The 110,855-nt window shown below is 71.5% G+C and carries 100 protein-coding genes, 1 other RNA gene and 1 riboswitch (1 of these 102 running past the window's edge); of the genes, 64 read left to right on the top strand and 37 right to left on the bottom strand.

Going from position 1 to position 110,855, the window contains the following annotated elements; all coding sequences use genetic code 11:
• From ACFQPS_RS13510 to fliG, 3 genes are all read left to right on the top strand, one after another.
• A protein-coding gene (locus ACFQPS_RS13510; protein ID WP_377359759.1) for an efflux RND transporter permease subunit crosses the window boundary here: on the top strand, positions 1-1,710 show its 3' portion. 1,389 nt of this gene lie to the left of the window's left edge; only the last 1,710 of its 3,099 coding nucleotides appear in the window; its start codon lies off the left edge, out of view; its stop codon occupies positions 1,708-1,710.
• Positions 1,711-2,137: 427 nt separating this feature from the next.
• Positions 2,138-2,386, top strand: a complete 249-nt coding sequence (locus tag ACFQPS_RS13505) for a hypothetical protein (RefSeq protein ID WP_377359758.1) — start codon at positions 2,138-2,140, stop codon at positions 2,384-2,386.
• Positions 2,387-2,572: 186 nt separating this feature from the next.
• Complete coding sequence (fliG, locus tag ACFQPS_RS13500; protein ID WP_012565899.1) at positions 2,573-3,595, top strand: flagellar motor switch protein FliG; 1,023 nt, start codon at positions 2,573-2,575, stop codon at positions 3,593-3,595.
• Positions 3,596-3,613: 18 nt separating this feature from the next.
• Here fliG and ACFQPS_RS13495 read toward each other — a convergent pair whose 3' ends face one another.
• A complete protein-coding gene (locus tag ACFQPS_RS13495; RefSeq protein ID WP_377359757.1) occupies positions 3,614-4,387 on the bottom strand; it encodes a hypothetical protein in 774 nt (257 codons plus the stop codon).
• 92 nt (positions 4,388-4,479) lie between these two features.
• Complete coding sequence (locus ACFQPS_RS13490; protein ID WP_377359756.1) at positions 4,480-4,797, bottom strand: hypothetical protein; 318 nt, start codon at positions 4,795-4,797, stop codon at positions 4,480-4,482.
• A gap of 104 nt (positions 4,798-4,901) precedes the next feature.
• On the opposite strand from ACFQPS_RS13490, the gene ACFQPS_RS13485 reads away from it, so the two are divergent.
• Entirely contained in the window at positions 4,902-5,798 is an 897-nt protein-coding gene (locus ACFQPS_RS13485; protein WP_377359755.1) for a hypothetical protein, read from the top strand.
• On the opposite strand, the gene ACFQPS_RS13480 is transcribed toward ACFQPS_RS13485, so the two are convergent.
• The gene (locus tag ACFQPS_RS13480) at positions 5,795-6,025 is read right to left on the bottom strand and encodes a DUF6471 domain-containing protein (RefSeq protein ID WP_377359754.1); all 231 of its coding nucleotides are present in this window, start codon (positions 6,023-6,025) and stop codon (positions 5,795-5,797) included. The genes ACFQPS_RS13485 and ACFQPS_RS13480 overlap by 4 nt on opposite strands.
• 115 nt (positions 6,026-6,140) lie before the next feature.
• Between ACFQPS_RS13480 and ACFQPS_RS13475 the strand changes: the two genes are divergently transcribed.
• Positions 6,141-7,118: an IS1595 family transposase gene (locus ACFQPS_RS13475; RefSeq protein ID WP_377359753.1), complete on the top strand. Its 978-nt coding sequence runs from the start codon at positions 6,141-6,143 to the stop codon at positions 7,116-7,118.
• A 40-nt stretch (positions 7,119-7,158) separates the two neighbouring features.
• On the opposite strand, the gene ACFQPS_RS13470 is transcribed toward ACFQPS_RS13475, so the two are convergent.
• The gene (locus ACFQPS_RS13470; RefSeq protein ID WP_377359752.1) at positions 7,159-7,596 is read right to left on the bottom strand and encodes a hypothetical protein; all 438 of its coding nucleotides are present in this window, start codon (positions 7,594-7,596) and stop codon (positions 7,159-7,161) included.
• A 294-nt stretch (positions 7,597-7,890) separates the two neighbouring features.
• The gene (phoU, locus tag ACFQPS_RS13465) at positions 7,891-8,625 is read right to left on the bottom strand and encodes a phosphate signaling complex protein PhoU (protein ID WP_377359751.1); all 735 of its coding nucleotides are present in this window, start codon (positions 8,623-8,625) and stop codon (positions 7,891-7,893) included.
• Positions 8,626-8,744: 119 nt separating this feature from the next.
• On the opposite strand from phoU, the gene ACFQPS_RS13460 reads away from it, so the two are divergent.
• On the top strand, positions 8,745-10,046 hold the full coding sequence (locus ACFQPS_RS13460; RefSeq protein WP_377359750.1) for a pentapeptide repeat-containing protein: 1,302 nt from the start codon (positions 8,745-8,747) through the stop codon (positions 10,044-10,046).
• Positions 10,047-10,090: 44 nt separating this feature from the next.
• On the opposite strand, the gene ACFQPS_RS13455 is transcribed toward ACFQPS_RS13460, so the two are convergent.
• Positions 10,091-10,669 carry an AAA family ATPase gene (locus ACFQPS_RS13455; RefSeq protein WP_377359749.1) on the bottom strand — a complete coding sequence of 193 codons (579 nt, stop codon included), beginning with the start codon at positions 10,667-10,669 and terminating at the stop codon, positions 10,091-10,093.
• 108 nt (positions 10,670-10,777) lie between these two features.
• Positions 10,778-11,006: riboswitch (cobalamin riboswitch) on the top strand.
• Between the two features lie 235 nt (positions 11,007-11,241).
• Between ACFQPS_RS13455 and ACFQPS_RS13450 the strand changes: the two genes are divergently transcribed.
• From ACFQPS_RS13450 to ACFQPS_RS13430, 5 genes are all read left to right on the top strand, one after another.
• Entirely contained in the window at positions 11,242-13,233 is a 1,992-nt protein-coding gene (locus ACFQPS_RS13450; RefSeq protein WP_377359748.1) for a TonB-dependent receptor plug domain-containing protein, read from the top strand.
• Entirely contained in the window at positions 13,233-14,105 is an 873-nt protein-coding gene (locus ACFQPS_RS13445; protein ID WP_377359747.1) for an ABC transporter substrate-binding protein, read from the top strand. Before ACFQPS_RS13450 ends, ACFQPS_RS13445 begins: the two co-directional genes overlap by 1 nt.
• Positions 14,102-15,106: a FecCD family ABC transporter permease gene (locus ACFQPS_RS13440; RefSeq protein WP_377359746.1), complete on the top strand. Its 1,005-nt coding sequence runs from the start codon at positions 14,102-14,104 to the stop codon at positions 15,104-15,106. The genes ACFQPS_RS13445 and ACFQPS_RS13440 overlap by 4 nt, the downstream gene beginning before the upstream one ends.
• Positions 15,103-15,900, top strand: a complete 798-nt coding sequence (locus ACFQPS_RS13435) for an ABC transporter ATP-binding protein (protein ID WP_377359745.1) — start codon at positions 15,103-15,105, stop codon at positions 15,898-15,900. The genes ACFQPS_RS13440 and ACFQPS_RS13435 overlap by 4 nt, the downstream gene beginning before the upstream one ends.
• 108 nt (positions 15,901-16,008) lie before the next feature.
• Positions 16,009-16,725, top strand: coding sequence for an energy transducer TonB (locus ACFQPS_RS13430; RefSeq protein ID WP_377359744.1), 717 nt, complete (start codon positions 16,009-16,011; stop codon positions 16,723-16,725).
• 50 nt (positions 16,726-16,775) lie between these two features.
• Here the strand turns inward: ACFQPS_RS13430 and ACFQPS_RS13425 are convergent, their stop codons facing one another.
• On the bottom strand, positions 16,776-17,192 hold the full coding sequence (locus ACFQPS_RS13425) for a MarR family winged helix-turn-helix transcriptional regulator (protein WP_377359743.1): 417 nt from the start codon (positions 17,190-17,192) through the stop codon (positions 16,776-16,778).
• A 573-nt stretch (positions 17,193-17,765) separates the two neighbouring features.
• On the opposite strand from ACFQPS_RS13425, the gene aguB reads away from it, so the two are divergent.
• The 4 genes from aguB to ACFQPS_RS13405 all read left to right on the top strand — a co-directional run bounded on the left by aguB (position 17,766) and on the right by ACFQPS_RS13405 (position 23,155).
• The gene (gene aguB / locus ACFQPS_RS13420) at positions 17,766-18,644 is read left to right on the top strand and encodes an N-carbamoylputrescine amidase (RefSeq protein ID WP_377359742.1); all 879 of its coding nucleotides are present in this window, start codon (positions 17,766-17,768) and stop codon (positions 18,642-18,644) included.
• A 115-nt stretch (positions 18,645-18,759) separates the two neighbouring features.
• Positions 18,760-21,714: an SLBB domain-containing protein gene (locus ACFQPS_RS13415; RefSeq protein WP_377359741.1), complete on the top strand. Its 2,955-nt coding sequence runs from the start codon at positions 18,760-18,762 to the stop codon at positions 21,712-21,714.
• Positions 21,715-21,725: 11 nt separating this feature from the next.
• Positions 21,726-22,502, top strand: a complete 777-nt coding sequence (locus ACFQPS_RS13410) for a glycosyltransferase (protein ID WP_377359740.1) — start codon at positions 21,726-21,728, stop codon at positions 22,500-22,502.
• A gap of 182 nt (positions 22,503-22,684) precedes the next feature.
• Entirely contained in the window at positions 22,685-23,155 is a 471-nt protein-coding gene (locus ACFQPS_RS13405; protein ID WP_012565883.1) for a helix-turn-helix domain-containing protein, read from the top strand.
• Between the two features lie 4 nt (positions 23,156-23,159).
• On the opposite strand, the gene ACFQPS_RS13400 is transcribed toward ACFQPS_RS13405, so the two are convergent.
• From ACFQPS_RS13400 to ACFQPS_RS13385, 4 genes are all read right to left on the bottom strand, one after another.
• The gene (locus ACFQPS_RS13400) at positions 23,160-24,035 is read right to left on the bottom strand and encodes a glycosyltransferase family 2 protein (protein ID WP_377359739.1); all 876 of its coding nucleotides are present in this window, start codon (positions 24,033-24,035) and stop codon (positions 23,160-23,162) included.
• Complete coding sequence (locus ACFQPS_RS13395) at positions 24,032-24,997, bottom strand: hypothetical protein (RefSeq protein ID WP_377359738.1); 966 nt, start codon at positions 24,995-24,997, stop codon at positions 24,032-24,034. The genes ACFQPS_RS13400 and ACFQPS_RS13395 overlap by 4 nt, the downstream gene beginning before the upstream one ends.
• Positions 24,994-26,235, bottom strand: a complete 1,242-nt coding sequence (locus tag ACFQPS_RS13390) for a glycosyltransferase (protein WP_377359737.1) — start codon at positions 26,233-26,235, stop codon at positions 24,994-24,996. Before ACFQPS_RS13390 ends, ACFQPS_RS13395 begins: the two co-directional genes overlap by 4 nt.
• A gap of 84 nt (positions 26,236-26,319) precedes the next feature.
• On the bottom strand, positions 26,320-27,567 hold the full coding sequence (locus ACFQPS_RS13385; protein WP_377359736.1) for a hypothetical protein: 1,248 nt from the start codon (positions 27,565-27,567) through the stop codon (positions 26,320-26,322).
• Positions 27,568-27,685: 118 nt separating this feature from the next.
• Here ACFQPS_RS13385 and ACFQPS_RS13380 point away from each other — a divergent pair, with 118 nt between their 5' ends.
• Positions 27,686-28,819, top strand: a complete 1,134-nt coding sequence (locus tag ACFQPS_RS13380) for a succinylglutamate desuccinylase/aspartoacylase family protein (protein WP_377359735.1) — start codon at positions 27,686-27,688, stop codon at positions 28,817-28,819.
• 19 nt (positions 28,820-28,838) lie between these two features.
• Here ACFQPS_RS13380 and fabI read toward each other — a convergent pair whose 3' ends face one another.
• Positions 28,839-29,609 (bottom strand): enoyl-ACP reductase FabI, encoded by a 771-nt coding sequence (gene fabI / locus ACFQPS_RS13375; RefSeq protein WP_377359734.1) that lies wholly within the window; start codon positions 29,607-29,609, stop codon positions 28,839-28,841.
• Positions 29,610-29,837: 228 nt separating this feature from the next.
• On the opposite strand from fabI, the gene ACFQPS_RS13370 reads away from it, so the two are divergent.
• Positions 29,838-31,013 (top strand): DUF8173 domain-containing protein, encoded by a 1,176-nt coding sequence (locus tag ACFQPS_RS13370; RefSeq protein WP_377359733.1) that lies wholly within the window; start codon positions 29,838-29,840, stop codon positions 31,011-31,013.
• Between the two features lie 49 nt (positions 31,014-31,062).
• On the opposite strand, the gene ACFQPS_RS13365 is transcribed toward ACFQPS_RS13370, so the two are convergent.
• Positions 31,063-32,667 (bottom strand): cisplatin damage response ATP-dependent DNA ligase, encoded by a 1,605-nt coding sequence (locus tag ACFQPS_RS13365; protein ID WP_377359732.1) that lies wholly within the window; start codon positions 32,665-32,667, stop codon positions 31,063-31,065.
• A gap of 24 nt (positions 32,668-32,691) precedes the next feature.
• Complete coding sequence (locus ACFQPS_RS13360) at positions 32,692-33,771, bottom strand: ligase-associated DNA damage response exonuclease (RefSeq protein ID WP_377359731.1); 1,080 nt, start codon at positions 33,769-33,771, stop codon at positions 32,692-32,694.
• Positions 33,772-33,871: 100 nt separating this feature from the next.
• Between ACFQPS_RS13360 and ACFQPS_RS13355 the strand changes: the two genes are divergently transcribed.
• Together ACFQPS_RS13355 and ACFQPS_RS13350 are read left to right on the top strand one after the other, a co-directional pair.
• Positions 33,872-34,834, top strand: coding sequence for a pseudouridine-5'-phosphate glycosidase (locus ACFQPS_RS13355; protein WP_377359730.1), 963 nt, complete (start codon positions 33,872-33,874; stop codon positions 34,832-34,834).
• 135 nt (positions 34,835-34,969) lie between these two features.
• Positions 34,970-35,098 carry a hypothetical protein gene (locus ACFQPS_RS13350; protein ID WP_377359729.1) on the top strand — a complete coding sequence of 43 codons (129 nt, stop codon included), beginning with the start codon at positions 34,970-34,972 and terminating at the stop codon, positions 35,096-35,098.
• Positions 35,099-35,163: 65 nt separating this feature from the next.
• On the opposite strand, the gene ACFQPS_RS13345 is transcribed toward ACFQPS_RS13350, so the two are convergent.
• Together ACFQPS_RS13345 and ACFQPS_RS13340 are read right to left on the bottom strand one after the other, a co-directional pair.
• On the bottom strand, positions 35,164-35,580 hold the full coding sequence (locus tag ACFQPS_RS13345) for a VOC family protein (protein WP_377359728.1): 417 nt from the start codon (positions 35,578-35,580) through the stop codon (positions 35,164-35,166).
• A 128-nt stretch (positions 35,581-35,708) separates the two neighbouring features.
• Positions 35,709-37,136 carry a 5'-methylthioadenosine/adenosylhomocysteine nucleosidase gene (locus ACFQPS_RS13340; RefSeq protein WP_377359727.1) on the bottom strand — a complete coding sequence of 476 codons (1,428 nt, stop codon included), beginning with the start codon at positions 37,134-37,136 and terminating at the stop codon, positions 35,709-35,711.
• An 86-nt stretch (positions 37,137-37,222) separates the two neighbouring features.
• Here ACFQPS_RS13340 and ACFQPS_RS13335 point away from each other — a divergent pair, with 86 nt between their 5' ends.
• Together ACFQPS_RS13335 and ACFQPS_RS13330 are read left to right on the top strand one after the other, a co-directional pair.
• Entirely contained in the window at positions 37,223-39,769 is a 2,547-nt protein-coding gene (locus tag ACFQPS_RS13335) for a ligase-associated DNA damage response DEXH box helicase (protein ID WP_377359726.1), read from the top strand.
• A gap of 138 nt (positions 39,770-39,907) precedes the next feature.
• Complete coding sequence (locus ACFQPS_RS13330; protein WP_377359725.1) at positions 39,908-40,777, top strand: crotonase/enoyl-CoA hydratase family protein; 870 nt, start codon at positions 39,908-39,910, stop codon at positions 40,775-40,777.
• A 344-nt stretch (positions 40,778-41,121) separates the two neighbouring features.
• Here ACFQPS_RS13330 and ACFQPS_RS13325 read toward each other — a convergent pair whose 3' ends face one another.
• Positions 41,122-41,802, bottom strand: coding sequence for a redoxin domain-containing protein (locus ACFQPS_RS13325; protein WP_377359724.1), 681 nt, complete (start codon positions 41,800-41,802; stop codon positions 41,122-41,124).
• A 128-nt stretch (positions 41,803-41,930) separates the two neighbouring features.
• Positions 41,931-44,069, bottom strand: coding sequence for a protein-disulfide reductase DsbD family protein (locus tag ACFQPS_RS13320; protein WP_377359723.1), 2,139 nt, complete (start codon positions 44,067-44,069; stop codon positions 41,931-41,933).
• 277 nt (positions 44,070-44,346) lie between these two features.
• Here ACFQPS_RS13320 and trxB point away from each other — a divergent pair, with 277 nt between their 5' ends.
• Together trxB and ACFQPS_RS13310 are read left to right on the top strand one after the other, a co-directional pair.
• Positions 44,347-45,363: a thioredoxin-disulfide reductase gene (trxB, locus tag ACFQPS_RS13315; RefSeq protein ID WP_377359722.1), complete on the top strand. Its 1,017-nt coding sequence runs from the start codon at positions 44,347-44,349 to the stop codon at positions 45,361-45,363.
• 400 nt (positions 45,364-45,763) lie between these two features.
• Positions 45,764-46,675: a LysR family transcriptional regulator gene (locus ACFQPS_RS13310; protein WP_377359721.1), complete on the top strand. Its 912-nt coding sequence runs from the start codon at positions 45,764-45,766 to the stop codon at positions 46,673-46,675.
• 286 nt (positions 46,676-46,961) lie between these two features.
• On the opposite strand, the gene ACFQPS_RS13305 is transcribed toward ACFQPS_RS13310, so the two are convergent.
• Positions 46,962-49,658 (bottom strand): ATP-binding protein, encoded by a 2,697-nt coding sequence (locus ACFQPS_RS13305; RefSeq protein ID WP_377359720.1) that lies wholly within the window; start codon positions 49,656-49,658, stop codon positions 46,962-46,964.
• A 570-nt stretch (positions 49,659-50,228) separates the two neighbouring features.
• Between ACFQPS_RS13305 and ACFQPS_RS13300 the strand changes: the two genes are divergently transcribed.
• Positions 50,229-50,699 carry a PAS domain-containing protein gene (locus ACFQPS_RS13300; RefSeq protein ID WP_377359719.1) on the top strand — a complete coding sequence of 157 codons (471 nt, stop codon included), beginning with the start codon at positions 50,229-50,231 and terminating at the stop codon, positions 50,697-50,699.
• Between the two features lie 10 nt (positions 50,700-50,709).
• On the opposite strand, the gene ACFQPS_RS13295 is transcribed toward ACFQPS_RS13300, so the two are convergent.
• The 5 genes from ACFQPS_RS13295 to ACFQPS_RS13275 all read right to left on the bottom strand — a co-directional run bounded on the left by ACFQPS_RS13295 (position 50,710) and on the right by ACFQPS_RS13275 (position 57,430).
• Positions 50,710-51,285: a hypothetical protein gene (locus tag ACFQPS_RS13295; protein WP_377359718.1), complete on the bottom strand. Its 576-nt coding sequence runs from the start codon at positions 51,283-51,285 to the stop codon at positions 50,710-50,712.
• A complete protein-coding gene (locus ACFQPS_RS13290; RefSeq protein ID WP_377359717.1) occupies positions 51,282-51,974 on the bottom strand; it encodes a hypothetical protein in 693 nt (230 codons plus the stop codon). The genes ACFQPS_RS13295 and ACFQPS_RS13290 overlap by 4 nt, the downstream gene beginning before the upstream one ends.
• 119 nt (positions 51,975-52,093) lie before the next feature.
• The gene (gene msrP / locus ACFQPS_RS13285; protein WP_377359716.1) at positions 52,094-53,071 is read right to left on the bottom strand and encodes a protein-methionine-sulfoxide reductase catalytic subunit MsrP; all 978 of its coding nucleotides are present in this window, start codon (positions 53,069-53,071) and stop codon (positions 52,094-52,096) included.
• A gap of 117 nt (positions 53,072-53,188) precedes the next feature.
• The gene (locus ACFQPS_RS13280) at positions 53,189-56,788 is read right to left on the bottom strand and encodes a hydantoinase B/oxoprolinase family protein (RefSeq protein WP_377359715.1); all 3,600 of its coding nucleotides are present in this window, start codon (positions 56,786-56,788) and stop codon (positions 53,189-53,191) included.
• Positions 56,789-56,875: 87 nt separating this feature from the next.
• Positions 56,876-57,430: a GNAT family N-acetyltransferase gene (locus ACFQPS_RS13275; protein WP_377359714.1), complete on the bottom strand. Its 555-nt coding sequence runs from the start codon at positions 57,428-57,430 to the stop codon at positions 56,876-56,878.
• 307 nt (positions 57,431-57,737) lie between these two features.
• Between ACFQPS_RS13275 and ACFQPS_RS13270 the strand changes: the two genes are divergently transcribed.
• From ACFQPS_RS13270 to murB, 17 genes are all read left to right on the top strand, one after another.
• The gene (locus tag ACFQPS_RS13270) at positions 57,738-58,532 is read left to right on the top strand and encodes a TerB family tellurite resistance protein (protein WP_377359713.1); all 795 of its coding nucleotides are present in this window, start codon (positions 57,738-57,740) and stop codon (positions 58,530-58,532) included.
• An 11-nt stretch (positions 58,533-58,543) separates the two neighbouring features.
• On the top strand, positions 58,544-60,358 hold the full coding sequence (locus ACFQPS_RS13265; protein ID WP_377359712.1) for an ABC-F family ATP-binding cassette domain-containing protein: 1,815 nt from the start codon (positions 58,544-58,546) through the stop codon (positions 60,356-60,358).
• On the top strand, positions 60,355-61,227 hold the full coding sequence (locus tag ACFQPS_RS13260; protein ID WP_377359711.1) for a DMT family transporter: 873 nt from the start codon (positions 60,355-60,357) through the stop codon (positions 61,225-61,227). The genes ACFQPS_RS13265 and ACFQPS_RS13260 overlap by 4 nt, the downstream gene beginning before the upstream one ends.
• The gene (locus ACFQPS_RS13255; RefSeq protein ID WP_377359710.1) at positions 61,224-61,970 is read left to right on the top strand and encodes an N-acetylmuramoyl-L-alanine amidase; all 747 of its coding nucleotides are present in this window, start codon (positions 61,224-61,226) and stop codon (positions 61,968-61,970) included. The genes ACFQPS_RS13260 and ACFQPS_RS13255 overlap by 4 nt, the downstream gene beginning before the upstream one ends.
• A gap of 31 nt (positions 61,971-62,001) precedes the next feature.
• Positions 62,002-62,431: RNase P RNA component class A (gene rnpB, locus ACFQPS_RS13250), an RNA gene on the top strand.
• A gap of 670 nt (positions 62,432-63,101) precedes the next feature.
• The gene (locus tag ACFQPS_RS13245; protein WP_377359709.1) at positions 63,102-63,593 is read left to right on the top strand and encodes a division/cell wall cluster transcriptional repressor MraZ; all 492 of its coding nucleotides are present in this window, start codon (positions 63,102-63,104) and stop codon (positions 63,591-63,593) included.
• Positions 63,590-64,600: a 16S rRNA (cytosine(1402)-N(4))-methyltransferase RsmH gene (gene rsmH, locus ACFQPS_RS13240; RefSeq protein WP_377359708.1), complete on the top strand. Its 1,011-nt coding sequence runs from the start codon at positions 63,590-63,592 to the stop codon at positions 64,598-64,600. Before ACFQPS_RS13245 ends, rsmH begins: the two co-directional genes overlap by 4 nt.
• On the top strand, positions 64,597-65,028 hold the full coding sequence (gene ftsL / locus ACFQPS_RS13235) for a cell division protein FtsL (RefSeq protein WP_377359707.1): 432 nt from the start codon (positions 64,597-64,599) through the stop codon (positions 65,026-65,028). The genes rsmH and ftsL overlap by 4 nt, the downstream gene beginning before the upstream one ends.
• A complete protein-coding gene (locus ACFQPS_RS13230; protein WP_377359706.1) occupies positions 65,025-66,818 on the top strand; it encodes a peptidoglycan D,D-transpeptidase FtsI family protein in 1,794 nt (597 codons plus the stop codon). Before ftsL ends, ACFQPS_RS13230 begins: the two co-directional genes overlap by 4 nt.
• A gap of 39 nt (positions 66,819-66,857) precedes the next feature.
• Positions 66,858-68,333 (top strand): UDP-N-acetylmuramoyl-L-alanyl-D-glutamate--2,6-diaminopimelate ligase, encoded by a 1,476-nt coding sequence (locus tag ACFQPS_RS13225; RefSeq protein WP_377359705.1) that lies wholly within the window; start codon positions 66,858-66,860, stop codon positions 68,331-68,333.
• A gap of 13 nt (positions 68,334-68,346) precedes the next feature.
• The gene (locus tag ACFQPS_RS13220) at positions 68,347-69,825 is read left to right on the top strand and encodes a UDP-N-acetylmuramoylalanyl-D-glutamyl-2,6-diaminopimelate--D-alanyl-D-alanine ligase (RefSeq protein ID WP_377359704.1); all 1,479 of its coding nucleotides are present in this window, start codon (positions 68,347-68,349) and stop codon (positions 69,823-69,825) included.
• Between the two features lie 7 nt (positions 69,826-69,832).
• Positions 69,833-70,918 carry a phospho-N-acetylmuramoyl-pentapeptide-transferase gene (gene mraY, locus ACFQPS_RS13215; protein WP_377359703.1) on the top strand — a complete coding sequence of 362 codons (1,086 nt, stop codon included), beginning with the start codon at positions 69,833-69,835 and terminating at the stop codon, positions 70,916-70,918.
• Positions 70,919-70,925: 7 nt separating this feature from the next.
• On the top strand, positions 70,926-72,326 hold the full coding sequence (gene murD / locus ACFQPS_RS13210) for a UDP-N-acetylmuramoyl-L-alanine--D-glutamate ligase (protein ID WP_377359702.1): 1,401 nt from the start codon (positions 70,926-70,928) through the stop codon (positions 72,324-72,326).
• Positions 72,323-73,450, top strand: a complete 1,128-nt coding sequence (locus ACFQPS_RS13205; RefSeq protein WP_377359700.1) for an FtsW/RodA/SpoVE family cell cycle protein — start codon at positions 72,323-72,325, stop codon at positions 73,448-73,450. The genes murD and ACFQPS_RS13205 overlap by 4 nt, the downstream gene beginning before the upstream one ends.
• Positions 73,447-74,586 (top strand): undecaprenyldiphospho-muramoylpentapeptide beta-N-acetylglucosaminyltransferase, encoded by a 1,140-nt coding sequence (murG, locus tag ACFQPS_RS13200; RefSeq protein ID WP_377359699.1) that lies wholly within the window; start codon positions 73,447-73,449, stop codon positions 74,584-74,586. Before ACFQPS_RS13205 ends, murG begins: the two co-directional genes overlap by 4 nt.
• Before the next feature lie 86 nt (positions 74,587-74,672).
• Positions 74,673-76,121, top strand: a complete 1,449-nt coding sequence (gene murC, locus ACFQPS_RS13195; protein WP_377359697.1) for a UDP-N-acetylmuramate--L-alanine ligase — start codon at positions 74,673-74,675, stop codon at positions 76,119-76,121.
• The gene (gene murB, locus ACFQPS_RS13190; protein ID WP_377359695.1) at positions 76,121-77,074 is read left to right on the top strand and encodes a UDP-N-acetylmuramate dehydrogenase; all 954 of its coding nucleotides are present in this window, start codon (positions 76,121-76,123) and stop codon (positions 77,072-77,074) included. The genes murC and murB overlap by 1 nt, the downstream gene beginning before the upstream one ends.
• On the opposite strand, the gene ACFQPS_RS13185 is transcribed toward murB, so the two are convergent.
• Positions 77,064-77,246 carry a hypothetical protein gene (locus ACFQPS_RS13185; RefSeq protein WP_377359693.1) on the bottom strand — a complete coding sequence of 61 codons (183 nt, stop codon included), beginning with the start codon at positions 77,244-77,246 and terminating at the stop codon, positions 77,064-77,066. The genes murB and ACFQPS_RS13185 overlap by 11 nt on opposite strands.
• A 69-nt stretch (positions 77,247-77,315) precedes the next feature.
• On the opposite strand from ACFQPS_RS13185, the gene ACFQPS_RS13180 reads away from it, so the two are divergent.
• From ACFQPS_RS13180 to ACFQPS_RS13130, 11 genes are all read left to right on the top strand, one after another.
• Positions 77,316-78,248 (top strand): D-alanine--D-alanine ligase, encoded by a 933-nt coding sequence (locus ACFQPS_RS13180; RefSeq protein ID WP_377359691.1) that lies wholly within the window; start codon positions 77,316-77,318, stop codon positions 78,246-78,248.
• Positions 78,236-79,162 carry a cell division protein FtsQ/DivIB gene (locus tag ACFQPS_RS13175; RefSeq protein WP_377359689.1) on the top strand — a complete coding sequence of 309 codons (927 nt, stop codon included), beginning with the start codon at positions 78,236-78,238 and terminating at the stop codon, positions 79,160-79,162. The genes ACFQPS_RS13180 and ACFQPS_RS13175 overlap by 13 nt, the downstream gene beginning before the upstream one ends.
• A gap of 13 nt (positions 79,163-79,175) precedes the next feature.
• Complete coding sequence (gene ftsA / locus ACFQPS_RS13170; RefSeq protein ID WP_377359687.1) at positions 79,176-80,459, top strand: cell division protein FtsA; 1,284 nt, start codon at positions 79,176-79,178, stop codon at positions 80,457-80,459.
• Positions 80,460-80,568: 109 nt separating this feature from the next.
• Positions 80,569-82,236 (top strand): cell division protein FtsZ, encoded by a 1,668-nt coding sequence (ftsZ, locus tag ACFQPS_RS13165; protein WP_377359686.1) that lies wholly within the window; start codon positions 80,569-80,571, stop codon positions 82,234-82,236.
• A 507-nt stretch (positions 82,237-82,743) separates the two neighbouring features.
• Positions 82,744-83,685, top strand: a complete 942-nt coding sequence (gene lpxC / locus ACFQPS_RS13160) for a UDP-3-O-acyl-N-acetylglucosamine deacetylase (RefSeq protein WP_377359684.1) — start codon at positions 82,744-82,746, stop codon at positions 83,683-83,685.
• A gap of 208 nt (positions 83,686-83,893) precedes the next feature.
• Positions 83,894-84,718 carry an outer membrane protein assembly factor BamD gene (locus ACFQPS_RS13155; RefSeq protein WP_377359682.1) on the top strand — a complete coding sequence of 275 codons (825 nt, stop codon included), beginning with the start codon at positions 83,894-83,896 and terminating at the stop codon, positions 84,716-84,718.
• Positions 84,719-84,776: 58 nt separating this feature from the next.
• Positions 84,777-86,447, top strand: a complete 1,671-nt coding sequence (recN, locus tag ACFQPS_RS13150) for a DNA repair protein RecN (RefSeq protein ID WP_377359681.1) — start codon at positions 84,777-84,779, stop codon at positions 86,445-86,447.
• Positions 86,444-87,007, top strand: coding sequence for a 2'-5' RNA ligase family protein (locus ACFQPS_RS13145; protein ID WP_377359680.1), 564 nt, complete (start codon positions 86,444-86,446; stop codon positions 87,005-87,007). Before recN ends, ACFQPS_RS13145 begins: the two co-directional genes overlap by 4 nt.
• An 82-nt stretch (positions 87,008-87,089) precedes the next feature.
• Positions 87,090-89,249, top strand: a complete 2,160-nt coding sequence (gene ligA, locus ACFQPS_RS13140; RefSeq protein WP_377359678.1) for an NAD-dependent DNA ligase LigA — start codon at positions 87,090-87,092, stop codon at positions 89,247-89,249.
• A 165-nt stretch (positions 89,250-89,414) separates the two neighbouring features.
• Positions 89,415-90,182 (top strand): GIN domain-containing protein, encoded by a 768-nt coding sequence (locus ACFQPS_RS13135; RefSeq protein ID WP_377359676.1) that lies wholly within the window; start codon positions 89,415-89,417, stop codon positions 90,180-90,182.
• A gap of 11 nt (positions 90,183-90,193) precedes the next feature.
• A complete protein-coding gene (locus ACFQPS_RS13130) occupies positions 90,194-91,000 on the top strand; it encodes a GIN domain-containing protein (protein ID WP_377359674.1) in 807 nt (268 codons plus the stop codon).
• A 7-nt stretch (positions 91,001-91,007) separates the two neighbouring features.
• On the opposite strand, the gene amt is transcribed toward ACFQPS_RS13130, so the two are convergent.
• Positions 91,008-93,116 carry an ammonium transporter gene (gene amt, locus ACFQPS_RS13125; RefSeq protein ID WP_377359672.1) on the bottom strand — a complete coding sequence of 703 codons (2,109 nt, stop codon included), beginning with the start codon at positions 93,114-93,116 and terminating at the stop codon, positions 91,008-91,010.
• Between the two features lie 207 nt (positions 93,117-93,323).
• Between amt and ACFQPS_RS13120 the strand changes: the two genes are divergently transcribed.
• The 3 genes from ACFQPS_RS13120 (at position 93,324) to ACFQPS_RS13110 (ending at position 94,467) form a co-directional block, all read left to right on the top strand.
• Entirely contained in the window at positions 93,324-93,743 is a 420-nt protein-coding gene (locus ACFQPS_RS13120) for a VOC family protein (protein WP_377359670.1), read from the top strand.
• A gap of 115 nt (positions 93,744-93,858) precedes the next feature.
• Positions 93,859-94,023 (top strand): hypothetical protein, encoded by a 165-nt coding sequence (locus ACFQPS_RS13115; RefSeq protein WP_377359668.1) that lies wholly within the window; start codon positions 93,859-93,861, stop codon positions 94,021-94,023.
• A gap of 48 nt (positions 94,024-94,071) precedes the next feature.
• The gene (locus ACFQPS_RS13110) at positions 94,072-94,467 is read left to right on the top strand and encodes a hypothetical protein (RefSeq protein WP_377359666.1); all 396 of its coding nucleotides are present in this window, start codon (positions 94,072-94,074) and stop codon (positions 94,465-94,467) included.
• A 3-nt stretch (positions 94,468-94,470) separates the two neighbouring features.
• On the opposite strand, the gene panC is transcribed toward ACFQPS_RS13110, so the two are convergent.
• Genes panC through ACFQPS_RS13085 form a run of 5 tightly spaced genes read right to left on the bottom strand, consistent with a single transcriptional unit; the run spans position 94,471 to position 98,984 of the window.
• Positions 94,471-95,349: a pantoate--beta-alanine ligase gene (gene panC / locus ACFQPS_RS13105; protein WP_377359664.1), complete on the bottom strand. Its 879-nt coding sequence runs from the start codon at positions 95,347-95,349 to the stop codon at positions 94,471-94,473.
• Between the two features lie 37 nt (positions 95,350-95,386).
• Positions 95,387-95,824 (bottom strand): nuclear transport factor 2 family protein, encoded by a 438-nt coding sequence (locus ACFQPS_RS13100; RefSeq protein ID WP_377359662.1) that lies wholly within the window; start codon positions 95,822-95,824, stop codon positions 95,387-95,389.
• 4 nt (positions 95,825-95,828) lie between these two features.
• A complete protein-coding gene (locus ACFQPS_RS13095) occupies positions 95,829-96,614 on the bottom strand; it encodes an SDR family NAD(P)-dependent oxidoreductase (protein WP_377359660.1) in 786 nt (261 codons plus the stop codon).
• Complete coding sequence (locus tag ACFQPS_RS13090; RefSeq protein WP_377359658.1) at positions 96,611-98,194, bottom strand: cryptochrome/photolyase family protein; 1,584 nt, start codon at positions 98,192-98,194, stop codon at positions 96,611-96,613. Before ACFQPS_RS13090 ends, ACFQPS_RS13095 begins: the two co-directional genes overlap by 4 nt.
• A 1-nt stretch (position 98,195) precedes the next feature.
• Entirely contained in the window at positions 98,196-98,984 is a 789-nt protein-coding gene (locus ACFQPS_RS13085; protein WP_377359657.1) for a DUF6134 family protein, read from the bottom strand.
• A gap of 160 nt (positions 98,985-99,144) precedes the next feature.
• Here ACFQPS_RS13085 and ACFQPS_RS13080 point away from each other — a divergent pair, with 160 nt between their 5' ends.
• Together ACFQPS_RS13080 and ACFQPS_RS13075 are read left to right on the top strand one after the other, a co-directional pair.
• Positions 99,145-99,666, top strand: coding sequence for a Fur family transcriptional regulator (locus ACFQPS_RS13080; RefSeq protein ID WP_377359655.1), 522 nt, complete (start codon positions 99,145-99,147; stop codon positions 99,664-99,666).
• A gap of 59 nt (positions 99,667-99,725) precedes the next feature.
• Positions 99,726-100,892, top strand: a complete 1,167-nt coding sequence (locus tag ACFQPS_RS13075) for a CobW family GTP-binding protein (protein ID WP_377359653.1) — start codon at positions 99,726-99,728, stop codon at positions 100,890-100,892.
• A gap of 100 nt (positions 100,893-100,992) precedes the next feature.
• On the opposite strand, the gene ACFQPS_RS13070 is transcribed toward ACFQPS_RS13075, so the two are convergent.
• The 5 genes from ACFQPS_RS13070 to pdxH form a co-directional block, all read right to left on the bottom strand.
• The gene (locus ACFQPS_RS13070; RefSeq protein WP_377359652.1) at positions 100,993-102,132 is read right to left on the bottom strand and encodes a PRC-barrel domain-containing protein; all 1,140 of its coding nucleotides are present in this window, start codon (positions 102,130-102,132) and stop codon (positions 100,993-100,995) included.
• 172 nt (positions 102,133-102,304) lie between these two features.
• Positions 102,305-102,829 carry a hypothetical protein gene (locus ACFQPS_RS13065; RefSeq protein WP_377359650.1) on the bottom strand — a complete coding sequence of 175 codons (525 nt, stop codon included), beginning with the start codon at positions 102,827-102,829 and terminating at the stop codon, positions 102,305-102,307.
• A 115-nt stretch (positions 102,830-102,944) separates the two neighbouring features.
• A complete protein-coding gene (locus ACFQPS_RS13060; RefSeq protein WP_377359648.1) occupies positions 102,945-103,775 on the bottom strand; it encodes an MBL fold metallo-hydrolase in 831 nt (276 codons plus the stop codon).
• A gap of 182 nt (positions 103,776-103,957) precedes the next feature.
• Positions 103,958-104,923, bottom strand: a complete 966-nt coding sequence (locus tag ACFQPS_RS13055) for a cation diffusion facilitator family transporter (protein WP_377359647.1) — start codon at positions 104,921-104,923, stop codon at positions 103,958-103,960.
• A 75-nt stretch (positions 104,924-104,998) separates the two neighbouring features.
• The gene (gene pdxH / locus ACFQPS_RS13050) at positions 104,999-105,613 is read right to left on the bottom strand and encodes a pyridoxamine 5'-phosphate oxidase (RefSeq protein ID WP_377359774.1); all 615 of its coding nucleotides are present in this window, start codon (positions 105,611-105,613) and stop codon (positions 104,999-105,001) included.
• A gap of 170 nt (positions 105,614-105,783) precedes the next feature.
• On the opposite strand from pdxH, the gene ACFQPS_RS13045 reads away from it, so the two are divergent.
• Together ACFQPS_RS13045 and ACFQPS_RS13040 are read left to right on the top strand one after the other, a co-directional pair.
• Positions 105,784-106,257: an RT0821/Lpp0805 family surface protein gene (locus tag ACFQPS_RS13045; RefSeq protein WP_377359646.1), complete on the top strand. Its 474-nt coding sequence runs from the start codon at positions 105,784-105,786 to the stop codon at positions 106,255-106,257.
• 105 nt (positions 106,258-106,362) lie between these two features.
• Complete coding sequence (locus tag ACFQPS_RS13040; protein ID WP_377359644.1) at positions 106,363-107,256, top strand: DnaJ C-terminal domain-containing protein; 894 nt, start codon at positions 106,363-106,365, stop codon at positions 107,254-107,256.
• A 57-nt stretch (positions 107,257-107,313) separates the two neighbouring features.
• On the opposite strand, the gene ACFQPS_RS13035 is transcribed toward ACFQPS_RS13040, so the two are convergent.
• Positions 107,314-107,838, bottom strand: coding sequence for a hypothetical protein (locus ACFQPS_RS13035; RefSeq protein ID WP_377359642.1), 525 nt, complete (start codon positions 107,836-107,838; stop codon positions 107,314-107,316).
• 179 nt (positions 107,839-108,017) lie between these two features.
• Between ACFQPS_RS13035 and ACFQPS_RS13030 the strand changes: the two genes are divergently transcribed.
• Genes ACFQPS_RS13030 through ACFQPS_RS13010 form a run of 5 tightly spaced genes read left to right on the top strand, consistent with a single transcriptional unit; the run spans position 108,018 to position 110,664 of the window.
• On the top strand, positions 108,018-108,941 hold the full coding sequence (locus tag ACFQPS_RS13030; protein WP_377359640.1) for an IS1595 family transposase: 924 nt from the start codon (positions 108,018-108,020) through the stop codon (positions 108,939-108,941).
• Between the two features lie 20 nt (positions 108,942-108,961).
• Positions 108,962-109,714: a hypothetical protein gene (locus tag ACFQPS_RS13025; protein WP_377359638.1), complete on the top strand. Its 753-nt coding sequence runs from the start codon at positions 108,962-108,964 to the stop codon at positions 109,712-109,714.
• Positions 109,714-110,262: a hypothetical protein gene (locus ACFQPS_RS13020; RefSeq protein WP_377359636.1), complete on the top strand. Its 549-nt coding sequence runs from the start codon at positions 109,714-109,716 to the stop codon at positions 110,260-110,262. The genes ACFQPS_RS13025 and ACFQPS_RS13020 overlap by 1 nt, the downstream gene beginning before the upstream one ends.
• Positions 110,255-110,413 (top strand): hypothetical protein, encoded by a 159-nt coding sequence (locus ACFQPS_RS13015; RefSeq protein WP_377359635.1) that lies wholly within the window; start codon positions 110,255-110,257, stop codon positions 110,411-110,413. Before ACFQPS_RS13020 ends, ACFQPS_RS13015 begins: the two co-directional genes overlap by 8 nt.
• A 29-nt stretch (positions 110,414-110,442) precedes the next feature.
• Positions 110,443-110,664 (top strand): hypothetical protein, encoded by a 222-nt coding sequence (locus ACFQPS_RS13010; protein WP_377359633.1) that lies wholly within the window; start codon positions 110,443-110,445, stop codon positions 110,662-110,664.
• Positions 110,665-110,855 lie beyond the last annotated feature (191 nt).

Genomic DNA, 110,855 nt, shown 5'->3' with positions numbered 1-110,855 from the left:
TTCGGCATCACGGTCGCCGTGTCGGTGCTGTTCAGCCTGGCCGTGGCGCGCCTGATCACCCCGATGATGGCCGCCTACCTGCTGAAGCCGCACCAGGGGGCGGAGCACGGCCCCGGCCCCTGGTCGCACCGGTATCTGGGCCTGCTGGACTGGTGCCTGCGCAACCGCTGGAAAACGGCGGGCCTGACGGGGCTGATCTTCGTCGGCTCGGTGCTGCCGATCCTGTTGATCCCCAGCACCTTCGTCCCGAACCAGGACATCGGCTTCTCCATCCTGTCGGTGGAACTGCCGCCCGGGGCCACGCTGGCGGAGACGGATGCCGCCGTCCAGCGCGCCGGCGGCCTGCTGAAGGACCGCCCCGAGGTGGCGGGTGTCTGGACCAGTGCGGGCCGTGGCGGCCAGGTGCGCCAGGCCCAGATCATCGTCATGCTGAAGGACGCCGCCGAGCGCGAGCTTTCCCAGAAGGAGTTCGAGACGGAGGTGCAGCCGCTGTTCGCCCAGGTACCGGGGGCCCGTGTCTACTTCCAGGCGCAGGGACCCGGCGGCGGCGGACGCGACATCTCCATCGCGCTGACCGGCAACGACGGCGAGCAGCTCGACCGCCATGCCGAGACGGTTGCAGCGGAGCTGCGGACCCTGCCCTTCGTCGCCAACGTGACGACGACGGCGGCGCTGCAACGGCCGGAAATCCTGATCAGGCCGCTGTTCGACCGCGCCGCCGAACAGGGCGTCTCCGTCGCCGCCATCGGCCAGGTGGCCCGCATCGCCACGCTGGGCGACATCGACAGCAACACCGCCAAGTTCAACCTGGGCGACCGCCAGATCCCGATCCGGGTGCAGCTCGCCCCGGAATACCGCGCGGATCTGGAGATGATCGAGAACCTCCGGGTCCGCACCTCCAGCGGCACGACGGTGCCGCTGAAGTCGGTCGCCGAGATCGGGCTGGGCTCCGGCCCGGTGCAGATCCAGCGCTACGACCGGGCGCGGCGCGTCTCCGTCCAGGCCGACCTGCGCGGCATGGAATTCGGCGATGCGATGCGGATCATCAACGCCCTGCCCTCACTGGCACATCTCCCGCCCGGCATCTCCAAGCCGCCGGTCGGCGGTGCCGAGCAGATGGCGATCCTGTTCCAGGGCTTCGCCGTGGCGCTGGGCACCGCCCTGGCCCTGATCGTCGCCGTGCTGCTGCTGCTGTTCCGCAACTTCTTCCAGCCGCCGACGATCCTGATGGCGCTGCCGCTCTCGCTGGGCGGAGCGCTGGGAGCGCTGCTGATCTGCGGCATGAGCATCAGCCTGTCCTCGCTGATCGGCATCCTGATGCTGATGGGGATCGTGACGAAGAACTCGATCCTCCTGGTCGAGTACGCCATCGTCTCGATCCGCGACCACGGCCTGGACCGGCACGCCGCCCTGCTGGACGCCGGTGCCAAGCGCGCCCGGCCGATCATCATGACGTCGATCGCCATGATCGCCGGCATGGCCCCCATCGCCATCGGCTGGGGCGCCGATACGGAGTTCCGCCAGCCCATGGCGGTGGCCGTGATCGGTGGCCTGATCACCTCCACCCTGCTGTCGCTGATCGTCGTCCCCGTCGCCTTCACCTTCATGGACGACCTGCAACACAGGATCGGCCCCCTGTTCAGCCGCTTCCTCACGCCGAAGGAGGAACCCGAGCTGCCACGCCTGCGGCCGGTCGGCGGCGACGACTGAGCAGCGACCGCGTCACGGCCGAACCGGTCCCGATGCCCCGCCGCGTCCGAGCGCCCGGCGGGGCATCGTTTTTCCGCCCTGCCCGATCTGTCCCGCCCCTTCCGGTCCGGTGCGGCTTCCCCGCCGGAGGGCGGCCGAAGAGGGGCGGAATCGCCGCCTGGGCGGACGTTAACCCGCCCGACCGGCAGGGCCGTCATCACCGGCACGTCTTCCGGCGACGGCCATGGCTCTAATCGGCAGGCACGCGCGCCGCGGCCGCCCGTCGCACCGTTCACCGCTATCCGAACCGCCCGGATCCCACGCCTCGGCTTACTCCGGGCACTCCGGGCGCAGAGCGGATTCATGCCGTTTTTCTTACGGCTTCGACCGATGCGGCATGGCCGTGGACGGGAGCCCGTCCCACGATCGCCGCAGCAAGGAGGTGCGGATGAGCCGGTATTCCAGCGACTATGTCACCGCGACGGATGTGGCGGCGGCCGTGTACCGGCGCCATTGCAGCCTGGGTGCCGACACGGTCAGCGCCTTCACCGCCGCCGTCGAGACCTACCGCCGTTTCGCCCCCCGCCTGTCGCGGCGGGAGGCGGCCCGCGCCATCGCCGCGGGCCTGTGGTCGGAGCGTGCCGCCCCCGGCGGCTCCGACCCCTGCCACCTCGGCCCGCCGTCCCTGCCCTGCTGAGATAGAGGTTCCTTTCCGGTCGCCCGCCCGCGGGGCGGACTCGCTCTCTTCCCTTCGCACGGGCCTTGTGCGATTCTGAAAGGAATATCCCCTATCTCTTGGGGAGACGGTGCGGCCGGCCCCGCTCCCGGGAGGGGAGTTCCCGGCGGAACGGCCGCGGCGGCAGAGGCGGGACTGGGGGCGGACATGGCCATCCGAGTGCGCGAGGACTATCGCGGCCTGACCGGGCCGGAGAAGGCGGCCATCCTGATGCTGGCGCTGGGCGAGGAGCACGCCAGCAAGCTGTTCTCGCTGATGGGCGACGACGAGATCAAGGAACTGTCGCAGACGATGGCCAACCTGGGCACCGTCAGCGCCAACCTGGTCGAGCGCCTGTTCGTGGAGTTCGCGGAGCAGATCTCCTCCACCGGCTCGCTGGTCGGCACCTTCGACAGCACCGAGCGCCTGCTGCTGAAGGTGATGTCGAAGGACAAGGTCGACTCCATCATGGAGGAGATCCGCGGTCCTGCCGGCCGCACCATGTGGGACAAGCTCGCCAACGTGAACGAGCAGGTGCTGGCGAACTACCTGAAGAACGAATACCCGCAGACCGTCGCGGTCGTGCTCTCCAAGATCAAGCCCGACCATTCCTCCCGCGTGCTGGCGCTGCTGCCCGAAAGCTTCGCCATGGAGGTCATCATGCGCATGCTGCGCATGGAGGCGGTGCAGAAGGAGGTCATCGACGACATCGAGCGCACCCTGCGCACGGAATTCATGTCGAACCTCGCCCGCACCAACCGCCGCGACGCGCACGAGATGATGGCGGAGATCTTCAACAGCCTGGACCGCAACACGGAAAGCCGCTTCCTCGCCGCCCTGGAGGAACGCAACCGCGACAGCGCGGAGCGTATCCGGGCGCTGATGTTCACCTTCGAGGATCTGAGCAAGCTGGACCCCAGCGGCATCCAGACCCTGCTGCGCAGCGTGGACAAGCAGAAGCTGGCGACGGCGCTGAAGGGCGCCTCGGAGACGCTGAAGGACATGTTCTTCACCAACATGTCCGAACGCGCCGCCAAGATCATGCGCGAGGACATGGCCGCCATGGGGCCGGTGCGCCTGCGCGACGTGGACGAGGCGCAGATGTACATGGTGCAGATCGCCAAGGACATGGCCGCCCGCGGGGAGATCGTCATCGCGTCGGGCAAGGGCGAGGACGAACTGGTCTACTGACGGCCGGCGCCGCGGCCGTCAGCGGTTGCGCCGCGAGCCGCCCTTCTGGATCACGTAGGGCTCGCCGCCCAGGTCATAGCCGATGGCGCTGGCCGGCACCTCGTTGAAGGAGCGGGCCATGGTCCAGTCGCCGTCGGGCCGGTAGTGCCAGAGGTTGCGGCTCTCCACGTAATAGACGGCGCTGGTGCGGAAGGTGAAGAAGCCGTCCTGCTCCAGCGAGACGGTCAGCACCATCTCGGTGTCTGCCGCATCGGGCAGCGCCCGCACGGCGTCCAGACCCAGCCCGGCCAGCACCGCGGAGATGCCCCAGGGGAACTTGTCGGCGACCCAGGTCCCCACCGCCGCCCCCGACGCCAGCACCGTCAGCGGTCCCGGCACGGTATGCACCGGATCGGAGCCGGGCGAGCGTGGCACGATCAGCACATCCACCCCGACCGAGGTCACGTCGGGCCGCGGATCGAGCGCTACCGGATGGCCGCGGTCCACGAATTCCGTCTGCATGGCGCCCAGGAAGGCGTCGGCGAACAGGCTGCCGTCGTTGCGCATCATGTAGACAGCGACCGGGCCCTTCTTGCCCGTCTTCTCCTCCAGATAGGCAGAAACTGCCCAGGCGGCGTCGCGGGCCACGATCTGCCAGTGCGCCGCCGAGTTCAGCAGGGGTTGCGGCTCGGCCAGCATGCCCACCGCGACCGGGCGGGTGCCGCAGCCGGGCAGGCCGAGCAGGGCCGCGAGCAGCAGCGAGGGGACAAGGGCGGAGCGGACGGCGGGGGAGAAGCGGTGGCGGATCGGCATGGCGGGTCCCGGTCGGTGCGTCTGGAACGCTGACCGGACCCAAGCAAGGCGCGTGCCGACCGGACCGCCGCCACGGCGCCAGGGGCCGTGCCTCAGCCGGTGATGGCGCCGGGGCCGCGCAGCCGCCCGGCCAGGGCCGACGCCTCGGCGATCCGGGACGCGGGAAGCGCCAGCAGGCGGGGCGTGATCTCCGCCGATTCCAGCAGGCACTGACGGTCGAACAGCTCCCGGAGCCGGACATAGTCCGCGCGCCAGCCCGGCGCCTCGTCCGCCTGGGCGCCGAGCAGGGAACCGCAGAGCACCTCCACCTGCCCGTGGAGGGCCGCGATGTCCGCTGACGGCGCGTCCGGCAGCAGCGGGGCCACCGCCTCGCGCAGCATCGCGCCATGCGCCCGCCAGAGCCGGAGCATCCGCTCCAGCGGGATGCCCCGTTCCTCGGGGCCGTACGGCCTTATGGCGCAAACGCCACCAGACCGGAACGGGCTGGTCGGGCCGCAGCTTAGGAGGCTGAGCCATGCTCGCTAACCCCTTTGCGCCGAACTATGGTGACAACGCTACAGCCAGCGATTACCGTAGGTTCATGGAAAGCGGAACGCCATATCTTGTCCTGAAGCTTGACACGACGGACCCCATAGAGATTGGGGATTTCGTTGCGTCGTTCACTGCGCTTGCCAGCCAGTATGAAAAATTCATCCGCGCACACCATCCGGATTTGGCGCCTGATGTAAGTATCTATGTAAAGGAGGTGCGCGCCGGATGCATAGAGGCTGAGTTTATCCCTTGGGCCATCATGGGTGTAGCCACCCTAATTGGCGTGATGGATAAAATACTTATTCTAGAAGACTTTATTAAGCGGTGGGGCAAACGCTTGAGCCCTTATTGGAGCGGAGAGGGGCGCGACGAAGAGGCGACCAAATCCGACATTTCAGACTGGATGGGGCAGGTCGCGTCTATCGCCAAGGACCCGGACGCCAGCGCAAGGCTGTCTTGTGTCACCTATGAAAAAGACGAGCGCAAGGAAAGGCTAGCGCTTGAATTTGATACCACTCAGGCCAGAAATGCCCTTGATGGTCTCAGGAGGCACAAGAAAGCGCTTGAGCATGTCGGGGGCGCCGATTATGAAAAGGTACTTATGGTATTTCAGCAATCAAACACAAAGGACGCTGCGCCCGGAAAGCGAACTTCGGAGCGCGTTGTAATCAACAAGATCACCTCAAAAGACTTGCCACTGATCTACGTTTCAGATGTGGCCGCAGAGCGTATCAAGTTCGAGATTCGAGAGGCTTCGGACAACATTTATAGGAAGGGTTTTTGGGTCGATGTGAATGTGGAAACGCGCCCGAACGGGACTCCCATTGCGTTTAGGATAACCGGATACCACGGCATGGCTTCCCTCGACAACGAAGACTAATCTTCCGCTACATGCAGGGTCTTGCACCCCACCGCCTCTAGGCACTGTAAGAAAAATACCGCTGTAAACTTTCCCCTGGCGACCTTGTTCCGAATGTTCACCGATGTATCGTGAACTCCGAGCGCGGCCAGCCTTTCCGTAAGCTGGTCATAGGTCACACCCCGCTTCGTCATCTCAGCTTTCAGCAGCCGTTTGGTGTAAGCGGCCCATTCCTCTTCCGTGCGCATCGTGCATCTCCAAAATCGGTGCAGATGCCATCGTATACGTTACGATTGCCATTGACAACGTTACCCGCATGCCATCATATACGTTACGTGAGTAACGCAAACGATGGCAAACGCAATGGCCCAGCACTTCCTGCTTTCCGCCGCCTCCCGCACGATCAGCCTGAAGGCCGTGCTGAGGATGGACAATGCCGAGGCATGGGCCACCTTCCGCCGGCTGCGCTGGCCCGAGACGCAGGGCGAACCCGTCTGCCCCCATTGCGGCGGCTGCATCTGCTATGACGTGGCTCGCGGCGGCTCGCCCCGGTATCGGTGCCGTGCGTGCCGGCGGGACTTCTCGCCCACGTCCGGGACGCTGTTCGCCTACCACAAGCTCCACGTCCGGGATTACCTTGCGGCCATCGTCATCTTCGTGAACGCGGTGAAGGGCATCAGCTCCTTGCAGCTCGCCCGGGACCTGGGCGTGTCCGCGAAGGCTGCCTGGGTGCTGGGGCACAAGCTCCGGGAGGCGATGGCTTCCGAGATGAAGGGCGCGATGGTCGGCGGGGCCGGCGCCGTGGTCGAGGTGGACGGCTGCTATGTCGGCGGGCACATCCGGCCCGAGAACCGGAAGGAGGATCGCAAGGACCGTCGCCTTGCCCAGCACCAGACCGGCAAGCGCCGCGTCGTCGTGGCGGTTCGGGAGCGCGACGGCCGCACGCTGACCAGCGTGTTCCGCTCCGAGGAAGAAAGCGCGGCCTTCATCCGCGCCCGCGTGGAGCGGGGCAGCACCATCCATGCCGACGAAGCCGCATCCTGGGATGACCTGCGCGCCCGCTACGCCATGAAGCGGATCAACCACAAGGAAGCCTTCTCCTTCGCGGACGCCTGCACCAATCAGGCGGAGAGCTTCTTTGCTCGCCTGCGCCGGGCGGAGTGGGGCCAGCACCACCACATCAGCGGCCTGTACCTGCACCGCTACGCTGCCGAGATGGCGTGGCGGGAGGATCACCGCCGGGACGCGAACGGGACGCTGTTCAGCCGGCTGGTGGCCCGCGTTGCCGCCTGCGCTCAGTCGGTGGACTTCACCGGGCGGTGGCAGCGGCGCGCGGGTTGATGTGGTTTCAGGAGCGCACACCCATCATTATCCCGCCCCTTCACGGCTTCACCCGCCAGACCACGGCATTCCCGGTCCCAAGCAGTTCCAGGACGCCTTTCTGGCGCAGCCGGCGCATGGATTGTCGGACGTGCTCCCGGAACGTCTCCCGTTGCCGTGCGGTGGGCAGTTGCAGCCCCCGCCGCGTGGCGATGATGTCGGCCACGGCCGCAGCGGACATGGGCTCCGACGCCTCCCGTAGAATGTCCAGCGCATCGTTCGCCAGAGAGCCGCGCCGGGTGACTGTCTCCCGCTTCACCACGGGGCAGATGTCTTCCTCCGGCTCACCCTGATAGCCGAACGCCTTCAACAGCCGGTCAACGGCTGCCAGGTCGTGCGCGATGGCGTCCATGCGCTGGCGGAGCTTGGACAACTCGCCCGCCATCTCCGCCCGCTTGGTCAGCAGCCCCGATATGAGGTAGGTGTCTCCCATGCTCATGAAGGTATCGGGAGAGCGGGCCGGCACCTAGGCTGACGCTGGTGGCGTTTGCGCCATAAGGCCGGGGCCGTACTGGACGCTGTTGCCGACCAGGGCCAGCAGCTCGCGCCCGGCCCCGTGGTCCGCCTCGATCTGTTCCGCGATCATGCCTGCCCGCTCTCCCGGCGCTGGGTCCCGGAGGCTGCCGGCCGGCGCGGCCCGCCCCCGACGGGACCAACCGTCCGCGCCCGGCGGGGTTCCGGTCCCGCCGGCGCGGTTCCGGTCACGCCGGCGCGGCCGGGGCGGAGCGACGGTTCAGCGGGTGGGACCGTCGCCGAGGATGCCCGGGGAGACGACGGCGAAGCTGGTTTCGTCGCCCTTCTGGCGCTCCTCCTCCGGCAGGCTGCCGCGGATGCGGAAGCAGACCGCCTCGGCGATGTTGGTCGCGTGGTCGCCGATGCGCTCCAGGTTCTTCGCCGCGAACAGCAGGTGCGTGCAGGCGGTGATCCGCTGCGGCGTCTCCATCATGTAGGTCAGCAGCTCGCGGAACAGCGCCGTATAGGCCCGGTCCAGATCCTCGTCGCGGTCGCGCACCCGCAGGGCCCCGTCGATGTCGTCGTCGAGATAGGCCTGCACCACGGCGTTCAGCATCTCCCCCGCCGTCTGGCCCAGCGGGCCGAGGGAGCGGGTGAGCCCGATCTCCGGCATCTGCTGCAACGCCAGCGACCGCTTGGCGACATTGGCGGCGAAGTCGCCGATGCGCTCCAGGTTCGATGCGGCCTTCAGCGCCGTGATCACCTCGCGCAGATCGCAGGCGACCGGCTGGCGGAGCGCGAGCAGGCGGATGGTCTGGGCCTCGACCTTGCGCTCCAGCTCGTCCAGCAGCCCGTCCTCGCGCACGACCTTGCCGGCGAGGTCCGAATCGCGGGTGACGATGGCCTGCATCGCCTCCCGGAGCTGCTGTTCCGCCTGCCCCCCCATCTCCGCGATATAGCTGTGGAGCTTGCGAAGCTCCTGGTCATAGGCGTTGACGATGTGCTGCGACTGCATTCTGGACCTCCCCTCGGGAACCCTGCCCGCGGACATGCCGCCACGGTTCCACATGAGCCAATAATCCGCTAAGAAAACGATTGTCCACCTCTGACTAGCGGCTGCGCCGCGATCAGGCCATGACGCCCCACGAGTTGATCGCCACGCTGGAGAAGCACGAACGCTGGTTGAAGCGGCTGACGGGCGGCGCGCGGGCGATGATGCCGCTGGTGGACCTCCAGGGGCATAACTTCAATGCCGCCAACCTGCAATCGGCCAAGCTGTCGGGCGCGAACCTTTCGGACTGCGACTTCACGCGGGCCAACCTCAGCCAGGCCGACCTTTTCGCGGCACGGATGACGCGGGCATTGCTGACCGGCTGCAATCTGGCCAAGGCGGACCTGCGCGGGGCGCATCTGCGCGGCGCCAAGCTGAAGGGCGCCATCCTGCGCGAGGCGGATTTGCGCGGCGGCGCCCTGCTGGACCGGCGCAGTCCCAGCCAGATGAGCGTGCAGCGCTCCGACCTGTCGGGGGCGGACCTGGACGACGCGCTGCTCTCCAACGCCAATCTGGCCGGGGCCGATCTGGGCGAGTGCAGCATGGTCGGCGCCGACTGCCAGGGCGCGCAGATGTCCGGCTGCAACTTCTCCAACGCCGTGCTGAAATCGACCAACTTCTCCAGCAGCGACCTGCGCGGCGCCAACCTTGCCGGGGCGAACCTTGCCGGCGCCTCCCTGCGCGGCGCCAACCTGATGGGCGCCAACCTGACCGGCGCCAGCCTGCGCAACGCCGACCTGCACGGCGCGAACCTGGACGGGGTCAGCCTCGCCAGCGTGGACATGACCGGGGCCAACATCACCCGCTCGAAGGACAACTTCTCGCAGAAGGTCCAGGCCACGCTGTCGGAGCATTTCGTCTGGATCAACTCCAACGGCGCGAAGGGTACGCGCGCCACCCTGGACGGGGAGGACCTGTCCCATATCGGGCTGGAGAAGGTGAACCTCAGCGGTGCCAGCCTGAAGCACTGCATCATGGTCGGCGCCAAGCTGCGCGAATCGCTGCTGATCATGACCGATCTGGTCTCGGCCAACCTCCAGAATGCCGATCTCTCCGGCGCCACGCTGGACGGGTCGAACCTGCGCGGGGTCGATCTGACGGGCGCCCGGCTGGACGGGGCGGAGATCGGGTCGGTCGATATAAAGGGACCGGACGGCCGCCCCACCGGGCGGCTGTGGCCGGCGAACCTCTCCGGCACGAAGCTCGTGAAGGCCAGCCTCGTGCGGGCGAACCTGCGCAACGCCAACCTGTCCGGGGCCGATCTGCGGGGGGCCGACCTCACGGGCGCCAACCTGATCGACGCCAACCTGCGCGGCGCCCAGTTGGACGGGGCGGTGCTGACCGGCGCCGCCATGCCCCGGCCGGAGGAGGACGAGGACGACTGACCCCCGATGCCCTGGCGGGCGGCGCCCCTCAGGCCATCAAGCCGTCAGCCGGCAGCGAGTCGTCGCAGCACCCAGTCCAGCCGCTCCGCCGGGGCCATCACCCGGTCCGGCACGACGACCAGCCGGGCGGGATCGACCCAGCGCCGGCACAGCCCCGCCACCAGTTCCTGGAAATGGAGCTGCATCCACGGATTGGGGTAGCGCACGCCGTCATCCTCCAGCGGGATGCAGCCCCAGGGCAGCAGCAGCACGGCGCTGTAGTCCGCCATCGCCGCCACCGCACGGGCAAGCAGCGCCTCGGTGCCGGCGGGATCGTCCACCCCGAACCCGTTGGACAGCCAATGGGCGGCGAAGTCCAGCGGCGTGCGGTCGGTGACGAAGCCGGCTTCGGCCCGCGCCATCCCCCGCACCAGCGCATCCGCCTGGGTGCGGATCAGGTCGCGGTGCCCCTCGCGCGTCAGGGTGTGGAGATCGAATCCGGCCTCCAGCATCGACCGCATCGCCTCCGCCATCACCGGCAGGTCCAGCCGGTCGCCCAGCGCCTCCGCCAGCGTCGTCTTGCCGACGCCGGCGCTGCCGGTGATGCCGATGCGGTGGGGGCGGGTGTGCGGGCGGATATCCATCCGGCGATGCTAGAGCCTTGCGGCCGGGCGGGGAAAGGGGCGCTTGCCGTCCCTGGGCTGCACCCTGCGGCGATGGAGCCGCCTTGTCGTGCCCGGGTGATTTCCCTAGAGTGCCGCACATGTGTCGGTCCCCCCAAAGGGGTGAAAAGGGAACGACGGTGCGGCCTGTGCCCGGGTGACCGGGTGGGGCCAACGCCGTGGCTGCCCCCGCAACTGTGATCGGCGAGTCCGCCGCCCCCGTCCGCACGGACGGGAACAGGCCACTGGGAAACTGGGAAGGCCGGGCGTCGGATGTTGACCCGAGAGCCAGGAGACCTGCCGGCATGAAGCGTCACGCAGCCATCGGGCGGGGTGCATCGATGGGACGGTCCTCCGTTTTGCGGTGACGTGCCCGATGGGTTGCCGTGGACGGGGGTGCGCGCATGCGTCCTCTGACGAGTCGTCTTTGCCGCCAGTACCGCGCCGGTCGTTTCCGGGCGGGGGCGGAGCCGTGCCGTGTCCAAGGGAACCCGAAGTCCCCAACCGCCCGGTCTGCGCCCTGCGCGGCCGTGGCGCCAGTCGGCACGCAAGCGATGCAGAAGCGCCCTTCCCTCTTCCCGCAGACCCGGTTTCCGCTGCCCTTCCTGGCGGCGGCCCTTGTCCTGCCGGCACTCCCCGCGACGGCTGCGGCCGATGATGCTTCCCGAGTGGAGGAGATCGTCGTCACCGCCACCCGGACGCCGACGCCGATCGACCGCATTCCCGCCTCCGTCAGCGTCATCGACCGCGAGGAGATCCGGCGCAACGCCTGGCAGACCCTGCCCGACGCCCTGCGCACCCTGCCCGGCGCCGCCCTGACCCGTAGCGGCGGCCCCGGCGGCAACTCCTCGCTGTTCCTGCGCGGCACCAACAGCGACCATGTCCTGGTGCTGCTGGACGGCCTGCCGGTGAACGATCCGGCCATGACCGCCGGCGCCTTCAACTTCGGCGACGACCTGCTTGAGGGGGTCAGCCGGATCGAGGTGGTGCGCGGCCCCGCCTCCACCCTTTACGGCTCGAACGCCATCGGCGGCGTGATCAACATGATCACCCGCGCCGGCGGCCCCTCCGCCGCCACCGCCGAGGTCGATGCTGCCGCCGGGACGGACAAGACCTGGCGCGGCAGCGCCGGCCTCTACGGCACGCTCGACAATCTGGACTACGGCGTCAGCGTCCAGGGCTTCACCACCGACGGCGACAACGCCACGCCGTCGCGGATGGCCGGCAATCTGGGCGAGGAGGACGGCTTCGACGCCCTGACCGCCACCGGCAAGGCCGTGGTCCGGCTGGAGAACGGCCGGCTGGAGGCGCTGCTGCGCTGGCGCCGGGCGGAGAGCGACCTCGACAACGTCCCGCAGGACGAGCCGAACTCCACCGGGGAGAGCGACCATCTGGCCTGGCAGCTCGCCGGCGAGCGGCTGTTCTTCGCCGGGGCGCTGAATTCGCGGCTGAGCGTGGGGCAGAGCCGCTACGATCGCACCTACCGCAACGACCCGGACAGCGTCTCCGCCGATTACAGCCGCGATACCTATGACAGCGTGCGGACCCAGGCCGACTGGCAGAACAACCTGACCCTGCCGGCGACGGCGGCGATGAAGGACGGGGTGCTGGGCTTCGGCGCATCGTTCGTGCGGGACGAGGCGGATTTCGACACCCGCTCCGTCTCCGCCTACGGGCCTTACACCAGCGCCGTGGACGCGGACGCCGACAGCCTCGCCCTCTATGTCCACGCCCAGGCCCGCCTGTTCGACGCGGTGGACGTGACGGCCGGCCTGCGCAACGAGCATCCGGACGATTTCGGCACCACGACGACCTGGCGCCTGGGTGCGGTCGTGCCGCTGCCCTCCCTCGCCACCCGCCTGAAGGCGGCGGCCGGCAGCGCCTTCAAGGCACCCACCCTGTACGACCGCTTTGGTACGAACAATTACGGCTACCGCGGCAATCCTGACCTGGACCCGGAGAAGAGCGTCGGCTGGGAGGCCGGGTTCGAGACAGACCTGCCGGGGGCGGGGCGCAGCAACCTTGTCACCGTGTCGGTAACCTGGTTCCAGAGCGACATCGACGACCTGATCACCTACCGCTACAACCCGGACTTCACGAGCACGGTCGTCAACGTCAACGAGGCGCACACCAAGGGGGTGGAGACGATCCTTACCCTGCGCCCCGCGGACTGGGCCGAGCTGACGGCGAGCTGGACCTGGACGGATGCCCGCAACGAGCAGACCGACGCCCGCCTGTTGCGCCGGCCTGAGCACGCGCTGGCCTTCACGGCGGCACTGGAGCCCGTCGCGGGCCTGACCGTGGCCCCGGAGGTCTCCTTCATCGGGCGGCGGCGGGACTACATCTATCCCGATGCGAGCGGCTACGGCGGAGAGGGCACGGCCGGCGGCTACGTGCTGGCGAACCTGTCGCTGACCTGGCAGGCGCGGGACGACCTCCAGCTCTACGCCCGCGGCACCAACCTGTTCGACCGGACGATCGAGGACCCCAACGGCTTCGCCCAGCCGGACCGGGGCATCCTCGTCGGCGTCAGAGCGACATACTGATGCGGCGGGCCCTCGCAGCCCTCGTGACCCTGCTGGCGGCGTGGCATGCCCACGCCGCCGACGGGCCGCAGCGGGTGGTGTCGCTCAACCTGTGCACCGACCAGCTCGCGGTGCTGCTGCTGCCGCCGGAGCGGATCGCGGCCCTGTCGCATCTGGCGCGCGACCCCGGCCTGTCGCATGTCGCGGCCGAGGCCAGGGCGCTGCCCGCCGTGCAGGGCGTAGCGGAGGAGATCCTGCCGCTGCGGCCGGACATCGTGCTGGCCGGAACCTACACGACCCGCGCCACCGTCGCCCTGCTGCGGGCGCGCGGCATCCCCGTGGTGGAACTGGGGCTTGCCTCCGGCTTCGACGACATCCGGGCCCAGACGCGGGAGGTCGCCCGGGCGCTGGGCGTGCCGGAGCGCGGCGAAGCCCTGCTGGCGGAGATGGATGCGAAGCTGGCCGCCGCCGCCCCCCATGACAGCGCCCGCCCCACCGCCCTGACGCTGGAGCCGGGCGGTTTCACCGCGGGCGGCGGCACCCTCTCCGACGCGGTGCTGGCCGCGGCGGGCTTCACCAACTACGCCGCCGGTCTGGGCCTGCGGGGCTATGGCTACCTGCCGGTGGAGAGCGTGGCCGCCGACCCGCCGGACCTGCTGGTCGCCGACCGAGGTCCCGAGGCGTACCCGTCGCTGGCCGACCAGTTGCTGCGCCACCCCGCCCTGGCCCGCAGCGTCCCGCCGCGGGCGCGGCCCGACATCCCCGGCCCGCTGATGAGCTGCGGCGCCCCCTTCATCGCCGACGCCGTGGTCCGGCTGGCCGAGGCGCGGCGGGATCTGCTGGGCGCGGGCACGCAGGTGGCGCAGACCCCCGCCGCGGCGGACCTGCCATGACGCGGGAGCTTTCCCCGGGGCTGCTGGTCCCGGTCCTGACCCTGCTGGTCGTGCTGCTGTTCGTGGCCTCCCTGGCCGTGGGACCCAGCGCCGTGTCGCTGTCCACGGCGGTGGGCGACTGGTGGGCCGGCGGCGACAGCACCGCCGCCGTGATCTTCGCGGAGATCCGCCTGCCGCGGGCGATCCTGGGCCTGCTGATCGGCGCCGTGCTGGGTCTTTCGGGTGCCGCCCTCCAGGGCCTGCTGCGCAACCCGCTGGCCGAACCGGGCCTGCTGGGCGTGTCGGCCAGCGCCGCCCTGGGCGCCGTCGTCACCTTCTACAGCGGCCTGTCGCTGGCCTTTCCCCTGGCGCTGCCGATCGGCGGCATGGCCGGCGCCCTGGTGGCGGTGGCCCTGCTCTATGCCCTGGCCGGACGCGACGCCGGCGTGCTGACCCTGATCCTGGCCGGCGTGGCCATCAGCAGCCTCGCGGGGGCGCTGACCTCGCTGGCCCTGTCGCTCTCCCCGAACCCCTTCGCGCTGGCGGAGATCGTCTTCTGGATGCTGGGCTCGCTGTCCGACCGCAGCCTGGACCATGTCTATCTGGCGGCGCCCTTCATGCTGGTCGGAGCCGTGCTGCTGCTGGGCACCGGCCGCGGCCTGGACGCCCTGACCCTGGGGGAGGAGACGGCGCGCTCCCTGGGATTCGCCATCGGCCGGCTGGGCGCGCTGGTGATCGTCGGCACGGCGCTGGCGGTCGGTGCCGCCGTGTCGGTGGCCGGGACCATCGGCTTCGTCGGCCTGATCGTGCCGCACCTGCTGCGCCCGCTGGTGGGACACCGGCCGAGCCGGCTGCTGCCGTTGTCCGCCCTGGGCGGCGCGGCGCTGACGCTGGCGGCCGACGTCGCCGTCCGCCTGGGCGGGGCCGGACCGTCCGAACTGAAGCTGGGGGTCGTCACCGCCCTGCTGGGCGCGCCGTTCTTCCTGGCCCTGGTGCTGCGCACGCGGCGGAGGGTGGCATGAGCGCCCCCCTGCTCGAAGGGCGCGGCCTGCGCCTGTCCTATTCCGGGCGGACGGTCCTGGCCGAAGCCGGTGTCGCCCTGGGGCGCGGCGAGCTGGTCGGACTGATCGGCCCCAACGGTGCCGGCAAGACCACCCTGCTGAAGTGTCTGGCCGGGCTGCTGCGGGCCGACGCCGGGACGGCGACCCTGGACGGCACGGCCCTGGACCGGGTGCCGCCGCGGCTGCTGGCCCGCCGGCTGGCCTATCTGGCGCAGTCCACCGCCGTCCACTGGCCGTTGACGGTGGAGCGGGTGGTGGCGCTGGGCCGGCTGCCGCACCTCGACCCCTGGCGCGCGCCCGGCGCGGCCGATGCGGCCGCCATCGAGCGGGCGCTCTCGCAGTGCGGCGTCGGCCATCTGCGCGACCGCGTCGTGACGACGCTGTCGGGCGGTGAGCGGGCGCGGGTGCTGCTGGCCCGTGCCCTGGCGGTGGAGCCGGACCTGCTGCTCGCGGATGAGCCGGTGGCGGGGTTGGACCCCTACCATCAGCTCCAGGTGATGGAGGTGCTGCGCCAGGGCAGCGCGCGGGGCATGGGGACGCTGGTCGTGCTGCACGACCTGACGCTGGCGGCCCGCTACTGCGACCGGGTGGTGCTGCTGTCGCGCGGCGGCGTCGCCGCGGACGGCCCGCCGGCGGAGGTGCTGCGCCCGGTGCTGCTCGAGGCGGTCTACGGTGTGCGGATGCTGGCCCTGGAAGCGGGCGGCGCGGTCGCCTACGTTCCCTGGGAGCGGCTGGGGCGGGACCCCGAATCCTGATCCCCCGGCCGGGTGCCTGCCCGTCCGCCCCGAGAAGGAGCGCCTTTGTCCCTGGCCGCCGCCGCGCCCGCGACCCTGAGCCCCGATCCCGCCGCCCGTAGGACGCGGATGCCCCGCCGCGCGCTGGCCCTGTCCGTCGCCGCACATCTGCTGGGGCTGGGGCTGCTGGCGGGACTGGCTGCCGACCCGCAGCGCCGCGCCCCGCTGGAGGAGACGGCCGTGGAGGTGCTGGTCCGTCCCGCGGGCGGGGAGGCGTCGCGCGCTACCCTGCGCCGGGCCGCCGCCGCGGCCCTGGCGACGGTGACGGGCCGGGTTCCCGCCAGCCCGGTGGACGATGCCGGCGCGACCGTCGGGCCGGAGTCGCTGCCGGAGCCGCCGCATCATCTGGCCTGGCCGGAGTTGCCGGTGCGGATCGCACCGCCCCGGCTGGCGGCACAGGCGACGCAGGCGCTGCGGGCCCCGGACGCGCCCCCGCCCCTGCCGGCGCCGGAGCCGGTGGACCTGGAGTCCTTCATCACGCGCGTGCCCGCCGGCCACGACCTGGGGCCATCGCCGGCCCGCGCGCGGCCAGACAATCCGGCGCCGGCCTATCCGGAGGCGGCCCGGCGCCAGGGACTCCAGGGAAAGGTGCTGCTGCGGGTCACGGTCGGACCGTCGGGCGAGCCGGTCCAGGTTTCGCTGGTGGAGAGCAGCGGCTGGGCCCTGCTGGACGATGCCGCCATCGACACGGTGAAAGGGTGGCGCTTCGATCCGGCCCGCCGGGACGGGCTGCCCGTCGCCGCCGTGGTGGAAGTGCCGCTGGCGTTCAATCTCGACCGCCCCTGATCCCCGCTGGCCCCGGACACGGACCGCACCGCCGCCCGGGGCGGTCCCCGTCAGGCATCCAGTTCGAGGTGGGCCCTGTCCAGATTGGCCGTCACCCGGTTCAGGATCTGAGTCGCGCGTTCGATGCTGCCATGGTCGAGACCGACGACGGCGGCGCGGGAGACATCCGCCAGACAGGGCAGCAGGACTGTCTTCAGCTCCCGCCCGCGGTCCGTCAGGTAGACATTGACCTTGCGCCGGTCGTGCGGATTGCGCACGCGGCGGACCAGACCGCTGCGTTCCATCCCGTTCAGGGCGGTCACGGTCGTCGGCTCCATCATGCCGACGCGCTGCGACAGTTCGCGCTGCGTGACGCCGTCCAGCTCCCACAGGGCACGCAGAAAGAACCACTGGCCCATGGTGACCCCGTGGGGCGCGATCCGCTGCTGGAGGGCACGGTAGAAGGCCCGGTACGCATCGCGCAGCACCGGTCCCAACTCCTGGGGTCCTCGCGTTGACAGGGCCATCCCCCTCCCCTGACGCTCGACCACGTAACCTGCATCGACCATCTGTTTCCCCGACACATACAATCTTACCTAGCGCGGCAGGCGCAGGTAGGAAAAATGCCCCCCGTTGCGCCGGTTGCGTGCTAACGGTATGTAAACGCACGCGGCCGGCGTCCCGCGAACATGATCCGACACAGTATTTATGTCAAAAATGGTTTTTTCCCCGCCGTTTGGCAATGGATTTCCTGCGATATCGAAATCAGCCCGCCCACTTGCGCAATAATATGTCCTCGGCATGGCGCCGTTTCGCTTGTCTGGCGGACGCGAACTCTCCGGGAGAGGTACTGCCAGAACCGCTGCCAGCCGCATTTTTGCAGGATCGGATACCCGGCGCGCGGACTGGTGGAAGGGCCGATGTCAGGGGCATCCCGCCCCGGTACGGCAATGCGCCGTGCCTTCCCATCTGCGGGTCGGCTATCATCGGTCGTGGAAGTCCGCCGTGGCAGGCGACAGCGATATCGCGTATCAGTTGCTGGATCAGGGAGGAGCGGAGAGATGCGGAACGTCACCCTTGCCGCCACGCAGTTCGCCTGCGGCCGGGACCGCGCGGCGAATGTCGCCAAGGCGGAGGAGATGGTGCGCCGGGCGCACGCGGCCGGCGCTCAGATCATCCTGTTGCAGGAACTGTTCGAGACACCCTACTTCTGCAAGGACCAGAAGGCGGAGCTGTTCGACCTTGCCGCCCCGGTCGATGGAAACCCGGTGCTGGAGCGGATGAGCCGGCTGGCCCGCGAGCTTGAGGTCGTGCTGCCGGTCAGCTTCTTCGAGCGGGCGAACACGGCGCATTACAACTCGCTGGCCATGATCGACGCCGACGGCGCGATCCTGGGCATCTACCGCAAGAGCCACATCCCCGACGGGCCCGGCTATCAGGAGAAGTACTATTTCAATCCCGGCGACACGGGGTTCCGCGTCTTCCAGACCCGCTACGCCCGCGTCGGCGCCGCCATCTGCTGGGACCAGTGGTTCCCGGAGACGGCGCGCGTGATGGCGCTCCAGGGGGCGGAGGTGTTCTGCTATCCGACCGCCATCGGCTCGGAACCGCAGGACGGCTCCCTGGACAGCCGTGACCACTGGCAGCGGGTGATGCAGGGCCATGCCGGCGCCAGCCTGATCCCCCTGATCGCCAGCAACCGCATCGGCCGCGAGGACGGGGAGAGCTGCGGCATCACCTTCTATGGTTCCTCCTTCATCGCCGGACCGAAGGGGGAGAAGCTGGCCGAGGCCGGCCGGGAGGAGGAGGCGGTGCTGACCGCGACCGTCGATCTGGACGAGGTGGCCCGCACCCGCACCGCCTGGGGCGTCTTCCGCGACCGCCGGCCGGAGTTGTACGGCCCGCTGCTGACCCTGGACGGCCGCACCACCCGGGGCTGACGACCGGGCCGGCAACGGCACCGCGACGACCGTCCCGGGTCGCCCGCGAACGGGCATGACGGCGCCCTCTGCTTGTGTATGATGGGGAGGCAACCCGTTCCGGCTGCCTCCCGCCATGCGGCTACTCCTCCTGGTCATCCTGCTGCTTCTGCCGGTCGCCTCCGTCGCCCAGGAGGCGCCGCCGTCGCGGCTGGAGGCGCTCTATTCGGAGCGGGCGGGGGAGCCGCTGCGCCGCTTCGGTGCGACGCTGTTCGACGGGCGCGGCGCACCGACCGGGCCGGTCCTGGGGGCCGTCGCGGACGACCATCCCCTGAAGGTGGGGGACGAGGTGACCATCGTCCTGCGGGGCCAGACCTCCGGCAGCCGCACATATGCGGTCGGTACCGACGGAATGCTGGCGCCGGACGACCTGCGCCCGATCGCCGCAGCCGGCCGCCCGCTGGGCGACGTGCGCCGCCAGATCGTGGCGGAGGTCGCCGCGGTGCTGCCGCAGACGGAGGCGTTCGTCACCCTGTCCCGCCCCCGCCGCCTGACGGCCCTGGTGCTGGGTGAGGTCGCCCGCCCCGGGCGGCACGACCTGCCGGCCTTCGCCAGCGTTCTCGACGCGCTCTACGCCGCCGGCGGGGTCGCCGGAACCGGCAGCCTGCGGACCATCCGCGTGCTGGAACCGGGCGGGCCGCCGGGCGGCGTGACCGTCGATCTCTATGACCTGCTGCGCGAGGGGACAGGGGCGGCCGACCGCCGCCTGCCCGACGGCAGCCGCATCGTCGTCCCGCCGCTGGGCGCCACGGTGGCCGTGGCCGGGGCGGTGAAGCGACCGGGCATCTACGAACTGCCGCCGGGGGAGCCGCGGCTGTCCCTGGAGGCGCTGCTGGATCTGGCCGGCGGCCCCCTGCGCCCCGGCCCTGAGCGGGCGCTGCGCCTGTCCTTCGGCCGCGACGGGGCGGAGCGCTCCACGGCGGTGGCGGACCCCGGCGCTGCCCTGTTCGGGGACGGCGACGTGCTTCTCTACGCGCCCGCCCGCTCCGACCGGCTGGGCACGGTGATGCTCGGCGGCCATGTCCGCCAGCCCGGTCCCCGCAGCCTGGGGGAGGCTCCCACGCTGGAGCGCCTTTTGCCGCCGGAGGAGCTGGGGCCGGCCCCCTACCTGCCCTTCGCCGTGCTGGTGCGGCGGGGCGACCGCATCGGCGCCCGGACCCTGCTGCCGCTGGACCTGACCCGGCTGGCGGACGGAAATCGCGGTCCGCCCCTGGCGGACGGGAAACGAGCTCCGCCCCTGGCGGACGGGGACCGCCTGCTGGTGCTGGGAGAGGCGGACGTGGCCTTCCTCTCCAGCCGGCGGGTGCTGGCGCTGCTGGCGGGCGACGGCCCTGTCGCGGAAGACAGGGACTGTCCCGCCCTCGCCGCCCTGGCCGCCCGGCTGGCGGCCGATCCGGCAGGCCCCCTGGCGGCCGGGGCGCCGGCCCGGACGGCGGCGGCCCTGTCCGGACCCGACCTGCCCTGCCCCGCCCTGTTCGCGGCGGAACCGGACCTGCTGCCTTTCGCGCTGGAGCATGCGGCCCTGGTCCGCCGGGGCGTGCTGCGGCCGGGGCTCTATCCCGCCACCCCCGGCGGAGCAGCGGCGGCGCTGGTGCGGGCGGCGGGCGGGGCCGCGGGGATCGCAGCGATGCCGCCATCCGCCCTGCCGGCCGACCGCATCCTCGATGTCGCGCCGCCGGGGGTGGAGCTGGCGGGTGCCGTCCAGCGGCCCGGGGTGCGTCCGCTGGCCGCTGCCCGGACCCTGCGCGCGCTGCTGGGCGACGGCGATGTCCTCGCCCCCGACGCCTACGGACTGCTGGCCGTGGTGGAGCGGTTCGACTCGGCCGGGGTGGCGCGCAGCCTGATCCCCTTCGCGCCGGTGGAGGTGCTGGCCGGCGCCCTGGACCGCGGACTGCGGGACGGCGACCGGGTCGTGATCCTCGCCAGCGGCTGGGTCCGCTCCCTGGCCCGGGGACCGGGAAACGAGATGACGCTCACCGGCCCCGACGCCGATCTGGCGCGGCTGGCGCTCGACCGGACCGTGCAGGTGCGCGGCGCGGTGGCCGTGCCGGGCGCCTATCCGGTGGCGCAGCCGGTCGCCCTGCGCGACCTCGTGGCTGCTGCCGGCGGGTTGGCGCTGGAGGCCGATGCCGCCGCCGTGGAGATCGTGCCCGCCCTGGGGAAGCCCCCCGGAGACGGTGCGGGCGGCGATGCCCGGCCGCGCCGGATCGACCTGTCCGGGTCCGCCGGACTGGCGGTGCGGGCGGGCCCCGGGGACGGCATCCGCGTTCCCGCCCGCTTCCACCCGCGCGAGCCCCGCTGGGTGGAGATCGCGGGCGAGGTACGGCAGCCCGGCCGCTACGATCTGACGCCGGGCGAGCGGCTGTCGTCCCTGATCGCGCGGGCCGGCGGGCTGACACCGGACGCCTATCCGGACGGTGCCGTCTTCACCCGTGAGAGCGCCCGCCGCGCCGAGGAGGAGGGCTTCCGCCGCGTCGCGGCCGAGATGGACCGGGGACTGGCGCTGGCCCTGCTGCGCGAATCGCCGCCCTCGCCGGCCCAGGTGGAGCTGACCCGGCAGCTCGCCGACTCGCTGCGCGGCGTGCGCGCCGTCGGCCGCATCACGGTGGAGGCGGACCCGGCGGCGCTGGTGTCCGATCCGGCGGCCGACATCCTGCTGGAACCGGGCGACCGCATCCTCTTCCCCAAGCGGCCCCTGACCGTGACCGTCTCGGGCGAGGTGCTGTCGCCCGCTTCGCTGCGCTTCGTGCCGGGCAAGGAGGCGGCGGACTATCTGCGTGAGGCGGGCGGGCTGACCCGCTTCGCCGACCGCGGCCTGATCTTCGTGCTGTATCCGGACGGCAGCTCGCAGCCGCTGGCGGCACCCCGCGGCCGCCATGCGCTGCTGACCATTCCGCCCGGCTCGACCCTGGTGGTGCCGCGCGATCCGGAGCCGTTCGAGTTCCTGCCGGTGGCGCAGAGCGTGACCACCATCCTCAGCCAGCTCGCCCTGACGGCGGCGGCGGTCACGGCCATCCTCGACGATGATTGAGACGGACCGGCGTGCCCTTCTTCTCCATCATCACCGTCGTCAAGGACGATGCGGCCGGCCTGATCCGGACGCGGGAGTCCCTGCGGGGCCAGGGCTGGCGTGACGTCGAATGGCTCTGCGCCGACGGCGGCTCGACCGACGGAACAGCGGCGCTGCTGGCCGGCTGGGCGGGCGAGCTGGCCTGGTGGCGCAGCGGGCCGGACGGCGGCCCCTTCGCCGCGATGAACGAGGCCGCCGCCCGGGCGCGGGGGCGCTACCTGCTGTTCCTGAACGGCGGCGACCGGCTGGCCGGACCGGACGTCCTGGCCGCCGTGGCCGCGCAGGCGGTCCGCCATGGCTTCCCCGGCCTGCTCTACGGCGACACGCTGGAGGACCCGGGCGACGGCCGCCCCCGGCTGCGGCCGGCCCGCGACGTCCGCCACGCCTGGTACGGGATGCCGGCGCACCACTGCGCCCTCTTCTACCGCCGCGACATCGTCGCCGGTCTTGCCTACCCGGCCGGATACCGCATCGCCGCGGACTACGCCTATACGCTGGCGGCCCTGGCCCGCGTGCCGGACCCGCTGCGCCTACGGATGACAGTGGCGGAGTTCGCCCCGGGCGGGTTGTCGCGGCGCCATCCCGCGCTCGGCCGGCGGGAGCAGGACCACATCCGGCGCGACCTGCTGGGGATGGGCCCCGTGAGTCGCGGCGCGATCATGGCAATGCAACACCTAAGCTCCGGCCTCAGGCGACTCGCGCCAGCAACATACGCTTGCATCCGATTTAGGAGCACCCGTCAGGGATGATGTGACTACGAACCACACCTTGCTGAAAGATTCTTCTATGCATCCGGCGATCTTCTTGGCGCCTTCCGGTCGCTCCGGCACCGGCTGCCGGTGAGGAGTTGCCGCGCTTGGCACAATTCCTTTTGCCAGCTAAGCATTCTGCACTATACGTCGTGGGCGCCGTTCCTGGTTTGGAGATCGAAATGAGCGCTAAGAAGAGCTCGAAGAAGGCCACGCTGGCGAAGGCCTATTCCCTGTCCAAGCGAGGGGAAGGCCCGAATCCCATCGATATTCACGTCGGGCAACGGCTGCGCCTGCGCCGCACGCTGCTGGGCCTGAGCCAGGAAACCCTTGGCGAGGCGGTCGGGATCACGTTCCAGCAGCTTCAGAAGTACGAACGCGGCGCCAACCGCATCAGTGCGAGTCGTCTGTTCAATCTGTCGCAGGTCTTGGGCGTACCGGTGACCTTCTTTTTCGAAGATCTGCCGGCCAGTGGTCCCGAAGCACCGCTTGACGGTGGCAGCGAGACACAGGAATTCGAGTCCATGGCCCGGCGGGAGACGCTGGAACTGGTCCGTGCCTATTACCGCATCCCCGACGAAGGGGTGCGCCGCCGCGCCTTCGATCTGGTGAAGGCCTTGGCCGGCGAGCCGGAGATGTCCGGCCAGGACTGACGGGTCAGCGCAGCCGGCCGGGATCGGCGTCCCGGCCCGTGCTGCGCTCGGCCGCGATCCAGTCGCGCTTGTAGGCGATCAGCCAGTAGTAGAAGGCCCGCCCCAGGGCATGGTGCAGGCCGGCGCGACCGTCCAGGAAGCCCAGCCTGACCCCGTACTCATAGAGGAAGACGGCCAGCGGCCGTCCCGGCAGCGCCGCGAACAGGCGCTTCAGCCGTTGCCTTGCCCTGCCCTCCGTCCCCAGGATCGCCGCCCGGCCGGTGCCGGCGTCCAGCCACGCCTCCCAGTCGGAATAGCGGTTGTGCCGCTCGACCCAGGCGAAGGGCGGCTTGGCGTCCGCGTGCAGGAGCGGCGCCCGCAGCCGTCCGACCGCCCCCTCGACCTGCGGCTGGTAGTGCCCCTCCACCTCCCACATCGCCGCGACGGCCAGATCGTCGCAGGGCGGGAAGCGGACACGGCGACGGTGCATCAGGGCGATCTTGCGGTAGCGCGCACCGAAGCGCAGCACCCGCCCCAGCACCACCGGCCGACTGTCCAGGAAATAGGCCGCCGCCGCCGGCGGGGCCGCGAACAGCCGCCGCAGTTCGTCCCGCAGCGCCGGGGTCAGACGCTCGTCCGCATCGACGAACAGCACCCAGTCATGCGCGAGGTCGGGCAGGTCCAGGCACCATTGCTTCTTCTTCGGATAGGCGCCGTTCCAGACGAAGGGCACGACCCGCGCGCCCGCCGCCCGGGCGATATCTGCCGAGCCGTCATCGCTGCCGCTGTCGGCGACGACGATCTCGGCCATCCCCTCCAGGCTGGCGAGGCAGCCGGGCAGGTTGGCCCGCTCGTTGCGGACCATGACGATGACCGTCAGCGGCAGCGGGAACCCGGTCACGGCCCCGCCTGCCGCCAGGCGCCGCGGGCATAGACGATCACCATGCCGATGGCGCCGCCGGCAAGCGCCCCCACCGCCAGCAGCACGAGCGGGTCCGGCCAGTCCGGCAGGCCGGGCGCCGATGGCGGTTCGATCACGTCGGCGGCGAAGGGCAGTGCCACGGCGATCATCTGCCGGATACGCTCCTGCTCCGCCAGCAGGCCGCCGAAGGCCCGGCGGTTCTCGGCGGAGGTCTCCTCCCGCACACGGCGGCGCAGATAGTCGATCTCGGCCCCCGTCCGCCGCTCGGCCTCCTCCCGGATCAGCCCCTCGGCCGCGGCATGGATGGCGGCCAGCAGGGTGCGGCCGAACTCCCGGTCCGGGTGGCGGAAGCGCAGCCGCCGCATCGGGCCGTCGCCCACAGGGGTCACGATCAGCTCCTCCTCCAGCAGAAGCGCAAGCTGATGGGCGTCGGGCGGTAGCCAGGAGTCGCGACCGGCCAGCCGGAGCAACAGCCGCTTGGCGCGGGAGAACGGATCGCCCGGCGGGCGCCAGCCACCGTCGGGCGCCACCGACGTCTCGAACAGGGTGCGCAGGATGCCGGGCTGCCGGGCAAGCCGCTCCGCCACCGGGACGGAGCACAGCAGTTCGGCATAGCGGGCGTAGTCGGACAGCGCCTCGTCGCCGATGCCGTGCTCCACGATGGTGCGCGACGCCCCGCCCGGCCCCACGGGGACGCGCGGTCCCATGGCCGCCGGACCGCTGCGCGCCGTGGGGCCGATCACCATCTCCACCGTGAAGCGCGGCGTCACCAGCCAGAGCGTCACCAGGGAAATCAGCAGCCCGAGCAACCCGCCGCCCGCGATGAGACGCCAGCCGCGCAGCGTCTCCAGCACCAGCCCGCGCAGGGTCAGCGCGGGTTCCGGCGGCGGCGTCATCGGGCGCAGCGCGGCCGCCACCCCCTCCAGGTCCCCGTCCCTCATGGCGGGGCGGGTCCGGCGGGAACGGCAGCCCCCGCCGGAACAGTCGGACCGGGCCGCAGGGAGCCGGCAAGGGCGAGGAAGCGGGCCGCGGCCCGGTCGGCGTCCCAGCGCTCCGCCGGGTCCTCGGCCCGATGGCGGGCGGCGGCACGCGCCTGTGCCATCCGGCCGGGCGCGCGGGCGAAGCTGCGGATCGCCGCCGCCAGAGCCCCCGGCTCCCCCGCCGGAGCCACGGCGCCGGCGTCCCCGATCATCCGGGCCGCGTCGCTGCCGGGCGGGCCGTGCAGCACGACCGGGCAGCCCGCGGCCAGCCCGGCCGCCACCTTGCACGGCAGCATCAGCCCTTCCGCCCGTGGATCGAGCAGGGCGAGATGGAGATCCGCCGCGGCGTAGAGCCGGGCCAGCGCGGCTTCGTCCTGATAGGGCAAGAGGCGCAGCGTCCCCCCGGCCGCGATCCCCGCCAGCGCGGCCCGGCGGCGGCCGTCGCCGGCAACCAGGATGCGCACGTCGGGATCGGTGACGGCCAGTTCCGCCGCCGCCTCGGCCAGCGCCGCCACGGGATGGGCGCGGCCCAGATTGCCGGCATAGAGCGCCAGGAAGCGGGCGCCACCGGCCAGGACCTCACGGATGGCCGGATCGGGCTCCTGCGGGCGCAGGCCGGGCTGGCCCCAGTTGGGCAGCACCTCCAGCCGGGCAGCGGGCAGGCCGCGCGCGGCGAGCCTCCGGCGCATGCAGGCGCCGATGGCGACGATCCGGTCGTGCCGGCCGAGCGCCGCGGTGGAGAGGGCGGCAATCCCCGTCAGCACCGGCCGCGGCAGCCCGACGCCGAGCACGGGGAACAGTTCGGGGTAGAGGTCCTGGCACCAGTGGATCAGGCGGCTGCCATGGCGCAGGCGCAGCAGCGGCCCCAGGCAGGCCAGCATCGGCGGGTCCGTCATGGTCACGGCCACATCGTGCGCCGGCTGCGCCAGGGCCGTCGCCGTCAGCCGGGCGAGTGCGCCCAGATAGCCGGCGGCACCCGGAGCCTCCTCGCCCCCGCCGCCGCTGCGGACGACCCGCACGCCCGCCGGCCCCCCGTCTGCCAGCCCCCCGTCCGCCGATGCCGCGCCGTCGGCCACCACCGTGACCCGCCAGCCGGCCAGGGCGAAGCGGCCGGCAAGGTCGCACAGCAGCCGGCCCGTGGCGCCGCGGTCGGGCGGAAAGACCCGGTTCACGAACAGGATGGATGCCTGCCGCCGCATGCCCGTGGCGCCCCGCCCGCCGGTTCCCCCTACACTTGCAGGAGGGAAGAGTGGGAGAAGGCGGGTGTCCTGTAAAGTTTGATTTCAATTTTTTGGGGTTTCGTCCTTCGCGGCTGCAAGCAGGAGGACGGTGCAAAGCAGGCCGAAACACAGATATTTGTAACTGGTGTGCAGGAAGAGGGCGACCGCGAGGGACGGCAGCGCCGCCAGCGCGATGTCGGCCCGCCGCCGCAGCGCGGGCCAGGATTCCGCCAGCAGCGCCGCGAGATAGCCGGTGGCCGCGACGAAACCCAGAAGCCCCGTCTTCACCAGGAAATAGCTCGCCGCATTGTGGGTGAAGGAGACCCGCCAGTTGCCCACCGCCGGGCTGGCGACCAGGGCACCCCAGCCGTCACCCAGGAGGAAGGCCGGCAGGGAACGGCCGATCTGGCGCAGCACGGCACCCGCTTCGGCCGCGCGGTTGTTCCAGCCCACCTCGCCCGTCTTCTCCGCCACCAGCGACAGCGCCCCCAGCGCGGCCCAGCCGAAGGCGGCCAGCAGCCCCGCGCCGGCCACCGGCACCAGCCGCCAGTCGCCGGGGGCGGTACGCAGGCGCAGGGCGACGCCCAGACCGATCGTCCCCAGCACCAGCCCCAGCGCCGCCCGGTGGACCGCCCCGGCCAGGGCTCCGGTACAGAGCAGTCCGGCGGCCCCGAGCACCAGCCCCAGCGCCACCGCTCCTGCGCCGCGGGCCGGGAACAGCCGGCGCAACCCCTGGAGCGTGAGCCAGACGGCGGCGAAGGGCACGGCGGCGCTGTTCAGCAGGTAGAGATCGCCTTCCGCGAGGGTGCGGTCGCCCACGGCGGCGAAGCCGAAGGCCACATGCGCCCACCAGCGGAAGGCGAAAGCGAGACCCGCCGCGGCCAGCGCCGCCGCCAGAAGGTCCGCCACGGCGCCGCTCCCGGCAGCACGACGGGCGGACAGGCCGCGGCGCAGCAGGAGCGGCAGGAACAGGAACCCCAACGGCACGACGTCGCGCACGATGTCGGTCGGCTGCCAGCCCATCAGACTGCCGCGCACCAGCGGCAGCCAGAGCAGCAGAGGCAGACACAGGCAGGCGACGATCTCGGCCGGAGTCGCGCCGGGACAGCGCAGCAGGTAGCCGGTCCCCAGCCAGAGCGGGGCGCGCAGCCCGACGGCGACCAGAAGACCCAGCCCCACCGCCAGCTCCGCCGGCCCGACGGAAGCGGGGGCGGGGGCGCCGGCCACCCCGTAGACGACGATGGCGCCGACCAGCGCCGCCAGCCGCAGCGCCGCCCCGTCCCCGCCCTGCCGTTCAGCCAGGGTCGCCATCGCCTCCGGCCCGTCTCCGATCCCCCGTGCCGCCGGCCAGTCTGGCAGGGGCCGGCGGCACGGACCAGTCCCGACCTGCCCCTGGACGGGGGCCGCACCGCTGTGGCTTGATCCCCGCATGGCACACACGATCGACGACCTGCCCCTCGCCCACGGCCGCGCCGGCACCCGGCGCGTCCTGCGCGTCCACCGCTTCGGGACCCCAGGTGCCCGCCCCAAGGCCTACATCCAGGCCGGCCTGCACGCGGACGAGACGCCGGGCCATCTGGTGGCGCAGCACCTGCTGGCCGCGCTGAAGGGGCTGGATGCGGCCGGCGCCGTGACCGGGGAGGTCGTGCTGGTGCCCGTCGCCAACCCGATCGGGCTGGACCAGATCGTGCTCCAGTCCCTGTCGGGCCGCTTCGAACTGGCGACCGGCGTCAACTTCAACCGCAGCTATGCCGACCTGTCCGGCGTAGTGGCAGACGCCGTGCGCGGCCGGCTGTGCGGCGACACGGCCGCGGATGTCGCCCTGGTCCGGCAGGAGCTGCGCCGGGCGGCGGAGGCCCTGCCGGCGGCGACGCAGGCGGACGCGCTGCGCCGGGCGCTGCTGACGCTGGCGCTGGACGCGGACCTGATGCTGGACCTCCACTGCGACTTCGACGCCGTGATGCACCTCTACACGGCGCCGGGGCTGTGGGAGGGGTTCCGCGACCTTGCGGCCCGCCTGGGCTGTGAGGCCGCCTTCCTGGCCGACCAGTCGGGCGGGCATCCCTTCGACGAAGCCTGTTCGGGCGTCTGGTGGCGGCTGCGGGAGAGGCTGGGGACAGACGCCGACGCCCTGCCCGTCGCCTGCGCCGCCACGACCATCGAACTGCGCGGCCAGCTTGCCGTGGACGACGCGACGGCGGCGCGCGACGCCGCCGCCATCCTGGAGCATCTGCGCCACCGCGGCATGCTGGCCGGCGATCCCGGCCCCGCTCCGGCCCCGCGCTGCGGCGCCACCCCGCTGGCCGGGGTGGACCGGGTGGCCGCGCCGGAGGCCGGCATCGTGCTGTTCCGGGTGGCGTTGGGCGACCGGGTGGAGCCCGGCCAGGTGGTGGCGGAGATTCTGGAGCCGGAGAGCGGCATCCGCCATCCCTGCCGGGCGCGGGTCGCGGGGCCGGTCTGGACCCGGCACCTGAACCGCTTCGTGGGCGCGGGAGAGGGCGTGCTGAGCATCGCCGGAACGGAGCCGCTGGCCGCCCCGGGCACGCCGCTGCTGACGGCGTGACCGGACGGCCGCTGGCACCCTAGCCCAGGATGTTGTAACCGCCGTCGATGTACTCGACCGAGCCGGTCACCGCCTGCGCCGCGTCACTGGCCAGGAAGGCGGCATAGGCGCCGACATCCTCGATGGTGACCAGATGCCGGGCCGGCGCCCGCTCCGCCGCGCGGGTCAGAAGCTGGTCGAAGCGGTCGATGCCGCTGGCCGCCCGGGTCTTCAGCGGCCCCGGCGACAGGGCATGGACGCGGATGCCCTTGGGGCCCAGCTCCACCGCCAGATAGCGCACGACGCTCTCCAGCGCCGCCTTGACCGGCCCCATCAGGTTGTAGTGCTCGACCACCTTCTCCGAGCCGAAGAAGCTGACCGTCTGGAGACAGCCGCCGTTGGCCATCAGCGGCTCGGCCAGATGCGCCATGCGGATGAAGGAGTGGACGGAGACGTCCATCGCCTGGAGGAACCCCTCGCGGGAGCAGTCCACCACCCGCGCATGCAGATCCTCGCGCGGGGCGAAGGCGATGGAGTGCAGCAGGAAGTCCAGCTTGCCCCAGCGCTGGCTGACGGCGTCGAACACCGATTCGAGCTGACCGGGCTCGCGCACGTCGCAGGGCAGGATCAGGCTGGCGTCCAGCCCCTCGGCCAGCGGCCGGACGAAGGGTTCGGCCTTGGCGTTCAGGTAGGTGACGGCCAGGTCCGCCCCCAGCGACCGGAAGGCGCGGGCGCAGCCATAGGCGATGGAGCTGTCATTGGCGATGCCGATGACGAGGCCGCGTTTTCCTTCGAGCGTGATCGGTAGCATGCGTTCCCCTTCCGCCCGGCGGGCCGCCGCGGCGCGGTGCAGTGCGATGCAGCATGCTAGCGCGGTGGTCCCGCCGCGGCAACGCAGGGTGGACCTTGCCGCACCGGCCGGTCGGGCGTCATATCGGGGACAGCGGCAGCCGCGTCCGCCCGCGGGGCTGGCCCTTGAACGGACCCCGCCTTTCCGGGCAGGGTCCGAGATGGAACTCTGCGCCAGGAGATCCCGGCCATGCACCTCGCTTCCCCCCGCCCCCCGCGATCGGGGTTTCCCCGCGTCCGGCTGCTCGCAGCCCTGGGCCTTGCCGTCATCCTCTTCCTCGGTTTCGCCGCCGGCAGCGCCCGTGCCGCGGAGTTCCGCTCCGGCGACACGGTGCGGGCCACGGGCCGGATGGACAGCGACCTGTTCATCGCCGGCCGCACCGTCGGCATCGACGCCGCCATCGACGGAACCCTGTTCGCCGCCGGGCTGAACGTGGCGCAGATCGGCGCCGTCGGCGACGACGCGCTGATCGCCGGATTCGACATCGCCCTGGACGGTCCGGTGGCGGGCGATCTCATGGCCATCGGGGCAAGCCTGAAGCTGACCAGCGCCGTGGCCGGCGATGCCGTGCTGGTCGCGGGGGAGCTGCGCCTCGCCCCCGGCAGCGCCGTGGCCGGCGACCTCAGCGCGTCGGGCGGAGAGGTCGATCTGGCCGGCACCGTGGCGGGCGACGCCCGGGTCGCCGGCGGCCGCGTCACCATCTCCGGCGCCGTCATGGGCGACCTGGACGTGGCGGCGGGCGAACTGGTGCTGCTGCCCGGCGCCCGGATCATGGGCACGCTCCGCCATGCCGGCCCGGACCGGCCGGAGATCCCCGCCGGCGTGACGGTGGAGGGCGGCATCGAGCAGCAGGACGACACGGCGGAGGAAACGGATTTCGGCCCCACCCTGGCGGGCACGCTGGGCGGGGCGCTGGCCCTGTTCCTGCTGGGCGCCGCCGTCCACCTCGCCTTCCCCGGCTTCGTCGGGGCCGCGGCGGCGGAGGTCGGCGGCAACCCCGGCCGCACCTTGCTGCTGGGCGTCGTGGCCCTCCTGGCGACCCCGCTGCTGGTCGGCCTGCTGATGCTGACCGTCATCGGCATTCCGGTCGGGCTGCTGCTGCTGTTGCTCTACGGCATCGCCATCGTGCTGGGGCTGGCGATCGCCGGCTTCGGCGTGGCCGAGCTGATGACCCGCAACCGCCCGGCCGCCGGGATGACCGGCGGCGACCGGCTGAAGCGTTTCGCCTTCTTCGCCTTGCTTCTGACCCTGGCCGGACTGGTGCCGCTGGTCGGCGGCTGGATCTGGTTCGCGGCCGTGGCGATGGGGGTGGGGGCCGTGCTCGCCCGCACCCTGGCCTCGCGCCGGCGCCCCGCCTACGCCTGAGCGGCCGCGACAGGAAAAGGGGCGGACCGGGCCGCCTGACGTCCGGCCGTTACCCCGCGACCAGCGCCCGCAGCGTCTCCAGCCGGTCGGCCTCGTGCGCGGGCTTGTCCCAGCGGATGCGGGCGATGCGGGGGAAGCGCATCGCCAGCCCCGACTTGTGCCGGCCGGACGGGTGGACGCTGTCGAACGCCACTTCCAGCACCAGGGCCGGCGCCACCTCGCGCACGGGGCCGAAACGGTTCACCGTGTTGGCGCGGACCCAGCGGTCCAGCCGGCCCAGCTCCTCGTCGGTGAAGCCGGAATAGGCCTTGCCCACCGGCACCAGCTCCCCGCCCCCGTCGGGATCGCCGGTCCAGGCGCCGAAGGTGTAGTCGCTGTAGTAGCTGGACCGCTTCCCGTGCCCGCGCTGGGCGTACATCATCACGCAGTCCAGCGTCAGCGGCCCGCGCTTCCACTTGAACCAGGGTCCCTTCGGCCGGCCGGCGAGGTAGGGGCTGTCGCCGCGCTTCAGCATCAGCCCTTCGATGGCGTTCTCCCGCGCCCCCGCCCGCAGCGCCGCCAGCCCCTCCCAGTCCGCGAAGGGGATCAGGGGGGACAGGTCCATGCCCGCCGGGCGGACGCGGGCGTACCAGTCCTCCAGCCGCTTCCGCCGCGCATCGAAGGGCAGGCCGCGCAGATCCTCCCCCGCCTCCACCAGCAGATCGTAGAGCCTCACCCAGGCCGGGTAGTCGCGCAGCATCTTCGCCGTGACCTGCCGGCGGTTCAGGCGCTGTTGCAGGTCGTTGAAGGGGCGCACTTCGCCCTCGCTGACCACCAGCAGCTCGCCGTCCAGCACGGCGTCGAAGCCCAGCCGCGCCGCCACGTCGGGGAAGCCGGCCGTGATCTCGTCGCCCGTCCGGCTGTAGAGGCGCCCTTCCCCCAGGGTGCGTCCGACAAGCTGCACCCGGATGCCGTCCCACTTCCATTCCGCCCGGTAGGCCGCGGGGTCGAGGGCGGCGATGTCCGCCTCCTCCAGCGGGTGCGCCAACATCAGCGGGCGGAAGCCGCCGGCCGCCGACACGTCCGGCCGGGGTGCGCGCATCTCCGCCCAGGCGAACAGCTCGGCATAGGGCGGGCGCAGGCCGTGCCAGACCTCCTCCACCGCGTCGATGCCGATGTCCGCCCCGTTGCCCGCCCCCCACTCGGCCAGCGCCGTCTTCGCCAGCCGGGCGGAGACGCCGACGCGCAGCCCGCCGGTGATGAGCTTCAGCAGCGCCCAGCGGCCGGTGGCGTCCAGCGCGTCAAGCCAGCCCTCGATCAGCCGCGGCACTTCCGCCCGTGTCGCCCGGCCGAGGTCTGCCACCACCTCCGACAGGGTGGGCGGCGGGCGGTCCGGCCCCGGCCGCTCCGGCCAGATCAGGGCCACGGTCTCGGCAAGGTCGCCGACGAAGTCGTAGGACCAGCCGAACAGCTCCGGGTCCACCCGCTCCATCACCAGGGCGCGGACGGCCGCCGGCTTCGCCGCGGCGAAGGACAGGGCGCCGGTCAGGGCGGCCAGGACCCAGCCGCGCTCCGGGTCCGGCGTGGTGGCGAAATGGTCGGCGATCAGCCGGACCTTGCCGGTGCGCGACGGCATGAAGGCCAGCGCGTCGATCAGGGCGGCGAAGCGGTTCATGCCCGGCCTGCCGTCTGCCGCGGGTCAGACATCCTCGTCCTCGAATCCGATCAGCGCCAGCGCCCGCGCCCGGTAGCCCTGGCCGCTGGCCCAGTGGACCAGCGCCTCCTCCCGCCCGTGCGTGACCCATAGCTCCGGCGCGCCCACGTCGCGGATGGTGGCGGTCAGTTCGTCCCAGTCGGCATGGTCGGAGATCACGAGCGGCAGTTCCACCCCGCGCTGGCGGGCGCGCTGGCGCACCCGCATCCAGCCCGAGGCGTAGGCCACCACCGGGTCCGGCAGCCGGCGGGACCATTTGTCCTGGATCGCGGACGGGGGGGAGAGCACCACCTGCCCCCGCAGGTCCTCCCGCGTCGCGGCGGTGGCGGGGCGCAGGTCGCCCAGGTCCACCCCATGCGCCCGGTACAGCTCGCACATCGGGATCAGCGCCCCGTGCAGCCAGACCGGCCGGTCGTAGCCGGCCCGGCGCAGGAGCGCGATCAGGCGCTGGCACTTGCCCAGCGCATAGACGCCGACGACATGCGCCCGCTCCGGGAAGAGGGTGAGGCTGTGCAGCAGCTTGCCCACCTCGTCGGCATCCGGCGGGTGGCGGAAGACCGGCAGGCCGAAGGTCGCCTCGGTGACGAAGGCGTCGCAGGGAACCGGCTCGAACGGCAGGCAGGTGGGGTCGGGCCGGCGCTTGTAGTCGCCCGAGACGACGACGCGGCTGCCCCGCCACTCCAGCACGATCTGCGCGCTGCCCAGCACATGCCCGGCCGGAACCAGCCGCACCCCCACCTCCCCGACCCGCAACGGCTCCCCGTAGGGCAGCGGCTGCTGCACGGCGCCCGCCTGCTCCCCCAGCCGCGCCCGCATGATCGCCAGCGTGCCCGGAGTCGCCAGCACGCGGGCATGGCCGGGCCGGGCGTGGTCGGAATGGCCATGGGTGACGACGGCGCGCTCCACCGCCCGCACGGGGTCGATGTGGAAGCCGCCGGGTTCGACCCACAGCCCGCCGCCCTGTTCCGGCGGACAGGGACGGACCCAGCTCTCCGGACGGGGATACGCCGGAGGGGGGCTCGCAGGCCCGGGGCCTTCCGGGCGGGGGGTGGACGGATCAGCCATGCAGGGAATATAGCCTGCCCCGCTCCCGCCGCCACGCCGCCGCCGTTGCGCCCGCCCGCGCCGGGGGGCATGTTCCGGCCGCACCCACGGAGGCGATCCCATGCACGACTTCCTTTCCATCCACCCGGAGGTGGCGGCGGCGCTGAAGGCCGGCCGCCCGGTCGTGGCCCTGGAAAGCACGCTGATCAGCCACGGCCTGCCCGCTCCCGCCAGCCTGGAGACGGCGCGGGAGATCGAGGCGGCCGTGCGCGCCAACGGCGCCGTGCCGGCGACCATCGCCGTGCTGGACGGGCGCATCCGCATCGGGCTGGACGACGAGGACATGCAGCGCCTCACCGTCCCCGGCACCGCCAAGGTCAGCCGGCGCGACCTGCCGCTGGTGCTGGCCAAGGGGGCGGACGGGGCGACCACCGTGGCCGCCACCATGATCGCCGCCGATCTGGCCGGCATCGCCGTGTTCGCCACGGGCGGGATCGGCGGCGTCCACCGCGGGGCGGAGACGACGGGCGACATCTCCGCCGACCTGGAGGAGCTGGCCACCACCCCCGTCGCCGTCGTCTGCGCCGGGGCCAAGGCCATCCTGGACCTGCCCCGCACCCTGGAATACCTGGAGACGCGCGGCGTGCCGGTCGTCGGGTTCGGCACCGACGCCTTCCCCGCCTTCTACCACCGCGACAGCGGCCTGCCGGTGGACGGCCGCTGCGACACGCCCGAGGACGCGGCGCGGGTCCTGAACGCCAAGTGGCGCCTGGGGCTGGAGGGCGGCATTGTCGTCGCCGTGCCGATCCCGGACGCGGCGGCGCTGGACGCGGCGACGGCGGAGGCCGCCGTGCAGCAGGCCGTGGCCGAGGCGGCGGCCGGCGGGGTCCGCGGCAAGGCGCTGACGCCGTTCCTGCTGCACCGGCTGGAGACCCTCACGGGCGGCGCCAGCCTGACCGCCAACCGGGCGCTGCTGCTGAACAACGCCGCGGTGGGCGCCCGCATCGCCGTGGCCTACGCCCGGCTGAAGCAGGAGACGACGCTGCCGAAGAAGCCGCCGCCGAGCAAGCGCCCCACCTACTGAGGCGGCGCCCCGGCGACCGGCGGCAAAGACCGCAAGACTTCGTAAAGAAAACCGGCCGCATGATGCCCGCCGGGCGCGCTCTCCGCTTGGGAACCCCTTTCCCGGCGCGGACGTTCGTCAGGCAAGGAGGGACTCATGCGCAGGCAGCATCATCGGGCGGTCGCGGCGACGGGCGGCATGGACGCCGCCATCGGTCTGGTCAACGGCGTTCTTCTGTCCGTGCCGCTGTGGGCGGCCTTCCTCTGGCTCGCCACGGCGTTCTGAGGCAGGCCGGGCACCCGGCGGCGGTCCGGTCGAACCGCCGCCCGGAGACCGTCAGCCGGTAGCCATCATTCCGGGATCGGGGTGACCAGGGTCCAGACATGGCCGAAGGGGTCGCGGATCTTGGCGAAGCGGCTGCCCCAGATCACGGGCTGCGGCGGCACCAGCACGGTCGCCCCGTGCTCCACCGCCCGCTGCACCAGCGTATCGACGTTCGGCACGTTCATGTGCAGCGTCACGGGGCTGGCGGTCAGGACCAGCGGGTCGCGCGACTGCCCGCCATTGTGCTCAGGAAAATCGTCGGAGACGAAGAAGGTGCCGCCGTTGATCAGCAGCACCGAATGCGTGACGCGCACCCCGTCGGGCTCCGTCTGGCGCACCACCTCGTGCGCATCCAGGGCATGGACATAGAAGGCGATGGCCTTCTGCGCATCGCCCACCGTCAGATAGGGAACGACACCCTTCAGCATGTGGGTATCGGACATTCCAGGCCTCCCTCCGTTCGCCGCTGCCCGGAAAGGCTACCACGGAATGGAGGGGCGGGGCAGTGCCGCCGCGGGCGCGGCCCCGTCTTCCCCGTCCCTTACAGTGCCGCCCCCTACAGCGCCGCCCCCTACAGCGCCGAAGCCACCCGGCGCAGCAGCAGCGAGGCGCAGCGCGCCGCCGCGGCCACGAAGGTGTAGAAGTCCATGTGGCTCTCCGCCCCGGCAAGGTCGGAGAGCGACCGGATGATCAGGCAGGGCACGCCGAAACGCTCCGCCACCTGGGCCACGGCCGCCCCTTCCATCTCCACCGCCGCGGCGCCGAAGCGTTCATGCAGCCGCTGGCGGGTCGACTCGCAGTTCACGAACTGGTCGCCGGTGGCAATGGTGCCGAAGGTGATGCGCGGCGTCCGCTCAACCCCGCCGGTCGCCTTGGCCGGGATCGGCGGCAGCTCCAGCCCGTCCAGCGCCGCCCGCACCGTCGCCTCGACCGCGGGGTCCAGGGCATAGCCGTGCGTGTCGGCGACGCCCGGCACCGGCGTCACGCCCGGCTGGTAGACGCGCAGGTTGCCGCGGACCAGGGCGCCGTAATCGTGCTGCACCAGCCGCGTGCCGACCACGACATCGCCGATGCCCAGCGCGGGGTCCACGCCGCCGGCGACGCCGGAGAACAGCAGCATGCGGCAGCCGAACCGCTCGATCAGCAGGGTGGAGACGACGGCCGCGTTGACCTTGCCGATGCCGCACTCGACGACGACGGCATGACGTCCGTCCAGCAGGCCGCGGCGGAAGACGAAGCCGCCGATCGTCTCCGCCTCCGATTCGACGAAGTGCGGGCCGAAATGGGCGATCTCCTCCGGGATGGCGCAGAGCAGACCGAACGGCGCGTCGGCCGAGGGGCCGCCCCCCGACTCCAGCAGGGTGACGGCGCGCGCATGTCCGGCCGCCCGGGCCAGGGACAGGGCGGTGGCGCCGTCCGCCGCGGCGCGGTGCGGGTCGGCGCCGTGCTCCAGCAGCAGCGCGATCAGTTCCAGATGGCCGTTCCGCGCCGCCGCGTGCAGGGCGGTGTAGCCCCCGTGCCGCGGGGCGTCGGGCACGGCACCGTGCGCCAGCAGCGCGCGGGCGATGCCGAGATGACGGCCCGCCGCTGCCGCGTGCAGCGGCGGCAGTGCCGTCGGCCCCATGCCCGGCGGGGTCGCGTCGGCACCGCGGGCAAGCAGCCAGTCCACGACCGCCTGCCGGCCGAAGAAGGCGGCGAGGCCCAGGGCCGTGCGGCCGTCCGGCGCCGGCCGGTCGATGGCGGAGGGTTCGGCCTCCACCAGAGCGATGACGCGGTCGAGGTCGCCCAGCGCCGCCGCCTCGTAGAGGTCGAGCGCGGGCTTCAGCGGCCGTAACGCCTCCTGCACGGGCCGGGCGCCCCGGTAGGCCGCCAGCAGGATCGGCGTCGCGCCGTCGGGACCGCGCTCCTCCAGCAGTCCCGGATCGGCGCCGGCGATCCGCGCCGCCCCTGCCGCATCCCCCGCATCCACCGCCGCCAGAAGCTCTGCCAGACCCGTCATTCCGATCTCCCGCACCCGCTCCGGATGCACCGCGCCAACACCCCGCTTTCGACCGGGGCGGTTTCCGGTTCATATATCCCGCCACGATGAGCGATGTCCTCCCCTTCGACGGTCCGGACGGCGCCCCCGCCGCCGCCGACCTGCTGCCCCCCGCCATTTCCGGCTGGTTCCGCAGCCGCGGCTGGACGCCGCACGCCCACCAGATCGCCCTGGTCCAGGCGGCGCGCGACGGCGTGGACGCCCTGCTGATCGCGCCGACCGGCGGCGGCAAGACCCTGGCCGGCTTCCTGCCCAGCCTGATCGAGCTGTCGGAGCGCCCGCGCGAGGGGCTGCACACGCTCTACATCTCGCCCTTGAAGGCGCTGGCGGTGGACATCCAGCGGAACCTGGAGCTGCCGCTGGCGGCACTCCGGCTGCCGGTCCGGGCCGAGACCCGCACCGGCGACACGCCCGAGGCGAAGCGCCAGCGCCAGCGCGCCCACCCGCCGCACATCCTGCTGACGACGGTGGAGAGCTTGGCGCTGATGCTGTCCTACCCGGAAGCGCCCACCATCTTCGGGGGTCTGCGCCGCGTCGTGATTGACGAACTGCACGCCCTGGCCGGCACCAAGCGCGGCGACCTGCTGGCGCTGGGGCTCGCGCGCCTGTCCACGCTGGCGCCGGGGCTGCGCCGGGTCGGGCTGTCGGCCACGGTGGCGCATCCCGCGGCGCTGGCGGCGTGGCTGTCCCCCACCGGCCGCGCGGACGCCGGCCCCAGGGACGCCGGCCCCAGGGACGCCTCCCTCGGGGACGCTGCCGTGCGGCTGGTCACCGGCCGCGGCGGCGCGCGGGCGGAGGTGGAGATCCTGACGACGGAGGCACCCCTGCCCTGGGCCGGGCACATGGCGCTGCACGCCCTGGGCGAGGTCTACCGCCGCATCCGGGAGGCCGGCACCACCCTGGTCTTCGTCAACACCCGCGCCCAGGCCGAACTGGTGTTCCAGGAGCTGTGGCGGCTGAACGAGGACAACCTGCCCATCGCCCTGCACCATGGCAGCCTCGCGGTCGAGCAGCGCCGCAAGGTGGAGGCGGCGATGGCCGCCGGCCGGCTGCGGGCGGTGGTGGCGACCTCCTCGCTGGACCTGGGCATCGACTGGGCGGCGGTGGATCTGGTGGTACAGGTCGGGGCGCCGAAGGGCGTCTCCCGCCTGCTGCAACGGATCGGCCGCGCCAACCACCGGCTGGATACGCCGTCGCGCGCCCTGCTGGTGCCGGCCAACCGCTTCGAGGTGCTGGAGTGCCGGGCGGCGCTGGACGCCATCGCGGAGGGCACGCTGGACGGCGACCCGCCGCGCGCCGGAGCGCTGGACGTGCTGGCGCAGCATATCACCGGTACGGCCTGCGCCGGGCCGTTCGACGCCGACCGCCTGTATGCCGAGGTGGTGCAGGCCGCCCCCTATGCCGACCTGTCGCGCGACGAGTTCGACGACGTCTTCGACTTCGTCGCCACCGGCGGCTACGCGCTGGGCACCTACGAGCGGTTCCGCCGGCTGACGGAGACGGAGGACGGGCGCTGGGCCGCCGCCTCGCCCCTGGTCGCGCGGCAGTACCGGCTGAACGTCGGCACCATCGTGGAGGCGACGGTGCTGCGGGTCCGGCTGGGGCGGACGCTGCTGGGCGAGATCGAGGAGTATTTCGTCAACACCCTGACACCGGGCGACACCTTCGTCTTCGCGGGCCAGCTCCTGAAGTTCCTGGGGGTGCGGGAGACGGAGGTGCAGGTCGCCAAGGGCGGCCAGGGCGAGCCGAAGGTGCCCGCCTATGCCGGCGGGCGGCTGCCGCTCTCCACCCATCTGGCCGACCGGGTGCGCGACCTGCTGGCCGACCCGGCGCGCTGGTCCGCCCTGCCCGGAGCGGTGCAGGAATGGCTGCGGCTGCAACGCTGCCGCTCCGTCCTGCCCGACCGGCGCTCGCTGCTGGTCGAGACCTTTCCGCGCGGCGGCAAGCAGTTCCTGGTCGCCTACTGCTTCGAGGGGCGCAACGCCCACCAGACGCTGGGCATGCTGCTGACCCGCCGGATGGAGCGGGCCGGGCTGGCGCCGCTGGGCTTCGTCGCCACCGACTACGTGCTGGCCACCTGGTCGCTGCGGGCGCCGGCCGCGCGCGACATCCCCGCCCTGTTCGACGAGGACATGCTGGGCGACGACCTGGAGGCGTGGATGGAGGAATCCTCCATGCTGAAGCGGACCTTCCGCAACGTCGCCGTCATCGCCGGGCTGATCGAGCGCCGGCACCCGGGCCAGGAGAAGAGCGGCCGGCAGGTCACCTTCAGCAGCGACCTGATCTACGACGTGCTTCGGCGGCACGAGCCGGGGCACGTGCTGCTGCGCGCCACCCGCGCCGACGCGGCCGCCGGCCTGACGGACGTGCGCCGGCTGGGTGACATGCTGGCCCGGGTGCGCGGCCGCATCGTCCACCGCGACCTGGACCGCATCTCCCCCCTGGCGGTGCCGGTGCTGCTGGAGATCGGGCGGGAGCAGGTGCAGGGCAGCGCCCTGGACGACCTGCTGGACGAGGCGGCGCGCGAACTGATCGCGGAAGCGGTGCCGGAGCTGCTGCCGCGGCGCGACGGGCAGGGCCGGCTGGCGCTGTAGCGCCCGCTTCCCACCGCAGCGCGGACAGGGCGCCCCCACATCGCCCCAGGTCCTCTCCGCCCGCTTGCCGGCATCCCTCCCCGCCCGCACCCTGCCCGGCAGACCGGCTGGCGACAGGCCGGGAAAGGGAGGAAGACCATGGCGGACGCGGATTTCGAGACCCTGCGCTATGCGGTGGCGGACGGCATCGCCACCGTGACGCTCGACCGGCCGGACCGGATGAACGCCTTCACCGGCACCATGATGGCGGACCTGATCGCCGCCTTCGACCGGGCCGACGCCGACGACGGCGTGCGCGCCGTGGTCGTCACCGGCGCCGGCCGGGCCTTCTGCGCCGGGGCAGATCTGGCGGAGGGGGCGAAGACCTTCGACTACGCCGCCCGGGGAAGGCTCGCCCCCGACGACGGGATGCGCGACAGCGGCGGCCGCGTCACCCTGCGCGTGTTCGAGATGAGGAAACCGGTCATCGCGGCCGTGAACGGCCCCGCCGTGGGCATCGGGGCGACGATGCTGCTGCCCATGGACATCCGCATCGCGTCGGCGGAGGCGCGCTTCGGCTTCGTCTTCACCCGCCGCGGCATCGTGCCGGAGGCGGCGTCGAGCTGGTTCCTGCCGCGGCTGGTGGGAATCGCCCAGGCCCTGCGCTGGGTGCTCTCCGGCCGGGTCTTCGATGCGGCCGAGGCGCAGGCCGGCGGGCTGGTGTCGGAGGTGGTGCCGCCCGATCGCCTGTTGCCCCGCGCCTACGAGCTGGCGCGGGAGATCGCGGACGGCACCAGTGCGGTCTCCGTCGCGCTGGCCCGCCAGCTCCTCTGGCGGATGCTGGGGGCCGACCACCCGATGGAGGCGCACAAGGTGGACAGCCGCCTGATCCAGCAGACGGGCCGCTCCCCCGACGCGGCGGAGGGGGTCGTGAGCTTCCTGGAGAAACGCCCGGCCCGCTTCCCGCTGCGGCCGTCCGCCGACATGCCGGACGCCTTTCCCTGGTGGGAGGAAAGGCCCTTCACCTGATGGGCGGTCCCGCGGCAGCCGTCACAGGAAGGCCGGCAGGCTGCCCACACCGGAAAAGCGAGGCCCGCCCCACCCGCGCAACTCTACGCAAAATTGTGCGACACTTTGCGGGGCTGCCGCGCAGTGCCGGCGAGGCTAGAAGTTAACCATTCTCAGAAGTTGGATTTCGACCCCGAAGTCTTCTTATTTCAGAGGCCCACCCGGTTGTTCAGCCGGGTGGGCTTCTTAATGAAGGCGCCCATAAGCATGGGGGCGTCTTGGTCGTTTCTTGGCCGTAACGGACCAGAACCGGCAGTCACAGGCCCTCATACTGGCCCCCGATCCGCTCCCGTCAGGCCGGGCGGTCAGACCGCGTCCTTGGCGTACTTGATGGTGCAGCCATAGGGCTGGCTGGTGGGGACCGCGACAGGCTGGCCGGCCAGGGTGGCGTCCAGGGCGGCGCGGACATGGCTGGTGGCGCCGTCCAGATCCTCCAGCCGGGCGGTCGGGCGGTCGTCGATGGCGCCGTCGTAGACCAGCAGGCCCGCAGGGTCGATCACGAACATGTGCGGCGTGGTCTTGGCCGCGTAGGCGCGGCCGATCGTTCCCTTGGGATCAAGGATCTTGTGCGTCGGCGCGGCCTTCGCCTCGTCCACGATGCGCTGCGCCTCCTCCGGCGTGACATGGCCCTGCTGGCCCTCGGCGGAGCTGACGACGGTGATCCAGACCACCCCCTTGCCCGTGTAGTCCCGTTGCAGCGCCTGCATGTTGCCGCCGCCATAGTGCTTCATGACGAAGGGGCAGAGATGGTTCGTCCACTCCAGCACGACGGTGCGGCCGCGCAGATCGGCGAGGCGGACGGCCCGCCCCGCGATGTCGGTGGCGCTGAAGTCGGGGGCCGCGGCGCCGACGACGGGAGCCGCCAGGGCCGGCCGCGGCAGCAGCGCGGAAAGCAGGCCGGAACCGCCGCCGGCCAGGACGGCGCCGCCGGTGGCGGCCAGGGCGCTGCGGGAAAGGAAACGGCGGCGGGAAACGGGGGACGTCATGGTCTCTGCCTCCTCTGGAGCCGTATGGGCACCGGGGGAGATGGGATGCAGGGTCCGCCCTGTCAAACCCGCCCGGAAACCTACTTTCCGCGGGGACTTTCCGGGTCGGTCCAGGGCCGGACCATGCGTCAGGAGGCGCGGTCGGGCAGCGTCTCCAGCGCCTCCAGCACCAGCCCGGGGGTCAGGATCTGCGGCAGCACCTCCGGCTCCGCCTCGCCCGGGCGGTAGAGCAGGTAGAGCGGCACGCCGCTGCGCCCGAACCGCTCCAGCACGCGGGCGATGCCGGCGTCGCGGTTGGTCCAGTCGCCCTTCAGGTAAGCCACGCCCTTGGCCGCCATGGCCTGCTTCACCGTGTCGGCGGAGAGCGAGGTGCGCTCGTTCACCAGACAGGTGATGCACCAGGCCGCCGTGAAGTTCACGAAGACCGGCCGCCCCTCCGCCCGCAGCGCCGCCAGCGCCGCCTCGTCGAAGGGCGCCGTGTCGTCCGCGGCGGCGGCCGTCCCGGCCGGCGGCGGCGGCACGGCCGGACCGGCCAGTGCCGGCACCCGCGCCATCGCCACGGCCCCGGCCAGCGCCAGCACGCCGAAGGCCGAGGCGCCCAGGCGCCAGCCGGCGCCGCTGCTCCGGGTCACGCCGTAGAGCCAGGCGGCGAAGGCCACCAGCACCATGCCGCCCAGGACCCAGGCGACGGCGTCCGGGCCGGCCTGGATCGACAGCACCCAGACCAGCCAGACGGCAGTGGCGTAGAGCGGAAAGGCCAGCGCCTGCTTCAGCCGCTCCATCCACAGGCCCGGCCGCGGCATCCGGCGCAGCAGCGCCGGGCTGAGCGTCAGCAGCAGGAAGGGCAGCGCCATGCCCAGCCCCAGCGCCAGGAAGACGGCCAGCGCCAGCGGCCAGGGCTGCAACAGGGCGAACCCGATGGCCGTGCCCATGAAGGGGGCGGTGCAGGGCGTCGCCACCACCGTCGCCAGCACGCCGGTGAAGAAGCTGCCGGCATAGCCGCCGCGGGCGGCCAGCCCCTGCCCCAGCCCCTGCGCCCTGCCGCCCAGCTCGTAGACACCGGAGAGCCAGAGGCCGAGCAGGAACATCACATAGGCCAGCACGGCCACGACCAGCGGGTCCTGCAACTGGAAGCCCCAGCCGATCTGCGCCCCGCCGGCGCGCAGGGCCAGCAGCAGCCCGGCCACGGCCGCGAAGGTGGCCAGCACCCCGGCGGCATAGGCGGCGCCGTGGACGGGCGCCCGGCCGGGCGCGTGGCTGACCAGCGCCAACACCTTGATGGACAGCACCGGGAAGACGCAGGGCATCAGGTTCAGGATGGCGCCCCCGGCCAGCGCCAGCAGCAGCGCCAGCCCCACACCGAGCGATGCCGTCTCGGCCGCCGCGCGGCCGGGAGCCGGGGAGCCGCCCGCGGGCGCCGCCTCGATCGGGGCGTCGATCTCCAGCGCCTGCCGGATCTCCCGCCCCTCCAGCCGTTCGGTCAGCAGCAGCACGCCCGTCACCGATTCCGCGGGCAGCGCCCCGGACCGGGGCAGCACGAGGCGCACCCCGTCCGCGTCCAGCCGCAGCTCCTGCGGGGCCGCGGCGGGGGTGACGGACCAGAGGTCGGGGAAGAAGAAGGCGTCCGCCAGCTCGGCCCCGGCAAGGTCGCCGGTGGAGAGGACGAGCTGGTGCGCCGTATCGCCGGCCAGAAAGGTCGCCGGGAACGGGCTGGGCACCGGCAGCGCCCGCCGCGCCTGCGCGAACAGGGCCGCCTGCGCGGGCGTCGGCGCGACCGGGCCGGCCGCCACCGGCAGGGTCAGCTCCAGCCGGGCCGATTCGGGAATGCAGATGTCCTCGCAGACGAGCCAGTCCGCCTGGGCGGCGATGGTCACCGTGCCGCCAGGGGCGGCGTCGGCCGGCACGTCCACCCGGGTCAGCAGATGCACCTCGTCCTTGTAGCCGAAATTCACCAGCGGCCCGACCGGGAAGCGTTCCGGCGCCGGCCAGACCAGTGGACCGGCCTGCCAACCCGGCGGCAGGGTCCATTTCACCTCGGTGGCGATGCCGGAGTCGCCGGGATTCTTCCAGTAGGTGTGCCAGCCCGGCCGGATGCGCTGGGTGACCGCCAGCCAGAGCGGCTCGCCCGGCACGGCCGCCGGCAGCTCGGCCCGCAGCTCGGCTTCCACATTGTCGGTACGGACCGGGTTGGCCGCGGCCGGAGTCGGCAGCCCGACGGCCAGGGCCAGCAGAAGGACGAACGGCAGCAGCAGGGCAAGGCGCGGCATGGCAGCATCACGGACGGCCAGGGGGACCGGGGGAATGTAGGCCCTGCCGCGCCCGACCGCCACCCCGACTGGACCGGCACCCCGGCTGGACCGCCACCCCGGCTGGACCGGCACCCCGACTGGACCGGTATGTCACATCCCGGCACCCTGGAGCGTCCGGGGGGCGCTTCCCAGATATTGAAGGCGGCGCGGGCTGCGGCTAGGGTCGCGGCCCCGTCGGCGTCCCGCCCGCCGTGAGGCGCGCGGCCCCGCTTCCAGACCATCCGAGGACTGTCCCATGGCCACCCACCGCACCAAGGTCCTGATCATCGGCGCCGGGCCGGCTGGCTATACCGCCGCCATCTACACGGCGCGCGCCAACCTGGAGCCCCTGCTGGTGCAGGGCATGCAGCCGGGCGGGCAGCTCACCATCACCACGGACGTGGAGAACTATCCGGGCTTCGAGCACGCGGTGCAGGGTCCGTGGCTGATGGAGCAGATGCAGAAGCAGGCCGAGCATGTCGGCACGCGGATGATCGGCGACCTGATCGTGGACGTGGATTTCAGCCGCCGGCCCTTCGTCTGCAAGGGCGACAGCGGCGACGAGTACGTGGCCGATGCCGTCATCATCGCCACCGGCGCCCAGGCGCGCTGGCTGGGCGTGGCGGGTGAGCAGCATTACCAGGGCGCCGGCGTGTCCGCCTGTGCCACCTGCGACGGCTTCTTCTTCCGCGGCCGCCCCGTGGCCGTGATCGGCGGCGGCAACTCCGCCATGGAGGAGGCGCTGTACCTGACACACCACGCCTCCAAGGTGACGCTGGTCCACCGCCGCGACAGCTTCCGCGGCGAGCGCATCTTGCAGGACCGGGTGCTGAAGAACCCGAAGATCGAGGTCGTCTGGAACCATGTGGTGGACGAAATCCTGGGCGAGGGCGGCGAGAGCTTCGAGAACCCCAAGCGCGTCACCGGCATCCGCCTGAAGCACGCGCAGAGCGGGGAGACCCGCGAGATCGCCCTGGAGGGCGTCTTCGTCGCCATCGGCCACGACCCCGCCACCAGGGTGTTCCGCGGCAAGGTCGCCATGGACGACGAGGGCTACATCCTGACGGCGCCGGACAGCACCCGCACGGACGTGCCCGGCGTGTTCGCCGCCGGCGACGTGAAGGACAAGGTGTTCCGTCAGGCCGTCACCGCCGCCGGCATGGGCTGCATGGCGGCCCTGGAGGCCGAGAAGTGGCTGGCCACGCTGGAGGGCTCCCCCGCCGAGGCGGCGGCCGAAGCCTCCCGGCCGGACATGATCGGCGCCTGGGAGTGACGGCAGGGAGCCAGGGCACAGCCAGGGGTGGAATATTCCCCCGGCGGCCCGTCCCCCCGGGATGCGGAAACGACCGGCGCGCCCAGCGCCGGACCGTCGATCCGCAGCGGAACGGTGAAGACCTTCCGGCCCGGCCGGACCACGGACATTAGGCCGACCACCAGAAATCACTGTCAGAACCACGCTTTCCAGGTCGTTCCGGCGCCGGCCGCCGGGATTGATGTCGTCCTCTACTGGGGGGACGGCGCGGCGACCGGGTATAGCCATCGGATCAGCTTGACCTACAACCTGTAGCGCCCTGGTCCGCAAGCGTATATCATCATCGTGCCGGCCCATATCCGGGGCCGGCCAATGTCACCGCGGTCGGTGCCGGACGGCCGCACTTCCCGAAGGGACGGGCATGGACTGGGACAAGCTTCGCGTCTTTCACGCCGTCGCCGAGGCCGGCAGCTTCACGCATGCGGGCGAGACCCTCAACCTCAGCCAGTCGGCCGTCAGCCGCCAGATCAGCGCGCTGGAGGAGAGCCTCCATGTGCCGCTGTTCCACCGGCACGCCCGCGGCCTGATCCTCACCGAACAGGGTGAGCTGCTGTACCGCACGGCGCGGGAGGTGTTCGCCAAGCTCTCGATGACCGAGGCGATGCTGTCGGAGAGCAAGGAGCATCCGAAGGGCCCGCTCAAGGTCACGACGACGATGGCCTTCGGCTCGACCTGGCTGACGCCCCGGGTGCGCGAGTTCCTGAGCCTGTATCCGGACGTGCAGCTCAGCCTGCTGCTGGACGACACGGAGCTGGACCTGTCCATGCGTGAGGCGGACATCGCCATCCGCATGTCCGCGCCGCGCCAGCCCGACCTGATCCAGCGCCACCTGATGACGGTGCGGGTCCACATCTACGCCCACCGCGCCTATGTGGAGAAGCGGGGCCTGCCGCAGTCGTTGGACGAGCTGGACCACCACGACATCATCGCCTACCCCGCGGAGACGCGGGCGCCGGTGTCGAACATCAACTGGCTGCTGCATGTCGGCGACCCGCCGGGCGGCGAGCGTCAGACCGTGCTGCGCGTGAACAGCCTTTACGCCATGTACCGGGCGGTGGAGAGCGGTCTCGGCATCGCGTCCCTGCCCGACTACGTGGTGGACGGCAACCCGGACATCGTGCGCGTGCTGCCCGACGTCAGCGGGCCGCGGATCGACGCCTACTTCGTCTATGCGGAAGAGCTGCGCCATTCCAAGCGCATCGCGGTGTTCCGCGATTTCCTGGTGCGGAAGGTGCAGGAAACCTTCCCGGCAAGCCATGCGGTTGGCGCATGACCGGATTCAGCAAATGTGCCTGGAATTGGGCAGCCGAGTGATTAAGTTTTGGGCGTCCGCTGCTGCGACGCAGCATCGGACACTTCACCGGGGATGCCCGTCTCCGGTTGGGCCTTCGGGCCCTGCGTCTCCCAGACGTGAAGCCTCCCTGTTCAACTCGGCCGGTAACCCCTGGGTTACCGGCTGATTTTTTATGCACAGGAGGCATGGCCGGCAGCCCCGGAGGGGAAAGGCCCCCGCGCAGGGGGCGGGGCTGCGGTCAGATGGGGCTGTCCAGGTGGCCCGCTCAGATAGGCTCGCCCGCGCTGTGTGACAGCCAGAGCGACAGTTCCCCCGCCGCCTGCTCCAGCTCCGTCGCCAGCACCTCGGCCGCGGGGCGCAGGTCGGTCCCGCCACGGATGGCGGTGTCCAGACTGGCGGCGGCGGCGGCGGCCCGCTCCAGACCGAAATTCCCCAGCACCGAGATCAGCTCGTGCGCCAGATCGCCCAGACCCTCCGGATCGCTGGTGCCGCGCAGGCGCCCGATCCAGGTCGGCAGGTCCAGCACCAGATCGCCGACCAGGCTGTCCAGCTCGTCCCGGCCGACGGAGTGCTGCAAGCGCCGCCAGGTGCCGGCGCTGACGATGGGCAGCGGACTGATGGCGAGGGGGACCTCGCCGACCTGCGCACGCCCGGCCAGCCGGGCAATGGTGTCCAGCAGCAAGGCCGGCTGCAACGGCTTGGTCAGCACCTCGTCCATGCCGGCATCCAGGCAGGCGTCAAGCTCGCGTGAGCCGGCCTCGGCCGTCAGGGCGACAATCGGGATGGCGCCGCGGGGGCCGCCCAGCGCACGGATGCGCCGCGTCGCCTCCAGTCCGCCCAGCCGCGGCATGCGGACATCCATCAGCACCAGATCGAACGGCGTGGCGGCCACCGCCTGCACGGCGTCCAGCCCGTTGGCGATGACCGTGACGCGGTGACCGGCCTTGGTCAGCAGGGCCACCGCCAGGGCCTGGTTGGCCTTCACGTCCTCGGCCAGCAGGATGCGGGCGCTCTCCACCGACCGGACGGGCTCCGGCGCACAGGGCGGCGGCCGGCTGGACTCGTCGGCCGGCAGGGGCAGCTCGAACCAGAACAGCGAGCCGCGGCCGGGCGCGCTCTCCACCGCGATGGTGCCGCCCATGAGGTCCACCAGCCGGCGGCAGATCGCCAGTCCCAGGCCCGTGCCGCCATAGCGCCGGGCCGTGGCCCGGTCGGCCTGCACGAACTCCTGAAACAGCCGGTCCTGCTGCTCGGGCGCGATGCCGATTCCGGTGTCCAGCACCTCGAACCGCACGCGCCCGTCCACCACGGGGAAGACGGCCAGCGCGACATGGCCCCGCTCGGTGAACTTCACCGCGTTGTTCAACAGGTTCAGCAGCACCTGCCGCACCCGCTTGGCATCGCCCTGCACCACCTCGGGCAGGCGCGGATCGACCGCGACACGGAGCGCGAGGCCACGCTCCTCCGCGGTGGGGCGGACGAGATCGGAGGTGCTGCGGGCCAGCCGTGCGAGATGGAACGGGTGCGGGTCCACCTCCAGCCGTCCGGCCTCCAGCTTGGAGAAGTCCAGCACGTCGGAGACGACGGTCAGCAGCGCCTCCCCCGCCTCACGCTGGAGCGTCACCCATTCGCGCTGCTCCGCCGTCAGCGGCGTCTGCAACAGCAGGTCGGCGAAGCCCAGCAGGGCGTTCAGCGGTGTCCGCACCTCATGGCTCATCACCGCCACGAAGTCGGACTTGGCGCGGTTGGCCGCTTCGGATTCCGCGCGGGCCTCATCCGCGCGGGTGCGTGCCGCGGCCAGTTCCTCGGCCAGAGCGACCATCTCGGCCGCCTGCAACTCGGCCTCGCGGCGCGCCTCGTCCACGTCCTCCAGGGCGCGCCGCAGCTCCTCCTCGCGCATCTTCTGGGCGGTGATGTCGGTGGCAAGGCTCAGCACGCCGCCGGTGGAGATCGGGTGTTCGCTCACCCGCAGCCAGCGCCCGTGTGCCGTCAGCCGCTCGAAGGCGCGGCCGTCGGCCGCCCGGCGCCAGGCGATCCGGTCGGCGATCCAGCGTTCCGTGTCGTCATAGGCCTCCGGATCGCCGACCTCCCGGTTGGCGATGAAGATGCGCAGCAGATCCTCGAACCGCATTCCCTTGAGGGCCGGCACGCCGCGCAGGCTGGGATAGCGCTCCAGGAAGCGGTCGTTCCAGGTCACCAGCCGGTCCTCGGCGTCATAGACGACGAAGCCGTCCGGCATGGCGTCCAGGGCGGCCCGCAGCCGTTCCTCCGCCTCCGCGGCGCGGCGCTGCGCAGCGGCCAGCGCGCGGCCCTGCCGACGGGCCGTCAGGAGCACGGCCACCGCGATGGCGAAACCGAGCCCGGAGAGGGCGACGCCCGCCGACAGCCAGTCCACCAGCCGTTCCGCATAGGTCACCGCCTCCGTCTGGCGGTTGCGCAGGTGCTCGTGCGCCTCCGCCAGCAGGATGTCCAGCCGGCCATGGATCGCGCGGATCGAGGAGCGGTCGTCCTCCCCGTCGAAGGCGGTCAGGGCATCCGCCAGCCGGCCGGCACGGGCGAGCGAGGCCGCGTCCTCGAACACGGCGGCGTTCCGGTCGGCCAGCACAGGGATCGCGGCCACGCGCGCCTGCTGCTCCGGCCGGCCGTCGAACCGGTCCGCCAGCTCCGCCGCCAGGGTATCGAGCGTGTCGTGGCCGCGCCGGGCCAGTTCCAGCCGGGCCGGATCGAGCGAGGCGAGATAGCTGCGCTCCCCCGTTTCCAGATCGCGCAGGGCCTCGCGCATCGCGGAAATGGTCTGCTCGATGGCGGCGGCCTGGTCGGCATCGCCGCGGATCAGGTCCAGCCCGGCATCATGCCGTGCCGCCATCCAGGTGCCGGCGCCGAACGCCAGCAGGCAGGCCACGGTGACCAGCGCGATCCGCCGCAGCGGTGCCCGTTCCGTCCCGACAGTCGCTGTCCGCACGCCGCAGAACCCCTGCCTCAAGGACCCATAGAATACGACGGCATGCGCGACTGGCAACAACGACCACGGCCGATCAGGTCCTGCGCGTTGCCATAATCCGTTAACACACCCGCCGGCGGAGGGCATAGCACCGGCCGCAGCGCAAATCGAGCGTGCCGGCTCCCTGCGGCGGCGCGCTCCTTGTCCCCGACAGCCGGACCGGCGCCGCCCGCGATCCGAGGCCTGGGGTCAAGCGCTTGAAAGCAATTATGGAATTGTGGGAATTCAGGGGCGTCCACCGGGGCGGCGGGCTTCCGGCATGCCTGTCCCGGACCGCGTGCATGGCGGATCGCCCCGGGCGACGCGGCGCTGGCACCGGCCATCCTTCCCGGGCCGGCCGGAGAAGACCGGGGCAACAGAGACGGAAACGGGCGAGCCCGTGGAAAAGATCGAGAAACCGGTGCGCAGGACTTGCGCGACACCCGCCTTACGCGCAATTCTCTTTACACATGATACCCGGGTCTTTCCCCGATCGAGTCGGCTGTCTGCCAGCGGGTTGCATTGGTGTCGGCGGAAACAGGGGAGTCACAGATGGACGGACATCACCCGGCAGAGACCTTCCGACCCGGAGAGACGGCCGACTTCGAGGTGCTGTACAGGCACTGGCTCCGTCTGGGCGATGACCGGATGCCGCCGCCCGCGGCGCTCGATCTGGTGGACCTGCCCTTCCCGCTGGAAGATGTGATCGTGCTGACCGTGGACCGGGAGCGGGATACCTTCCGTTTCGCCCGGGTCGGCAGCCGACCGCTGCTCTGGTTCCGGCGGGAGGTAACGGGGCAGACCCTGGCCGAACTGTCCGGGCATCCCTTCTATGGCCATTTCCACGCGGCCCTGGACCGCTGCCTTGCCGGCGGCGCCCCCCACCGCACGGTGTCGGAGGTGGAGATCGGCTCGCACCGCTTCCGCTGCTCGGCCCTGCTGCTGCCCTTCGCACGGGACGGGCGCACGCCCGACCTGCTGCTGATCGCCACCCGCACCACGGCGCTGGGCGCGGCCCACTGACGGAACGGGCTCAGGCGGCACCATGCAGGGGAGCTGCCGCCTGCCCGCCGATCTTCGGAATTTCCGTCAGGTCGCCCTCATGGGGAAAGACCTCGACGACCTGGAAACCGCCTTCCTCGGGAAAGCGCACGGCCAGCTTCCGCCGGGCCCGGGCCGGATCGGTGGCGTAGCAGAAGAGATAGCGCCCCTCCGACCAGAGGCGGGAGACGGGGGCGGGCTCCAGCGGCGGGGCGGCGGTGCTGTCCCGGCGCAGCAGCACGATCCAGCCCCGTTCGGACAGGCCGCGCCGTTCGTCCAGCACCAGCACCCGGCGGTCCACCTCCTCCAGGTCCTGCACCCGGCGTTGCAGCCCGGCGATGCGCGCCTGGATCTCGCCCACCTCCTCCTCATCATGCCCGGCGGTGAGGCGCTGGTGCAGACTCTCGCGCGCCAGGACGCGCACCTGATGGCTGAGCGTGCGGCGGCGGCGCTCGACCTCCGCCACGGTGCGGCGGGCGGCGCGGACCGAAAGCCGGGCCCGGTCCAGGGCCGGCTTCGCGGCCAGCAGCACGACCATGCCCCCGAGGATGAGGCCGAAGTCGGTCATGCTGCCACTCCGGTTTCGGCCGCCCTGGGTTCTGCCGTCCTGATGTCGGTCCCTCTGGTGTCGGTCGCTCTGGTATCGGCTGCCGCCCTGGCGTCTGCCGCCTTCGGGGGCGGGACCATGGACCGGGTCGCCGGGCGGCCGTCGGCGCCCAGCGGCATCATGCTGAGGATCTTGAAGCCCACGGTCTTGGGGAAGACGCGCTCGAACTCGGCCGTCGCCTCCTCCTCGTTCTGCGCCCAGATATGGACAGGCACCGCCCGCGCCCAGGAACTGTCGTAGAAGGGGTGACGCTCGCCCCGGCGCACCTGATGGGTCACCGAACTGTTGATGGCCATGGCCTCGTAACAGCGGTTCGGCAGCAGCTCCTGCCCGACGACGCGGACGAAGCGGTGCTGCGCCGTCTCCAGCTCGCGCAGGCGGCTGCGGAGCTGCTTTTCCTGCCGTTCCGCCCCGAACAGGGAAGAGGCCGATCCGGCAGCGGCGTTCTTGCGCGCCTCCAGACGGTTCTGGAACCCCAGGGCGAGGCGGGAATAGCGAGCGATGCGCTGACGCGCCGGTTCGACACCGCCGGTCTGTTCGATCACCGCGGCCCAGAGATAGCCGGCCACGGCAAGGACGATGTTCGCCGCGACGGAGGCCACGAAGGTGAACAGCCCGAATTGCAGGATCGCGATGATGCCGGAGCCCATTATCGCCGGGCGGTCTTTGCCGCCCCTCCCCCCGATTACTCCGTTCACACTCTAGGGGAAGAAGGGATGCCCTCCAAGGGGAAAGTCAAAGCGGCAATTCCCGTAAAGACAGTGAGGACTCACATGAACAGCGCCTCACCCTGCAAACCGCTGTAGATTTGGGCAACCTCATTGCCATAGCCGTTGTATATCAGCGTCGGCCGCAGCTCATCGGTCCCAAGCATTCTTTCCTTTTCCTGACTCCAGCGCGGGTGCGGAACCCCGGGGTTGACATTGGCCCAGAACCCGTATTCCTGCGCATTCACAAGATTCCAGAAGGTCTCGGGCCGCTGTTCCATGAACCGTATGCGGACGATCGACTTGGCCGACTTGAAACCGTACTTCCAGGGCACGACCAGCCGCAGGGGGGCGCCATTCTGGCGCGGCAGCGGCTTGCCGTAGAGGCCGGTGGCGACGAAGGCCAGTTCGTTCGTCGCCTCCGCCAGCGTCAGCCCCTCCCGGTAGGGCCAGGGATACCAGCGCTGGCGCAGGCCCGGTGCCGCGTGGACATCGGCGCCGAAGGTGGTCAGCTCGACATGACGGGCCGAGCCCAGCGGCCGGGCGTACTCGACCAGGGCGCGCAAGGGAAAGCCGCTCCATGGCACGGCCATGGCCCAGGCTTCGACGCAACGGTGGCGGTAGAGCCGCTCCTCCAGCGGCATGGCCGCCAGCAGCGTGTCGATGTCCATCTGCATCGGCGTCTCGACCAGCCCGTCAATGACCACGGTCCAGGGGCGGATCGGCAGCTCCTGCGCCTGCCGCCAGATCGTCTTGTGCGAGCCGAACTCGTAGAAGTTCGTGTAGGTGGTCACCTCCCCCTCCGGGGAGAGGGGACGGTCCAGCGTGAAGGCGGGGTTGCGCGGCACCGGGTAGAGCCCGGCCGAGGGATCGGCCGGCGCCTCCGCACCGGCATCGCCGCAGCCCGCCAGCGACAGCGTGCCGGCCGCCATCGCCCCCAGCCCCGCCAGCCGCAGCAGCCGGCGGCGGTCCAGATAGACGGATTCCGGGGTCGCCTCGCGCTCCGGCATCTCCCAGCCACGTCGCCTCTTCAGCAGCATGCCCGTCTCCCTGTCCGTCGGTTCCGCCGCACCGGCCGACAGTCAGGGTGGGGCGCCGGGCACGGTCGTCAACCGGCCGCCCCCCGATGCCCGGCTCGATGCCCGTCCCAGCCCCCGTCAGGGCGCGCCGAAGCCGCCGCCGCCCGGCGTCTCGATGACGAAGACGTCGCCCGGCCGCATCTCCACCCGCGCGGTGCCGGGCAGCTTCTCCACCGTGCCGTCGCCGCGCTCCACCCGGGCGCGGCCGACGGCGCCCGACCCGCCGCCCACCAGCCCGGCCGGCGGCACGCGGCGGTGGTTGGAGAGGATGGCGGCCGTCATCGGCTCCAGGAAGCGCAGCCGGCGCACCACGCCGCATCCGCCGCGCTGGCGTCCCGCCCCGCCGGAGCCGCGGCGGATGCGGAAATCCTCCAGCAGCACCGGGAAGCGCCACTCCAGCACCTCCGGATCGGTCAGGCGGCTGTTGGTCATGTGGGTGTGGACGGCGTCGGTCCCGTCGAAGTCCGGCCCCGCCCCGGCACCGCCGCAGATGGTCTCGTAGTACTGGTGGCGGTCGTTGCCGAAGGTGACGTTGTTCATCGTCCCCTGCGAGCCCGCCAGCGCCCCCAGCGCGCCGTAGAGGGCATCCGTCACGGCCTGGCTGACTTCGACATTGCCGGCGACCACGGCCGCCGGGGGCCGCGGGTTCAGCATGGAGCCCTCGGGGATGACGATCTCCAACGGGGCGAGGCAGCCGTCGTTGAGCGGGATGTCGTCCTCCACCAGGGTGCGGAAGACATAGAGCACCGCCGCGCGGGTGATGGCGGCGGGGGCGTTGAAATTGCCCGGCTGCTGCGGGCTGGTGCCGGTGAAGTCGATGCGGGCGGCGCGGCGCGGGCGATCGATCCGCACCGACACGCGGACGACCGCACCGCTGTCCATCTCCAGCGCGAAGTCGCCGTCCTGCACCACGCCGATGACCCGGCGCACCTGCTCCTCGGCGTTGCGCTGGACGTGGTCCATGTAGGCGCGCACCGTCTCCAGCCCGAACAGGTCCACCATCTTCAGCAGCTCCGCGGCCCCGCGGGCGTTGGCGGCGACCTGGGCGCGCAGGTCGCCCAGGTTCTGCGCCGGGTTGCGCGCCGGCCAGCGGCCCCCCGTCAGCAGCGCCACCACCTCCGCCTCGCGCAGACGGCCGCCCTCGACCAGCAGGAAATCGTCGATCAGCACCCCCTCCTCCTCCAGCGTGCGGCTGTCGGGGGGCATGCTGCCGGGGGTGATGCCGCCGATGTCGGCATGGTGGCCGCGGCTGGCGACCCAGAACAGAAGCTCCGTCCCGGCCGCGTCGAACACCGGGGTCACCACCGTCACGTCGGGCAGGTGGGTGCCGCCGCGGTAGGGGTTGTTCAGCATCACGGCGTCGCCGGGCCGTAGGCCGTCGCCCCGGGCCGCGATCACCGCCCGCACGCTGTCGCCCATGCTGCCGAGATGCACCGGGATGTGCGGCGCGTTGGCGATCAGGCCGCCGCCGCGGTCGAACACGGCGCAGGAGAAGTCCAGCCGCTCCTTGATGTTCACGGAATGGGCGGTGTTCTCCAGCGCCAGCCCCATCTGCTCCGCGATGGACATGAAGAGGTTGTTGAAGACCTCCAGCATCACCGGATCGGCCTCGGTGCCGACGGCGACCCGCGCCGGCAGCGGCACGACCCGCTCCAGCACCAGCCCGCCGGCCGCGGTCACGCGGGCGCGCCAGCCGGGTTCCACCACCGTGGTGCCGGTCGGCTCGCGCAGGATGGCGGGACCGTCCAGCACCGCACCGGCGCCGAGCGCGCCGCGGTCGTGGACCGGCACGGTGCGGTGCTCCCCCGCCATCCAGGCGCCCACGGCGGCCAGCGGCACCGGCTTCCCGGCGGGCCCGGCAGGGGGCGGCAGGACCGCCTCGCCGCCGGCACGGCCCACGGCCTCCACCCCGGCCAGTTCCACCACCAGGGGGCGGTCGCCGGGATCGAAGCCGAAGCGCTGCCGGTGCTGCGCGGCGAAGCCGGCCCGCATCTCCGCCTCCGGCCCGAACGGCAGTTCCAGCGCCGTGTCCGTCCCCTGCACCTTGAGGTGCGCGCGGGGGTGCAGGACGATGGCCCCGATCCCCACCCCCTGGGCGAGCAGCTCGTCCGTCGCCGCCCGGCCGAGATCGGCCACCAGCGCGTCGAGCGACGGCATCAGGTCGGGCCCCAGCACCGCCTCCACCGCGCGGTCGCGCAGGGCGACCAGATCGGCAAGGCCGATGCCGTAGGCCGACAGCACCCCCGCCAGCGGGTGGACGAAGACGGTGCGCATGCCCAGCGCGTCCGCCACCAGGCAGGCGTGCTGCCCGCCCGCCCCGCCGAAGCACTGGAGCGCGTAGCGGGTGACGTCGTAGCCGCGCTGCACGGAGATCTGCTTGATCGCCTGCGCCATGTTCTCCACGGCGATGCGCAGGAAGCCATCGGCGATCTGTTCGGGGGCCAGGGCGCGGCCGGTCGCGGCCGCCACCTCCCGCGCCAGCGCGGCGAAGCGGTCGCGCACCACGGCCACGTCCAGCGGCTGGTCGCCGCCGGGTCCGAAGACGGCGGGGAAGAACTCCGGATGCAGCTTGCCGACCATGACGTTGCAATCCGTCACCGTCAGCGGGCCGCCGCGGCGGTAGCAGGCGGGGCCGGGATCGGCCCCGGCGCTCTCCGGCCCGACCCGGAAGCGGCTGCCGTCGAAGCGGCAGATGCTGCCGCCGCCCGCCGCCACGGTGTTGATCCGCAGCATGGGCACGCGCAGCCGCACCCCGGCCACCACCGTCTCCAGGCTGCGCTCGTACTCCCCGGCAAAATGCGACACGTCCGTGCTTGTGCCGCCCATGTCGAAGCCGATGATGCGGTCGAAGCCTTCCGCCGCGGCCGTGCGGGCGGCGCCGACGATGCCCCCGGCGGGGCCGGACAGGATGGCGTCGCGGCCCTGGAAATGCGCGGCCTCCGCCAGCCCGCCGTTGGACTGCATGAAGTAGAGCGGCACCCCCGGCAGCTCCGCCGCCACCTGCTCCACATAGCGACGCAGGATCGGGGACAGGTAGGCGTCGGCCACGGTGGTGTCGCCGCGGCCGACCAGCTTCATCAGCGGGCTGACCTCGTGGCTGAGGGAGACCTGCGGGAAGCCGATGCGGCGGGCGAGATCCCCCACCGCATGCTCATGCGCGGGGAAGCGGTAGCCGTGCATCAGCACCACGGCGCAGGCGCGGAAACCGTCCTCATAGGCCCGGCGCAGGCCGGCCTCCACCGCCGTCAGGTCCAGCGGCCGCAGCACCTCGCCCCGGGCGGCGATCCGCTCGGGCACCTCGACGACGCGGGTGTAGAGCTGCTCGGGCAGGTCGATGCGCCGGGCGAAGATGCGGGGCCGCGCCTGATAGCCGATGCGGAGCTGGTCGGCGAAGCCGGCGGTGACGGCGAGCACGGTCGGCTCGCCCTTGCGTTCCAGCAGCGCGTTGGTGGCGACGGTGGTGCCCATGCGGACCGCCGCGATGCGGTCGGCCGGCACCGGGTCCCCGGCCGCAAGGCCCAGCAGGTCGCGGATGCCCTGCACGGCGGCGTCGCGGTAGCGCTCCGGGTTCTCCGAGAGGAGCTTATGGGTGACGATGCCGCCGTCGGGGTGGCGGGCCACGATGTCCGTGAAGGTCCCGCCCCGGTCGATCCAGAACTGCCAGCGCCCCTCGGTCATCGCCCCTGTCCCCGTCCGTCGGAAAGGGTCGGAGTGTGCCCCGCGGATGCCGGCCGGGACAACCTGTCAGAAATCAGGAATCGGGCGTCAGGCCGCCCGCGCCGGTTCCCCCTGCCACTGGTCCAGCATCACGCTGAGCGGCAGGGTGGAGCGGTCCAGCGCCTCCTGCGCCAGCGTGATCGGGGTCGGCGGCGGCAGTTCGATGTGGCTGGAGACCTCGCCATAGGCGAAGGCGCAGGGCCCCAGCAGGGTGGTGGCGATGCGCTGCATGCGCCGGTTCTCCGGCAGGCAGACGACGCAGAGGCGGCGGATGCCGCGGTTGCGCGCAATGGTCAGGACACGGCGGACCAGGGTGGTGCCGATGCCCTGGCCCTGCCAGTCGTGTTCCACGCTGACGGCCAGTTCCCCCTCCTGCGCGCCTTCCCTCTCCAGCCGCAGTTCGGTGGCGCCGCGGATCTCCCCGCGCACGAAGGCGGCGATGATCACCGCGCGCGACCAGTCGATCCGCCGGCAATGGGCGTCCACCGCATCGTCGGACACCGCTCCCATGAAGCGGGCGCGGCGGTCATCCATCGACAGGCGCAGCAGGTGGGCGCGGTAGCTCCGGATCTCGGCCGGCAGAATCCTGCGGAAAACAGTCATTCTCGATCCTCTCGCATCGAAACCCGCCGTGGCAGGGCTCCTCCGGCACGCCGTCTTCAACGCTTCGCTTGCTGCGGCTGCGAATACGATATTGTGCAGTGCGATATAATAAGGAGTAAACACTTCGGCCAGCATGCCCGATCCGCGTTAGCCGCGGATGATGCAGGGCAATATGACGCAGCCCGGGGCGGCCCCGCCGAGGAGCGCCGGCCGGCCCCGCCCTGCGGCATTGGAAACCGCCCGACGGACCGCTATGGTGGGGGGAGCCGCCGTCGGGCGGCGTCTGCAAGCGCGGCAAGACGACAGCATGAGCATCTGGGGCAAGATCCTGGGCGGGGCCGCGGGCTTCGCCATCGGCGGGCCGTTGGGCGCGCTGCTGGGTGCCGTTGCCGGGCACGCGGTGGACGAGCTGCGCGCGCTGGACGAGCCGCAGGGAACCGACGACCAGGGCCGTCCCGACCAGACCAAGACCATCGCCTTCACCGTCGGCGTGATCGTGCTGAGCGCCAAGATGGCCAAGGCCGACGGCGTCGTTCACCGCAAGGAGATCGACGCCTTCCGGGAGGTCTTCAGCATCCCGCCGGAGGAGCTGCGCAATGTCGGCCGGCTGTTCGACCTCGCCAAGCGCGACAGTGCGGGCTACCAGCCCTATGCGCAGCAGCTTGCCCGCATGTTCCAGGACCGTCGCGCGGTGCTGGAGGACCTGCTGGGCGGCCTGTTCCACATCGCCAGGGCGGACGGCACCCTGCATGCGGCGGAGCTGACCTACCTGCATGCCGTCGCCCGGCTGTTCGGTTTCAGCGATACCGAGTACGAGCAGATCCGCCGCATCCACGGCGGCGCCGCGGCCGGCATCGCCGATCCGCTGGACGACCCCTACGCCGTCCTGGGCGTGCCGCGGAGCGCGGGCATGGACGAGATCAAGACGGCCTATCGGCGGTTGGTGCGGGAGCACCACCCCGACCGCGTCATGGCCCAGGGCCTGCCGCCGGAGTTCGTCGAGATCGCGCACGACAAGATGGCCGCCATCAACGCCGCCTACGACCGCATCGAACGCGACCGCGCCGCGGCCCGCACGCCCGGCGAGATCGCCACCCCCTGACCCGAGGGCCCATGGCCGCAACTCCTCCCCTGGTCGCCCTGCGGGGCGCCGTGATCGAGCTTGGCGCGACGACCCTGTTCCGCGACGTGGACGTGGGCATCGGGCGCGGCGACAAGGTCTGCCTCGTCGGCCGCAACGGCAGCGGCAAGTCCACCCTGATGAAGTGCCTTGCCGGTCTGGTCGTCCCCGACCGCGGCGAGCGCTTCGTGCAGCCGGGGGCGAAGATCGCCCATCTGGCGCAGGAACCCGACTTCAGCGCCCATCCGACCGTCGCCGACTTCGTCGGGGCCGGGCTGGACGAGCTGGCGCATTACCGGGTGGAAGCGGCGCTGGAGGCGCTGGACCTGCCCGGCGACCGCGCCTGCGCCACCCTGTCGGGGGGTGAATCGCGGCGCGCGGCCCTGGCCCGCGCCCTGGTGGGCGAGCCGGACGTGCTGCTGCTGGACGAGCCGACCAACCACCTGGACATCCCCACCATCGAGTGGCTGGAGCGCGAGTTGCAGTCCTTCCGCGGCGGGCTGCTGCTGATCAGCCACGACCGCGCCTTCCTGAACGCGCTCTCGCGCCGCACGCTCTGGCTGGACCGCGGCACCATGCGGGAGACGGAGCGGGGCTTCGCCGACTTCGAAACCTGGCGGGAGGAGGTCTTCGCCGAGGAGGAGGCCGCGGCGCACAAGCTGGACCAGCGCATCAAGGCCGAGCTGAAATGGATGTGGGAGGGTGGCATCAGCGCCCGCCGCACCCGCAACATGGGGCGCGTCCGCCGGCTCCAGGGCATGCGGCAGGACCGGGCCGAGCGCATCCGCTCCCGTCAGGTGACCATGGCGGTGGCCGAGGCCGACCTGTCCGGCCGGCTGGTGCTGGAGGCGGAGCGGATCGGCAAGGAATTCACCGGGCCGGAGGGCACGCGCACCATCGTGCGCGACTTCTCCACCCGCATCCTGCGCGGCGACCGGGTCGGGCTGATCGGGCCGAACGGGGCGGGCAAGACGACGCTCCTGAAGATCCTGACCGGGGAGATGGAGCCCGATTCGGGCAGCGTCCGCCGCGGCACCAACCTGGAGATGGTCATCTTCGACCAGCGCCGCGCCCAGCTCGCCCCGGAGGCGACGGTGAAGCAGGTGCTGCTGCCGGCCGGGGGCGACACCATCCTGGTCGGCGGCCGGCCGCGCCACATCGCCTCCTACCTCAAGGACTTCCTGTTCGATCCGTCGATGATGGACCAGCCGACGCGGGCGCTTTCGGGCGGCGAGCGCAACCGGCTGCTGCTGGCCCGGCTGTTCGCGCGGCCCAGCAACCTGATGGTGCTGGACGAGCCGACCAACGACCTGGACATGGACACGCTGGACCTGCTGGAAGAGGTGCTCGCGGACTACGAGGGCACGCTGCTGCTGGTCAGCCACGACCGCGACTTCCTGGACCGGCTGGTCACCTCCACCATCGCGGTGGAGGGCGACGGCGACGTGCAGGAATACGCCGGCGGCTACAGCGACTATCTGGTGCAGCGCCGCCCCGCCGCTGCCCAGGCCGCTCCGGCTCCGGCGGCGAAGCCGGTGGCCCCGGCCGCCGCAGCGCCGGCCCGGGCGAAGACCAAGCTGAGCTTCAAGGAAGCGCGCGAACTGGACGAGCTGCCCGGCCGGATCGACGCGCTGAGCGCCCGCATCGGCACGCTGGAGGCGAAGCTGGCCGACCCGGCCTTCTATACGAAGGACGCCGCCGGCTTCGCCCGGGCGACGGAGGACCTCTCGACGGCGCAGGCCGAACTGGCCGCGGCCGAGGACCGCTGGCTGGAGCTGGAGTCCCTGAAGGAGGAGCTGGGTCGATGACCCCGCTCCACATGCTCCAGGCGCTGACGGTGATGGCGATCTGGGGCTTCAACTTCGTCGTCGCCAAGGTGGCGATGACCGAATTCTCGCCGCTCCTGCTGATGACCCTGCGCTTCGCGCTGGTCGCGGTGATTCTGCTGCCGTTCGTGAAGCCGCCGCGGGGGCACTGGCGGCAGATGTTCCTCTATTCCCTGGTGATGGGGGGCATGCATTTCCCCCTGGTCTTCCTGGGCGTGCAGCAGGTGGACGCCTCCACCGCCTCCATCGCCATCCAGCTCCAGGTGCCGTTCGCCTCGATGTTCGCCGCCATCTTCTTCAAGGACCGGCTGGGCTGGCGGCGCGCCCTGGGCATGGCCGTGGCCTTCGCCGGCGTCGCCGTGATCGCCGGCGTGCCCGACGAGCGCACCAGCGTGCCGCATGTGCTGATGATCGTCGGCGCGGCGCTCGCCTTCGCCTTCTCCAACATCCAGCTCAAGTGGCTGGGCGGCATCGACTGGAAGACGCTGAACGCCTACATGGCGCTGTTCGCCGTGCCCCAGCTCCTGGCGCTGTCGCTCCTGTTCGAGTCGGGGCAGATGGAGCAGATCCGGAACGCCGACTGGCTGGGGCTGGGCTGCCTCGCCTATCTGGCGCTCCTGGCGACCATCCTCGCCTACGCCTTCTGGTATCCGCTGGTGCGGCGGTTCGACGTGAACCAGACGGTGCCCTTCCTGCTGCTGGTGCCGGTGTTCGGCGTCGGCGGCGGGGTGCTGACGCTGGGCGAGCCGGTGACGTGGCAGCTCGTGGTGGGCGGCCTGCTGACCCTGGGCGGAGTCGGCGTCATCATCGTCCGTCGGCCCCGCCTGACCCCGGCGCGGAGCACGACGTGAGCGGGTTCCGGCTGATCGACCTGCCTTCCCCCAACCACGGGCCGCGCCGGGCGGGAGCGGCCATCGACATGCTGGTGCTGCACTATACCGGCATGCGCACGGCGGAAGAGGCGCTGGAGCGGCTCTGCGACCCGGCGGCGGAGGTCAGCGCCCATTACGTGATCGACGAGGACGGCACGCTCTACCGGCTGGTGCGGGAGGACCGCCGGGCATGGCATGCCGGGCGATCCTTCTGGCGCGGCGAGCGCGACATCAACAGCCGCTCCATCGGGATCGAGCTGGTCAATCCCGGCCACGCCTTCGGCTACCGCCCCTTCCCCGAGGCGCAGATGGCGACGCTGGAGTCGCTGGCGGCCGAACTGGTGGCGCACTACCGCATCCCGCCGCTGCATGTGCTGGGCCATTCCGACGTGGCGCCCGCGCGCAAGGAGGACCCGGGCGAGCTGTTCGACTGGGCGCGGCTGGCCCGCGCCGGCATCGGCGCCTGGCCGGAGCCCACCGCGGACGACAGCGGCCCCTGGACGGGGGCGGAGGCGGCAGCCCTGCTGGAGGCGATCGGCTATGAGCCCCTGCCCGCCCCTGGGACGGCATGGGATGGGACGGCATGGGACGGAACGGCCGGACAGGCGCTGACGGCGTTCCGGCGGCACTGGCACCCGGCCGCACTGTCCGCCCCCCAGCGCCCCGATGCCGGAGACGTATGCCGGCTGCGCGCATTGGCGCGCATCGCCGCTGTTGCCTAGGCAGATCGAAGCGCCTAACTATCGCGCCACGCCAGACGGCCGGATGGCCGCCCTCCGGCAACGGGGAAACCCGCCGGGGGGAGGAAAGTCCGGGCTCCACGGAAGCACGGTGCCGGGTAACGCCCGGCGGGGGCGACCCCAGGGAAAGTGCCACAGAAAGCAAACCGCCCATGGTGCCCGCCTCCGGGTGGGACGGCATGGGCAAGGGTGAAAGGGTGCGGTAAGAGCGCACCGCGCCCCCGGCGACGGGGGTGGCATGGTAAACCCCACCGGGAGCAAGACCGAATAGGGGTGGCACGGCCGGGAAACCGGCCGAAGCGCGCTTCCGCGCAGCCGCCCGGGTGGGTCGCGTGAGGCGTCCGGCAACGGGCGTCCCAGAGGAATGGCCATCCCCCGGATACCGTCCAGCCCGCTGGATACGGTCCGGCGGACAGAACCCGGCTTACAGGCCGTCTGGCGTCTTGATTTTCCGCACGGCCACGGAATGCTTGCGGATATTTGCCCCTTCCGGGCACACGAAAACGGGTGGCGGAGCCACCGGAAACAGCCCGCGCAGGCAGGGGCGCCCCGGACGCAAGGCACGCGCAGGCTGAGGTTCAACGTCCGCCCACAATACGCCCAGCAAAATCGTGGCAGGGCCACAATATCTTGTGGCCTGCGACGACAGGTTCCGGCATGACTCCCCGATCGTGCGGCCTCCGGCCCCGACCGACTCCAGCCCGGCCCTCCCAAGGCCCGGAAGACTGCCCCCAAAGTCTCCCCAAGGGGTGACAAGCGGCGCAAAGAGATGCCGCCGATTTAATACTTTTTTAAAAAGGAACAAAAGACGAACACCCCCTGCCTCTCCAGGCAGGTTTGCGTGCTTTCCTAAATGGTTCCCGGAGTTCTCCCATTTTATCCCCAGGAATTCCCCAGACCTACCCACAGCCCCCCGAAAATTCTTGGCCGATCAGGCACTTTACTCTGCCGTCCCATTGACGCCCATAGCGTCCCATGGTATCCCAATCCTACCCATAAATCGGGAAGGTCGGCCCATTCCGACCCACTCCGCACCAGCGGGGCGGGCGGCGGTCGAGGAGGGGATTTCCGAAACAGGGTCGGCATCGGGGAGGTGCCGGATCGTGGGGGGCGATGGCGCTGTTCCTGTCCACATACGTCAACAAGGTTGACAAGAAGGGTCGGGTCTCGGTGCCCGCGCCCTTCCGCACATCCTTGGGGCATGTGACGGGCGGCGGACCGGTGGAGCTGATCGTCTTCCGCTCGCTCCAGGCCAATGCGCTGGATGCGTGCAGCATCGACTTCCTGGAGCAGCTCTCCCTCGCGCTCGACAATCCCGACATGCCGGAGGATCTGCGCGACACCATCGAGACGACGGTGTTCGGCGGTTCCGTCCGGCTCCAGATCGACCCCGAGGGCCGCATCATCGTCCCCGAGCCCTACCTGGAGTTCGCCGGAATCGGCGAAACCATCTCCTTCGTCGGCCGGCGCAAGACCTTCCAGCTCTGGGACCCGGCGGCCTTCGCCGCGCACGAGGCGCAGAGCCGCGACGTGGCCCGCGCCAACAACATCTCGCTCTCCACCGTGCTCGCCCGCACCTCGGCTCTGGCCAAGGGGGCGTCATGACGGTCGCTCCGACCCCGATGCCCGCCGAGGCCCCGTCGCTGCACATCCCCGTCCTGCGTGACGAGGTGGTGGTCGCGCTCGCCCCCCGCGACGGCGCCGTCCTGGTGGACGGGACCTTCGGTGCCGGCGGCTATACCGCCGCCCTGCTGGCCTCGGCCGCCTGCACCGTATGGGCGATCGACCGCGACCCCGCCGCGGTGGCCCGCGGGCATGCGCTGGCCGCCCGCCACCCCGGCCGGCTGACCATTCTTGAAGGCACCTTCGGGTCCATGGAGTCGCTGCTGGCCGCGCACGACGTCGCCCGGGTGGACGGCATCGCGCTGGACATCGGGGTCTCCTCCCCCCAGATCGACGACCCGGCGCGCGGCTTCTCCTTCCGCTTCGACGGCCCGCTCGACATGCGCATGGGATCGCATGGGCCGACGGCCGCCGACATCGTCAACGAATGGGACGAGGCGGAGATCGCCGACATTGTCTGGCGCTACGGCGAGGAGCGGCACTCCCGCCGGGTCGCCCGCGCCATCGTGGCGCGCCGGCGCGAGGCCCCGGTCACGCGCACCCTGGAGCTTGCCGAGATCGTGCGCGCCGTGGTGCCGAAGTCGAAGGACGGCATCGACCCCGCCACCCGCACCTTCCAGGCGCTGCGCATCGCCGTGAACGACGAGCTGGGCGAGCTGGAGCGCGGCCTTGCCGCGGCCGAGCGCCTGCTGGCCCCCGGCGGCCGGCTGGCCGTCGTCACCTTCCATTCGCTGGAGGACCGGGTGGCGAAGGAGTTCCTGCGCAGCCGCTCCGCCGCTGCCCCGGCCCCGTCGCGCCACCTGCCGGCCCCGGCCGACGCCCCGGCCCCGACCTTCCGCCTGATCGACCGGTCGGGCGTGACGCCCACGCCGGCGGAGCTGGCCGCCAACCCGCGCGCCCGTTCGGCCCGGCTGCGCAGCGCCGAACGCACCGCGGCCCCCGCCCGCCCGCCTTCCGGCCCCGCCCGTCGCCAGGGAGACGCCGCATGATCGGCAAATCCACCGTCGTCTGGATCGCCCTTGCCTCGCTGGCCAGCGTGATCCTCTACCAGACCAGCTACCGGGTGCAGGAGCAGGCGGAGAAGCTCTCCTCGCTGAACCGCCAGATCGTCGCCGAGCAGGAGGCGATCCAGGTGCTGCGGGCGGAATGGGCCTATCTCAACGATCCGACGCGGCTGGAAACCCTGGTGGCGCAGCACCTGCTGCTGCAACCCACCCGCGCCGAACAGATCGTCTCCCTGGACGCCATCCCGGAGAAGCAGCCCGAGATGCTGGCCACCGTCACGGTCCCCGTGCCGGCGCGCAAGCCCGGCCGCGCCGTGGCGCCGGCACGCAGCCCGAAGCCGGACACCTCCCGTCCCGGCGGAAGCCGCCCCGACGCCCCCGTCGTTCTCGCCACCTACGGAGCCCCCCGATGACCGACGCGCCCCTGTCGCTGACCGGCTTCGACATGACCGGCCTCGACCGCCCGCACGCGCCGCGGACGGAGCCGCGGGTCCGCTGGCAGCCGCACGGCACTCCGGCGCTGGAACAGGGACGCCACCGGCTGGTGGTGACGGCGGCCATGTTCGCGCTGGCCTTCGGCGCGGTGGGGCTGAAGCTGCTGGACGCGACGGTGCTGAGCCGCGGCGGCGAACCGGCGGTGGCGCGGGCTGCCGGCGCCAAGGCCCCGACCAGCCGCGCCGACATCGTGGACCGCAACGGCGTGCTTCTGGCCTCCTCGCTGACGACGGAGTCGCTGTTCGCCGACCCGAAGCTGGTGATCGACCCGAAGGAGGCGGCCCGCCGCCTGACCGAGGTGCTGGACGTCAAGGAACAGGACGTCCTGGCCGAGTTGCAGAGCGACAAGCGCTTCGTCTGGATCAAGCGCAACCTGACCCCGCGTCAGGTCTACGAGGTGAACCGCCTGGGCATTCCCGGTCTGGCCTTCCAGCGGGAGGAGCGGCGCATCTACCCGCAGGGCAGCCTCGCCGCCCATGTCGTCGGCTTCTCCGGCGTCGACAATGTCGGCCTGATGGGGATCGAGCAGGCGTTCGACCGCCGCCTGAAGGAGAACCAGGAGCCGCTGCGCCTGTCCATCGACGTGCGGTTGCAGCACATCCTGCGCCGGGAGGTGCAGACCGCCATCGATGATTTCCAGGCGATCGGCGGCGCCGGCATGGTCATGGACGTGAAGACCGGCGAACTACTGGCGATGATCAGCCTGCCCGACTTCGATCCGCACAATCCGCCGCCCCCGCAGGAGCAGCAGGACCTGGACCCCCGGTTCAACCGGAACACGCTGGGCGTGTATGAGATGGGCTCCACCTTCAAGATCTTCAACACGGCGCTGGCCCTGGAGTCGGGCCGGGTCAAGCTGCGCGACATGTTCGACGCGACGCGCCCGATCCGCATCGGCCGCTTCACCATTTCCGACTTCCATCCCGAGAACCGCTGGATGGACGTGGTGGACGTGTTCAAGCACTCGTCCAACATCGGCTCGGTGCGGATGGCCGAACAGGTCGGTCCCGTCGCCCAGAAGGAGTTCATGACGAAGCTGGGCTTCACCCGGCCCGCCTCGCTGGAACTGCCGGAGATGGGCTGGCCGATCATCCCCAATCCCTGGCGCGACGTGAACATGATGACCATCAGCTTCGGGCACGGCATGTCCGTCAGCCCGGTGCATCTGGTCACCGCCGCCGCCGGCGTGGTGAACGGCGGCATCATGCATCCGGCGACCCTGCTGAAGCGCGACCGCGACGCGGAGATTCCCGGCACCCGAATCGTCAGCGAGCAGACCAGCGACACGCTGCGCAAGCTGATGCGCGTCGTCGTCACCGAGGGCACGGCCAAGATGGCCGACGCGCCGGGCTATCTGGTGGGCGGCAAGACCGGCACGGCCGAAAAGGTCAAGAATGGCGGCTATGCCAGAAAGGCGCTCATCTCCTCCTTCCTCGGCGTGTTCCCCATGAACGACCCGAAATACGTGGTCTACGTGATGGTGGACGAGCCCAAGGGGAACAAGAAGAGCTTCGGCTATGCCACGGGCGGCTGGGTGGGTGCCCCCACGGGGGGGCGCATCGTGGCCCAGACCGGCCCGTTGCTGGGCGTCCGTCCGCAGGACGCGCAATCGCCCGAGATCATCCATGCCCTTGCCATCAATCCCGTCGAGTCTCCGGCCGTCGCCCAGGTGGCGTCCGTCCCGGCGGGCGGTTCCGGGGGGCGATGATGCACCCCCGGACACCCCACCCGCGATGACCCGACCGACATGAAGAAGCTCTCGGACATCATGGCCTCCCGCACAGAAATCGCCGTCTCGGCCCTGGCGCTGGAAAGGGACCCGCCGATCACCGCCCTGACCGCCGATTCGCGCAAGGTCGTGCCCGGAACGCTGTTCGCAGCGTTGCCGGGCACACGCCATGATGGGCGGGACTTCATCGCCCAGGCCGTGGCGGCGGGGGCGTCGGCCGTGCTGGCCCCGAAGGGCACGGTACTGCCGCCGGGCTGCGAGCATGTCGCCCTGATCGAGGACTTGAACCCGCGGCGGCGGCTGGCGCTGCTGGCCGCGGCCTTCTACGGGGCCCAGCCGCACCGCATCGCGGCGGTGACCGGGACCAACGGCAAGACCTCCACCGCGCAGTTCACGCGGCAGATCTGGGCCGGGCTGGGCCACCGCAGCGGCGCCATGGGAACGCTAGGTCTGGTAGCCGATGGCTTTCCGAACATCGAGACCTTGACGACACCCGACCCTGTCGAGCTTCATAGGCTCCTCGCAGAGCTCGCCCGCGGCGGCGTGACCCATCTGGCGATGGAGGCCTCGTCGCATGGACTCGACCAGTTCCGGCTGGACGGGGTGCTGGTGACGTGCGCCGGCTTCACCAACCTGACGCGTGACCATTTGGACTACCACCGCACCATGGAGGCCTATTTCCAGGCCAAGGCGACGCTGTTCGAGCGCGTCATGCCGCAGGGTGCCGTGGCCGTGCTGAACGCCGACACGCCGCAGTTCGAGGCGCTGGCCGCACTCTGCCGCTCGCGCAAACAGACGGTGATCGGCTACGGCGAGCGCGGCCGCGAGCTGGCCCTGCGCGGGGCCCGGCCGCTGCCGCACGGCCAGCAGGTGGAGATCGAGGTGTTCGGCACGCGCCACAGCCTGGAACTGCCCCTGGTCGGCAACTTCCAGCTCTGGAACGCGCTCTGTGCCCTGGGGCTGGTGATCGGCTCCGGCGAGGACCCGGCGGCGGCGGCGGCGCAGCTCGCCCGTCTCACAGGGGTGCGCGGCCGCCTGGACCTGGTGGCGCGTCTCAAAAATGGCGCGGCCGTCTACGTCGATTACGCCCACACGCCCGACGGGCTGGAAACGGTTCTGAAAGCCCTGAGGCCGCATACCGTCGGCCGCCTGGTCGCCGTGTTCGGTGCCGGCGGCGACCGCGACCCGGGCAAGCGCCCGCTGATGGGCGAGGTGGTGGCGCGGCTCGCCGACCGCGCCATCGTCACGGACGACAATCCGCGCAGCGAGGTCCCGGCGGCGATCCGGGCGGCCATCCTGGCCGCCTGCCCGGACGCCACGGAGATCGGCGACCGTGCCGAGGCCATCGAAGCCGCCATCGCGGGGCTCGCGCCCGGCGACGTGCTGGTCATCTGCGGCAAGGGGCACGAGCAGGGACAGATCGTGGGAACCGAAGTGCGACCGTTCGACGACGCCGCCGTTGCGCGCGCCGCCGTCGGCAGGCTCAACGTGTGACGGGGTGCAGGCCATGAAGACGCACAACGGCTCCGACGTGCTCTGGACAGCGGCCGACGCCGCCGCCGCCACGAACGGCCGCCATCCGACCCGGCGCACCCCGGGGCACTGGATGGCGACGGGCGTCTCCATCGACAGCCGCACGCTCCGGCCCGGCGACCTGTTCGTCGCGCTGAAGGGGCCCAACTTCGACGGCCACGACTATGTCGGCGACGCGCTGGCGCACGGGGCCGCGGCGGCGCTGGTCTCCCGCCTGCCGGGCAACGTGCCGCCCGAGGCGCCGGTGCTGCTGGTGGAGGACACCCTGGCGGCGCTGGAGGATCTCGGCCGCGTCGCCCGCCTGAACGCCCGCGGCAAGGTCATCGCCGTCACCGGATCGGTCGGCAAGACCGGCACGAAGGAGGCGCTGAAGCTCTGCCTGGACGCCCAGGGCCCGACCTTCGCCACCCAGGGCAGCCTGAACAATCACTGGGGTGTGCCGCTGTCGCTGGCCCGCTTCCCCGCCGACGCGCACTACGGCGTCTTCGAGCTGGGCATGAACCATGCCGGCGAGATCGGGCCGCTGTCCCGCATGGTGCAGCCGGACGTGGCGATCATCACCACGGTCGAGGCGGTGCATCTGGAGTTCTTCGCCAGCGTCGAGGGCATCGCCGACGCCAAGGCCGAGATCTTCGAGGGCATGACGCCGACCGGCACCGCCATCCTGAACCGTGACAACCCGCACTTCGCCCGGCTGGTCGCCGCCGCCCGCACCCAGGGCCTGACCCGGATCTGGAGCTTCGGCACGCAGGAGGGGGCGGACGCGCACCTGCTGGAATGCTCGCTGCACGCCACCTCCTCCGCCGTCACGGCCAGCATTCGGGGCGAGCGCATCCAGTACTGCCTGTCCCTGCCCGGCCGGCACCATGTCATGAACAGCCTCGCGGTGCTGCTCGCTGTCGCCGCGGCGGAAGCGGACGTGGCCGCCGCGGCGCGGCAGCTCTCCCAGCTCGCCCCGATCAAGGGTCGCGGCCTGCGCCGCCGGGTGGCTCTGGCCAAGGGCAGCTTCACCCTGATCGACGAGAGCTACAACGCCAGCCCCGTCTCCGTCGCCGCCGCCGCCACCGTGCTGGGCAGGACCGACCCCGGCGCGGGCGGCCGGCGCATCGCCGTGCTGGGCGACATGCGCGAGCTGGGCGCGCAGGCGCCCTCGCTGCATGCCGGGCTGGCCGACCAGTTCCGCCGCGCCGGCGCCGATCTGGTGTTCTGCTGCGGCCCGAACATGAAGTTCCTGTTCGACCGCCTGCCCGCCGCCCTGCGCGGCCGCCACACCGAGGACAGCGCGGCGCTGGCGCCGCTGGTGGCGGATGCGGTGCGGGCGGGCGACGTGGTGATGGTGAAGGGATCGGCCGGCAGCCGCATGAGCCGGGTGGTGGACGCGCTTCTGGCGCTCGACCACGGGGATCAGGCGGCGGAGGCACCGGCCGCGGTCGCCGCCGGTTCGGCGAGCTGAGGACGACATGCTGTTCAACCTGCTCTATCCGCTGGCGGACGAGTTCCAGATCTTCAACCTGTTCCGGTACATCACCTTCCGGACGGGCGGAGCGATGGTGACCGCGCTGCTGATCAGCTTCGTGATCGGACCGCGGGTGATCCGCTGGCTGAAGTCGGTGCAGGGAGAGGGCCAGCCGATCCGCACCGACGGGCCGGAGACCCACCTGAAGAAGAAGGGCACGCCCACCATGGGTGGGCTGATGATCCTGATCGCGGTGATCGTCAGCACGCTGCTCTGGGTGGATCTGGCGAACGTCTACACCTGGATCGTCCTGCTGGTGACGGTCGGCTTCGGCCTGATCGGCTTCGGCGACGACTTCCTGAAACTGACCAAGCGCAACACCAAGGGCCTGTCGGGCAAGCTCAAGCTCGCCTGGACCATCGCCATCGCCGGTATCGCCGCCACCTGGTACATCGCGGTCACGCCGCACCCGCTGGACACCGGCTTGGCCGTTCCCTTCTTCAAGGATCTGCTGGTCAATCTCGGCTGGTTCTTCATCCCCTTCGCCATCCTGGTCATGGTCGGGGCCAGCAACGCCGTGAACCTGACCGACGGGCTGGACGGTCTCGCCATCGTGCCGATCATGATCGCGGCGGCGACCTTCGGGCTGATCGCCTACCTGTCGGGCAACGCCATCTTCGCCGGCTATCTCCAGATCCACCATGTCCCCGGCACGGGCGAGCTGGCCGTGTTCTGCGGCGCGCTGGTCGGGGCGGGGCTGGGCTTCCTCTGGTTCAACGCGCCGCCGGCCATGGTCTTCATGGGCGACACCGGCTCGCTCTCCATGGGCGGCGCGCTGGGTGCCGTCAGCGTCATGACCAAGCACGAGCTGGTTCTGGCCATCGTCGGCGGCCTGTTCGTGCTGGAGGCGGTGTCGGTGATGGTGCAGGTCGCCAGCTTCAAGCTGACCGGCAAGCGCGTCTTCCGGATGGCGCCGATCCACCATCACTTCGAGAAGAAGGGCTGGTCGGAGCCGACGGTCGTCATCCGGTTCTGGATCATCGCCGCCATCCTGGCGTTGATCGGCCTCTCCACCCTGAAGCTGCGGTGAGGGCCGGATGATCGACCTCTCCTTCCTTGCCGGCCAGCGTATCGCGGTGATGGGGCTCGCCCGGTCGGGCCTCGCGGCCGCGATCGCGCTCGCGCGTGGCGGCGCCGAGGTGCTGGCCTGGGACGATGCCGAGGCCGGGCGCACCGCGGCCACCGCCGCCGGTCTGCCGCTCACGGACCTGCACCGGGCCGACCTGACGGGGGTGACGGCGCTGGTGCTTTCGCCGGGCATCTCGCACACCTTCCCCGCCCCGCACCCGGTGGCCGCGCGCGTGCGCGCCGCGGGCATCCCGATCATCGGGGACGTGGAACTGCTGCGCCGCGCCCGGCCGGAGGCGACCTATCTCGGCATCACCGGCACCAACGGCAAGAGCACGACGACGGCGCTGACCGGCCACATCCTGGCCACCGCGGGGCGGCGCCTCCAGGTCGGCGGCAACCTGGGCACCCCGGTGCTGACCTTCGACGCGCTGGGCGCGGGCGACGTCTACGTGCTGGAGATGTCCAGCTACCAGCTCGAACTGACGCCCTCGCTCGGCTTCGATGCGGCGGCACTGCTGAACATCACGCCCGACCACCTGGACCGCCACGGCGGCATGGACGGCTATGTCGCCGCCAAGCGGTTGGCCTTCCGCCCCGCCCCGTCCCCGCGGCCCGCCCTGCCGGTCGCCGTGATCGGCGTGGACGACGCGCACTGTGCCGCCATGGCCGACGCGCTGGAGGCCGAGGGCGGTCGCCGCGTCGTCCGCATCTCCGCCGAACGGGCGGTGGCCGGCGGCGTCTCCGCCCCCGACGGCGTGCTGGTGGACGACAGCGAGGGCCGCGCCCTGGCCGTGCTGGACCTGCGCGACTGCCCGTCGCTGCCCGGCCGGCACAACTGGCAGAACGCCTGCGCCGCCTATGCCCTGGCGCGCGCCGCCGGGGTGGCGCCGGACGCCATCGCCGCCGCCATCCGCAGCTTCGCCGGTCTGGCCCACCGCCAGCAGGCGGTCGCCACCATCGACGGCGTCCGCTTCGTCAACGACAGCAAGGCGACCAACGCCGACGCCGCGGCCAAGGCCCTGGGCTGCTACGACGCGATCCACTGGATCCTGGGCGGCAAGCCGAAGGAGGGCGGGCTGGAGGGCCTGGACGCCTTCATGCCGCGGGTCCGCCACGCCTTCCTGATCGGCGCCGCGACGGAGGAGTTCGCCTCCTGGCTGGCCGCCCGCGGGGTGCCGCACACCCGCTGCGGCACGATGGAAACGGCGGTGCCCACGGCCTTCCGCTCGGCGCTGGCCGGGGGCGAGCCGGGGGCCGTCGTGCTGCTCTCGCCCGCCTGCGCGAGCTTCGACCAGTATCCGAACTTCGAGGTGCGCGGCGACCACTTCGCCAAGCTGGTAGAGGCGATGAAGGAGGCCGGCCGATGAGCTTCACCTTCGCCCGCACCGACCATTCCCTGCTGGGCCGCTGGTGGTGGACCGTCGACCGCTGGACGCTGGCGGCGGTGGTGCTGATCGCCGCCATCGGCGTGGTGCTGATCCAGGCCGCCAGCCCCGCCGTGGCGGAGCGCATCGGCCTGACCACCTTCCACTTCATCGAGCGGCATCTGCTGCTGCTGCTGCCGGCGCTGGGCGTGATGGTGGGCGTATCGCTGCTGTCCCCGCGCGGGGTGCTGCGGCTGTCGGTGGGATTGTTCCTGCTGTCGCTGGTCGGGATCGCGCTGACCCTGGTGGTCGGGGTGGAGATCAAAGGCGCCACCCGCTGGCTGCACCTTCCCGGCCTGTCGGTGCAGCCGTCGGAATTCGTGAAGCCCGCCTTCGCCGTCGTCGCGGCGTGGCTGTTCGCGCTACAGCGCAGCCGCGACGGCTTCCCCGGCATCCCGGTCGTGGCCGGACTGTTCCTGGTCACGGTGGCGATGCTGCTGATGCAGCCGGACCTGGGCCAGACCTTCGTCATCACGGCCGTCTTCGCCGGGCAGTTCTTCCTGGCGGGCCTGCCGGTGCTGCTGGTGGCGGGGCTGGTGGTGCTGGGCATCTCCGGCCTTGTCGGCGCCTATTTCCTGCTGCCGCATGTGCAGAGCCGCATCGACCGCTTCCTCGACCCCGCCGCGGGCGACAACTACCAGGTCGCCCGCGCCATGGAGGCGTTCGAGAAGGGCGGCCTGTGGGGCACCGGCCCGGGCCAGGGGTCCGTCAAGATGACGATCCCCGACGCCCATGCCGACTTCATCTTCGCCGTCGCCGGGGAGGAGCTGGGCCTGCTCTGGTGCCTGCTGATCGTCGGCCTGTTCGCCTTCGTCGTGCTGCGCGGCTTCGCCCGCGCCTTCAACGACCAGAGCCTGTTCGTGCTGCTGGCCGCGTCGGGCCTGTGCATGCAGTTCGGCTTGCAGTCCCTCATCAACATGGGGTCCTCGCTGCACCTGATGCCGACCAAAGGCATGACGCTGCCCTTCATCAGCTACGGCGGGTCCTCGCTGATCGCGCTGGGCATCGGCATGGGCATGCTGCTGGCGCTGACGCGCCGCCGCTTCGGACCGGGAGACATGGTATGAGCCCGAATCCCATCGTGCTGGCGGCCGGCGGCACCGGCGGCCATCTGTTCCCCGCCGAGGCGCTGGCCCGCGAACTGCTGGAGCGCGGCCACCGGGTGGTGCTGGTGACGGACGTGCGCGGCACGGCCTTCGGCGACGCGCTGCGCGACGTGCCGGTCCACCGCATCCGCTCCGCCACCCTGGGCGGCGGGCTGCTGGGCAAGGCGCGCACGGCGCTGGAGCTGGGCATCGGCACGCTCCAGGCGCGCCGCCTGCTGGCGCGGCTCGCGCCGGCGATCGTCGTCGGCTTCGGCGGCTATCCGTCCTTCCCGGCGGTCTATGCCGCCGCCGGCCTGCGCATCCCGGTGGCGATCCACGAGCAGAACGCCGTCATGGGCCGCGCCAACCGGATGCTGGCGCGGCGGGCCCGGCTGATCTGCACCTCCTTCCCGGAGGTGCAGGGCATGGACAATGTGGACCGGGCGCGCGCCGTGCGGACCGGCAACCCCGTCCGGCCGGCCGTGCTGGTCCTGCGCGACCGGCCCTACGAAGCGCCCCTGCCGGGCGGCTCTCTCAACATCCTGGTCACCGGCGGCAGCCAGGGCGCCACCGTGTTCGGGGAGATCGTGCCGCGCGCCGTGGCGATGCTGCCGGAGGACCTGCGCCTCCGCCTGGGCATCGTGCAGCAGGCGCGTGCCGAGAACCTCCAGGCGGCCCGCGACGGGTACGCGGCCCTGGGCGTCCAGGCCACCCTGGCCCCCTTCTTCCGCGACCTGCCGGAACGGCTGGCCCGCTGCCACCTGATGATCGGCCGGGCCGGCGCCTCCACCGTGGCGGAGCTGACAGTGGCCGGCCGGCCGGCGATCCTGGTGCCCTACCCGCACGCCACCGACGACCACCAGACCGCCAACGCCCGCGCCCTGGCCGCGGCCGGCGGCGCCTGGCTGATGCCGCAGCCGGAGTTCACGGCCGAGGCGCTGGCGGCACGGCTGACGGCGCTGCTGACCGATCCGACGCCCCTGGCCCCGGCCGCGGCGGCCGCGGCCGCCTGGGGCCTGCCGGACGCCGCCCGCCGACTGGCCGATGCCGTGCTGGGCGCCGCCGGCCTGGGCAACGGTCGGACCACCCCGGACAGCCAGATGCGAGCCGCCGAATGAGCGCCCCGATGCCCGTCCCGGCAGTTCCCACGCCCGCCGGCCCCAAGCCCGCCGGCCCCGTCCGTTTCCCGGGGAGGGCCTGAGCCATGCGCGCGATGCCGCTTTCCATCGGCACCATCCACTTCGTCGGCATCGGCGGCATCGGCATGTCGGGCATCGCCGAGGTGCTGCACAATCTCGGCTATTCCGTCCAGGGCAGCGACATCGCCGACAACTACAATGTCGCGCGTCTGCGCACCCTGGGCATCCGGGTGGAGATCGGCCACCGGGCGGAGAATCTGGGCGAGGCGGCGGTCGTCGTCATCTCCTCCGCCGTCCGGACCGACAATCCGGAGGTCGTGGCCGCCCGCGCCGCCCTGGTGCCGGTCGTGCGCCGGGCGGAGGTGCTGGCCGAGCTGATGCGCCTGAAATGGTCGGTGGCGGTGGCCGGCACGCACGGCAAGACCACCACCACCTCCATGGTGGCGGCCCTGCTGGACGGGGCCGGCTTCGACCCGACCATCATCAACGGAGGCATCATCAACGCGCTCGGCACCAACGCCCGGCTGGGCAGCGGCGACTGGATGGTGGTCGAGGCGGACGAGAGCGACGGCACCTTCACGAAGCTGCCGGCGACCATCGCCATCGTCACCAACATGGACCCCGAGCATCTGGACTTCTACGGCACCTTCGAGAAGGAGCGGGAGGCGTTCGACCGCTTCGTCGAGAACATCCCGTTCTACGGCTTCGCCGCGCTCTGCACCGACCATCCGGAGGTGCAGGCCCTGGTCGCCCGCGTGGACCGGCGGATCGTCACCTACGGCTTCAACCCGCAGGCCGACGTGCGCGCCGTCAATGTCGAGGGCGACCACCGCGGCGCCTTCTACGACGTGCAGGTGTCCGAGCGGGTGACCGGCGAGGCGCGCACCATCGAGCGGGTGCATCTGCCCATGTACGGGCTGCACAACGTCCAGAACTCGCTCGCCGCCATCGCCGTCGCCATCAACATGGGCATCGCGGACGAGCAGATCCGCGCCAGCTTCGCCCGCTTCAGCGGCGTCAAGCGCCGCTTCACCAGGACGGGCGAATCCAACGGGGTGGTCGTGATCGATGATTACGGCCACCATCCGGTGGAGATCCAGGCGGTGCTGAAGGCCGCGCGGATGGCCGGCCGCGGCCGCACCATCGCGGTCGTACAGCCGCACCGCTACAGCCGCCTCTCCTCGCTGTTCGAGGAGTTCTGCACCTGCTTCAACGATGCCGACGCCGTAATCGTGGCGGACGTCTACGCCGCGGGCGAACAGCCCGTCGAGGGCGCCTCGAAGGAGGCGCTGGTGGAGGGTCTGCGCACCCACGGCCACCGCAACGTGCAGGCCCTGCCCTCGCCCGAGGCGCTGGCCGGCATCGTGCGCGATCTGGCGCAACCGGGCGACATGGTCGTCTGCCTGGGGGCCGGCAGCATCACCGGCTGGGCCAACCGGCTGCCGGCAGAGCTGGATGCGCTCTATGGCATCGCCGGCGGGACGACGCCGGCGCCCAAGGCGGGGGGCACCTGATGATGGCCGCCGAGCCCCTGTCGGGTCCCCATCTGATCGACCGCCTGCCGCGCGTCCGCGGGCGGCTGACGGCGGACGCGCCCCTGGGGCCGATGACCTGGTTCCGGGTCGGCGGGGCGGCGGACGTGCTGTTCCGGCCGGCTGACGCCGACGATCTGGCCGTGTTCCTGGCCGGCTGCCCGGCGGATGTGCCGGTCACCGTGATCGGCGTCGCCAGCAACCTGCTGGTCCGCGACGGCGGCGTGCCCGGCGTGGTGATCCGCCTGGGCGGCCCCTTCGCGGAGATCGCCGTGGAGGGTGACCGGCTGGTCGCCGGGGCCGGGGCGCTGGACTACAACGTCGCCCTCACCGCCCGGCACGAGGGGCTGGCGGGGCTGGAGTTCCTCTCCGGCATCCCCGGCACGATCGGCGGCGCCCTGCGCATGAACGCCGGCGCCTACGGGCGGGAGACGGCCGATCTGGTGGTCATGGCCGAGGGCATCGACCGCGCCGGCCGGCGCCTGCGTTTCGACCGCGCCGGGCTGCATCTCGGCTACCGCCACTGCGGCGTGCCCGAGGACGTGATCTTCACCGGCGCCGTGCTGCAAGGCACGCCGGGGGACAAGGCCGCCATCGCCACGGCCATGGACGCCATCCAGAAGGCACGGGCGGACAGCCAGCCGGTGCGGGCGCGCACCGGCGGGTCCACCTTCGCCAACCCGGACCCGGAACTGTCGGGCGGAGCCAAGGCCTGGCAGCTCATCGACCGCGCCGGCTGCCGCGGGCTGCGGATCGGCGGCGCCCAGGTCTCGGAGAAGCACTGCAATTTTCTGCTGAACCTGGGCGATGCCAGCGCCACCGACCTGGAGGCGCTGGGCGAGGAGGTCCGCCGGCGGGTGCTGGAGACGAGCGGGATCGACCTGCGCTGGGAGATCCGGCGGATCGGCCGGCCGGTCCGGGAGATCACGCCATGATGAACGCGGCGAAGTCTTGCCGAGTCTTGCCGGCGACCCGCCGGACCTTCTGCGGAGTCATCGCGCCGGCTTCGGCCGGGGGGGTGTCCGGGCGGTTCGACTCGGTCGTGCGGCCGCATTCCATAGACGTCGTGATGACCACTACCACAAAATCTTGCGTTTCCTTTTCCATCTGCGAAGGTCTAGAAGTGGCTCCCCGTCCGGCCGGGACGGACGGGGACGCCGGATGGGGAGCGGGATCATGAACCAACGCCGCCCGACGCGGGTGGCCGTCCTGATGGGCGGCTGGTCGGCAGAGCGTGACGTGTCGCTGGTCAGCGGCCGGTCCGTCGCGGCCGCGCTGGAGGAGCGCGGCTACGCGGTGACGGCGGTGGACGTGCAGCGCGACCTGCCGGCCCTGCTGCACGCCCTGACCCCACGGCCGGACGTGGTCTTCAACGCCCTGCACGGCCGCGGCGGGGAGGACGGGCTGATCCAGGGCGTGCTGGAGTATCTGGGCATCCCCTACACCCATTCCGGCGTGCTGGCCTCCGCCCTGGCCATGAACAAGGAGATGACCCGGCGCGTCCTGGCCGCCGTCGGCATGCCGGTGCCCGACGGGGTGACGGTGACGCGCGAAGAGATCCTGGCCGGGCATCCGATCGAGCCGCCCTATGTCGTGAAGCCGGTGGACGAGGGCTCGTCCGTCGGTGTCCGCATCGTCCGCCCCGGCCAGAACCAGTCGGTGCTGGAGGAAGGCGGCTGGGCGCACGGCGAGCGGGTGCTGGTCGAGCGCTTCATCCCCGGCCGCGAGCTGACCGTGGGCGTGATGGGCGACCGCGCCCTGGCGGTGACGGAGATCGTGCCGCGCTCCGGCTTCTTCGACTACGCCGCCAAGTACACCGAGGGCGAGGCCGTCCACGTCTGCCCGGCGCAGATCCCGCAGGAGATCCAGGAGGAGGCGCTGCGGCTGGCCCTGCTGGCGCACCGGACCCTGGGATGCAGCGGCGTCAGCCGCAGCGATTTCCGCTGGGACGACAGCCAGGCCGGCACCGGCGGCCTCTACTTCCTGGAGACCAACACGCAGCCCGGCTTCACGGCCCTGTCGCTGCTGCCGGAACAGGCGGCGTCGCTGGGCATCGGCTTCGCCGAGCTGTGCGCCTGGATCGTGGAGCAGGCCCGATGCCACGCGTGAGCGCCGCCGCCTACGACACCGGCCGGGGCACGGCCGACAGCCACCGGGCGAAGATCGCCGCGGCGGCCCGGCGCGCCACCATGCAGGCGGCCCGCCGCGCCAACCGCCGCCGCGCCCTGCCGCGCTGGGCCCTGCCCTCCCTGCGCGCCGGCCTGAAGCTGAGCCCGGTGCTGCTGCTGGCCGGGTTCCTGGCCTGGGTCTGGGCCGACGGCCGGCTGCCGGAGATGGCCGAAGGGGCGTCCGAGGGCTTCGTCCGCGCCACGGCCGAGGCCGGGCTGGCCGTGTCCGAGGTGCTGGTGAAGGGCCGGGCGGAGACGGACGGCGCCGCCGTGCTGGCGGCACTGGGGGTCGGGACCGGCTCGCCCATGCTGACCTTCGATCCCCATGCCGCCCAGGCGGCCTTGCAGGCCATCCCCTGGGTCGCCGCCGCGACGGTGGAGCGCCGCCTGCCGGGAACGATCTTCGTCCAGCTCGTCGAGCGGACGCCCATGGCGCTCTGGCAGCACGAGCAGAAGCTCTATCTGGTGGACGCCGACGGTGTGGTGCTGACCGACGAGCGGCTGGAGCGCTGGCCCGACCTGCCGATGCTGGTGGGGGCGGACGCGCCCAGTCACGGCCGCACGCTGCTGGCCCTGCTGGCGGCGGAGCCGCTGATCGGGGCCCGGGTCGAGGCGGCCGTGCTGGTCGGTGGCCGGCGCTGGGACCTGCGTCTGGACAACGGCGTGGATGTGCGCCTGCCGGAGAAGGACGTGGCCGCGGCCCTGCGCCAGCTCGCCACCGTGCAGCAGACGAACAGGGTGCTGGAGCGGGACATCGTCGCGGTGGACCTGCGGGTGCCCGACCGGCTGGTCGTGCAGACCTCCGCGCAGGCGGCGGAGCAGCGCCGCGAGGCGCAGCGGCAGAAGAAGATCTGAGGGGGCGGCGGGCATGGCATTTCCGGGGGCGCTGAACGTCAGAAGCAGACCGAAGCGGGTGTCGCGCGGGGGCACCATCGCCGCGCTCGATGTCGGCTCGGGCAAGGTCGTCTGCTTCATCGCCAAGGTGGACGACCCCGGATCGATCCGTGTCGTGGGCATCGGTCATCAGGTCAGCCGCGGCGTGCGCGCCGGAGCCATCGTGGACATGGAGCAGGCCGAGACCGCCATCGGCACCGCCGTCCATGCCGCCGAGACCATGGCCGGCGAGCAGATCCGCGAGGTCCTGGTGAGCCTGTCCGGCGGCCAGCCGGAGAGCCAGACCATAACGGTGGAGACCGCCATCGCCGGGCAGGTGGTCAATGACGGCGACCTCAAGCGCGCCCTGGCCCAGGCCCACAACCTGAACGTCGCCCCCGATGCCGAGCTGATCCACTCCATCCCCGTGGGCTACACGGTGGACGGCTCCAAGGGCATCCGCGAGCCGCGCGGCATGGTCGGCGAGCGGCTGGGCGTGCGCCTGCACGCGGTCACCACCGCCGCCAACCCGATCCGCAACCTGACGACCTGCATCGGCCGCTGCCACCTGGGCGTGGAGGGCTTCGTCCTGAGCCCCTACGCCTCGGGCCTCGCCTGCCTGGTCGAGGACGAGATGGATCTGGGCGTCACCCTGATCGACATGGGCGGCGGCACCACGACCATGTCCGTCTTCTTCGACGGCAAGATGATCTGGTGCGACAGCATCCCGCTGGGCGGCGGCCATGTCACGAACGACATCGCGCGCGGCCTGACCACGCCGCTGGCCCACGCCGAGCGGCTGAAGACCCTTTATGGCAGCGCCATCCCCACCGTCTCCGACGAGCGCGAGATCATCGACGTGCCCCAGGTCGGAGAGGAGGAGCACGCGCAGGCCAACCACGTCCCGAAGTCGCTGCTGGTGGGCATCATCCAGCCCCGGCTGGAGGAGATCTTCGAGCTGGCCCGCGGCCGCCTGGAGGCGTCCGGGGTCGGCAAGCTGGCCGGCCGGCGCGTCGTGCTGACCGGCGGCGCCAGCCAGCTTCCCGGCATGCGCGAGCTGGCGCAGCAGGTGCTGGACAAGCAGGTCCGCACCGGCCGGCCGCTGCGCATCGGCGGGCTGGCGGAAAGCGTCGGCGGACCGGCCTTCTCCGCCGCCGCCGGCCTGCTCGTCTACGCCCTCCAGCAGCAGACGGAACTTCCGGCCCTTGCTCCGCTGGTCGAACAGCAACCGTCCGGCTGGCTGGGCCGGGTCGGTCTATGGCTCCGGGAGAACCTATGACCGACGATGAACGACCTCCCCCCGGGCGAAGGCGCCGCCCGATCGCGCAAGCGCCCCTTCGCCAGTGCCGTCCGCGACCCGAGACACTCCTAGCCCCAGGGAGAGACCGATGACCATCAAGCTCAGCATCCCCACCGTCGACGTGCAGAGCCGCCCCCGCATCACCGTCTTCGGCGTCGGCGGCGCCGGCGGCAATGCGGTGAACAACATGATCCGCGCCAACCTGGAAGGCGTGGAGTTCGTGGTCGCCAACACCGACGCCCAGGCCCTGACGTGCAGCCAGGCCAGCAAGCGGGTCCAGCTCGGCAGCACCATCACCCGGGGGCTGGGCGCCGGGTCGCGCCCCGATGTCGGCCGTGCGGCGGCCGAGGAGCAGCTTGAGGAGATCCTCTCCCACCTCGACGGCACCAACATGGCCTTCATCACCGCCGGCATGGGCGGCGGAACGGGCACGGGGGCGGCCCCGGTGATCGCGCGGGCGGCCCGCGAACAGGGCATCCTGACGGTCGGCGTGGTGACCAAGCCGTTCCACTTCGAAGGCGCGCACCGCATGCGCATCGCCGAGGCCGGCATCCAGGAGCTGGCCCAGTTCGTCGATACGCTGATCATCATCCCGAACCAGAACCTGTTCCGCGTCGCCACCGAGAAGACGACCTTCGCCGACGCCTTCAAGATGGCGGACGACGTGCTGCACGCGGGCGTCCGCGGCGTCACCGACCTGATGGTGATGCCCGGCCTCATCAACCTGGACTTCGCCGACATCCGCACCGTGATGACGGAGATGGGCAAGGCCATGATGGGCACCGGCGAGGCCGACGGCGACAACCGCGCCATCGCCGCAGCCGAGGCCGCCATCTCCAACCCGCTGCTGGACGACGTGTCCATGAAGGGCGCGCGCGGGGTGCTGATCAACATCACCGGCGGCCACGACCTGACCCTGTTCGAGGTGGACGAGGCGGCCAACCGCATCCGCGAGGAGGTCGATCCCGAAGCCAACATCATCTTCGGCTCCACCTTCGACCAGACGATGGAGGGGCGGGTCCGCGTCTCGGTGGTCGCCACCGGGATCGAGTCCATCGCCAGCGCCCAGCCGCGCGTGCCGGGGCAGCCGCAGCTCGCCGTCGTCGGCGGGCGCTCGCCGCACACGCCGGTCCGCTCCGTGCCGCAGGCCCCGGCCCGTGAAGCCATGCGTCCCGCCGGTTTCACCGCCGGCAATCTGGCGGCGTCCACCTATGTCAACCTGACCCCGGCGCCGATGCCGACCCCGGTCGCCGCCGAGCCCGACGCGGCCGCGATGCCGGCTCCGCTGCCGGAAGAGACGGCGCTGGAGGCCGCCCCGGTGGAGATGGGCGCGCCCGTCCCGACCGAGGCGCAGAGGCCGATGTTCGAGCAGGCCGGCCCGCGTGGCCCGGCGGCTCCGCAGGGGCCGCTGCGCGGCGAACGCCGCGAGGGCGCCTTCATCCCGCCGCGGGCGGCCGATCCCGGCCCGCGCCTGGGGCCGGCCACGCCGGACCGCTATGCCGCCCCGGGGCCGGACGCGAAGCGCCCCAGCCTGTTCCAGCGCATGCTCGGCATCGGGGGGCAGCCGGCGCAGCCCGCCCCCGCGCCGCGGATGCCGGCCCCTGCCCCGACAGCGCCGCGCAACCCCTTGCAGGCCCAGCCGCCGGTGGGGGCCGCCGCTCCCGTCGGCCCGGAGGCCGGTGCCCGTCCCAAGGCGCCGTCGCCCGAGGAGGATCACCTGGACATCCCCGCCTTCCTCCGCCGGCAGGCGAACTGAGGACGGCGTCGGGCCGCGACTCACGTCCGGTCCGATCGGAGGAGAGGTCCGCCGGGCCGCTCCGATATTGCGCTGCGGAAGACGCCGGCCCGGTTCTGCCGGGCCGGCGTCCGTCTGTGCGCACCGTCACACCCTGACGCCGATTCCGCCATGCCGATCAAGACCGTAGCGGAGGGTCGAAAGCGTCGCTGACGTAACAATCGGTAACAAAGAGTGATTTGAGCCGGGACTCCCCCGCTGTTATCTGAACGGTGTGCCCCTGCCCGTTCTGCCGCACTGCGGAACGCCCGTGCGGACGGCCCGTACCGGAAAAATCTCCGGAGCGGAGCCCCTGCCGGCTCCCGGAAACGGGAACCGGGTCCGACCGGCAACGATACGCCAGACCGGCGGACGGAACGGGGACGGCATACCGAATCACCCGCCGCACCGGTTCCCGGCGCCTCCCGCCGGACCCTGACCGGGCCGCAGGCGGCCCTGTTCCCGGCGACAATGAAGAGTCGAGCCTCCATGTCCCGCCAGACGACCCTGAAAGCCCCGATCAACTGCACCGGCACCGGCCTGCATTCCGGCCAGCGGGTGAACATGACCCTGGCGCCCGCCCCGGCCGGCACCGGCATCGTGTTCCGCCGCACGGATCTGGTCGCCAAGGGGGCGACGGACGAGCAGGCGACCATCCCGGCGCGCTGGGATCAGGTGGTCGATACCCGCCTCTGCACGGTGGTCGGCAACGCCTACGGCGCCCAGGTCGGCACGGTCGAGCATCTGATGTCGGCGCTGCGCGGCTGCGGCATCGACAATCTGCGGGTCGATCTGGACGGCCCGGAAGTGCCGATCATGGACGGCAGCGCGGCCCCCTTCGTCTTCCTGGTGGAATGCGCCGGCCGCGCCGTCCAGACCGCCCCGCGCCGCCACCTGCGCATCCTGCGCGAGGTGCGGGTGGAGGCCGGCGACAAGTCCGTCGCCCTGATGCCGGCCCCGGTCAGCAGCTTCCGCGTCGAGATCGACTTCAGCACCGCCGCCATCCGCCGGCAGGAGGGCGCGCTGCGCCTGGGCATCGGCGAGGATGACCGCACCTTCAAGGCGGAGGTCGCCCGCGCCCGCACCTTCGGCTTCCTGCATGAGGTGGACATGATGCGGAAGGCCGGGCTGGCGCGCGGCGGTTCGCTGGAGAATGCCGTCGTCATCGACGGCGACCGCATCGTCAACGAGGGCGGGCTGCGCTTCGGGGACGAGTTCGTCCGCCACAAGATCCTGGACGCGGTGGGCGATCTCTACATGGCCGGCGCCCCGATCATCGGCCATTTCCACGGTGTCCGTCCGGGGCACGAGATGAACAACCGCCTGCTGCGCGCCCTGTTCGCGGATGTCGGCGCCTTCCGCTGGGAAGAGACGGTACCGGCCCGCCCGCTGTGGGACGACGAGGACGAGCCGCTGGCCGCCATCGCCTGATCCCCGCCCCGCCCGCCTTCCCTGTGGCGGTGTTGCCATTCCCTGCCCTGCCCACCGCCGGAGCGGCCCCGCTGCTCCGGCGGTGCCATGATTGCGCCCCGGTCCGGCGGCATCCTCCGGGCAGCCCGCGCCCGCAGTTGCCGCTTGGCGGCAGGCCAAGTCCGCGTGCTATAAGTCCCCGTCCCTTGCTTCCAGGCAGCCGCTGAAGATGTCGTTGTCGATCCGCTTCGCCCGCCTCCGTCCCCGCCACGTCGCGGCGTCGGCCTCTCTCCTGTTGCTGGCGGCCTGCGCCGGCGAGAAGGAAGTGATCCCGTATGTCGAGCGTCCGGTGGAGCAGATCTATACCGAGGCGGCGAACGCGCTGGACAATGAGAACTACCTGAAGGCGGCCGCCCTGTTCGACGAGGTGGAGCGCCAGCACCCCTATTCGCAATGGGCGGTGCGGGCACAGCTCATGGCCGCCTATGCGCATTACGAGGCGATGCGCTACGATGACGCCATCACCACGCTGGACCGCTTCGTCTCCCTGCACCCGGGCAACCGCAACGCGGCCTACGCCTATTACCTGAAGGCGCTCTGCTATTATGAGCAGATCTCCGACGTGCGCCGCGACCAGAGCATGACGGAAAGCGCCCTGACCGCCTTGCAGGACGTGGCGCGCCGTTTCCCGGCCACCGCCTATGCCCGCGACGCCAACCTGAAGCTGGACCTGACCCGCGACCATCTGGCCGGCAAGGACATGGAGGTCGGCCGCTACTATCTGATCACCGGGCAGTACATGGCCGCGATCAAGCGGTTCCGCCGCGTCGTGGACAGGTACCAGACCACCAGCCATGTGCCGGAGGCGCTGCACCGGCTGACCGAGGCCTATCTCGCCCTGGGCATCGTGGACGAGGCGCAGGCCACGGCCGCGCTGCTGGGCCACAACTATCCGGGCAGCGAGTGGTATCAGCGCACCTACACCCTGATGACCGACAGCCGCCCGGCGGCGGAACGCGGCTTCTTCAGCCGCGCCTGGGACTGGATGTTCTGATGACCGCCCTGCCCGCAGCCGTCCCGGCCGGCGGGCCGGGCCTCCGCTGACCCGGACCATGCTGGTCACCCTCTCGATCCGCGACGTCGTCCTGATCGACCGCCTGACCCTGGCTTTCCGGCCGGGGCTCTGCGTGCTGACCGGAGAGACCGGCGCGGGCAAGTCGATCCTGCTGGACGCGCTGGGGCTGGCCCTGGGGGCCCGCGGCGACAGCGCGCTGGTCCGCCACGGGGCGGAGCAGGCCGCCGTGACCGCGGAGTTCGACCTGTCCGGCCATCCCGACCACCCCGCCCTGGGCATCCTGCGCGAGCAGGAGCTGGAGGCGGAGGACACGCTGGTGCTGCGCCGCACCGTCAGCGCCGACGGGCGCTCCCGCGCCTTCGTCAACGACCAGCCGGTGGGCGTGACCCTGCTGCGCCGGCTGGGTGAGACGCTGGTGGAGGTCCATGGCCAGTTCGACACGCACGGCCTGCTGGACCCACGCACGCATCTGGGACTACTGGACGAGTATGCCGGCCTGGGCGATGCCGCCCGCGCCACCGCCGTCGCCTGGCGCGGCTGGCGGCAGGCAGATCAGGCCCGTCAGCAGGCCGCCGAGGACGCCGCCCGCGCCCGCGCCGAGGAGGAGTATCTCCGGCACGCCGTGGCCGAGCTGGACAGCCTGGACCCACGCGACGGGGAAGAGGCGGAGCTGGCGGAGAAGCGGGTCACCCTGCAACACCGCGAAAGGCTGATCGAGGCGATCAACGGCGCCCATGCAGAGCTGTCCGGCGACCGCGGGGCGGAGCGCGGGCTGGCCGCGTCCCTGCGCCTGCTGGCCCGTATCGCCGACAAGGCCGGCGGCCGTCTGGACCCGGTCATCCAGGTGCTGGACGAGGCCGCGGCGGAGGTGGCGGAGGCTGCCCGCGCGCTCCAGGCGCTCTCCGCCGACATCGACCTGGACGGCGGCAGCCTGGAGAAGATCGAGGAGCGCCTGTTCGCCCTGCGCGCCGCCGCCCGCAAGCATGGGGTGGAGGTGGACGGCCTTGCCGGGCTGCGGGCGGAGATGGCGCGGCGGCTGGCGCTGATCGAGGACCAGGGCGATCTGCTGCACCGCCTCGCCAAGGAAGCGGAGGACGCCAAGGCCCGCTTCACCGCCGCGGCGCGCGAGCTGTCCGCCGCCCGCGCCAGAGCGGCCGGAAAGCTGGACAAGGCGGTGGCGGCGGAACTGGCGCCCCTGAAGCTGGAGAAGGCCCGCTTCGTCACCCGCGTGGCCCCGACCGAGGAGACGGCCTGGGGGCCGCACGGCATCGACGATGTCAGCTTCACCGTGGCGACCAACCCCGGCGCCCCGCCGGGACCGCTGGCGAAGATCGCCTCGGGCGGCGAGCTGGCGCGCTTCATGCTGGCGCTGAAGGTGGTGCTGGCCCAGCTCGGCACCGTACCGACGCTCGTCTTCGACGAGGTGGACACCGGCATCGGCGGCGCCGTGGCCGACGCCGTGGGCGAGCGGCTGGCCCGGCTGGGCCGCGCGCTCCAGGTGCTGGTCGTCACCCACAGCCCGCAGGTGGCGGCCCGCGGCGGACATCACTGGCAGGTGCGCAAGAAGGCCGCCGCCGGCCGCACGGTGACGGAGGTCGCGGCCCTGGACGCGACGCAGCGGCGGGAGGAGATCGCCCGCATGCTCTCCGGCGCCGAGGTGACCGACGCCGCCCGCGCCGCCGCGGACAGCCTGCTGGCCAAGGCGTGAGCCCGCCCGGCAGCGCGCTGCCGGTGGCGGAGGGGGCCGGACCGGAAGCCGCCCCGCTGATCCTGACGCTGGCCTTCGACGACCGCTCCTTCGCCCGTTTCGAGGCGCTGCGCCGGGCGCATTTCCCGCCGGAGCGCAACCTGATCCCCGCGCACCTGACCCTGTTCCACCATCTGCCGGGGACGCAGCTTCCCGTCATCCTGGCCGACCTGCGCCGGACCTGCCGGGACGAGGCACCGTTCCCCCTGGCGGTGACGGGGCTGCGCTCGCTGGGCCGCGGCGTCGCCCTCACCCTGGCCGCCCCGGCGCTGGAGCGGCTGCGCGACCGGCTGGCCGCGCTCTGGTCGGACTGGCTGATCCCGCAGGACCGGCAGGCGCACCGGCCGCACGTCACCATCCAGAACAAGGTCGAGCCGGCGGCGGCGAAGACCCTGCTGGCGGACCTCTCCGCCGGGTTCGCGCCCTGGACGGCGCGGGCCGAGGGGCTGCTGCTCTGGCGCTACCATGGCGGCCCGTGGGAGCGGCTGGCACGGCTGCCCTTCACCGCCCGGCGGTCATGACTCGAAGCCCCTGGCGGTGTAGAAGTCGGCGACCCCGGCGCCGCGGCGTCGGGCTCCCCGTCCCCACCCTGCCGGCACGCCCATGTCCGACCTGTCCGAGACCCGCCACATCCCGGTCGAGACCCTGACCCTGGACCAGGCAGCGGCCGAGCACGCCGCCCTGGTGCGGGAGATCGCGCACCACCGCGCGCTCTACTACGGCAAGGACGCGCCGGAGATCGCGGATTCCGCCTACGACGCGCTGGAGCACCGGCTGGCCGGGCTGGAGGCGCGCTTCCCCGAGCTGGTCAGCCCCGACAGCCCGACGCAGACCGTGGGCGCCGCCCCGTCCGCCGGCTTCGGCAAGGTGCGCCATCGCGTGCCCATGCTGTCGCTGGACAACGCCTTCACGGCCGAGGATGTGGACGGCTTCGTCGAGCAGATCGCCCGCTTCCTGAACCTGAAGGAGGTGGACGGGCTGGAATTCGTGGCCGAGCCGAAGATCGACGGGCTGTCGCTCTCCCTGCGCTACGAGAACGGCGCGCTGGCGCAGGCCGCCACCCGCGGCGACGGCACGGAGGGGGAGGACGTCACCGCGAACGTCCGCACCATCCGCGAGATCCCCGACCGGCTGCCGGCGGGGGCTCCCGCCGTGCTGGAGGTGCGCGGCGAGGTCTACATGGTCCGGGAGGAGTTCTTCGCGCTGAACCGCCGGCAAGCGGAGGCGGGGGAGAAGGTCTTCGCCAACCCGCGCAACGCCGCCGCCGGCAGCCTGCGCCAGCTCGATCCGTCGGTCACGGCGAAGCGGCCGCTCTGCTTCTTCGCCTACAGTTGGGGCGACCTGTCGGAACCGCTGGCGGCAACCCAGTGGGATGCCCTGCAACGGCTGAAGGCCCTGGGCTTCAGCGTCCCGGCGCAGAGCCGGCTCTGCCGCAGCAAGGCGGAACTGCTGGAGTTCTATGCCGCGATCGGCGCCGGCCGGGCCGCCCTGCCCTTCGACATCGACGGCGTGGTCTACAAGGTCAACCGGCTGGACCTCCAGGAGCGGCTGGGCTTCCGCACCCGCACGCCGCGCTGGGCCACGGCGCACAAGTTCCCGGCGGAGCGGGCGCAGACGCTGCTGCGCGCCATCACCATCCAGGTCGGCCGCACCGGCGCGCTGACCCCGGTGGCGGAGCTGGAGCCGGTCACGGTGGGCGGTGTCGTCGTCAGCCGCGCCACCCTGCACAACGCCGACGAGATCGCGCGCAAGGACATCCGCGTGGGCGACACGGTGGTGGTGCAGCGCGCCGGCGACGTCATCCCGCAGGTGGTGGAGGTGGTGACCGACCGCCGCCCGGCCGACAGCGCGCCCTTCGTCTTCCCCGACCACTGCCCCGAGTGCGGCAGCGCCGCCCTGCGGGAGGAGGACGGGGCGGTCAGCCGCTGCACCGGCGGGCTGGTCTGCCCGGCCCAGGCGGTGGAGCGGCTGCGCCACTTCGTGTCGCGCAACGCCTTCGACATCGAGGGGCTGGGGATCGAGCGCATCCAGCTCTTCTACGACCAGGGCCGCATCCGCAGCCCGGCCGACATCTTCACCCTGGAGCGGCGGGAGGAGCAGCGGCTGGACCGGCTGGTGTCCATGACCGGCTTCGGCCGCCGGTCCGTGGAGAACCTGTTCCGCGCCATCGATGCCCGCCGCCGCATCCCGCTGGACCGCTTCATCTTCGCGCTGGGCATCCGGCAGGTCGGGGAGGCGACGGCGAAGCTGCTGGCGCGGACCTACCGCAGCATCGGCCACTGGACGGAGCGCATGGCCGCCGCCGCCGCCGAGCGCAGCGCCAACCCGGACGAGGCGAAGAAGCCGGAGCTGGTGGGCGAGGCGTATGCCGAGCTGTGCGCCATCGAACAGATCGGCATGAGCGTGGCGGACGACATCTGCGCCTTCTTCGCCGAGAAGCACAACCGCGATGCCCTGGACGATCTGCTGAAGGAGCTGGAGGCGGTGGAGGACCATGTGCCGCCGCCGCAGGCCGACGGCAGCCCCGTGGCCGGGAAGACGGTGGTCTTCACCGGCACGCTGGAGACCATGGGCCGCAGCGAGGCGAAGGCGCGGGCCGAGGCCCTGGGCGCCAAGGTCGCGGGCTCCGTCAGCGGCAAGACGGACTATGTGGTCGTCGGGGCGGACGCCGGCTCCAAGGCGGCGAAGGCGCGCGAGCTGGGCCTCACGATCCTGACCGAGCAGGAATGGCTGGCGCTGATCGGCCCGCCGGGCGGGGCGTAGGAGCGGCGCCGGGCAGGCAGCAGGGCCGCCATCGGTTGGGGAATTCCGCTACCCGATGACGGTTCCCGCCACCGGCGGATGGAATGCCCCCTGGATTTCCGGGGGATTCCGGGCCGGCACGGCGCTTGCTTTGAGGGGGGAAGTCCATCGCTACGAGGCTTTCCCATGTTGCGTTCCCTGCTCGCCGCCACGGCTCTCGTCGCCGTCAGCGTCCCCGCCCTGGCCTTCGGGCCGCAGGACTACACGGCCCGCGGCATCACCGTGGACGGGGTAGTCGGCACCCTGGACGTGACCGTCATCCCCGGTCCGGGTCCCGTCACCGTCGCCATCAGCGGCCCGCAGGCCCGGATCGACCGGGTCAGCGTGAGGCAGGACGGCGACCGCGTCGTGCTGGAGCAGGACAACAGCGACCGCCGCACCTGGCGCGACTCCGACCGCGATCTCTGGATCGCCGTGAAGGTCACGCTGCCGGCGGGCAGCGGCCTGACGGTGGAGGATTTCATCGGCGAGGGTCGCGTGGGCGACCTGCGCGGCCCGCTGGCCGTGGACGACATGACCTCCGGCACCCTGACCGTCGGCGCCGTGACGACGGCCAGCCTGGACGTCAGCGGCAGCGGCGACATCACCGTCGGCGCCATCTCCGGCGATCTGGCGGTGGACATCAACGGCTCGGGCAAGGTGAAGACCGGCCCCGCCGCCGGAGCCGTGACGCTGGAGATCGACGGGTCCGGCGATATCGAGATCGCCAGCGTCTCCGGCCCCGTCGCGGCCGAGATCAACGGCTCGGGCGACATCGCCCTGCGCGGCGGCCGCGCCGATCCCCTGTCCGTGTCGATCGCGGGGTCCGGCGACCTGACCCTGGACGGCACGGCCGGCAGCCAGAGCATCAGCCAGTCCGGCTCCGGCAAGGTCACCATCACCGGCAGGCGCTGAGGAGGTCCGGCATGTTCCGCCCTGATCCGTCCCGCCCCGCCCGGGGCCGCCGTGCCGCGGCGGCGGCCCTGTTGACCGCCCTTCTCCTTCCCGTGCCGGCGGCCCTGGCGGCCCCGCAGGAGTTCGACGCCCGCGCCTTCCGCATCGAGGACCTGATCGGCGAGGTGACCGTGACGGTGGCGACCGGCACGGGCCGGATCGGCGTCAGCCTCGACGGGCCGGCCGATCTGGTGGACCGCACCAGCGTCACCCTGCGCAACGGCGAGGTGGTGCTGGATCAGGACCTCGACGGGCTGGGCCGCCGCACCCTTGACCGCGACGACACCGTCCGTGTCCGGGTCAGCGTGCCGGCCGGCAGCGCCGTCACCGTCGGCAACCTGATCGGGGAGGCCCGGATCGGCGATCTGGACGGGCCGCTGACCCTGGCCCTGACCTCGGCCGCGGAGGTGGAGACGGGCCGGGTCGCCCGCGCCGACCTGCGCATCTCCGGCGCCGGCTCCGTCACCGTGGGCGACGTGGCCGGGGCGCTGAAGCTCACCATCAGCGGGGCCGGCGACGTCACCACCGGCGCCGTCGCGGGGCCGGCCGACGTCAGCATCAGCGGCACAGGCCAGGTGGAGATCGCCGCCGTCTCCGGCCCCGTCAGCATCGAGATGAGCGGCATGGCCGACGTCGCCGTGCGCGGCGGCCATACCCCGCGGCTGGAGGCCAGCATCAGCGGTCTGGGCAGCCTGTCCTTCGACGGGGTGGCGGACAGCCGGTCGATCCGCAATTCCGGCATCGCCTCGGTCCGCATCCGCGACGACGGCGGCCGCTGATCCCCGGTCAGGGCGGCGGCATCAGGGTGCGCTCGGCGGGGAAGCGGATATGCACCGCCGTCCCCTGCTCCGGCGCCGTGCGGATCACCAGCGTCGCGCCGTGGAGCTGGGCCAGCGCCTTGACCAGCGACAGGCCCAGCCCGGCCCCGGCATGGCTGCGCGACAGGTCGCCGTGGAGCTGGCTGAACGGCTCCAGCGCCCGCGGCACGGCGGCCGGGTCCATGCCGATGCCGGTATCCACCACCGACAGCAGGATGCGCCGGTCCGGCTCCACCGCGGCGGAGAGGGTGACCGAGCCGCCGGAGCGGGTGAACTTGATCGCGTTGCTGGCAAGGTTGATGAGGATCTGGCGGATCGCCCGCTCGTCCGCCAGCAGCAGCGGCAGGGGCCGGGGCATGTCGCAGGCCAGCCCGACACCGGCCGCGTCCGCGGTCGCCTGCATCATCCGCTGCACCAGGGGCACCACCCGGCCCAGATCCACCCGCTGTTCGTTCAGGGCGGCCTTGCCCGCCTCGATGCGGGAATAGTCCAGCACGTCGTTGACCAGGGTCAGCAGGTGGTGGCCGCTCTCGTTGATGTCGCGGGCGTACTCCGCATACTGGTCGGAGACGGGCCCGTAGGCTTTCTCCGCGATGAGCTGGGAGAAGCCGATGACGGCGTTCAGCGGCGTGCGCAGCTCATGGCTCATGCTGGCCAGGAAGCGCGACTTCGCCTGATTCGACGCCTCCGCCTCCAGCTTGGCACTGGACAGCTCCTGCAACAGCCGGTCCTGCCGCCGCATCGTCTCGCCCACCCGGTCGATCACCCGGTTGTAGGCGGTGGCAATGGGTTCCACGTCCGACTCAGGCTCCACCGGCACGGGACGGTCGAAGCGCCCCTCCATCCGCTGCCGCTCCATCTCGCGGATGAGGTCGAGCATGGGGGAATGGGCCTCGTGCTCGGCCACGTTCAGGCCGGTCTCCTCCTGCGCCTCGGAGATGCGCAGCGGGTACAGCCGGTCGGCGAGGGCCAGCGCCAGGATGCCGACCCCGAAGGCGTAGACGCCGCAGGCCGCCACCCCCAGCGCCTGCACGGCGAGCTGGTCGGAAAGGTCGTGCCCGGTGCCCCAGTGCTGCGGGTCGCCCAGCAGGGCCACGGCCAGCGTGCCCCAGATGCCGGCGAACAGGTGGACCGGCACGGCGCCCACGGCATCGTCGATGCCCAGGCGCAGCAGCAGCTTCTCGCCCAGAAGGGCAAGCCCGCCGCCCACCGCCCCGACCAGAACGGCGGACTGGCCGTTCACGACATGACAGCAGGCGGTGATGGCGACCAGCCCGCCCAGGACCCCGTTCAGCAGATGCTCCACCCGGGCGCGCCGGTGCAGCGCCAGGGAGAGGAAATGGCCGGCCAGCCCGCCAGCGCAGGCGGCGATCATGGTGTGCAGGATGACAGCCGGCACGATCTCCAGATCGCCAAGCGCGCTGCCGCCGTTGAAGCCGATCCAGCCCAGCCAGAGCAGCAGCGTGCCCCCCGCCGCCATGGACAGGTTGTGCCCGGTCATCGCCCCCGAACGTGGCCCGAAGCGGCCCCGCCGCGGGCCGATCACCAGGATCGCCGCCAGCGACATCCAGCCGCCCACCGAATGCACGACGGTGGAGCCCGCGAAATCGATGAAGCCCAGCCGCGCCAGCCAGCCCGTCGGCCCGTCGCCCGCCATGCCGCCCCAGGCCCAGTGCCCGAACACCGGATAGACGAGGCCGGACAGCAGCGCCGACACCGCGACATAGCTGGAATAGCCCATCCGCTCGGCCACGGCGCCGGAGACGATGGTCGTCGCCGTGCCGCAGAACATGAGCTGGAAGAGAACGAACAGAAGATCGTCGGAACCGCCCTGATCGGGCATGAAACCGCTGGTTCCAATCAGACCGGCGAAGGATTCACCGAACATAATCCCGTAACCGAACACCCAGAACAGGAATCCGGCCACGCAGAAATCCATCACATTCTTGATGGCGACATTGACGCTGTTCTTGGCCCGGACGAAACCGACTTCCAGAAAACAGAAGCCGACCTGCATGACGAAGACCAGGGCGGTCGCCGACAGTACCCAGACCGACGCAACGCCCCCCAGTTCCATGACACCGCCACCCGGCCCCCAGCGCCGGACATATTAGTCCATAAGGAATGCTGATATTCCACCTTTGTTTAACTGCATGTGAATGCGCCGCGGCAGAAACGGACCGGACCGCCCCCGGAGCGGGTGGCGCCGGCGGCGTCCGCTTCCTATCTTGTCGGCCGGGCCGACCGGCCCCGCTGCGATCCCCCGACGCCGAAGGAGCTGGGCATGAAGTACCTCCACACCATGGTCCGCGTGACGAACCTGGAGGAATCGCTGGATTTCTACTGCACCAAGCTGGGGCTGAAGGAGGTCCGCCGCATGGAGAACGAGAAGGGCCGCTTCACGCTGGTCTATCTCGGCGCCGACGAGAACCCCGAAGCCCAGGTCGAGCTGACCTACAACTGGGACCCCGAGGTCTATACGGGCGGCCGCAACTTCGGCCATCTGGCCTTCGCGGTGGATGACATCTACGCCACCTGCCAGCGGCTGATGGACCAGGGTGTGACCATCAACCGGCCGCCGCGGGACGGCTACATGGCCTTCATCCGCTCGCCGGACAACATCTCCGTGGAGCTGTTGCAGAAGGGCGGCGCGCTGGAGCCGCGGGAACCCTGGACCAGCATGCCGAACACCGGCACCTGGTGAGGCGCCGCCGCCGGTCACGCGGCCGGCGGAGCGCGAATCGTCACGGGCGGCGTGCCGGACCGGTGCGCCGCCCGTTGCCGTTCCTGGACACTGTTGCGACCGACGGGAGGAACGGATGGACGCGGACGGCGGCGTGAGCGGCGATGTGATGTGGTTCCTGGCGATGCTGATCGCCGTCTTCGCGGTGGCGGCCATCGTCACCGTCGTGGCGCAGCGCCGGCCCCGCCGCACGGCGGTGGAGGCGATGCCGGACCGGACGGCGGGCGAACGGCCCCGTTGATCCCGGCAGCCCCCCGCCCTATCCCTTCAGGGAGGGGGAGGACGGGCCATGACGCTGGTGCTGCTGCTGGGGATCGCGGGTCTGGTTCTGGCGGGGGCGCTCTGGCTGCTGAGCCAGCCGTCGCAGCCGTCCGACGACGACATCCTGGCCCGCTTCGACGCCATCGACGGCTTCACCGTCACGGAGCGCCATGCCCATGACGGCTCCGGCCTTGCCGCGGACGAGACGTGCGGCCGGATCGCCGTGCTGGGCAAGGGCCGGCCGCAGATGGTGCTGCTGGGACCGCGCGATCTGGCCGCCTGGCACTACCTGCCGAAGGACGGGGCGTTCGAGATGGAGCTGACCTCCCGCCGCCACCCGCAGCCCTTCGTCGTCAGCTTCCGCCGCTCGGCCACGGCGGACGAATGGATCAGGATCCTGAAGAAGACGGCCGAGGGGCGCTGACGCTCAGGCCGGGACCGGCACGTCCATGTTGTCCAGCAGGCGCGTGGTCCCCAGCCGGGCCGTGCAGATCACCCGCGCCGGCCGGTCCAGCCGCAGCAGCGGCTCCAGGCTGGCGGCATCGACGACGGCGAGATAGTCCACGGCATCGAATCCGGCCTCCAGCAGCGCCGCCCGCGCGCGGGACTCCACCTCGGCCACGGCACCCGGGTCCGCCGCCAGCCGCTCCACCACGCCGCGCAGGGTGCGGTTCAGCGCCGCCGCCACGGCCCGCTGCGCCGGGGTCAGATAGGCGTTGCGGGAGGAGAGCGCGAGGCCGTCCGCCTCCCGCACCGTCGGCACACCCTTGATCCGCACCGGAATGTCCAGGTCCGCGACCAGCCGCCGGATGACCTGGAGCTGCTGGTAGTCCTTCTCCCCGAAGCAGGCGACGTCGGGCAGGACCTGGAGCAGCAGCTTCGTCACCACCGTCGCCACGCCGCGGAAATGGCCGGGCCGGAACTCCCCCTCCCAGCGCCGCGACAGGGCCTCGACCTCCACGCCCGTGGCGAAGCCGGGCGGGTACATGGTGGCGACATCGGGCGCGAACAGCAGGTCGCAGCCGGCGGACGCCAGCTTGGCCGCGTCGCCCGCCTCGTCCCGCGGGTAGCGGGCGAAATCCTCGCTCGGGCCGAACTGGGCGGGGTTGACGAAGACGGAGGCGACGACCCGGTCGGCCAGCCCGCGCGCCCGGCGCACCAGGGTCAGGTGGCCGTCGTGCAGGGCGCCCATGGTGGGCACCAGCGCGACCCGCAGACCCTCGCGGCGCCACAGGGCGACGCGGGCGCGGAGGTCGGAGACGCTGCGGACGGTGTCGAGCGGCGGATGATCGGGCGTCTGGTTCATGGCGGCGATGTAGGACGGCGCGGCAGTGCGCGCAACCTCAATCCGCCAGCCGTGCCTTGATCAACCGCAGCACGGTGCCCAGCACCGGCAGGCGCTCATAGAGCTGTTCGGCCGCGTCCCAGTGGTCGATGTGGCTGACGGCCCGGCCGGCATGGTCGAAGCGCACCTCCGACATGCCCTCGATGCTCCAGGGCCGCGGGCCGCGGCTGCGGAAGGTCAGGGTCCAGCGCAGGAACGCCGTCTGGCCGCTGATGGCATGGTCGCGCACGATGAAGCGCGGAGTGTCCACCCGCTGGAACATGCGGCCGAACACCAGCTTCAGCCGGTCGCGGCTGCGGAACTCGTTGAACGGGTCCTTGAAATGGATGTCCGGCACGGACAGCCGGTCCAGCCGGTCCAGCGTATCGGGGGTCAGCTCCTCGAAGTAGCGGACATAGGCGTCGAGCGCCGCTTGCACCGGCACAGGCTCGGCCATGCGCTCAGCCTCCCTTCGGCATCGCCCGGCGGGCGAGCGCGAAATAGGCCGGGTACGGCAGGCAGCGCAGCCGTTGCAGCAGGAAGGTGAAGCGGCGCGGGAAGGTGATCTCGAACCTGTCGCTCTTCATCTCCGCCACCATCCGTTCCGCCGCGTCCTCGACAGGCATCAGGAAGGGCATGGGGAAGTCGTTCCTGTCCGTCAAGGGAGTCCTGATGAAGCCGGGATTGACGAGCTGGGTCTTGAGGCCGAATCGCTCGATATCCATCTTCAGCGACTCGGCCAGATTGATCAACGCCGCCTTGCTGGACCCGTAGGCCAGCGCCCGCGGCAGGCCGCGGTAGCCGGCCACGCTGGAAACGATCACCAGATGCCCGCGGCGGCGCGCGATCATCGCCGGCAGAACCGCCTCCAGGCAGTGGACGGTGCCCATCACGTTCAGCTCATGCGTGGCGCGGAACGACGCCGCGTCCAGGCTGTCGGCGGCATCGGGCTGATAGGTCCCGGCGTTCAGCACGGCCAGGGCGATCTCCCCGTGCCGCTCCCGGATCTCCGCCACGGCGCGGCCGACCGCGTCGCGGTCGGTCACGTCCAGGGCCAGCGGCACGATGCGGCCGGGCTTCGGCGCCCGTTCCGCGATGGCGGCCAGCACCTCGGCCCGCCGGGCACTGATGACGACGGTCCAGCCCTCGCGGGCGAGCCGCAGCGCGACATGCTCGCCGATACCGCTGGAGGCCCCGGTGACCCAGGCGACCCCGTCGCCCGGCCGGGGGGTGTAGGGGCTGCTCATGCGTCTTTCTCCAGAAGGGAGGGCTGCGCGGACGGCGCCGGAGGGTCGGCGGTCCCGAGCCCGGCCAGGAAGCGGGCGGCATCGGCCCGGACCGCGTCCTGCGTGGCCGGGGCCATGCGGTCCAGCGTCCGGTAGATCATGGCCATGCGGGGGTTGCCCTGCAACCGTTCCCGCTGGTCCATCAGAAAGCTCCAGTAAAGGAAATTTAACGGGCAGGCATCGGGACCCGTCGTCCGGCGCACGTCGAAGCGGCAACGCCCGCAGTAGTCGGACATGCGGTCGATGTATTTCCCGCTGGCGGCATAGGGCTTGGACGCCATGACGCCACCGTCGGCATGCAGCACCATGCCATGGACATTGGGCAGTTCCACCCATTCGAAGGCATCGGCGTAGACGGCCAGATACCAGTCCTCCACCTGCCGCGGGGCGAGCCCCGCCAGCAGCGCGAAATTGCCGGTCACCATCAGGCGTTGGATGTGGTGGGCATAGGCCTCGCGCCGGGTCTGGTCGATCACCTGGCGCAGGCAGGTCATCGGCGTCTCCCCCGTCCAGAAGAAGCCGGGCAGGTCGCGCGTGGCCCCCAGGGCGTTCGTCTCCGCATAGGCCGGCATGCGCAGCCAGTAGAGGCCGCGGACATATTCGCGCCAGCCCAGGATCTGGCGGATGAACCCCTCCGCCGCGTTCAGCGGTACCCGGCCGGCGCGGTATTCCGCCTCCACCCGGCGGCAGACGGTGCGGGGGTCCAGCAGCCCGATGTTCAGGTAGGGGGAGATGACGGCGTGGAACAGCGTGTCCTGCCCCGCCGCCATGGCGTCCTGGTAGTCGCCGAAGTGCCTGAGGGCGTGACGCACGAAATGCTCGAAGGCGGCCTCCGCCCCGGCGGCCGTGACGGCGAAGCGGAACGGCTCCAGCTCCCCGAACCTGTCCGGGAAGCGCGCCCGCACCAGGGCCAGCACCTCCGCCGTCAGGGCGTCGGGCGGCTCGCTGAAGCGGGGCGGCGGCTCCAGCCCCCGCGGCAAGGGTCGGCGGTTCTCGGCGTCGTAGTTCCAGGCGCCGCCCTCCGGCTCCCCGTCGGGCGTCAGCAGCAGGCCCGTCTCCCGCCGCATCTCGCGGTAGAAGAACTCCATGCGGAACTGCCGGCGGCCCGCCGCCCAGGCGCGGAAGCGGCGCGGCGGGCAGAAGAAGCGGTCGTCGTCGCGGATCTCCACCGGCACGCCTGCCGCGGCCTCCCAGCCCTTCATGTCCGTCCAGACGCGCCACTCGCCGGGGAAGGTCACGACGATCCGGTCAGGCCGGTGCCGCTCCACCGCGCGCAGCAGCTCGCCGCGGAAGCTGCCGCTGTTCCCCGGATCGTCCAGCCGGACATGGTCCACCCGCACGCCCTCGGCCCGCAGTCCCGCGGAGAAATGGCGCATGGCCGCCAGGATCAGGGCGATCTTCTTCGGATGGTGGGGGACGTACTCCGTTTCCGCCGCCACCTCGGCCAGCAGCACGGTGTCGGCATCGGGGTCCAGCCCGCGCAGGGAGGAGATGCCCCGGCCAAGCTGGTCGCCGAGAACGAAGCGGAGGGTGCCGGGCATGTCAGAGGGACGGGGCCACGGCCTGGGGTGTGACGGCCTGCGGTGTGGTGGCCTGGGACGTGTCGGCCTGCCGCGTGCCTGCTGGCGAGGCGGGGGTCGGCTGGGAAAGGCCGCCGGGCGTGTCCAGCCGGTAGACGATGTCCTGCCCCTTGGCGCGGAAGGCCAGCTTCACCCAGGCGTCGGCGTCGTCGTACCAGATGTCCACGAAGTCCGTCGCGCCCGGCTGGTTGCTGAGGAAGTGAACGCGGAAGTGCCGCGCCTCCACCACGCCACCGGCCGCCGCCACGGGCTCGGCACCCAGCGGTTCCACCCGCACATCCATCAGCACGCCGCGCTGCGTGTCCAGCAGGCGCGTGGTGCCGACGGTGCGGATATTCCAGTAGCTGGTCGGCACCACGTCGGCCGGCGCCAGCAGCGCCCCGCGGGAGCTTTCCACGGCGAAACCCTCGGGCGTGGCCCGGCCGCGTACCCAGTGCCGCTTGCCGTCATCGTCCGTGCCGGTCTCCAGCGAGACGAGGCGGTCGCCCTGCCAGACCTCGCGGTTCGTGTGGACGTAGCGGTAGGCGGTGAAGAAGGCGACCTTCACCTCGAAGCGGATCTCCTTCTCCACCACCAGCCGGTCGCCGTCTCGGCGGAAGTCCAGCCGGTGCCAGCCCATCGTGCTGTCGCCGTTGCGGAAGACGCTGAAAGCCAGCCGGCCCGCCGCCGGCACCGTCGCCGCCGTGGCTGCCGTCATCCCCGCCGCCAGCAGCAGCGCTACCAGAAGACCCGCCCCGATCCGCGCCGGCATGCGCCGCCTCCGTCTCTTCCGCACCCGCGCAGAGAGGTAGGGCTCATCCCTTGTTCCGCAATGCCGCTCCCCCTGGTCGGGCGCGACAGACGTCCCGGAATGTAATAAGGTAACAGCATCGGATCGACCAACCGCGTCCATCATGACCCAGGCCGGCACCATGCCCCCGCCCGCGACAGCCCCCGGCTCCACCCCCACGCCCCGCGCGCCGCTGCGCAGCCATTCGGCGCACGACCATGGCGCCTGCATCGAGGAGGCCATGGAGCGTGCCCGGACCCTGTGCGCCGGGCGCGGCGCGCGGCTGACCCAGTTGCGTGAGCGGGTGCTGCGGCTGGTCTGGTCCAGCCATCGGCCGCGCGGCGCCTATGCCGTGCTGGACGACCTGGCGCAGCAGGACGGGCGCACGGTGGCGCCGCTGACGGTGTACCGGGCGCTGGACTTCCTGGTGGAGCAGGGCCTTGTCCACCGGATCGAGAGCCTGAACGCCTATATCGGCTGCACCGAGCCCGGCCAGACCCATGCCGGCCAGTTCCTGGTCTGCCAGTGCTGCGGCAACGCCGCCGAGCTGAACGACCCCGAGATCGCCCGCGCCGTGGCCGAAGGGGCCAGGGCGCGCGGCTTCACCGCGGTCCGCCAGACCGTGGAGGTGATCGGCACCTGCCCCGCCTGCCGGGGGGCCTGACCGCCTCTGTTCCCCGTTACCATCGCACGCGACACCGCAAGCTCCGGGATTGCATCACCGTGACCGACCAGCAGCAGCCCCCGTCCCCGCCGCCGCGCCTGCCCGTCTCCGTCCTGACCGGGTTCCTGGGCAGCGGCAAGACCACGCTCCTGTCGCGGCTGATCCGCGACCCCGCCATGGCGCGCACCGCCGTCATCATCAACGAGTTCGGCGAGGTCGGCCTCGACCATCTGCTGGTCGCCAAGGCCGACGAGAACACGGTGCTGATGGATTCGGGCTGTATCTGCTGCACCATCCGCAGCGATCTGGCCGACACGCTGCGTGACCTCTACATGCGGCGGCTGCGCGGCGAGATCACCGAGTTCGACCGCGTGGTGATCGAGACGACGGGGCTGGCCGACCCCGCCCCGATCCTGCACACGCTGATGACGGACCCGCTGATCGCCTCCCGCTTCCGGCTGGACGGGGTGGTGACGACGGTGGACGCGGTCCACGGCATGGGCCAGCTCGACGCGCACGAGGAAAGCCTGAAGCAGGCCGCCGTCGCCGACCGGCTGGTGCTGACCAAGACCGACCTTGCGGCACCGGAGAAGGTGGCCCGGCTGAAGGCGCGGCTGAAGGCGATCAACCCGGCCGCCGCCGTGGTGGATGCTCAGACCGGCGGCGCGCTGGCGGTGCTGCTGTTCGATGCCGGGCTCTACAACCCCGCCACCAAGTCGCTGGATGTGCAGCGCTGGCTGAAGGCGGAGGCCTACGAGACCCACGGGCACGATCATCACGGACATGACCACGGCCATGACCATGACGACGGTCACGACCACAGCCATTGCGACCACGCGCACGGCCACTGCGACCATGACCACGATCATGAACACGGGCACGACCATGGGCACGACCCCAACCGGCACGGCGATGCGATCCGCTCCTTCTGCCTGACGGCCGAGGGCCGGCTGTCCTGGGAGGCGCTGGTCAGCTTCTTCGAGACGCTGGCGCAGTTGCAGGGGGAGAACATCCTTCGCGTGAAGGGTCTGCTGAACGTGGAGGAGTCCGACCGCCCGATCGTCGTCCACGGCGTACAGCACCTGTTCCACCCGCCGGTGCAGCTCGACGCCTGGCCGAGCGACGACCACCGCACCCGCATCGTCTTCATCGTCAAGGACCTGTCGCGGGAGGTGGTGGAGACGCTGTTCCGGGCCTGCACCGGGCAGGGGTCCGCCCCCACCTGACCCGCCGGCCGGAGTCCGGCCTGCTGACGCAGAACGGGGCGGCACCGTGTGGCGCCGCCCCGTCCCCTCCGGTTCCCCTGCCGGCCGGAGTCCGGCCCGATCAGTCCTGCTGCTGGCCGAACAGGCCGACCATGGACTCCTCCATCTGCTCGTAGGTGAAGGTCGGCAGCGCCATCACTTCCTGCTCGCTCATCGCCAGCTTCAGGACACCGGCCTGCGGGTCGATGCTGGCCTGCTCCCACGGGACCAGGATGTTCGCGCCGCCCATGCCTTCCGTACCCCGGGTCAGGACGACCCCGCGGACGCGGCCGGAGCTGCGGTCGATCACCAGATCCTCGACAGAGCCGATCTCGCTGCCGTCGGAGAGCTGGACCCGCTTGCCCAGCAGTGCCTCTGCCTGGGCCAGTGTCTGCTGCGGTTGCGCCGAGCCGGCGCTGCCGCCGGACTGTCCGGACTGGCCGGACTGCGGCTGGCCCTGGGCGGCGGACTGCTGCCCCTGCCCCGCCGACGGACCGGCGCTGCCGGCCTGGGCGCTGGCGGACTGGGACCCGGCCGACTGGGACCCGGCGGACTGACCGCTGCCGACCTGGGCGCTACTCGACTGACCGCTGCCGGCCTGGGACCCGGCCGTCTGCCGGCTGCCGGACTGCGCGCCGGCCTGCGTTCCCGACGTCTGCTGCGGACCGGATTCCTGCACGTTGGCAGCCTGACCCGTGGCGGCCTGACCGCTCTGGGCGCCGCCCTGGGCGCCTGCCGGCCGGTCCGCCGCGACGGCGGCGCGTTGCAGGAGCTGGAGTTCGCTCTGCACCTGGGCGATCTGCTGCGCGGCCTGCTGCCCGCCGCCCTGGCCCAGGGCCTGCTCGGCCTTCTCCACCGCCTGCATGGCGCGGCCGGTGTCCGCATGCCGGCTGAGATCACCCAGCGTCTGCCGGACCTGGGTCAAGGCCGAGCGCACCTGGGCGAGCTGTTCGTCGCTGGCCTTGCCGCCGCCCTGGCCGAGCTGCTGCTGTGCCTGTTGCAGCCGCTGCGAGGCACGCTGCAAGCGTTCCGCGTTACTGACGTTCGCCAGATCGGCCGGCGGCTGGCCGCCCGGCGGCAGAGTCAGGGTATCCTCGCGGTCCGTATCGCCGACAGGCCGCTGCGCGGCTCCCGGGGCCGTACCGCCGGGCTGCGCCTGGGCCAGGGATGAAGCGCCGATCACCGCCGCCAGGGCAGTGCCGAACAACAGCCGATGTCGCATGGGGGGTCCTCCTGGAGTCTGATGGGCCGGCGTTGGTGCGGGCGTATCGCCGGAGACGCGCGGGCCGGACAACGCACGGCCGGGGGCGCCGCATACCGGGACGATCCGCGCCTTCCCCAACCGCCGCCCGGCCCGGGAGTTCCGCTTTTTCGGGGTACGGCTTACGCCGGGGTCAGCCGCCGTCCCGGCCCCCGGATACGCTGGACGACCGTCCAGCGGAGGGACGCCCGGATGCCGCCTGCCCCGTTTCCGCGGAGCCCGGAAGCGGCGCGTCGACGCCGGAGATGCCCTGGTCCTGCATCTCCTCCCCGATCGCCTCGGGGACGTCGGGCAGCGGCGGGTCCGCGGCCGGATCGTCGGCGATGTTCACGCCGGGCGCCCCGCCCGGCACCGCTCCGGCAGGACGCCGGCCATCCGCGGACGCAGGGGGCGCCGTTTCCGCGGCCCAGTCGCCCCCGGTCACGCCGACACCCGGGTCCGCCGTCGTGACCGGCGCTTCAGGTCCCGTCAGGGTCTCCACATTGTCGCCGGCGCGCTGGCGCTCCAGCTCCTGCGCCGCCTGCTCCTGGGGCGCGGGCACGACGGTGCCGGACGGGGCGGGCCGGTCCCCGGCGGACTGGGCGACCGTGGCCGGGGCGGCGAGAAGAAGGGTGAGGAGAAAGGCGACGGCAGGCGGAACGGGAACGGTGCGTGGCATGGGCGACTCCGGACCGGTTGCGGGTCGGGACGGTCGGGCGCCTGCCCGTGTCCCGCTCGCCTGGGTCAACCGGCCGCCGTCGGCCCGGTTCCCGGATGCCGCCACAGCGCCGCGGTCAGTCGCGGAGCAGGTCCAGGGTCGTGCCCTCGCGGGCGGCGAAGGCCGTCGGCATCCGCTCCCGGGCCGCCCGTTCGATCGCCGTCATGGTGGCGTCGTCATGATCGGGGTCGTGGTGGAACAGGCAGAGCCGGCGTGCCCCCGCTTCCTGGCAGAGCTTCACGCCCTCCGACCAGGTGGAATGGCCCCAGCCGCGCCGCTGCTCGAATTCCTCATCGGTGTAGCTGGCGTCATAGATGACCATGTCCGCGCCTTCGATCAGGCGCAGGATGTTGGTATCCATCAGCCCCGGCACATGCTCGGTGTCCGTGACATAGCAGACCGACCTGCCGGCGCACTCGATGCGGTAGCCGATGGCGCCGCCGGGGTGATTCATCGACGCCGTGCGGATGGTGATGCCCCGGTCGATGTCCAGCACGTCGCCGGGCTGGATCCAGCTGAAGCGGAGATCGGCCCGCATCGTCTCCAGCGGCACCGGAAACAGCGGCGATTCCATGCAGGTGGCGAGCGCCTCGCTGATGCAGGCGACGCCTTCGAGGTGGCCGCCCAGGATGTCCATGCTGAAATCCGGGCAGTAGGCCGGCTCGAAGAAGGGAAACCCCGTGATGTGGTCCCAGTGCGTGTGGGTCACCAGCATCGTGGCGTGTTTGATCCCGTCGCGCCGCAGATGCTTGCCGGCGGCGCGCAGGCCCGAGCCGGCATCCAGCAGCAGCGTCCTGTCACCGGCCTGCACTTCGACACAGCTCGTATTGCCGCCAAAGCCAAGATGTGACGCATAGGCGCAGGGGAACGTGCCGCGCACGCCCCAGAAAGTGACTCGGAAGTCCATTTCCGCCCCTTGGTCCGGACCCCTCCGGACCCTGTCTCAGTAGACTGAAGGATAGAGCAGGCGCCCGGCCGGAAGTGTGACCGCGCGCACAGGGTCAGACCCAGGGGCCACCCCGACGACGCGACCCTGCCCCGCGCGGGCGCTGGCCTGCCCCGCTCGGGTGGCTGTCTGACCGCGCCCCCTCATCGTCCGGACAGGAGCCCGTTGCGGGCGGCCGCCCGCGCCTCCGCGATGCGGTTGTCCAGCCGGTCGTCGTCCAGGCCCTCGGGTTCCTGGTGGATGCTGAAGTCCGCCGACGGGAAGGCCTCGCGCAGGCGCAGCTCGATCTCGTCGGTGATGTCGTGCGCTTCAGCCAGGGTCAGGTCGCTGTCCAGTTCCAGGTGGAAGTCGATGTGCTGGCCGACCCCGGTGGAGCGGGTGCGCAGGTCGTGCAGGCCCCGCGCCTGCGGGTGCGCCAGGACCAGCGCCACCACCCGCGCCCGGTCGTCGTCGGGCAGTTCCCTGTCCATCAGGACGTCCAGCGCCGTCTCGGCGATGCGCAGGGCGTTCCAGACCAGGAAGCCGGCGATGCCCAGGGCGAACAGCGGGTCCCAGTACCCGGCCCCGGTAACCCGGGTCAGCACCAGGGCCGCGATCACGGCCAGGTTCATCAGCAGGTCGCCGCGGTAGTGCAGGCTGTCCGCGTCGATGGCGATGGAGCCCGTGCGTTCGATCACCCAGCGCTGGAAGGTCACCAGCCCCGCCGTCATGACGATGGCGAAGATCATCACGGCGATGCCCAGGCCGGTGGAGTCCACGGGGCGGGGATCGACCAGCCGGCCGATCGCCTCATAGCCCAGGAAGACGGCCGACCCGGTGATGAAGGCGGACTGCGCCAGCGCCGCCAGCGGTTCGGCCTTGCCGTGGCCGAACCGGTGCGCGGCATCGGGCGGCGTCAGCGCCTGCGCCACGCCCAGCAGGGTGACGACGGAGGCGAGCGCATCCACGCTTGAATCGATCAGCGAGGAAAGGATGCTGACGGACCCGGTGCCCAGATAGGTGGCGAGCTTCACCGCGATCAGCGTCAGCGCCACGGCGATGCTGGCATAGGCCGCCCGCCGCCGCCAGCGCGCCGCGCTTTCCCGGTCCTGCATGCGATCGGTGTTCATGACGCCCCGATGTGCTTTCCCGACAGGCCCCGCGGCTGCGGAAGCCCGGCTTCCCGGCTTTCGCGCGCCGGGACCTTACGGGTAGAGGCGCTGGCAGGTCCAGCCCGCCGCCGAGAGCCGGTAACGGAAGCGATCGTGCAGGCGGAACTCGCCATCCTGCCAGAACTCGATGTCGTCCGGCAGGACACGGTAACCCGACCAGTGCGGCGGCCGCGGCACCTCCTGCCCGTCGTAGCGGGTCTCCGTCTCGGCCACGCGGCGCTCCAGCACGGCGCGCGACTCCAGCGGACGCGACTGCTGCGAGGCCCAGGCGCCGATGCGGCTGCCGCGCGGGCGGGAGGCGAAATAGGCGTCGGCCTCGGCCTCCGTCACCGGCTCCACGGCACCCTCGATGCGGACCTGACGGCGCAGGCTCTTCCAGTGGAAGCAGAGCGCCGCCACCGGCCGCGCCGCGAGCTGGAGCCCCTTGCGGCTTTCCGTGTTCGTGTAGAAGACGAAGCCGCGGTCATCCAGCCTTTTCAGCAGGACGATGCGCACGCTGGGCCGGCCGTCGGCATCGACGGTCGCCAGCGACATGGCGGTGGGATCGTTGGGCTCGGTCCGCTCCGCTTCCGCCAGCCAGTCGCGGAAGAAGAGGAACGGATCGGCGGGGGCCTCGGCGGGCGACAGCGGGCTGGGCGCGGCATTCATGGCGGTGACCTGTGTCATAGTTGCGCCGGAATTGCCCACGACAATAGGGATCATTAAATCCTTGTCCATGCCCGGAGCCGCATGGCAGACGTCCCGACCGGAGTTTCGGTTACCCGAAGGCCGGCGGTCCCGCCCAGCGCATCCGCAGGCTTCCCTCAAGAGGCAGCACCATGATCCGGAAAGTCGTTCTCGTCGCCGTCACCGCCGCCATGCTGGCCGGCTGCACGTCAACGGGAGGTCAGAAGCAGGGGGCGGGCGCCGTCCTCGGCGGTCTTGCCGGCGGTCTCGCCGGTTCGCAGATCGGCGGGGGCTCGGGCCGCCTGTGGGCGACCGGCGCCGGCGTGCTGCTCGGTGCGCTGATCGGGTCCGAGGTCGGTGCCTCTCTCGACCGCGCCGACCAGTTGGCGCTGGAGCGCAACACCCGCACGGCCTGGGACCGCTCCACCCCGCTGAACCAGCCGATCATCTGGGACAATCCCGACAACGGCAACCGCGTCGTCGTCACCCCGACCCGGGAGGGCCGCACCCAGGCCGGCGCCTATTGCCGCGAGTTCCAGCAGCGCATCACGGTCGGTGGCCGCAGCGAGGAAGCCTACGGTCAGGCCTGCCAGCAGCCCGACGGCTCCTGGAAGATCGTGAGCTGACCGGCGCGGGACAGCGTTCCCTTCCTGATCACCGGCCCGCCGCTTGACCGGCGGCGTGGCCGGCGTAGGATGCCGGGACAACCTGTCCTATAAATTGCGGTGACCATGCGCGATCCCTACCAAATCCTCGGCGTCGGTCGGACAGCGTCCGCCGAGGAGATCAAACAGGCATATCGGCGTCTGGCCAAGCAGTACCACCCGGACCTCAATCCGGGCCGCACGGACATCGAGCTGAAGTTCAAGGAAGTGAACGGCGCCTACAGCCTGCTGTCGGATGCCGACAAGCGGGCGCGCTTCGACCGCGGCGAGATCGACGCCGCAGGCGCGGAGCGGCCGGACCGTTCCTTCCGCCGCGCCTATGCCGGCGCCGGCCGCGACGATCCCTTCGACTTCTCCGACGACCCGTTCGCCGATCTGTTCGGCGCCAGCCGCCGCCGCTACAGCACGGGCGGCAAGGGACGCGGATCGGATGTCGCCTATTCCGTCACCGTCCCCTTCACCGACGCCTGCCTGGGCACGAAGCGGCGCCTGACCCTGTCCACGGGCAAGAGCATCGACGTCACGATCCCGCCGGGCACCCGCGACCAGACCAAGCTGCGCCTGAAGGGCCAGGGGCTGGCCGGGATCGGCGGCGCCCCGGCGGGCGATGCCATCGTGGAGGTGCATGTCGACCCCCATCCCTACTTCGTCCGCCGCGAGGACGACATCCATCTGGATGTGCCGGTGACCTTGCAGGAGGCCCTGCTGGGCGCCACCATCAAGGTGCCCACGCTGGACGGGCTGGTGGCGGTGAAGGTGCCGAAGGGGTCGAACACCGGCAGCGTGCTGCGGCTCAAGGGCAAGGGGGTCTTCAGCCCCGAGCGCAAGGCGCACGGCGACCAGTACGTGAAGCTGACCGTGGTTCTGCCCGAACGGCCGGACGCGGATCTGACCGCCTTCGTGGAGAAGTGGGCGAAGTCCCACGACTACGACGTCCGGCGCAAGGCCGGGCTGGGCTGACGGAACCCGGCGGCGCGGGCATCCCGGCACCCGATCGCGGTCGCCGGGACTCCGGAATCAGCGCACCCGCCGCACCTTCATCATCGTCGCCCCGTCCTCCGGCACCATGGCATAGCTGCCGAACAGGCCGGGTTTGACGGTCACGGTCATGCCGGTCTTCAGCCGGATGGCGGCAGCCTCGCGCTGCATCCAGACTTGGCCGTTGTCCAGCGTCACCAGCAGGCGGCCGGTGGACGGGTCGCGGCCGACCTCCGTAACCGTGGCGGTCATGCGGACCGGCTCCGCCCCCGGCTCGGTCGCGCGGGGAAGCTGTTCGGCGGCGAAGGACTGGTCGGGCGCCGCCGCCGGGGGAGCGGGCACGGCCCCCACGCGCGGCGCGACCCCGGACGAGGCCGCCGGCGGCACGGTGGCCCGCAGCGCCGGAACGGTGCGGTTGAAGCAGGCCAGCCGCTCCGGACCGTCGGGCAGGTCGAGGCAGCCGAGCACGGCGGCCACGGGCGGAACGGGTTGGGCGGAGGCGGGAGCCGCGGCCAGCAGAACCGGCAGGCCGAGCAGCAGGACCGGAAGGGACGGACGGCGCATCGTGGCTCTTGGGAAGGGTCGGGTGTGTCCCGCAGGCTAGCGCCCCCGTTCCCTTTTGGCGAGAGACTTCCCTTCCGTTACAAGCCCTTCGCACTGCCTGCCCGCCATAAAAAAGGTGATTATATACTTTACAAACCCATGCTGGGGCGCTACCGTCGGGGCATAGAGGAGACGCCCCTATGTCCGTCCTGTCCGCCCCGTACTTCCACGACGAAGCCGCTGCTTACGCGAAACTGGAGAGCATCGTGTGGCCGAACGGCCCGATGTGCCCGCACTGCGGCGGCGTGGAGCGGATCGGAAAGCTGGCGGGCAGCGCGACCCGGATCGGCGTCCACAAGTGCTACCAGTGCCGCAAGCAGTTCACGGTGAAGGTCGGCACGGTGTTCGAGTCCAGCCACGTTCCGCTCTACAAGTGGTTCCAGGCCTGCTACCTGCTCTGCTCCTCCAAGAAGGGCATCAGCTCTCACCAGCTCCACCGCGTGCTGGAGGTGACGTACAAGACGGCTTGGTTCATGACGCACCGTCTCCGTGAGGCGATGAGCGTCCTCGGCTTCGAGCCGATGGGCGGCGAGGGCGAGACGGTCGAGGTGGACGAGACGTTCATCGGCACCGACCGCACCATAAAGCCGCATGGTGAGAAGAAGGGCCGTGGCTACGCTCACAAGTTCAAGGTGCTGGCGCTGGTGGACCGCAAGACGGGCCGCGCACGTTCCATGGTGGTGGACAGCCTCAAGGCGAAGGACTTGACCCCGATCCTCAAGGCGAACATCGCCCCGGAAAGCACGGTCTGCACCGACGAAGCCGGTCAGTACGTCCACCTGTCCCGCGAGTTCGCTGCCCACGGCGTGGTTCGCCACAACAAGGGTGAGTACGGTCGCGGCCCTGTCCACACGAACACGATCGAAGGCTATTTCAGCATCTTCAAGCGGGGCATGAAGGGCGTGTACCAGCACTGCGCCAAAAAGCACCTGCATCGCTATCTGGCGGAATTTGAATTTCGGTACAATGAGCGTAGACTCACTGACAGTGAGCGGGCATCTGTTGCCCTCGCTGGGGTCGTCGGCAAGCGGTTGATGTACCGGGACTCGTTCGTAACGAACTAAGTCATTCCGGCAGGCGGCAAATGGATGACGTTCAGAAGTATGTGTTCAAGATTAAGGGGGAGTACACGATAGGTACTCTCCCGATGAGTCGTCTTGCCGAATACATGGCCGATCTTGCGCGGATGCTGGGCGAGCCATCCAAAGTGCATTTCGTCGAGTTGGTGCGCAGCAGTATTGGACTCGTCCACTCTGTTGAGCGGGATGCAAGCCCGCTTGTTGATGCCAGGATAGACGACATTGAGCAGGGCACGGCAGATGTCGTCCACATGGACGCCTATCGCGCTTTGAACAAGAAGCTTCGTGAAGACCGGAGCGTGGGCGAGCTCCAACCTGTCGGGCGAGATGCCAGGGTTTTGATGTTTCCGGGCAAAGATGCCCCCGAGCCGGTGAAGTTATCCGGCGTACCCGGTGCGGGCAGCATAGATGGCACAATCATCCGCGTTGGAGGAACGCGCGACGAGATACCGGTTTGCGTCCAGTCCGGGCATGTTGTCCATGCACGTTGCGTCGCCTCTAAGGCCCTTGCCAAAGAGTTGGCGAGATTCCTCTTTGAAGGGGAGTTGAGGCTTTATGGCCAAGGCAAATGGGCGCGGGACGAGGACGGCATCTGGACGCTTCAGAGGTTCGCAATCAGAAGCTTCGAACCATTGGATATGACGCCCCTGACTTCCGCGGTCGCTGAGCTAAGGGCGATAGAAGGCGCGGACTGGGCCAGTGCGGACGACCTGTGGCGTGAAGCCATGGAAATCCGGCATGGGGGGGCGCTGCACTGATGGTCGTTTTCGACACCACTACGCTGCTTGTTCTGATTGCGCCACCCGACCTTGTGCGGGTAATGGCGCCCGGTAACCGGCCAGTTCCTGACGCACGCGAGCGCCTGGACTACCTTGTTGCTCGGCTCCAGACAGACAAGACCAAGATTAGCATCCCTACACCAGCCCTCAGCGAAGCCTTGGTGCGGGCAGGCAGGGCGGGATTGGCCTATGTGGAGAAGTTGTCCAAATCTGCGGCTTTCAGCATAGACTCTTTTGACATACTGGCGGCCCAAGAGGCGGCAATCATGTGCAGTGAGGCCCGCGCGGCCGGTGACAAGCGAGGGGGAGCGCAGGGCGATTGGCAGAAGGTGAAAGTAGACAGGCAGATCGTCGCGATTGCGAAGGTCCGTCGCGCGGCCACCATCTACTCCAATGACGCAGACATCAGAGCCATGGCGCCGTCTGCTGGGCTGTCTGTCGTGGGTTTGGAGGAGTTGCCCTTGCCGCCCACGCCTCCCAAACGTGACATGCCGTTGCTTGATTATATGACGGATGCCAATGGCTGATTCCGGCGAACAACTGAAACGCTTCAAAGAAGCGGCCCGCGAACTCGAATGCGACGAATCCGAAGCCGCCTTTGAGGACAAGCTCAGGCGGATAGCCAAGGTGAAACCCGGCCCCGAGCCGAAGGCTGGAAACGACGAAGCCCCGGAGTGATCCGGGGCTTCTTGATTCAGGAGTGAGGCATGAACATTGCCGATATGCTGGGAACCCGCGCTCCCGGCCTGCCCGCCGATGCGCTCATCGCACCCGAAAGAAGCATAGGGGATGGCATGGGGGGCAAGAAAGCCCCTTTCCTCCGCCAAGCGATCCAGCTCGACAGCATTGACCCGGACGTGCGCATGAGCTGCCCCCTTAGCGGAGAGGCATCCCACTTTGTCATGTCCAGTGGACAGGCGCCTTTCTGAGCGGAGGAGATCAGGGGGGCAGGTCAACATCAATATATCCGCGCCGCCAAGGAAGCCGCGATGGATCAATGCGCGATAGGAAGTTGACAATATCAGTGCGTCCGTAAAGGCGCCGGTTGTTCTCTCCTATTAGAGCGGTTTCCGGGCGACAGGAGTCGTTAGGGATTCCCATGGGCCTGATTTTGTGATTC

This window comes from Rhodocista pekingensis, assembly GCF_042665545.1.
In the GTDB taxonomy this organism is placed as follows: domain Bacteria; phylum Pseudomonadota; class Alphaproteobacteria; order Azospirillales; family Azospirillaceae; genus Rhodocista; species Rhodocista pekingensis.
Note: the sequence above shows the minus strand (reverse complement) of the source record. Positions and strands in the feature narration are given on the sequence as shown.

What these genes read in the sequence shown, in the direction of transcription:
- ACFQPS_RS13505 (WP_377359758.1), top strand. Translation starts at nt 2,138, where the DNA reads ATGAGCCGGTATTCCAGCGACTATGTCACCGCGACGGATGTGGCGGCG.
- fliG (WP_012565899.1), top strand. Translation starts at nt 2,573, where the DNA reads ATGGCCATCCGAGTGCGCGAGGACTATCGCGGCCTGACCGGGCCGGAG.
- ACFQPS_RS13495 (WP_377359757.1), bottom strand. Translation starts at nt 4,387, where the DNA reads ATGCCGATCCGCCACCGCTTCTCCCCCGCCGTCCGCTCCGCCCTTGTC.
- ACFQPS_RS13490 (WP_377359756.1), bottom strand. Translation starts at nt 4,797, where the DNA reads ATGCTCCGGCTCTGGCGGGCGCATGGCGCGATGCTGCGCGAGGCGGTG.
- ACFQPS_RS13485 (WP_377359755.1), top strand. Translation starts at nt 4,902, where the DNA reads ATGCTCGCTAACCCCTTTGCGCCGAACTATGGTGACAACGCTACAGCC.
- ACFQPS_RS13480 (WP_377359754.1), bottom strand. Translation starts at nt 6,025, where the DNA reads ATGCGCACGGAAGAGGAATGGGCCGCTTACACCAAACGGCTGCTGAAA.
- ACFQPS_RS13475 (WP_377359753.1), top strand. Translation starts at nt 6,141, where the DNA reads ATGGCCCAGCACTTCCTGCTTTCCGCCGCCTCCCGCACGATCAGCCTG.
- ACFQPS_RS13470 (WP_377359752.1), bottom strand. Translation starts at nt 7,596, where the DNA reads ATGAGCATGGGAGACACCTACCTCATATCGGGGCTGCTGACCAAGCGG.
- phoU (WP_377359751.1), bottom strand. Translation starts at nt 8,625, where the DNA reads ATGCAGTCGCAGCACATCGTCAACGCCTATGACCAGGAGCTTCGCAAG.
- ACFQPS_RS13460 (WP_377359750.1), top strand. Translation starts at nt 8,745, where the DNA reads ATGACGCCCCACGAGTTGATCGCCACGCTGGAGAAGCACGAACGCTGG.
- ACFQPS_RS13455 (WP_377359749.1), bottom strand. Translation starts at nt 10,669, where the DNA reads ATGGATATCCGCCCGCACACCCGCCCCCACCGCATCGGCATCACCGGC.
- ACFQPS_RS13450 (WP_377359748.1), top strand. Translation starts at nt 11,242, where the DNA reads ATGCAGAAGCGCCCTTCCCTCTTCCCGCAGACCCGGTTTCCGCTGCCC.
- ACFQPS_RS13445 (WP_377359747.1), top strand. Translation starts at nt 13,233, where the DNA reads ATGCGGCGGGCCCTCGCAGCCCTCGTGACCCTGCTGGCGGCGTGGCAT.
- ACFQPS_RS13440 (WP_377359746.1), top strand. Translation starts at nt 14,102, where the DNA reads ATGACGCGGGAGCTTTCCCCGGGGCTGCTGGTCCCGGTCCTGACCCTG.
- ACFQPS_RS13435 (WP_377359745.1), top strand. Translation starts at nt 15,103, where the DNA reads ATGAGCGCCCCCCTGCTCGAAGGGCGCGGCCTGCGCCTGTCCTATTCC.
- ACFQPS_RS13430 (WP_377359744.1), top strand. Translation starts at nt 16,009, where the DNA reads ATGCCCCGCCGCGCGCTGGCCCTGTCCGTCGCCGCACATCTGCTGGGG.
- aguB (WP_377359742.1), top strand. Translation starts at nt 17,766, where the DNA reads ATGCGGAACGTCACCCTTGCCGCCACGCAGTTCGCCTGCGGCCGGGAC.
- ACFQPS_RS13415 (WP_377359741.1), top strand. Translation starts at nt 18,760, where the DNA reads ATGCGGCTACTCCTCCTGGTCATCCTGCTGCTTCTGCCGGTCGCCTCC.
- ACFQPS_RS13405 (WP_012565883.1), top strand. Translation starts at nt 22,685, where the DNA reads ATGAGCGCTAAGAAGAGCTCGAAGAAGGCCACGCTGGCGAAGGCCTAT.
- ACFQPS_RS13395 (WP_377359738.1), bottom strand. Translation starts at nt 24,997, where the DNA reads ATGAGGGACGGGGACCTGGAGGGGGTGGCGGCCGCGCTGCGCCCGATG.
- ACFQPS_RS13390 (WP_377359737.1), bottom strand. Translation starts at nt 26,235, where the DNA reads ATGCGGCGGCAGGCATCCATCCTGTTCGTGAACCGGGTCTTTCCGCCC.
- ACFQPS_RS13385 (WP_377359736.1), bottom strand. Translation starts at nt 27,567, where the DNA reads ATGGCGACCCTGGCTGAACGGCAGGGCGGGGACGGGGCGGCGCTGCGG.
- ACFQPS_RS13380 (WP_377359735.1), top strand. Translation starts at nt 27,686, where the DNA reads ATGGCACACACGATCGACGACCTGCCCCTCGCCCACGGCCGCGCCGGC.
- fabI (WP_377359734.1), bottom strand. Translation starts at nt 29,609, where the DNA reads ATGCTACCGATCACGCTCGAAGGAAAACGCGGCCTCGTCATCGGCATC.
- ACFQPS_RS13370 (WP_377359733.1), top strand. Translation starts at nt 29,838, where the DNA reads ATGCACCTCGCTTCCCCCCGCCCCCCGCGATCGGGGTTTCCCCGCGTC.
- ACFQPS_RS13365 (WP_377359732.1), bottom strand. Translation starts at nt 32,667, where the DNA reads ATGAACCGCTTCGCCGCCCTGATCGACGCGCTGGCCTTCATGCCGTCG.
- ACFQPS_RS13360 (WP_377359731.1), bottom strand. Translation starts at nt 33,771, where the DNA reads ATGGCTGATCCGTCCACCCCCCGCCCGGAAGGCCCCGGGCCTGCGAGC.
- ACFQPS_RS13355 (WP_377359730.1), top strand. Translation starts at nt 33,872, where the DNA reads ATGCACGACTTCCTTTCCATCCACCCGGAGGTGGCGGCGGCGCTGAAG.
- ACFQPS_RS13350 (WP_377359729.1), top strand. Translation starts at nt 34,970, where the DNA reads ATGCGCAGGCAGCATCATCGGGCGGTCGCGGCGACGGGCGGCATGGAC.
- ACFQPS_RS13345 (WP_377359728.1), bottom strand. Translation starts at nt 35,580, where the DNA reads ATGTCCGATACCCACATGCTGAAGGGTGTCGTTCCCTATCTGACGGTG.
- ACFQPS_RS13340 (WP_377359727.1), bottom strand. Translation starts at nt 37,136, where the DNA reads ATGACGGGTCTGGCAGAGCTTCTGGCGGCGGTGGATGCGGGGGATGCG.
- ACFQPS_RS13335 (WP_377359726.1), top strand. Translation starts at nt 37,223, where the DNA reads ATGAGCGATGTCCTCCCCTTCGACGGTCCGGACGGCGCCCCCGCCGCC.
- ACFQPS_RS13330 (WP_377359725.1), top strand. Translation starts at nt 39,908, where the DNA reads ATGGCGGACGCGGATTTCGAGACCCTGCGCTATGCGGTGGCGGACGGC.
- ACFQPS_RS13325 (WP_377359724.1), bottom strand. Translation starts at nt 41,802, where the DNA reads ATGACGTCCCCCGTTTCCCGCCGCCGTTTCCTTTCCCGCAGCGCCCTG.
- ACFQPS_RS13320 (WP_377359723.1), bottom strand. Translation starts at nt 44,069, where the DNA reads ATGCCGCGCCTTGCCCTGCTGCTGCCGTTCGTCCTTCTGCTGGCCCTG.
- trxB (WP_377359722.1), top strand. Translation starts at nt 44,347, where the DNA reads ATGGCCACCCACCGCACCAAGGTCCTGATCATCGGCGCCGGGCCGGCT.
- ACFQPS_RS13310 (WP_377359721.1), top strand. Translation starts at nt 45,764, where the DNA reads ATGGACTGGGACAAGCTTCGCGTCTTTCACGCCGTCGCCGAGGCCGGC.
- ACFQPS_RS13300 (WP_377359719.1), top strand. Translation starts at nt 50,229, where the DNA reads ATGGACGGACATCACCCGGCAGAGACCTTCCGACCCGGAGAGACGGCC.
- ACFQPS_RS13295 (WP_377359718.1), bottom strand. Translation starts at nt 51,285, where the DNA reads ATGACCGACTTCGGCCTCATCCTCGGGGGCATGGTCGTGCTGCTGGCC.
- ACFQPS_RS13290 (WP_377359717.1), bottom strand. Translation starts at nt 51,974, where the DNA reads ATGGGCTCCGGCATCATCGCGATCCTGCAATTCGGGCTGTTCACCTTC.
- msrP (WP_377359716.1), bottom strand. Translation starts at nt 53,071, where the DNA reads ATGCTGCTGAAGAGGCGACGTGGCTGGGAGATGCCGGAGCGCGAGGCG.
- ACFQPS_RS13280 (WP_377359715.1), bottom strand. Translation starts at nt 56,788, where the DNA reads ATGACCGAGGGGCGCTGGCAGTTCTGGATCGACCGGGGCGGGACCTTC.
- ACFQPS_RS13275 (WP_377359714.1), bottom strand. Translation starts at nt 57,430, where the DNA reads ATGACTGTTTTCCGCAGGATTCTGCCGGCCGAGATCCGGAGCTACCGC.
- ACFQPS_RS13270 (WP_377359713.1), top strand. Translation starts at nt 57,738, where the DNA reads ATGAGCATCTGGGGCAAGATCCTGGGCGGGGCCGCGGGCTTCGCCATC.
- ACFQPS_RS13265 (WP_377359712.1), top strand. Translation starts at nt 58,544, where the DNA reads ATGGCCGCAACTCCTCCCCTGGTCGCCCTGCGGGGCGCCGTGATCGAG.
- ACFQPS_RS13260 (WP_377359711.1), top strand. Translation starts at nt 60,355, where the DNA reads ATGACCCCGCTCCACATGCTCCAGGCGCTGACGGTGATGGCGATCTGG.
- ACFQPS_RS13245 (WP_377359709.1), top strand. Translation starts at nt 63,102, where the DNA reads ATGGCGCTGTTCCTGTCCACATACGTCAACAAGGTTGACAAGAAGGGT.
- rsmH (WP_377359708.1), top strand. Translation starts at nt 63,590, where the DNA reads ATGACGGTCGCTCCGACCCCGATGCCCGCCGAGGCCCCGTCGCTGCAC.
- ftsL (WP_377359707.1), top strand. Translation starts at nt 64,597, where the DNA reads ATGATCGGCAAATCCACCGTCGTCTGGATCGCCCTTGCCTCGCTGGCC.
- ACFQPS_RS13230 (WP_377359706.1), top strand. Translation starts at nt 65,025, where the DNA reads ATGACCGACGCGCCCCTGTCGCTGACCGGCTTCGACATGACCGGCCTC.
- ACFQPS_RS13225 (WP_377359705.1), top strand. Translation starts at nt 66,858, where the DNA reads ATGAAGAAGCTCTCGGACATCATGGCCTCCCGCACAGAAATCGCCGTC.
- ACFQPS_RS13220 (WP_377359704.1), top strand. Translation starts at nt 68,347, where the DNA reads ATGAAGACGCACAACGGCTCCGACGTGCTCTGGACAGCGGCCGACGCC.
- mraY (WP_377359703.1), top strand. Translation starts at nt 69,833, where the DNA reads ATGCTGTTCAACCTGCTCTATCCGCTGGCGGACGAGTTCCAGATCTTC.
- murD (WP_377359702.1), top strand. Translation starts at nt 70,926, where the DNA reads ATGATCGACCTCTCCTTCCTTGCCGGCCAGCGTATCGCGGTGATGGGG.
- ACFQPS_RS13205 (WP_377359700.1), top strand. Translation starts at nt 72,323, where the DNA reads ATGAGCTTCACCTTCGCCCGCACCGACCATTCCCTGCTGGGCCGCTGG.
- murG (WP_377359699.1), top strand. Translation starts at nt 73,447, where the DNA reads ATGAGCCCGAATCCCATCGTGCTGGCGGCCGGCGGCACCGGCGGCCAT.
- murC (WP_377359697.1), top strand. Translation starts at nt 74,673, where the DNA reads ATGCGCGCGATGCCGCTTTCCATCGGCACCATCCACTTCGTCGGCATC.
- murB (WP_377359695.1), top strand. Translation starts at nt 76,121, where the DNA reads ATGATGGCCGCCGAGCCCCTGTCGGGTCCCCATCTGATCGACCGCCTG.
- ACFQPS_RS13185 (WP_377359693.1), bottom strand. Translation starts at nt 77,246, where the DNA reads ATGGAAAAGGAAACGCAAGATTTTGTGGTAGTGGTCATCACGACGTCT.
- ACFQPS_RS13180 (WP_377359691.1), top strand. Translation starts at nt 77,316, where the DNA reads ATGAACCAACGCCGCCCGACGCGGGTGGCCGTCCTGATGGGCGGCTGG.
- ACFQPS_RS13175 (WP_377359689.1), top strand. Translation starts at nt 78,236, where the DNA reads ATGCCACGCGTGAGCGCCGCCGCCTACGACACCGGCCGGGGCACGGCC.
- ftsA (WP_377359687.1), top strand. Translation starts at nt 79,176, where the DNA reads ATGGCATTTCCGGGGGCGCTGAACGTCAGAAGCAGACCGAAGCGGGTG.
- ftsZ (WP_377359686.1), top strand. Translation starts at nt 80,569, where the DNA reads ATGACCATCAAGCTCAGCATCCCCACCGTCGACGTGCAGAGCCGCCCC.
- lpxC (WP_377359684.1), top strand. Translation starts at nt 82,744, where the DNA reads ATGTCCCGCCAGACGACCCTGAAAGCCCCGATCAACTGCACCGGCACC.
- ACFQPS_RS13155 (WP_377359682.1), top strand. Translation starts at nt 83,894, where the DNA reads ATGTCGTTGTCGATCCGCTTCGCCCGCCTCCGTCCCCGCCACGTCGCG.
- recN (WP_377359681.1), top strand. Translation starts at nt 84,777, where the DNA reads ATGCTGGTCACCCTCTCGATCCGCGACGTCGTCCTGATCGACCGCCTG.
- ligA (WP_377359678.1), top strand. Translation starts at nt 87,090, where the DNA reads ATGTCCGACCTGTCCGAGACCCGCCACATCCCGGTCGAGACCCTGACC.
- ACFQPS_RS13135 (WP_377359676.1), top strand. Translation starts at nt 89,415, where the DNA reads ATGTTGCGTTCCCTGCTCGCCGCCACGGCTCTCGTCGCCGTCAGCGTC.
- ACFQPS_RS13130 (WP_377359674.1), top strand. Translation starts at nt 90,194, where the DNA reads ATGTTCCGCCCTGATCCGTCCCGCCCCGCCCGGGGCCGCCGTGCCGCG.
- amt (WP_377359672.1), bottom strand. Translation starts at nt 93,116, where the DNA reads ATGGAACTGGGGGGCGTTGCGTCGGTCTGGGTACTGTCGGCGACCGCC.
- ACFQPS_RS13120 (WP_377359670.1), top strand. Translation starts at nt 93,324, where the DNA reads ATGAAGTACCTCCACACCATGGTCCGCGTGACGAACCTGGAGGAATCG.
- ACFQPS_RS13115 (WP_377359668.1), top strand. Translation starts at nt 93,859, where the DNA reads ATGGACGCGGACGGCGGCGTGAGCGGCGATGTGATGTGGTTCCTGGCG.
- ACFQPS_RS13110 (WP_377359666.1), top strand. Translation starts at nt 94,072, where the DNA reads ATGACGCTGGTGCTGCTGCTGGGGATCGCGGGTCTGGTTCTGGCGGGG.
- panC (WP_377359664.1), bottom strand. Translation starts at nt 95,349, where the DNA reads ATGAACCAGACGCCCGATCATCCGCCGCTCGACACCGTCCGCAGCGTC.
- ACFQPS_RS13100 (WP_377359662.1), bottom strand. Translation starts at nt 95,824, where the DNA reads ATGGCCGAGCCTGTGCCGGTGCAAGCGGCGCTCGACGCCTATGTCCGC.
- ACFQPS_RS13095 (WP_377359660.1), bottom strand. Translation starts at nt 96,614, where the DNA reads ATGAGCAGCCCCTACACCCCCCGGCCGGGCGACGGGGTCGCCTGGGTC.
- ACFQPS_RS13090 (WP_377359658.1), bottom strand. Translation starts at nt 98,194, where the DNA reads ATGCCCGGCACCCTCCGCTTCGTTCTCGGCGACCAGCTTGGCCGGGGC.
- ACFQPS_RS13085 (WP_377359657.1), bottom strand. Translation starts at nt 98,984, where the DNA reads ATGCCGGCGCGGATCGGGGCGGGTCTTCTGGTAGCGCTGCTGCTGGCG.
- ACFQPS_RS13080 (WP_377359655.1), top strand. Translation starts at nt 99,145, where the DNA reads ATGCCCCCGCCCGCGACAGCCCCCGGCTCCACCCCCACGCCCCGCGCG.
- ACFQPS_RS13070 (WP_377359652.1), bottom strand. Translation starts at nt 102,132, where the DNA reads ATGCGACATCGGCTGTTGTTCGGCACTGCCCTGGCGGCGGTGATCGGC.
- ACFQPS_RS13065 (WP_377359650.1), bottom strand. Translation starts at nt 102,829, where the DNA reads ATGCCACGCACCGTTCCCGTTCCGCCTGCCGTCGCCTTTCTCCTCACC.
- ACFQPS_RS13060 (WP_377359648.1), bottom strand. Translation starts at nt 103,775, where the DNA reads ATGGACTTCCGAGTCACTTTCTGGGGCGTGCGCGGCACGTTCCCCTGC.
- ACFQPS_RS13055 (WP_377359647.1), bottom strand. Translation starts at nt 104,923, where the DNA reads ATGAACACCGATCGCATGCAGGACCGGGAAAGCGCGGCGCGCTGGCGG.
- pdxH (WP_377359774.1), bottom strand. Translation starts at nt 105,613, where the DNA reads ATGAATGCCGCGCCCAGCCCGCTGTCGCCCGCCGAGGCCCCCGCCGAT.
- ACFQPS_RS13045 (WP_377359646.1), top strand. Translation starts at nt 105,784, where the DNA reads ATGATCCGGAAAGTCGTTCTCGTCGCCGTCACCGCCGCCATGCTGGCC.
- ACFQPS_RS13040 (WP_377359644.1), top strand. Translation starts at nt 106,363, where the DNA reads ATGCGCGATCCCTACCAAATCCTCGGCGTCGGTCGGACAGCGTCCGCC.
- ACFQPS_RS13035 (WP_377359642.1), bottom strand. Translation starts at nt 107,838, where the DNA reads ATGCGCCGTCCGTCCCTTCCGGTCCTGCTGCTCGGCCTGCCGGTTCTG.
- ACFQPS_RS13030 (WP_377359640.1), top strand. Translation starts at nt 108,018, where the DNA reads ATGTCCGTCCTGTCCGCCCCGTACTTCCACGACGAAGCCGCTGCTTAC.
- ACFQPS_RS13025 (WP_377359638.1), top strand. Translation starts at nt 108,962, where the DNA reads ATGGATGACGTTCAGAAGTATGTGTTCAAGATTAAGGGGGAGTACACG.
- ACFQPS_RS13020 (WP_377359636.1), top strand. Translation starts at nt 109,714, where the DNA reads ATGGTCGTTTTCGACACCACTACGCTGCTTGTTCTGATTGCGCCACCC.
- ACFQPS_RS13015 (WP_377359635.1), top strand. Translation starts at nt 110,255, where the DNA reads ATGGCTGATTCCGGCGAACAACTGAAACGCTTCAAAGAAGCGGCCCGC.
- ACFQPS_RS13010 (WP_377359633.1), top strand. Translation starts at nt 110,443, where the DNA reads ATGAACATTGCCGATATGCTGGGAACCCGCGCTCCCGGCCTGCCCGCC.